The sequence below is a fragment of the Streptomyces sp. NPDC091287 genome (assembly GCF_044768525.1).
In the GTDB taxonomy this organism is placed as follows: Bacteria; Actinomycetota; Actinomycetes; order Streptomycetales; family Streptomycetaceae; genus Streptomyces.
Window position 1 is genome coordinate 286,094 of sequence record NZ_JBIVUV010000008.1, and the last position, 100,042, is coordinate 386,135.

Here is a 100,042-nt window from a genome sequence, read left to right on the forward strand (position 1 = left end):
TCCAAGGACCAGCAGATCGCCGCCGCCGAGAAGCTCCTCGACCTCCAGGGCCCGGGCGCCTGGGCCTGCGCCGGCGCCGGCGGCCTCACCAACGACGGTGTGGACCCGGGCGTGAACACCGGCTCGGGCTCCGGCGAGAGCAAGCCCGAGCAGGCGCAGCCCGAGCGTCAGGCCGAGCAGCCCACCACGCGCTCCGAGCAGCGCGAGGCCCCCAAGGCCGAGAGCAAGAAGACCGTCACCACCCCGACCGGCGAGAAGGTCCAGAAGGGCGACGGCGAGTACAAGGTCAAGGCCGGCGACACCCTGAGCACCATCGCCGAGGCGGAGGGCGTCAAGGGCGGCTGGAGCAAGCTCTTCAAGCTCAACGACGACATCGTCAAGGACGCGGACCTGATCTTCCCGGGTCAGCAGCTCCACCTGAAGTAACCGCCGTCTCTCCTCCCCGGAGGAGAAGCGTCCGGCGGCACTTCTCCTCGCACGGCTTCCCGGCCCGGCGCGCTCATCCCCCCAGCGCGCCGGGCCGGGTTCTTCGTGAGCGGCGGGCGCCGATGGCCCGCATGCGTTCACCTCTTGTTATTACCACTCAGTAGATTTCTAGAGTTTTGTCCCGTGATGCAGGTCCTTGGGTCCTTTTTCGTCCCAGGAGGCGGGCGGTCGGCCGACCGGAGCGGCCGGGCCCGATAGGCTCGTGCCGCAAGGCCACAGTGACCCTGCACAACCAATGTCAGATCCCAGAAGGAGATGCCTCGTGCCGTCCATCGACGTCGTCGTAGCCAGGGAAATCCTCGACTCCCGGGGCAACCCCACGGTCGAGGTCGAGGTTGGCCTCGACGACGGCAGCACGGGCCGTGCTGCTGTTCCGTCCGGTGCCTCCACCGGTGCGTTCGAGGCCATCGAGCTTCGCGACGGTGACCCCAACCGCTACATGGGCAAGGGCGTCGAGAAGGCCGTCCTCGCCGTCATCGAGCAGATCGGCCCGGAGCTCGTCGGGTACGACGCCACCGAGCAGCGCCTCATCGACCAGGCGATGTTCGACCTCGACGCCACCGAGAACAAGGCCTCGCTCGGCGCGAACGCCATCCTCGGCGTCTCGCTGGCCGTCGCGCACGCCGCCTCCGAGGCGTCCGACCTGCCGCTCTTCCGCTACCTCGGCGGCCCGAACGCGCACCTGCTGCCCGTTCCGATGATGAACATCCTGAACGGCGGCTCGCACGCCGACTCCAACGTGGACGTCCAGGAGTTCATGATCGCCCCGATCGGCGCGGAGTCCTTCTCCGAGGCCCTGCGCTGGGGCGCGGAGGTCTACCACACGCTGAAGAAGGTCCTCAAGACCAAGGGCCTGTCCACCGGACTCGGCGACGAGGGCGGCTTCGCCCCGAACCTGGAGTCCAACCGCGCCGCCCTGGACCTCATCGTCGAGGCCATCAAGGAGGCCGGTTACGTCCCGGGCCGCGACATCGCGCTCGCGCTCGACGTCGCCGCGTCCGAGTTCTACAAGGACGGCGTCTACGAGTTCGAGGGCAAGTCCCGCTCGGCCGCCGAGATGACCGAGTACTACGAGGAGCTCGTCTCCGCGTACCCGCTGGTCTCCATCGAGGACCCGCTGTACGAGGACGACTGGGCCGGCTGGAAGGTCATCACCGACCGCATCGGCGCCAAGGTGCAGATCGTCGGCGACGACCTCTTCGTCACCAACCCCGAGCGTCTGGCCCGCGGCATCGAGGAGGGCTCCGCCAACGCCCTGCTCGTGAAGGTCAACCAGATCGGTTCGCTGACCGAGACCCTGGACGCCGTCGAGCTGGCCCAGCGCAACGGCTTCAAGTGCATGATGTCGCACCGCTCCGGCGAGACCGAGGACGTCACCATCGCCGACCTCGCCGTCGCCGTGAACTGCGGCCAGATCAAGACCGGCGCCCCGGCCCGCTCGGACCGCGTCGCCAAGTACAACCAGCTGCTGCGCATCGAGGAGATCCTCGACGACGCCGCGGTGTACGCGGGCCGTTCCGCCTTCCCGCGCTTCAAGGGCTGACCCGTAGCGTCAAGACGGTAGCCTCCGCCCGTCCCCGCACCCGGTCCCGTACCGTGTGCGGGGACGGACGTGTGTGATGGGGAGGCGGGAGACATGGCCGGGAAGGATCGCGACCGGTTCTCCACCGCGACCAGACTGCGGCTGCTCGGCGAGCAGACCGCGGCCCGCGTGTACCGATCCCAGAACCGCCGGCAGGCCCGCCGCTCCCGGCTCACCGGCCGGGCCGCGTTCCTGGCGCTGGTGGTCTGCTCCCTGGTGGTGGCGCTCGCCTACCCGATGCGGCAGTACGTCTCCCAGCGCGACGAGATCGCCGAGCAGGAGCGGCTCTCGCAGCAGGCGGAGCGGCGCACCGAGGAGCTGCGGGACGAGAAGGCGCGGCTCCAGGACGACGCCTACATCATGCGGCTGGCCCGCCAGCACCTCCACTACGTCCTCCCCGGGGAGACCGGCTACACCGTGGCCGACCCCGACGCGGCCCGGGACCGCCGCGGCGAGTCGGGCGCGAGCGACCGGCCGTGGCACTCGAACCTCTGGGACGGCGTGGACAGCGCCGACCGTAACGACGACCGCGACTGACACCGACCCCGTACGTCCCTCCGTACGTCCACCTCTACGAGCTTCCGAGCAGAACCAAGGCAGGCATGGAAACGCCCCCTCCGCAGACCGAGTCCACCAAGCCCACCGACGCGGACATCGCCGCGTTCGAGCAGCAGCTCGGCCGCCCGCCGCGCGGTCTGCGCGCCATCGCGCACCGCTGCCCGTGCGGCAACCCGGACGTGGTGGAGACCCAGCCCCGTCTGGAGGACGGCACGCCGTTCCCCACGACGTACTACCTGACCTGCCCCCGGGCGGCCTCGGCGATCGGCACGCTGGAGGCCAACGGGGTCATGAAGGAGATGACGGCCCGTCTGGAGACCGATCCTGAGCTGGCCGACGCCTACCGGGCCGCGCACGAGGACTACATCACCCGTCGCGACGCCATCGAGGTCCTGGAGGGCTTCCCGAGCGCGGGCGGCATGCCGGACCGGGTGAAGTGCCTGCACGTCCTGGTCGGCCACTCGCTGGCCGCCGGCCCCGGGGTGAACCCGCTGGGCGACGAGGCCATCGCGATGCTGCCCGAGTGGTGGGCCAAGGGCCCCTGCGTCACGCCCTGCGACGGGGCCGCCGAGGGGCGGGACGCATGACCCGGGTTGCCGCCGTCGACTGCGGTACGAACTCCATCCGGCTCCTCGTCGCCGACGTGGACCCCGCCACCGGCTCCTTCACCGAGCTGGACCGGCGCATGACGATCGTCCGCCTCGGCCAGGGCGTGGACAGGACCGGCCGGCTCGCCCCCGAGGCGCTGGAGCGGACGTTCGCCGCCTGCCGCGAGTACGCGGCGGCCATCGAGGAGCTGGGTGCGACACGGATCCGCTTCGTCGCCACCTCCGCCTCCCGCGACGCCGAGAACAGCGCCGACTTCGTGGCCGGGGTCCGGGACATCCTCGGCGTCGAGCCCGAGGTGATCACCGGCGACCAGGAGGCGCAGCTCTCCTTCGACGGGGCCACCAAGGAGCTGGCGGGCAGCGACCACCTGGAGAAGCCGTATCTGGTCGTCGACATCGGCGGCGGCTCCACGGAGTTCGTCCTCGGTTCGGACCGGGTGGAGGCGGCCCGGTCCGTGGACATCGGCTGCGTACGGATGACGGAGCGTCATCTGGTCGTGGACGGGACCGTCATGGACCCGCCCAGCCACGAGCGGGCCGCGGCGATCCGCGCGGACGTCGACGCCGCGCTCGACCTCGCCGAGCAGACCGTGGAGCTCAAGGGGGCCGGCACCCTCGTCGGTCTGGCGGGCACCGTCACGACGGTCGCCGGAATCGCGCTGGAACTGCCGGAGTACGACTCCGGGGCCATCCACCACTCACGGGTCACCCGCGGCCAGGTCCGCGCGATCACCGAGCACCTGCTCCGCTCCACCCACGAGGAGCGCGCCGCGATCCCCGTGATGCACCCGGGCCGGGTCGACGTGATCGGCGCGGGGGCGCTCGTCCTGCTCGCCGTGATGGAGCGGACGGGAGCCCACGAGGTCGTCGTCAGCGAGCACGACATCCTCGACGGCATCGCCTGGAGCGCCGCGTAGCCGGGCGGGCAGCCTTCCGGCTGCCCGCTCAATCGCACCGTCACCTGCACCGTTGAGCCCCGTCCCGGGCCCCTCCGGGCCGTCCGGGGACCCCTCCGAAGACACGCCGCGGGAAACTTCGTGAACTTCTTCACAAGGAATTGGGCCCTGTTGGTCGCAGTTGGGGCCCGTCAGGCCGGAACCGGTCGCCCCGGAGGGCGTGCGGAGGTGTCGCGCACGCGTTCCGGGAGCATTGCGTCCGCATGAAGGGGAGGGGTGGTCCACCCGCCCCGAAGGGTCAAGGGCCAGCTCACAAGCGGTGAACAACGTTTCCCGCGGTGCCGTGGTTCCCTTTCGTGCCCATGACCTGGGTCACGTGGGCGGCGAAGTGTAGCAGAGGGTCGTCCAATCCTTGTGAAGGGGCTCACGAGCACCCCCCCAGGTCGGGGTGGATACTCGATGGCATGAGCACCACGGAGCGTCCCAGGATCCTCGTTGTAGGCGGTGGGTACGTAGGCCTGTACGCAGCTCGTCGCATTCTGAAGAAGATGCGATACGGAGAGGCGACCGTCACGGTCGTCGACCCGCGGTCGTACATGACGTACCAGCCCTTCCTCCCCGAAGCTGCTGCAGGCAGCATCTCGCCTCGGCATGTCGTCGTCCCGCTGCGACGCGTGCTGCCCAAGGCTGAGGTTCTCACCGGTCGTGTCACGACCATCGATCAGGACCGCAAGGTCGCCACGGTCGCGCCGCTCGTCGGCGAGGCCTACGAGCTGCCCTTCGACTACCTGGTCATCGCGATGGGCGCGGTCTCCCGTACCTTCCCGATCCCCGGCCTCGCCGAGCAGGGCATCGGCATGAAGGGCGTCGAGGAGGCCATCGGCCTGCGCAACCACGTCCTGGAGCAGCTGGACAAGGCTGACTCCACGACCGACGAGGACGTCCGCCGCAAGGCGCTGACGTTCGTCTTCGTGGGCGGCGGCTTCGCCGGCGCGGAGACCATCGGCGAGGTCGAGGACATGGCCCGCGACGCGGCGAAGTACTACACCAACGTGAAGCGCGAGGACATGCGCTTCATCCTCGTCGACGCCGCCGACAAGATCCTTCCCGAGGTCGGCCCGAAGCTGGGCACCTACGGCAAGGAGCACCTGGAGAGCCGCGGCGTGGAGATCTACCTCTCCACCTCGATGGACTCCTGCGTCGACGGCCACGTGGTGCTGAAGAACGGCCTGGAGGTCGACTCCAGCACCATCGTGTGGACCGCCGGCGTGAAGCCGAACCCGGCGCTGGCGCGCTTCGGTCTGCCGCTCGGCCCCCGCGGCCACGTGGACACCTCGGAGAAGCTCCAGGTGCAGGGCACCGACTACATCTGGGCCGCGGGCGACAACGCCCAGGTGCCGGACATGGTCGGCCGCCGCGCCGGCAACCCGAACGCCTGGTGCCCGCCCAACGCCCAGCACGCGCTGCGTCAGGCGAAGGTCCTCGGCGACAACGTGATCTCCGGTATGCGGGGCTTCCCGCAGAAGGAGTACAGCCACGCCAACAAGGGTGCGGTCGCCGGTCTCGGCCTGCACAAGGGCGTCGCGATGATCGTCATGGGCAAGGTGAAGATCAAGCTCAAGGGCCGTCTCGCCTGGTACATGCACCGCGGCTACCACGGCATGGCCATGCCGACCTGGAACCGCAAGATCCGGGTCTTCGCCGACTGGACGCTGGCGATGTTCCTCAAGCGCGAGGTCGTCTCGCTCGGCGCCATGGAGACGCCGCGCGAGGAGTTCTACGAGGCCGCCAAGCCGGCCCCGGCTCCGGCCGCAGCCAAGCCCGAGGGCGAGAAGGCCAACGCCTCCTGACCCCCCGGTGAAGCGCTCCGCGGGGAGCGCACCGTACGACGCCCGAAGGGGCCGTCCGCCATCCGTGGTGCGGACGGCCCCTTCGGCGTATCCGGGCGGGGATCCGCACCGGGGCCGGACGGCGGGCCGTGACCTGCCCCCGCCCGTATGGATGGTGCGTACACGCATTTTGCCGTTTCGTTGCCCGGTAGCGGGATGACGGAGGGTGCGAGGACAGTTGTCGCAGGTGTACCTCGCCACGCCACCGGGGTGTCGCGGCGGGACTACGAGCATGTCCGTTCGCCTGTGCTTGTCGTGCTTGTCGGGGAAACACCACGGAGGTGTGCGCCATGGCAGACGCCGCGTCGCGGCTGACCGCTCTTGCCGAAGAGTTGCTCTCGGAACCCCTGTCGGTCCGTATCCGGGCCTGGGACGGCAGCGAATCGGGGCCGCCCGGCGCCCCGGTCCTCGTGATCCGCCACCGCCGCGCCCTGCGCCGACTCCTGTGGAAGCCGGGCGAGCTGGGCCTGGCCCGCGCCTGGGTGGCGGGGGAGATCGACATCGAGGGCGACCTGTACGCAGCGCTCGGCCATCTGGCCGGGCTGCTCTGGGACCGGGGCGCCGACGCCAAGGATTCCGTCCACCCGGTCCGCGACCCCAAGGTCCGCGCCTTCGCCCGCGGCCTCCTCGACCTCGCCGGTCCCTGGCCACCCCCGGCCCCGCCCGCCGAGGAGGTGCGCCGCCGCACCGGCCCGCTGCACACCAGACGCCGCGACAAGGAGGCCATCAGCCACCACTACGACGTCGGCAACGACTTCTACGCCCTGGTGCTCGGCCCCTCCATGGTCTATTCCTGCGCCTACTGGCAGGACGGGGGGACCCTGGAGGACGCCCAGCGCGACAAGCTCGACCTGGTCTGCCGCAAGCTCGGCCTGCGGGAGGGCGACCGGCTCCTGGACGTCGGCTGCGGCTGGGGCTCCATGGCCATCCACGCCGCCCGTACGTACGGGGCGCAGGTCACCGGCGTCACCCTCTCCCAGGAGCAGGCCGCCCACGCCCGCAAGCGCATCGCCGAGGAGGGCCTGACCGACCGGATCGAGATCCGGGTCCAGGACTACCGGGACGTCCTTCCCCAAGTTCTCGGCTCCGCTCCAACAGGGGATACCCCACCCGGCCCGTACGACGCGATCTCCTCGATCGGCATGGCCGAGCACGTCGGATCGGTCCGCTACCGGGAGTACGCGGACGACCTCTACGCCCTCCTGAAGCCCGGCGGACGCCTCCTGAACCACCAGATCGCCCGCCGCCCCGAGAAGGACGAGGACGCCTACCGCATCGACGCGTTCATCGACGCCTACGTCTTCCCCGACGGCGAACTGGCCCCGCTCGGCCGCACCCTGGCCACCCTGGAGGACGCCGGCTTCGAGGCCCGGGACGTCGAGACGCTGCGCGAGCACTACGCGCTGACGCTGCGCCGGTGGGTGGCCAACCTGGAGCAGCACTGGGAGCGGGCGGTCCGCGCCACCTCCCCGGGCCGGGCCAGGGTCTGGCGGCTGTACATGGCCGCCTCGGCGCTCTCCTTCGAGCACAACAGGATCGGCGTCAACCAGATCCTCGCGGTGCGCCCGCTGGACGGCGGCGGCTCCCGGATGCCGCTGCGCGCCCGCACCTGGACGGAGTCCGCCGAGGGCGGGAACGCCTGACCCGTACGCGTACGGCGACGGGCGAGGGGCCGGCGCCCCGCTTTCCAGCGGTGCACCGGCCCCTCGTCGTCCCCACGTCCCGGCCCCCGGGGCCCGCGACGCTACTCGGTCTTGATCGCCGTCAGCATGTTGAGCTTTGCGGCGCTGCGGGCGGGCCACAGCGAGGCGAGGACGCCCACCAGGGCGGCGAGGAGCAGGAAGAGGCCGAGCCGGTCCCACGGGATGACCAGGGCGTAGCCGGGGATGTCGGCGGACAGCGTCCGGCCGATCGCCCAGCCGAGGAAGACCCCGAGCCCGACCCCGATCAACGCGCCGAAGAGCGAGATGACGATGGCCTCCAGACGGATCATCCGCTTGACGCGGCCCCGGTCGAGGCCAATCGCGCGGAGCATGCCGATCTCCTGCTGCCGCTCGAACACCGACATCGCGAGGGTGTTGACGACCCCGAGGACCGCGATCAGCAGAGCCATGGCGAGCAGCCCGTACATGATGTTCAGGGCGGTGTTGATGAAGCCGCCGAACATGTCACGGATGTCCTGCCGGTCCATGACGCTCATCGCCGGGTTGTCGCCGAGCGCGTCCACGATCGACTGCTCGGCGGCCTTGCTCGCGCCGCCCTCAGCCTTGATCCAGATCTCGCGGATGTCGGAGCGCGAGCCGGGGTTGTGCTGGTCGGCGAGCTCCTTGGGAATCAGGAAGGGGGAGAGGAACTCGTTCTCCTCGTAGAGCGCGCCGACCGTCAGCTCGCCCTTCTTGTCGTCGTCGAACGTCACCGGGAGGGTGTCGCCGGTCTTCCAGCCGTTCGACTTGGCGGTCTTGGAACCGACCGCTACCTGGCCGTCCTTCAGCGAGCCGAGCGAACCGGAGACGGTCGTCAGCGAGAAGACCTTCTCCACGTCGCCAGGGGTGACGCCGGAGGCCGAGTGGGGCTCCCCGTCGACCTGGAAGTACGCGGCCTGCTGCGGGGAGAGCGCGGCGACGCCGTCGGCCTTCGCCAGGGCCTTGAGCGCGGACTCGTCGAGCGAGTCGCCGCTGGCCATCGAGACCATGTAGTCGGCCTTGATGTTGTCCGTGGTCATCTTGTCGATGGCCTGGCCGAGCGTGACGCCGAGCACCGAGATGCCGGTGACCAGGGTCAGCCCGATGGCCAGCGCGGAGGCGGTGGCTCCGGTACGCCGCGGGTTGCGGACCGCGTTCTGCGAGGCCAGCTTCCCGGAGACGCCGAACAGCTTCTTCAGCAGCGGCCGGACCAGCGCGATGACCGGGCGCGAGAGCAGCGGGATCAGGATGATGACGCCGATCAGGGCGAAGAACGCGCCGCCCGCGACCAGCTGCCTGCCGGACGTGCCGCCGGCCGCCGCGCCGCCGACGATCCCCGCGGCACCGACCAGGGCGATCACGCCGCCGATGGAGTTCCGTACGACCAGGGACTTGGTGGAGGCGGTGGCGTGCACGCTGCTCATCGCGGCCACCGGGGCGATCTTCGCGGCCCGGCGGGCGGGCAGCCAGGCGGCCAGCACGGTGATCAGGACGCCGACGGCGAAGGCGGAGAGGACGGCGGTCGGCGAGACGATCAGCGGCCCGGCGGGGATCTTGCCGCCCAGGAGGCCCATCGCGGAGCGCAGGCCGGTGGCGAGGCCGAGACCGAGGGCGAAGCCGATGACGGAGGCGAGCGTGCCGACGACGGCCGCTTCCAGCAGCACCGAGCGCTTGATCTGGCGGCGGGTGGCTCCGATGGCCCGCATCAGGGCCAGTTCACGGGTCCGCTGGGCGATCAGCATGGTGAAGGTGTTGGCGATGAGGAAGATGCCGACGAACAGCGCGATGCCCGCGAAGGCCAGCAGCATGCCGTTGAGGCCGGCCAGCCCGCTCTCGATGTCCTTCGCCTGCTGGTCCGCCAGCGCCTTGCCGGTCTGCGCGGTGGCGTCCTTCGGCAGCAGGGGCGTGATCGCGTCCAGCAGCTTCTGGTCGGAGGCGCCGCCCGCGGCGGAGACGGTGGCGTTCTGGAAGACGCCGGGCTTCAGGTAGAGCTTCTGGGCGGTCGGGGTGTCGAACAGCACGAGGCTGCCGCCCGCGTTGACCGCGCCGTCCTCGGTGGTGAAGATCCCCGAGAGGGTGTACTCCTTCACCGGGCCGTTGGTCGCGACCCGCACCGGGTCCCCGACGCGGTACTTGCCCTTGGTGGCGGTGTCCTTGTCGAGCGCGATCGTGCCGTTCTCGGCCGGGCCCGAGCCGTCGGTGAAGACGTAGCTCGCGTCCTTGCCGTCCTTGCCGGGGGCGAAGTTCGCGCCGGTGTTGGACCAGCCGTTGCCGATCAGCTTGCCGTCGGGGTCGGCGACCCCGGCGAAGCCGTTGACCCGGCCGGTGGCGGAGGCCACGCCGTCCAGGCCCCGGATCTTCTCCAGGGTGGCCTCGTCGATGCCGGGGGTCTTCTCGTCGTGGTCGCCGGCGTACGTCTCAACGGCGACGGCGACGTTGTCGTAGCTCTTGGCGGACTGCTTGCGGAAGGCGTTGCCGAGGGTGTCGGTGAAGACCAGGGTGCCGGAGACGAACGCTACGCCGAGCATGACGGCGAGCACGGTCATCAGCAGCCTGGCCTTGTGCGCGAGCACATTGCGCAGGGCGGTACGGAACATGTCTGTGTGTCCTGGGATGGGTTCCGGAAGGGGGACGGGGACGCGCGGGGGCGGCGGCCGGGGTTCGGCGGGCGCCCGCGTGAGCCGGTGCGGCGGCCGTGTGGGCCGGCCGCCGACGGCGTCAGCTCGTGCGGCCCTTCGCGTCGAACGCCTTCATCCGGTCGAGGACCCCGTCGGCGGTCGGGTGCATCATCTGGTCGACGACCGCACCGTCCGCGAGGAAGATGACCCGGTCCGCGTAGGAGGCGGCGACCGGGTCGTGCGTCACCATCACCACGGTCTGGCCCAGCTCGCGCACCGAGTTGCGCAGGAAGCCGAGGACCTCGGCGCCGGAGCGGGAGTCCAGGTTTCCGGTCGGCTCGTCACCGAAGATGATCTCGGGCTGCGAGGCCAGGGCGCGGGCCACGGCGACGCGCTGCTGCTGACCGCCGGAGAGCTCGGTCGGCCGGTGCTTCAGCCGCTCCGAGAGGCCGACCATGTCGATCACCTTCTGGAGCCACGCGGCGTCCGGCTTACGGCCCGCGATGTCCATCGGCAGGGTGATGTTCTCCAGCGCGGTGAGCGTCGGCAGCAGGTTGAACGCCTGGAAGATGAAGCCGATCTTGTCCCGGCGCAACTGCGTGAGCTGCTTGTCCTTCAGCGTGGAGAGCTCGGTCTCGCCGATGCGCACCGAACCGCTGCTGAAGCTGTCGAGCCCGGCGACGCAGTGCATCAGCGTCGACTTGCCGGAGCCCGAGGGGCCCATGATCGCGGTGAACTCGCCCTGCGGGAAGTCCACGGTCACCCGGTCCAGGGCGACGACCTGCGTCTCGCCCTCGCCGTAGACCTTCGACAGCTCCGTGGCGCGGGCAGCCACCGCGGTGGTGCGGTGAACGGTGGGGGTGGTGGTCACAGGGACGCTCCTGGTTCGGGTGATGCGGATGCATGGGCCGTGCTGAGGCGAGGGCTGACGCCATGCCTCGGGGACTCGGACCGACCGGTCTTACTCCATCGTCACGTCCCGATCGGCCCCGGTCGTCACTCCCGATGCCCGTTCCCGTGGCCGTCTTGAGTCGCATCGGGGGCGTGGATCCGTCCTCCTCGGGTATGACATCGACCCTGACCGGAGTGATGGCGACGGCTTCGTGGTCACCCACCGTGAGTGTGCGGGGACGCGGGCGGGGAGCCGCGCCGACGGTGGGCCGGGCCCTCCGCGGCGATGCCGGGCCCGGGGTCGGGCCGGCGCCGGACCCGAGGGTGGCGGATGCCCTGGCGAAGCATGGCGCGGACCTGGCGCGTTGGGCCGTACGAGTGCGGCGACTTTCCGTCATTCCCGTGTGGTGCGCGGACTGCCCAAGATCGGCCGCGGGCGTGTGGTCAGCTTGGCCTGATGTCCTGACGGACCCTCAAGCGGTCAATAAAATAAGACAACATCGCGCCACTGTTCCGCTGATCGAGGGATGTCCCCGGCTAGGGTCGGTAGCCAAACGCGGAGTCGCGCGGCACGCCCGGATGGTGGAACGTAGACACGGCGAGCTTAAACCTCGCTGCCCCTCGGGGGCGTGCCGGTTCGAGTCCGGCTCCGGGCACCACGCGCCGCACGCTGAGTGACCCGGACGGCCCAGGCCGTGACCGTCGCCCGGATCCGTGATCCCGGCCCCGCACGACAGTCCTCCCACGCCCTCGGCGGGCATCACCCTAGGCTGCCGCAAAGATCCTCCCTTGGCACTAGGGTGATTCTTTTGCCTACCCATTACTCTTGTGGCAAGGCCACGCAGTGTGGCCATGGAGGAGTGAGATGAGGAGCAGCAACCCGGTCTTCTCGCGACGGGGGTTCAGCCGCGACAACGGCCACGCGGGCTTCAACGCGACGCCGCAGGCCGGGGCCCCCGCGACGGGCAACCCGTACGCGCAGGGCACCGCCGCCAACCCGTACGCCACCAACCCCTACGCGCAGACGGACATCCAGGGCGCCCCGCAGGCGCCCGCCCGTCCCGACGTGATGACCATCGACGACGTGGTGACGCGTACGGCGATGACGCTCGGCACTGTGATCGTCGCCGCGACCGCCGCCTGGTGGACGCTGCCGGTCGACAAGGCGAACGTCGGCACGGCGATCGGCGTCGCCATCGGCGCCGCGATCATCGGCTTCGTGCTGTCGCTGGTGAACTCGTTCAAGCGCCGGCCCTCGCCGCCGCTGATCCTGACGTACGCGGCGTTCGAGGGTGTCTTCCTCGGCGTCATCAGCAACATCGTCAGTGTCTACTGGGCCCCCGGCGCCGCGATGCAGGCGGTGATCGGCACCATGGCGGTCTTCGCCGGTGTGCTGATCGCCTACCGCACCGGACTGATCCGGGTCACGCGCCGCTTCTACGGCTTCGTGATGGCGGCCGCCATCGGCTTCACGCTGCTGATGATGGTCAACCTCCTGTTCGCCGTGTTCGGCGGCGGTGACGGCCTCGGCTTCCGCAGCGGTGCGCTCGGCATCATCTTCGGCATCGTGGCCATCGTCATCGGCGCGTGCATCCTCGCCCTGAACTTCAAGCAGGTCGAGGACGGCATCGCGTACGGCGCTCCGCGCGAGGAGTCCTGGCTGGCGGCCTTCGGCCTCACCGTGACCCTGGTGTGGATCTACATCGAGATGCTGCGCCTGGTCGCGATTCTCAGCGGCGACGACTGACCGGCCGTGGAGCACCCGTAACACCCGCAGTACCCGCGACACCGGAACGGCCCGCAGGCATCGTGCCTGCGGGCCGTTCCGCGTCTCCTGCCCCCCGGGGCGTTGGCAGCCGGGCGGGAGGGCCGCGTAGGGTCGGCCGGGTGCTCGATACGACGCCCCTGATCCTGGCCGTGGACCGTTTCGCCGACCGCCTGCGCTCGGCCCCGCAGAGCCGCCTCCAGCGCGGTGCGGCCGCCGAGGCGCTGGCCGCGGCCCGCGAACTCGCCGCCCGGGCCCAGCGCCTGGAGGACCCGGACGCCGAGCCGCGTGAGCTGCCGGACGCCGGGATGTTCGCCGTGGGCGACCAACTCGCCGTCGCCGGGCGAGACCTGGCCGTGGCACTGGAAACGGCCCCGTCCCAGGAGCTGGACGAGGCCGTGCGGTATGTCGGGGAAGCGGCGGCGCGGGCGTTCGCGTGATGCGTGCGAGGGGCCCGCGCCCGGCGGTCAGAACGAGGCGATGACGCGGTCGGCGAGGATGTACACGTTGTCCTCGCCGCAGGAGAAGGTCAGCGCGTAGGCGCCCGAGACTCCCGAACCGCCCAGCAGCACCGGCTGCCGGCCCGCCCGCAGGGCGTCGGCGAGGCGCTCGGCGGTCTCACGGTGACCGGGGGTCATGCAGAGCGTGGTGCCGTCGGCGAAGACGTACACGTCGAGCGTGCCCAGCGGGCCGGGCCGCACGTCGGTCAGCTCGGTCGCGGTGTCGGCCAGTTCCTCGAGCCGGTTCACGGTGCGCTCGTGGTCGGTGACCACCGGTGTCTGTACGGGGATGAAGTCCGGGTGCGAGGGGTGGCGGCGGCGGGCGGCGGCCAGCTCGGGGGAGTCCTCGGGGAACTCCGCGATCTCCGGGAGGTCGGTCAGCTCGCCGATCTCGTGCTCCGCGAGGGTCCGCTCGCTCAGCTCCGCGAGCTCCTCCATCGCCTCGGCGGCTTCGAGGTCCATCGACTCCAGACCGGCGAAGTCGGCCTGCCGGGGCAGGTAGTACGGGGCGTCGTCGCCGAGGCCGGACAGGCCACCCAGCAGGGACGGGGCGTCGGCGGCGTCACGGGCCTCCTGGGCGGCCCAGAAAGCGCGCGCCTCGGCCAGCTCGCGCTCGCGCTCCTCGGCCAGCGCTTCGGCGACGGCCGCGCGTATCTCCTCGGCGGGAGTGGCCGTACTGCGGCTCTGTGGTGGCACGGAAGCATGGAGGGCGTGACCGGCGGCCAGCTCCGTGCGCAGCGCCGCGACCTGCTTGCGCAGCCCGTGAGCGGCGTGCAGTGCGGCGGCGCCGACGGCCGTGGCAGCGGCGGTGGTCAGCAACAGGGCAAATGACATGGCGCTCACTGACATACTCCCGGTTTCTATCGATACCCCCGACTTCCTACATCAGCTTGGCCTGTACCGGTACGTGCTGTCAGTGCATTACGTCACGAAATGGACAGGTCTTTCGGTCCGATGTTTAGCCCCATATCGGCGTTGACCTGCGGAAACGACTCTCCCCCGGGACGCAGATCACATCCTGGGGGAGATTCGGTCACGGTCGGAGCTCGGTGGGGTTCGAAACCCCCGTACCGAGGGAGTCCCCGAGCCTCAGCTCAGCCGCTCGTGCTGGTGGTCGCGCTGAGCTTCGCCTCCGCTGCGGCTCAGCTCAGCCGCTCGATCACCATCGCCATGCCCTGGCCGCCGCCCACGCACATCGTCTCCAGGCCCCACTGCTTGTCGTGGAACTGGAGGCTGTTGATCAGCGTGCCGGTGATGCGGGCGCCGGTCATGCCGAAGGGGTGGCCGACGGCGATCGCGCCGCCGTTGACGTTGACCTTGTCCAGCGGCAGGCCGAGGTCCCGGTAGGAGGGGATGACCTGGGCGGCGAACGCCTCGTTGATCTCGGCGAGGTCGATGTCGTCGATCGTCAGGCCGGCCCGCTTCAGCGCCTGCTTGCTGGCCTCGACCGGTCCGTACCCCATGATCTCGGGGGAGAGGCCGGAGACGCCGGTGGAGACGATCCGGGCCAGCGGGGTCAGGCCCAGCTCGCGCGCCTTGGTGTCGGACATGATGACCAGGGCCGCGGCGCCGTCGTTGAGCGGGCAGCAGTTGGCCGCGGTGACCAGGCCGTCGGGGCGGAAGACCGGCTTCAGGCCCTGCACGCCCTCCATGGTGACGCCGGCGCGCGGGCCGTCGTCCTTGGCGACCACGGTGCCGTCGGGGGTGGTGACCGGGGTGATCTCCCGCTCCCAGAAGCCGTTCTTCAGGGCTTCCTCGGCGAGGTTCTGCGACCGTACGCCGAACTCGTCCATCTCCTGGCGGGTGACGCCCTTGGTCCGGGCCAGGTTCTCCGCCGTCTGCCCCATCGAGATGTACGCGTCCGGCACGAGGCCGTCCTCGCGCGGGTCGTGCCAGCTCGCGCCGGACTCCTCGGCGCGGGCGGCGGTGCGGGCCTCGGCGTCGGCGAACAGCGGGTTGTGCGTGTCCGGAAGGCTGTCGGAGTTGCCCTTGGTGAAGCGGGACACCATCTCGACACCGGCCGAGATGAAGACGTCGCCCTCGCCCGCCTTGATCGCGTGCAGCGCCATCCGGCTGGTCTGCAGCGAGGAGGAGCAGTAGCGGGTGACCGTACAACCGGGAAGGTGGTCCATCCCCATCTGCACGGCGATGATGCGGCCGAGGTTGTTGCCCTGCTCGCCGCCGGGCAGACCGCAGCCCAGCATCAGGTCGTCGATGTCCTTCGGGTCCAGCTCCGGGACCTTGGCCAGCGCGGTCTGGATGATCGTGGCGGTCAGGTCGTCCGAGCGCAGGTCCTTGAGGGACCCCTTGAAGGCGCGGCCGATCGGCGAACGGGCGGCAGAGACGATCACGGCTTCGGGCATCACGCGGCTCCAAGGGGGCTGGAAGGCTGTGTGGACGGACGGAACTCCTCTGGAAGTTACCCGGACGTATCGTCGGGGTCACCCGGCAGGCCGTGTGATGCGGGACTCTTTTCTAAGCGCTTGCTCAGGAGGTCCTCGCCGATGTCCTCGCCGATGTCCTGCCGGTGTCCTGCCGGGGGCGACGACCCCTACGCGTGCCCGTGGGCGGCGTCCGGGTGCGGGTGCGGAGTGGGTTCCGTGGAGGCGGGCAGGCGCCGCCGCCGACGGTGCTTGAGGAGGGCCCAGGGAGCGCGCGCCCCCGTGACCTCCGTACCGGCCTCCCGGGCCGCCTGGGACGCGGCCTTCGCCACCGGGAGGATGTCCTCGCGGCGTGCGCCGTCCAGCCGATCGGTCTCCGGCCACAGGCCCAGCACCGCGCACAGCGTGGGCAGCACCGCCATGGCCGCCGTGGCATAGCCCTCGGCGGAGGGGTGGTAGTTGTCCGGGCCGAACAGCTCGCGCGGGTTCGCCGCGAACTCGGGGCCCAGCAGATCGCCCAGCGACACCGTGCGCCCGCCCTGCTCCACCGCGCCGATGGTCTGCGCGGCCGCCAGCTGCCGGCTCACCCGCCGGGCCAGCCAGCGCAACGGCTGGTAGACCGGCTCGATCGTGCCCAGGTCCGGGCAGGTCCCGACGACCACCTCCGCCCCCGCCGTCCGCAGCCTGCGCACCGCCGTCGTCAGACAGCGCACCGACTGGGTCGCGGGCATCCGGTGGGTGACGTCGTTCGCCCCGATCATGATCACGCAGACGTCCGGGACGCGTGCCGGGTCCGTCAGCAGCAGCGACACCTGCCGCTCCAGATCGTCCGACCTGGCCCCCGGCAGGGCCACGTTCCGCAGGTCCACCGGCCGCTCGGCCACCGCCGCGAGCCCCGAGGCCAGCAGCGCGCCCGGGGTCTGCCCGGCCCGCCGCACCCCCTGGCCGGCGGCCGTGGAGTCCCCGAGCATGCCGAGCCGCATCGCGTCGTTCGGCCCGGCGAACGCCACTCCGTACCGCCCGTCAGCGCTCGGCGGGACCGGAGCCGTCGCGCCCCCCACCTGCCTCTTCGCGAGCTGGACCTCCGCCAGGAACACGCCCACGGCCGCCGCACCGATCAACCCGATGCTGCCACCGCCGTAGGCCGCGCCCGCCGCGATCCGCCGTGCCACCCTTGCTCTCGACACAGTCCGGTCCACCTCCTCCTCGCCGTACAGCCGTACACGTACCTACTTGCCCCGCTGAGGGCTCGGTGTACTCCTTCCCGTACGCAGAGTGGGTCCTGTACGCATACTCTGGGCCGGACCATCTCGGAGATCCCGGAGTACACGGTGCAATTCCACGATTCGATGATCAGTCTTGTCGGCAACACCCCGCTGGTGAGGCTGCGCAACGTCACGGCAGGTATCCAGGCGACGGTCCTGGCCAAGGTCGAGTACTTCAACCCCGGCGGGTCGGTGAAGGACCGCATCGCGCTGCGCATGATCGAGGCGGCCGAGCGGAGCGGCGAGCTGAAGCCCGGCGGCACGATCGTCGAGCCGACCAGCGGCAACACGGGCGTCGGCCTCGCCATCGTCGCCCAGCAGAAGGGCTACAAGTGCATCTTCGTGTGCCCGGACAAGGTGTCCACGGACAAGATCAACGTGCTGCGCGCGTACGGCGCGGAGGTCGTCGTCTGCCCCACCGCCGTTGACCCCGAGCACCCGGACTCGTACTACAACGTCTCCGACCGCCTGGTCACCGAGACGCCGGGCGCCTGGAAGCCCGACCAGTACTCCAACCCGAACAACCCGCGCTCGCACTACGAGACCACCGGTCCCGAACTGTGGGAGCAGACGGAGGGGAAGATCACCCACTTCGTCGCGGGCGTCGGCACCGGCGGCACGATCAGCGGCACCGGGCGCTACCTCAAGGAGATCAGCGAGGGCGCGGTCCAGGTCATCGGCGCGGACCCGGAGGGCTCGGTCTACTCCGGCGGCTCCGGGCGGCCGTATCTGGTCGAGGGCGTCGGCGAGGACTTCTGGCCGAGCGCGTACGACCGCACCGTCACCGACGAGATCGTCGCGGTGTCCGACAAGGACTCCTTCCAGATGACGCGGCGGCTCGCCAAGGAGGAGGGGCTGCTCGTCGGCGGCTCCTGCGGCATGGCGGTCGTCGGGGCCCTGGAGGTCGCCAAGCGGCTCGGCCCCGAGGATGTCGTCGTGGTGCTGCTCCCCGACAGCGGGCGCGGCTACCTGAGCAAGATTTTCAACGACGAGTGGATGGCCGACTACGGCTTCCTGGAGAACACCGGCGCCTCCGCCAACGTCGGCGCGGTCCTGGACTTCAAGGAGGGCCCGCTGCCCTCCCTGGTCCACATGCACCCGGAGGAGACGGTCGGCGAGGCCATCGAGGTGCTCCGCGAGTACGGCGTCTCCCAGATGCCGATCGTGAAGCCGGGCGCCGGTCACCCGGACGTGATGGCCGCCGAGGTCATCGGATCGGTCGTGGAGCGGCAGCTGCTGGACGCGCTGTTCACCCAGCGCGCCTCGCTGACCGACCCGCTGGAGAAGCACATGTCGGCTCCGCTGCCGCAGGTCGGCTCCGGCGAACCGGTCGAGGACCTGATGGCCGTGCTCAGTGGCACGGACGGCGCCGACGCGGCGATCGTGCTCGTCGAGGGCAAGCCCAAGGGTGTCGTGAGCAGGCAGGACCTGCTGGCCTTCCTCGCCAAGGACGCGGGCACGGCGAAGGCCTGACGGGTCGGCGGCGGGCCTTCGCGAAAACGGTACGAGCCCGTCACGTCCGCGCAGCACCCGCTTAACACGGCTCCGGCACATTGGTGGGTGTCGGCAGGGAAACCCGCCGGCACCCAGAACGGCGACACCGGACTACGGAGCGGCTCCCGGACCTCCACCGTCGCCCGGACGCGGTAACCGGCCCTGACCCGGACCGCGTCCCTCGCGGGGACCGCCGTCGTCCCGCCCCCCGGGTGACCGGGGGTGCGGCGGTCCCCGCGACAGACTTCGCACACGACAGCGCGGCCGGACTCCCCCGTGGGTCCGGCCGCGCGTCGTGCCCGGGGCCTCGGCCACGCTCCGGGAGGCTCGCGCCCGTCGTGGATGGTCGTGGCGGCGCTCAGTCCCTCCAGTCGGACGGCGCGCGTTCCTCCCGGCGGCGGAACAGGCCGCCGCCCCGCGCCGCCTGGAACGCGTTGACGCCGACGATGCCGAGCCAGGCCACGACCAGCCCCTCGATCCCGGCGTTCACGACGCCGATCGCGGAGAGCGGGACGGCCAGAATCAGCGAGACGATCCCCAGACCGTGCCGCTCCCCGAAGCTCCACGGCTCCGCCGGACGCGCCCCCCGGGCGACGGACATCTGCTGCTCGGCGAGCTGACGGCGGACCCGGCGGTCGAGCGTGGTGTCGAGCCGCTGCTCGACCTTCTCCAGGAACGAGTCGATGAGCGCGGTCTCGTACTCCGCGCCCAGCTCGCCACGGGCCTGGAGGGTGGCGGCGAGCTCCTTCTTGAGCTCGTGGTCACGGGCTTCCATGCCCACGACGGTACGGAGCCGGGTCCCCGCCCGCAGTGGGGCTAGCCCCCAGGTTTCGTGGGGTTAACCCCCCTGTCGGCGCCGCGCCGGCCCGCCCCCGCCGCGCTCCTGCATATGGACATACAGCGACCTTCCTGGCTGAATAGAACGGTCGGCGCCGGTCGTGGCACGACGGATCCAGCAAGGGGACAGCATGAGTGGGAGCAGCCCCGCCGCACGGTTGCAGCGGCTCTTCGAGGGGCACCGGCTCACGCCCACCCAGCGGCGCATCGCGCACTGCATGGTCCGCAGGGCCGCCGACGCGCCGTTCCTGTCCAGCGTCGAGCTGGCCGAGCTGGCCGGGGTCAGCCAGCCCTCCGTCACCCGCTTCGCCGTCGCCCTCGGCTTCGACGGCTATCCGGCGCTGCGCAGGCACCTGCGCGAGGTCGCGCCCGCCGACGCGGAGCAGGAGGACGCGGGGGAGACGTACAACGAGTACCAACAGGCCGTCCGCGCCGAGATCGAGAACCTCCAGCACCTCTGTGACGTGCTCGCCGACCCCGCGCCCGTCGAGCGGGCCGGCCGGCTGCTCGCCGGCTCCCGGCCACTGCCGGTGCTGGGGCTGCGCGCGGCCTCCTCGCAGGCGCGCGGCTTCGGGTACTTCGCCGCCAAGGTGCACCCCGACGTCCGGATCCTCGACGAGGGCGGCAGCATGCTGCCCGACCGGATCGACTCCGCCCGCCGCGCCGGGGCCACCGCCCTGATGTGCTTCGCGCTGCCGCGCCACCCCAAGGAGAGCGTGGACGCGCTCGCGTACGCCCGGGACCAGGGGCTGACCGTGGTGACGGTCGCCGACTCCGCCTTCGCGCCCGTCGCCAAGCACAGCGATCTGCTGCTCCCGGCGGCGATCGGCTCCGGGCTCTCCTTCGACACCGTCTGCGCGCCGATGCTGCTCGGCCGGGTGCTGCTGGAGGCGATGTGCGACGGACTTCCCGACGCCCAGGCCCGGTTGGAGGAGTTCGACACCCGGGCGGCGGCGCGCGGTCTGTTCGTGGAGTGAGGGCCCGCGCCCGGCCCCTGCGCGGATTGCGGATTTCTCAGGCATCGCTCATCTGCGGCCGTTAATCTCCGCGCCCAGAAGCACCGCGGGCAACGCGGCGTCATGGAGAGAGGGGTACGGACGTGGGGCGCGGAGGGCAGTCGCTGGCGAGAGTGGCCGTGACCGTACGGGCAGGGGCGGCGCCACTGTGGTGGGCGGGCCTGGTGGCCGCGGCGGCGGGGGCGTTCGTCCCGGGGCTGACCGGGCGTCGGATCGGGCTGCTGGCCGGGGCGGCGCTCTTCATCGTCACCGCGGCCGTCGTGACCCTGGCGCGCGGGAAGCGGTACGCGAAACTGGCCCGGAGCGCCTCCCGCGCCGGGCGGGGCGACTTCCTCCAGGACCGGGCCGTGACCGTACGGATGTGGCGGCGCGGGCGCAGGTGGTGGCTGCTGGGGGCGTTCGTCGTCGCGGTGGCGTCCTCGTTCGCGCTGCCGGGGGCCGGTGGGCTGCTGCTCGCCGGCGCGGGCGCGGGGCTGTGGCTGAAGGCCGTACGCATCGGACAGCGGGAGCGCCGTGAGGACGTCCTGTACTGGGTGCGCACCGACTGGACCGGGCACGGGGGCCCGGCGGGCAAGCGGGTGAGGGCGTACCGGACGACGGGGCCGGAGGCGGGGGACGCCGCGCCGGGCGGGGCGCGGCGTCGCCGCCGGTGAGATCGGGCCTTCTGGGGCCGAACCGAAGACCTCGCAGAGGTCGGATTGTGCCGGGGTCAGAAGACCTCGCAGTGGTCGGACCGTGCCGGGGGTCAGAAGACCTCGCAGAGGTCGGGCCGTGCCGGGGTCAGACCTCCAGGCCCGCCTCGATCTTCTTCAGCTGGTGGCGGGCCATCGCCAGGTTCGCCCGGCTCGCGTCCAGCACCAGATACAGGAACAGGCCGTTGTTGCCACGGGTCTTGAGCAGCCGGATCAGGTGGTACTGGGTGCCGAGCGTGATCAGGATGTCCTCGATCTCGTCCTTGATGCCCAGGTGCTCCATGGTGCGGAGCTTGGCGCGGACCACGTCGGTGTTGCCCGCGGCGGCGACCTCCAGGTTGAAGTCCTTGCCGCCGCCGAGCGTGCCCAGGGCCATCCCGCTCGTGTAGTCGACGAGGGCGACACCCGTGGTGCCCTCGATCGAGCTCATCGCTTCCTTCAGTGTCGCTTCGGTGTTCGCCATGGAGGCTCGTTTCCTTTCCCTGGCCGGTCGCGGTGACCGGGTCCGTTTCTGTGGTGGCTGCTGTGCGGGCCGGTGCGCGGGCTTCTGCGTGATGGGTTAAGTCCCGGTGGTGGTGACGCTGCGGGTGGGGGGATCGGGCCGTCTACGTGGGGCGTTGCGGCAGGGTGCGGCCGGGCGCGGTGGCGGGGCGCGGGGGTGCGGCGGTGGCGGGACGCTCCGTGCGTCGCAGCGCGGCGTCGACGAGTTCGCCGATACGGGCGCCCGCGCGGCGTCCCTCCAGATGGAGTCGCCCGACGTTGATGCGGTCCTCGGCCAGCAGGGTCAGGACGGCGGAGGAGCCCGCGGCGTAGGTGGCGATGTAGCCGCTGTCGCCGCGGACCAGGAGTTCGCGGAAGCCGCCCCGGCCGGTGGCGTCGGTCATCCGGATGGAGACGCCGAGGGCGGCCGCGGTGAGGGCGGCGACGCCCTCCGCCTCGACGCCCGGGGTGTCGTGGGCCAGGACCAGACCGTCGGTGGAGGCGGCCAGCGCCCCGGAGAGCAGCGGGACCCGGGCGCGTAATCGCTGGAGCTCGACGAGGACATCACGCACTTCGGCCTCGGGCACCATCAGCTGTCTCCTCCCGGCACGCTGTCTGAGCGCGCGTATCACAGGGCCTCCAATGCGTCTCGGAGCCGGCGCAACAGGGCGATGTCGGGGTCGGCCGTCACCTCGGGGAGCGCGATCCGGCCGGGCGGGGACGAGGCCGGCAGAGGCTGGGCACGGACCGCCTCCACCAGGCCGGCCGCCGCCAGCCGTCGCAGGTCGACCAGGATGTGGAACGCCGAACGGCCCAGCGTCTGCGCGATGTCCGAGGCGGTACGGACCCCGTCGGCCAGCTCCAGGAGCCTGCGCTGCCGGGCCGGGACCGGGGCGTCGGACGGATGCGCCGCCGTCCGCAGCAGTGGCGCGCCGTCGCAGGCGGAGTCGGGCCAGATCCGGTCCAGGAACTCCCGTCTGCGCAGCGTCTCGCGCTCCACGGCGGCCACCGGGACCGGCCGCACCGGACCGATCCAGTGCGCGACCCCGTAGCGGAAACGGGCGGGAGTACCGGTCGGGGCGAGCGCGAAGAACGCGGCGTCGTACAGCGCGCCGAGATGGCACAACTCCAGGGCGCCGCCCGGCACATGACCGCTGTCGACGAGATAGCGGCCGACCCGGCGGTGCGCCCCGGCCTGCGCCACGGCGTCCCACCATCCCTCGTGCCGCAGGGCCCCGCCGGTGGTCAGCAGGACGTCGATGCCGGGGGTGGCGGGGCTCTCGGCGTGGACCACCTCGCCGTCGGCGAGGTAGAGCGTGCCCCGGTCGCGCATCAGGGCGCCGGTGGCGCGCTCGGCGGCGAGGCGCTGGAGCATCGGGGAGAGCACCGGGAGCCGGTCCGTGCCGGGGGCGTCGGGGTCGGCGGCTATCGCGCTCATGCCAGCACCAGGCGCTCGGCCAGCTCGCCCAGGCGCATCCGGGCGAGCGCGAGATTGCCCTCGGAGCGGTCCAGCCACAGATGCAGGAAGACGCTGCTGTCGAAAGCCGTCTCGACGAACCGGAGCATGTGGTACCCGTCGTGGGTGGTGACGATGACGTCCTCGACGGGGGTGCTCGGCGCCTGCCCGGGATGCTCTGCGCCGCCGTCCGGGGCGAGGTGGGCGAAGGCCGGCTGCTCGGCGGTCATCCGGGCGACCTCCGCCGTCTCGGCGGCGGTCGCCTCGTGGTCGCCGTTGGGGGATTCCCCGATGGTGCCGAGGGCGAGACCGCTCGTCCAGTCGACCACCGAGGCGCCCCGGGCGCCGGGCAGCCTCATGACTTCGAGCAGGCACTCGTCGATTCCGGGCACGCGGATTTCCCCTCCCGACGTGGCGTACGGCTGTAACGCAGAGGCTACGCAACGTGCTTACGGCAGGTGGAGGTTCTGGCATTTTCCTTTGGTACATGCGACCCGCGGTGTAAAGGAGCGGCCGGAACGCGGTGGCGGGGGCCTCGGGCGTCGTCCCGTCAGGCGCCCGGGGCGCCCGACTTCTCGCGGGCCGTCATCACCGCTTTGTTGAGCACCCACAGTCCGATCCCGATCAGCAGCAGGATCCCGGCCCGGACGTACACGTCGGAGCCACGGTCGGCGAGGGGGCTCGCCAGGATCAGCGAGGTGAGCGCGCCGAGCACCGGAAGCGCCGTGGGCGTACGGAAGTGGTGGTGGTCCACCCGGTCCTTGCGGAGCACCAGCACGGCGATGTTGACGACGGCGAAGACGCAGAGCAGCAGGAACGAGGTGGTGTCGCCGAGCCCCTCGATCTCGCCGGTGGAGACCAGGCCGATGGCCAGGAGGGAGACGAAGACGATCCCGACCCAGGGGGTGCGGCGGCCGGCCAGCACCTTGCCCATCGCGGGCGGCAGGATGCGCTCGTTGGCCATGCCGTAGCAGAGCCGCGAGGCCATCATGATGTTGATCAGCGCCGAGTTGGTGACGGCGAACAGGGCGATCAGCGCGAAGAGTTTCGGCGGGAAATCGACGCCCCCGGCCTTCACCACTTCCAGCAGCGGGCCGCTGGAGCCCGCCAGGGTGCGGGAGTCGACCAGGAGCGAGGAGACCAGGGCGACCAGGACGTAGACGGTGCCGGTGATGCCCACTCCGATGAAGATCGCGCGGGGGAAGGCGTGGGCGGGGTTCTTGGTCTCCTCGGCCATGTTCACCGAGTCCTCGAAGCCCACGAAGGCGAAGAAGCCCAGCGCGGTGGCGCCGAGCACCCCGGTGAGCAGGGCGTATCCGGTGCCGCCGGTCTCGATCTGGGTCAGCCGGGAGGGCTCGCCGTCGCCGCTGAACACGGCGTACGCGCCGATCGCGAGGATCACCGCGAGTCCGCTGACCTCGACGAGGGTCAGGACGACGTTCGCCTTCACCGACTCGGCGACCCCGCGGAGGTTGATCGCGGCGAGGGCGAGGACGAACAGGATCGCGATCAGGGTCGGCGGCACCGCGTCGGTGAACTCTCCCAGGTAGTCGCCGCTGAACGCCCGCGCCGCCGCGCTGGCCGAGGAGAGGCCAGAGCACATCACCATGAAGGCGACGACGAAGGTCAGGAACGGGACCTTGAACGCCTTCTGGGTGTAGAGCGCTGCCCCGGCCGCCTTCGGGTACTTGCCGACGAGTTCCACGTACGAGGCCGCCGTCAGCAGGGCGACGGCGAAACCGATCGCGAACGGCAGCCACAGCGCGCCGCCGACCTTGCCCGCCACGTTCCCGGTGGTCGCGTAGATGCCGGTGCCCAGGATGTCGCCGATGACGAAGAGGATCAGCAGTTTCGTGCCGAGGGCGCGCTTGAGCGGCGGTGATCCTCCGGGGTTCGCGGGATCGCCGGTCGTGGGGGATTCGGCAGTGCTCATCGACGCCTCCGGTCCATGCTGCGCATCACTGGCAGAACCTGTTCCCGGTCGCGGCGCGAACCGCACCTGTTGACTACGACTATTCAGAGCATCAGGATGTGAATAGATTTTCACCGTCGCGAGGAGGCACCGTTATGTCAGGACCCCGCCCCGTACGAGCACCGCGCGGCAGCGCACTGACCGCCCTGGGATGGCAGCAGGAAGCCGCCCTGCGGATGCTGCAGAACAACCTCGACCCCGAGGTCGCCGAGCACCCCGACAAGCTCGTCGTCTACGGCGGCACCGGGAAGGCCGCCCGCGACTGGCGCTCGTTCGACGCGATGGTCCGCACCCTTCAGACGCTCAAGCAGGACGAGACGATGCTCGTCCAGTCCGGGCGGCCGGTCGGCGTCATGCAGACCCACGAGTGGGCGCCGCGCGTGCTCATCGCCAACTCCAACCTGGTCGGCGACTGGGCCAACTGGGAGGAGTTCCGCCGCCTGGAGGCGCTCGGACTCACCATGTACGGCCAGATGACCGCCGGGTCCTGGATCTACATCGGCACCCAGGGCATCCTCCAGGGCACCTACGAGACCTTCGCCGCCGTCGCCGCGAAGAAGTTCGGCGGGACGCTGGCCGGGACGATCACCCTGACCGCCGGGCTCGGCGGCATGGGCGGCGCCCAGCCGCTCGCCGTCACCATGAACGACGGCGTCGCCATCTGCATCGACTGCGACCCGCGCGCCATCGAGCGCCGGATCGAGCACCGCTTCCTGGACGTGAAGGCGGACAACCTGGAGCACGCGCTCCAGCTCGCCGTCGAGGCCCGCGACGCCCGCCGCCCGCTCTCCATCGGCCTCCTCGGCAACGCCGCCGAACTGCTGCCCCGGATGCTCGCCGAGAGCGCGCCCATCGACATCGTCACCGACCAGACCAGCGCCCACGACCCGCTGGCCTACCTGCCGCTCGGCGTCGACTTCGACGACATGGCCGACCTCGCCGCCGACAAGCCCGCCGACTTCACCCAGCGCGCCCGCGAGTCGATGGCCCGCCACGTCGAGGCCATGGTCGGCTTCATGGACGCCGGAGCCGAGGTCTTCGACTACGGCAACTCCATCCGCGGCGAGGCCCTGCTCGCCGGGTACGACCGCGCCTTCGACTTCCCCGGCTTCGTCCCCGCCTACATCCGCCCCCTCTTCTGCGAGGGCAAGGGCCCCTTCCGCTGGGCCGCGCTCTCCGGCGAGGCCTCCGACATCCACAAGACCGACAAGGCGATGCTGGAGCTGTTCCCGGAGAACGAGTCGCTGCACCGCTGGATCAAGATGGCCGGCGAGCGCGTCCACTTCCAGGGCCTGCCCGCCCGCATCTGCTGGCTCGGCTACGGCGAGCGCGACAAGGCCGGCGAGCGCTTCAACGACATGGTCGCGAGCGGCGAGCTGGCCGCCCCGCTGGCCATCGGCCGCGACCACCTGGACTGCGGCTCGGTCGCCTCCCCGTACCGCGAGACCGAGGCCATGCTCGACGGCTCCGACGCCATCGCCGACTGGCCACTGCTCAACGCCATGGTCAACGTCGCCTCCGGGGCCTCCTGGGTCTCCCTCCACCACGGCGGCGGCGTCGGCATGGGCCGCTCCATCCACGCGGGCCAGGTCTCCGTCGCGGACGGCACGAAGCTCGCGGGCGAGAAGATCCGCCGCGTGCTGACGAACGACCCGGGCATGGGCGTCATCCGCCACGTGGACGCCGGGTACGACATCGCCGAGAACGTCGCCGCCGACCAGGGCGTACGCGTCCCCATGACGGAGGGCAACTGATGCCGTCCGGCAGGTCCGGGGGCGAGCCCGCCACCTCTCCCGGCACCCGGGAGCGGTGGCGCGCGGGCGACTCCTTCCTCTCGATGTGGCGGGAGCTGGCCCCCATCGGGCGCCACTCCGACAGCGGCGGCTACCGGCGCTACGCCTGGTCACCGGCGGACCTCGACTGCCGGGCCTGGTTCCGCGCGCAGGCCGAGGCACGCGGTCTCGCGTACGAGACCGACCGCAACGGCAACCAGTGGGCCTGGCTCGGCGACCCCCTGGCCGGGGACGCCGTCGTCACCGGCTCGCACCTGGACTCCGTCCCGGACGGCGGCGCCTTCGACGGGCCGCTCGGCGTGGTGTCCTCCTTCGCCGCGCTCGATGAACTCCACCGCAGGGGAGTGGAGTTCACCCGGCCGCTGGCGATCACCAACTTCGGTGACGAGGAGGGCGCCCGCTTCGGCCTGGCCTGCGTCGGGTCCCGGCTGGCCGCCGGGCAGCTCGCCGTCGCCGACGCCCACCGGCTGCGCGACGCGGACGGAACCACCCTGCCCGCCGCCATGGAGGGAGCCGGATACGACCCCGGGACCATCGGCCCCGACCCGGAACGGCTCGCCCGGATCGGCGCGTTCGTCGAACTCCACGTCGAGCAGGGCCGCGCCCTCGACCTGACCGGCGACCCCGTCGGCATCGCCTCCGCCATCTGGCCGCACGGCCGCTGGCGGTTCGACTTCCGGGGCGAGGCCAACCACGCGGGCACCACCCGCCTCGCCGACCGCCGCGACCCGATGCTCACGTACGCCGAGACCGTGCTCGCCGCCCGCCGCGAAGCCGAACTGACCGGCGCTCTCGCCACCTTCGGCAAGATCGCGGTCGAGCCCAACGGCGTCAACGCCATCCCCTCCCTCGTACGCGGCTGGCTCGACTCCCGCGCCGCCGACCAGGCCACCCTCGACGCCGTCGTCACCGGAATCGAGCGGGCCGCCCGGGAGTACGCCGAGCGGGCCGGGATCGACCTCGACGTCGTCCGTGAGTCGTTCACGCCCGTCGTCGCGTTCGAGCACGCCCTGCGCGACGAGCTCGGCAAGATCCTGGAGGCGAGCGGCGACACGGGGCGTCCCCTGCCCGTCCTCGGCACCGGCGCGGGCCACGATGCGGGTATTTTGTCCGCCTCGGCGCCCACCGCCATGCTCTTCGTACGCAACCCCACCGGCATCTCGCACTCACCCGCCGAGCACGCCACCGAGGACGACTGCACGGCCGGGGTCGAGGCACTCGCCGACGTACTGGAAGGTCTCGCGTGCAGCTGACACACCGGACGACGGGCGCACCCGTCACCGCGACGTACTGGATGGACCACGCCTGGCTCGGCACCCACGTCGAGCCGGGCGTCACCCTCGACGTCGCGGACGGCCGCATCGCCGGGATCAGGACCGGGGTCGAGACACCACCGCCCGGCGCGACCGCGCTGCGCGGCCTGACCCTCCCCGGCCTCGCCAACACCCACTCCCACGCCTTCCACCGGGCCCTGCGCGCCACCGTCCAGGTCGGCTCGGGCACCTTCTGGACCTGGCGCGAGCTGATGTACCGGACGGCCTCCCGGCTCACCCCGGACAGCTACTTCGACCTGGCCCGCGCCACGTACGCGGAGATGGCCCTGGCCGGCATCACCTCGGTCGGCGAATTCCACTATCTGCACCACGCCCCCGGCGGCACCCCCTACGCCAACCCGAACGCCATGGGCGAAGCGCTGATCGCGGCCGCCGCCGAGGCCGGGATCCGGATCACCCTGCTGGACACCGCCTATCTCGCCGCCGGATTCGGCGAGAAGCCCAACCGGCACCAGCTGCGCTTCTCCGACACCACCGCCGAGGCCTGGGCGGAGCGCGCCTCCCTCCTCAAGGGCGACGACCACACCCTCATCGGCGCGGCCGTCCACTCCGTACGCGCGGTCCCGGCCGGACAGCTGGCCACCGTCGCGCAGTGGGCCGAGGAGCGGAACGCCCCGCTCCACGTCCACCTCTCCGAGCAGACCGCGGAGAACGACGCCTGCCGGGCCGCCCATGGCCGCACCCCCACCCGGCTGCTGGCCGACCACGGGGTCCTCGGCCCGCGCACCACCGGCATCCACAACACGCACCTGACCGACGCGGACATCGAGCTGCTCGGCTCCTCGGCCACGGGCACCTGTATGTGCCCCACCACCGAACGCGACCTGGCCGACGGCATCGGCCCCGCCGCCGCCCTCCAGAAGGCGGGCTCGCCGCTCTCGCTGGGCAGCGACAGCCACGCCGTGATCGACCTCTTCGAGGAGGCGCGCGCGATGGAGCTCAACGAGCGGCTGCGCACGCACATCCGGGGTCACTGGACGGCCGCCGCCCTGCTCCGGGCCGCCTCCGCCGACGGGCACGCCGCACTCGGCCGCCCCGACGCGGGTGTGCTGGAACCGGGCGCCCCCGCCGATCTGACCACCGTCGCCCTGGACTCCGTCAGGACGGCGGGACCGGTGCCCCGACTGGCAGCGGAGACCGCCGTATTCGCCGCCTCCGCCGCTGATGTGCGGCACACGGTCGTGGCGGGCCGGCACATCGTCCGGGACGGCCGTCACACCCGGATCGAGGACGTGCCCCGGGCGATCGCCGAGGCCGTGGCCGCCCTGCACCACTGACCCCGGACCCGCCCGAGCCCCCGGACCGGAACCCGCCCGCAGAACCGGACGCCCCGGACCGGAACCCGCCCGCAGAACCGGACGCCCCGGACCGGAACCCGCCCGCAGAACCGGACGCCCCGGACCGGAACCCGTCCGCAGAACCGGACGCCCCGGACCGGAACCCGCCCGCAGAACCGGACCCCCCGGAACGCAAGGAGAACACTCTCCAGATGACGACCACCGCCGTCACCCACATCGCCAGCCTGGTCACCAATGACCCCTCCCTCGGCAACGGGACCCCCCTGGGCCTGGTCCAGGACGCGGCCGTCGTCATCGACGGCGACCGCATCGTCTGGACCGGTGAATCCAGCAAAGCACCCGCCACTGACAACGTCCTCGACGCGGCCGGCCGCGCGGTGATCCCGGGCTTCGTCGACTCCCACTCCCACCTGGTCTTCGCGGGCGACCGCACCCAGGAGTTCAACGCGCGCATGTCCGGGCAGCCCTACCGCGCCGGCGGCATCCGCACCACCGTCGCCGCCACCCGGGCCGCCTCCGACGAGGAGCTCTCCGCCAACGTCGCCCGCTACCTCGCCGAGGCCCTGCGCCAGGGCACCACCACCTTCGAGACCAAGTCCGGCTACGGCCTCACCGTCGAGGACGAGGCCCGCGCCCTGCGGATCGCGGGCCGCCACACCGACGAGGTCACCTACCTCGGCGCCCACATCGTCTCCCCCGACTACGCCGACGACCCCGCCGGATACGTCGACCTGGTCACCGGCCCGATGCTGGAGGCCTGCGCCCCGCACGCCCGCTGGATCGACGTGTTCTGCGAGCAGGGCGCCTTCGACGGCGACCAGGCCCGCGCCATCCTCACGGCGGGCCGCGCCAAGGGGCTGCACCCCCGTGTCCACGCCAACCAGCTGACGTACGGCCCCGGCGTCCAGCTCGCTGTCGAGCTCGACGCGGCGTCGGCCGACCACTGCACCCACCTCACCGACGCGGATGTCGACGCGCTCGCCCAGGGCGACACGGTGGCCACGCTGCTCCCGGGCGCGGAGTTCTCCACCCGCGCCACCTGGCCCGACGCCCGCCGCCTCCTCGACGCGGGAGCCACCGTCGCGCTCTCCACGGACTGCAACCCCGGCTCGTCGTTCACCTCGTCCATGCCGTTCTGCCTCGCGCTGGCCGTGCGCGACATGGGGATGACCCCGGACGAGGCGATCTGGTCGGCCACCGCCGGCGGGGCCGCCGCCCTGCGGCGCCCTGACATCGGCCGGATCACCCCCGGCGCCCGCGCCGACCTGGTCCTCCTCGACGCCCCGAGCCACGTCCACCTCGCCTACCGCCCGGGCGTCCCGCTGGTCAGCGCGGTCTGGCGGAGCGGACAGCGGGTGGTGTGACGGGCATGACGGGCGGTCAGCGGGTCGGCGTCGGGGCCCAGTAGGCCTCCGGCCACGCGTACTCGTCGAAACCGGTGGGGAGCTTCCCGCAGCCCGCGTAGGCGCTGACGGCGTACGTTCCCGTCTCCCGGTACCAATGCGCGTCCACGTGGTCCTCGTTGTCCGGGTTCCGGAAGCGGAGCCGGGCCTGTCTACGCCGGTGTCGACGAGGGCCAGCCTTCCGGTGGCGTACTCAGCGTGGATGAGCAGGCGATCCGGCCCCGCCGCACCGCCCCGCACGCGGAAGGACCCGCTCCCGGCGTCCGGGGCGGGTCCTTCCGCGGTGCTGCTCGAACGGCCCGTGGAGCCCCATGGGGGGACGGTGGGCCGTGTCGGGGTCACTCCTCCAGGGTCAGTCCCTTGCGGAGCTTGGTCAGCGTCCTGGAGAGCAGCCGGGACACGTGCATCTGCGAGATGTTGAGTTCCTCGCCGATCTCCGACTGCGTCATGTTGCTGACGAAGCGGAGCGAGAGGATCATCCGGTCCCTGGAGGGCAGCGCGGCGATCAGCGGCTTCAGCGACTCGACGTACTCGATGCCTTCGAGACCGTGGTCCTCATAGCCGATGCGGTCCGCGAGGGCGCCCTCGCTGTCGTCCTCCTCGGGCTTGGCGTCCAGCGAGCTCGCGGTGTACGCGTTGCTCGCGGACATGCCCTCGACGACCTCCTCCGGGCTGATGCCGAGGCGCTCGGACAGCTCCGCCACCGTGGGCGCGCGGTCCAGCTGCTGGGAGAGCTCGTCGCCGGCCTTCGCCAGGTCGAGCCGCAGCTCCTGGAGCCGACGCGGTACGCGCACGGACCAGCTGGTGTCACGGAAGAAGCGCTTGATCTCGCCGACGATCGTCGGCATCGCGAACGTGGGGAACTCCACGCCGCGGCTCAGCTCGAACCGGTCGATCGCCTTGATCAGGCCGATGGTGCCGACCTGGACGATGTCCTCCATCGGTTCGCTGCGGGAGCGGAACCGGGAGGCGGCGAACTTGACGAGCGCGAGGTTGAGCTCGACGAGGGTGTTGCGGACGTAGCTGTACTCGTGGGTGCCCTCTTCGAGGCACTCCAGCCGCTCGAAGAGCGTCTTCGACAGGGCCCTGGCGTCCAGAGCGCCCACTTCGGCGTAGGGCGGGATCTCGGGAAGTCTTTCGAGTCCCTCGTCGGCCGCGCCGGAGAAGTCTGAGGTGGTGCCGGTGGTGCCGGTGGTGCTGCTGGTGGTGCTGGTGCGCGGGCCGGGAACGGCGCTCGCGGCGGGGGAGTCGGAATTGGTCGGTCCCTGAGGACATGCCGACGGCGCGTTGTGGGTACGCGCTTCGTCGAGCCGGGGTGACATGGGTCTCCTCCATCATTCTCGGCATATGGCTGCCGATGCCCATACGTGTTCCTGCGGTGAAGCGGCGCCTCCAAAGCCGGTTGTGTTTCTGGTGTCCCTCTACCCATACCCGGTCCTGGCCAGCAGTGACAAGCGCCAATTACCGCTATATGTCCGGTTTGTTGAGGTCTCCGACTACCGCGTGGCGAACGGAACGCGTACTGTTTTAGGCACGTCGGCGGCCGTACGCATACAGCCGCACAGGCAGTGACGCGCACAGTGACGAACGGCGAAGAGGGTCAGGCATGGACCGCGGGACGGTCGGCAGTGCTAACCGGGGTCGACTTCAGGTCGAGGCCCGGGCCGAGGGGCGCAGCGAGGTCGTGACGCCGGTGGGTGAGCTCGACCACCACACGGCCGATCTGCTGCGCGAGCCCCTGGAGAGCGCGGTCGAGCAGGGGCGGTCACGCCTGGTGGTCGACTGCTCTCGCCTGGAGTTCTGCGATTCCACCGGGCTGAACGTCCTGCTCGGCGCCCGCCTCAAGGCGGAGGCGGTCGGCGGAGGGGTTCATCTGGCCGGAATGCTGCCCGTCGTGGCGAGGGTGTTCGAGATCACCGGCGCGGAGGCGGTCTTCACCGTCCACGCCACGCTCGAAGAGGCCCTGGTCACCTGACCCGGCATGAGCGTGCGACCGCGGACGTCCCCGATGTCGGCTGTGTCACGCGATCGTGTGCCTCAAGTGGGTGTTGTTGCGACACGGCAGGGCAGGAGACACCCCGGCGGCGCCCCGCAAGGGCACCGGCACACTCGGTAACTGATCACTATCTGTTGAACGGCGACATGGCGACATGGCGACATGGCGAATCGGTGAGGTGAAGCGCTGATGAGCACCACCCGGCAGCATCCGCCGGGCGACCTCGGTCGCGAGCCGGACGGAGCGGGCGCAGCCTCGACCGTCCCGGCCGAGCGGCAGTGGCGCACGCTCTCACTCGGGCAGGCCAGCGGCATTGTTCCGACGGCCCGTGACTTCGCCCGGCAGGCACTGCACGACTGGGGCTGGCTCCCGGCGTCCACCGCGGACCGCAGGGCCGCCGCCGAGGACGTCCTGCTGGTCGTCTCCGAGCTGGTGACGAACGCCTGCCTGCACGCGGAGGGCCCCGAGGAGCTCCGGATCGGCCACACGCCCAAGGTGCTGCGGGTGGAGGTCGTCGACCGGGGAGCAGGTCAGCCCGCCCCCCGTACGCCGCACCGCGCCGGCCGGCCCGGCGGGCACGGCATGTTCATCGTGCAGCGCCTCTGCCTCGACTGGGGCGTCCTGCGTACTCCGGACGCACTCGGCAAGACCGTCTGGGCGGAGCTCGCCGCCCCCGCCTAGGGCCTCTCGCCCGCACCCTCACCCGTACACCTCACCGGTACGCCTCGGGCGTACCTCTCATCTGCACCGAAAAGAGCGCGCCGGATCGGCGCGCTCTTTGTCTTCCCTCCATCAGGCCCCGGGCGTACCTTGAGCGCCAAATCTGATGTGCCGTCAGTAATGTGCGCCCGTACGGGTCGTGGCGCGCGGCGGCGTCCGGCATGAGGGGAACACGAGGTGTCGAACCAGAAGCGGACAACTCTCGCGCTGGCGGCTGCGCTGGCGGGCTCGATCGTGGTCGCGGGCGCGCCCGCCGCGCACGCTGAGGTCGTGGACGTCAACTACCAGTGCGTGACGCCCATCGGGCCCAAAGGGGCGGTCTCGCCCATCGATATCAAGGGCGTGAAGAGCGGCGACGGCTACAAGCTCACCATGTCCTTCCAGAAGGGCGTCTCCTCCAGCCCGGTCGAGCTGGGCAAAGGGGCCATGAACCCGAGCGCCGTGATCGAACTGGGCGGCGCGGAGCAGGGGAAGGTCCAGGTCACCGGCCCGGCGAACAGCGAGGCGATTCCGGCCAACACCCCGATCAAGATCAGCGACCTGTCGGGGACGTACACCCCGAAGAAGAGCGGCAAGGTCACCTTCACCGCCGGGGTCCTCACCATCAAGGCCCTCGGTACGACCACCACCTGTACGCCGAAGAACAGCCCCGGCCCCTCCCTCGAACTCGACGTCCAAGGGACGGGCGGTTCATCGGACGGCGGCTCCACCGACGGTGGTTCGACGGGCGGCGCGTCCACCGGCGGTTCGACCGGCGGCGCTTCGGGCGGCGGTGAGCTGCCCCGCACCGGCCCGCTGGACTCGGCGGCGGCGCTCGGCACGCTCGGCGGCACCGTGCTGCTGAGCGGGGCGGCCGGAGTGCTCTGGCTGACCCGGCGAGGACAGCGCTCCGCGGTCTGAGGCCGGCACGGTCCAGCGCAGCATCGCCGCCGGAAGGCAGAGGAGCCGCCCCATGTCGCCATCCACCCCGCGCCTCCGCCGGGCGCTGCTCGTCCTCACGGCGGTGCTCGCCGCGCAGCTGTGCGCGCTCACACCGCTCCCGGCGGCCGCGGACGCCTCGGCCGAGACCGCCGCTCCGGCCGAGACCGCCGTCCCGGCCGAGACCGCCGCTTCGGCCGCCGCGGACGGCCCGGCGGGCTGGACGGCCAGGCCCGCCGGCCCGGGCGCCGGCCGGGACGCCCGGCCGTACGTCTATCTGGAGGGCACCCCCGGCACGGCCCTCCAGGACCGTCTCGCGGTGACCAACTCGGGCCGCGCCCCGCTGACCGTACGGCTACGGGGCGACGGCCGGGCCGGGGCCTGGATCGGGTTCGCCGCGGACACCGTCACCGTCCCGGCCCGGACCCGCGCCGAGGTTCCGCTCGCCCTCACGGTGCCGCCCGACGCGGTGCCCGGCGACGCTTCCGGGGAGGTCGTGGCCGACGACGGGGACGAGGAGATCCGCGTACCGGTCCGGGTCCGGATCGGCGGTCCGACGCTGGCGGCACTCACCGTCGAGGACGTCGAGATATCCGGCGGGACCATCCGCTACGCCTTGGTCAACCGGGGCAACGCGATGCTGCGGCCCCGGCTCGCGGTACGCGCCGACGGGATGTTCGGCACGCTGCTGGACCGCCCGGAACGGCCCCTGCCGCTGGAGCTGGCCCCCGGCCGACGGGTGGAGCGGACCGAACCCTGGCCCGACGCCCCGGCCCTGGACGCGGTCACCGTACGGCTGCGGGTCACCGCCCCGGGGGGCGCCCGGGACGAGACCGAGGCCTCGGCGACGTACGTCCCGGTGGCCCCGGCCGCCGGCGGCGGGCTGCTGGTCCTCGGCGGCCTGGCCCTGCTCGGCTCCGGCGCGTACCGGCGGCGACGTACCCGGCGGGGCGACCCCGAACCGGCGGCCGCGGAATCGGCCGACGACAGGCAACCGACCACAGAGACGAGGCCCTCGGTGAAGGCGGGACCCCTGGTGCAGGCGGGAGCGGAGTCATGACGCGGCAGCCCCGCCCCCGGGCCCCCCGGCGCACCGCGTCGCCCGGCCCCCGAGCCTCCCGGCGCACCGCGTCGCCCGTCCTCCTGCTCCTGGCGGCCGTCTTCCTGGCCCTCCTGCCCGCCCTGTCCGTCCTGGCGGCACCGGGCGCGCGGGCGGCCGACGGCGATCCCACCGTCAGCCTGTCCAAGAAGGAGGCGGGCAAGGGCGGAGAGATCACCGTCAGCGGCAGCGGCTGGCGCGCCGAGGCGTTGCTGATGCTGCTGATCTGCGGTCAGTCCACGCCGGAGCGGGGCGTGATCGGCGGCACCAACGCCTGTGCCAACGCCGACGGCCGCGCCGTCACGACCGACAAGAAGGGCGCCTTCAGCAAGAAGCTGCCGGTCACCGAACCGCCGAAGCCATGTCCCTGCGTGGTGCACGTCGCCACGGTGACCGGCGAACAGGCCCTGGCCGACGCGGTGTTCACGGTGGCGGGCCACCCCACCGGGGATCTGCCGAAGCAGACCGGCGGCGGAAAGCTCGCGGTGCTGGCCACCACCCGCCTGGAGGGCGACAGCTCCCTGCTCACCTGGTTCGGGGCCCCGCCGGCGCGCAGTCTCGTCTTCACCGTGGGCAATCTCGGCTCCGCGCCGGTCAGGGATCCCGTCTTCGAGATCGGCACCGCGCACGGCGTCTACGCGCCGCAGTGGGAGGAGCGCCAGTGGCGCGGCACGGTCGCCCCCGGCGCCAAGGCGCAGATCAAGCTGCCGGTCGAACTGTCGGCGGGCGCGCACGGCGACTACCAGGTGTCCCTGCGGTACGGGCAGAAGGTGCTGGCCGAACAGCCGTGGGGGGTCGGCCGCCCCTGGGGCGTCACGCTCTTCTGGGTCCTGCTCTGCCTGGTCGTCCCGGCGGCCGTCTTCCGTATCGGCATGGCGGTCGTGGACAAGATCCGGCCGCGTCCCGCCGGCTCGCACCGTACGCGTACGCCGGCCACGCGACGGAGGCCGAAGCGGCGCGGGCGCACCGGCACGAGCGCCGGCCAGGACGCGACCACGGCCCCGGGCGCGACCACCGAAGCGACCATGAACGCCGCCACGACCACAGACGCGACCACGGCCGTGCTGCCGTGGTTCACCCCGGATTCCGCACCGTCAGAGAACCGACCCCGACCCACGACGAAGGGACAAGCGTGAGCACGCAACGGAGGATGAGCGCGGCCGGAGTCGCGCTGATGCTCGGCGGCGCGGGCATCCTGATGGCCGCGAGTCCGGCCCAGGCCGCCGAGGTCAGTTACGCGACGGAGTGCGTTCCGCCGCCGATCTCGGGACTGCCCGCGGTGCAGGGCACCACGAAGGTGGAGCTGACCGCCCCGGCCGAGGCGAAGGTGGGCGACGAGATCGAGGTCGTCTGGAAGACGGTCGAGGCCGCGTCCAAGAACCCGGACGTGCTGGATCTGGGAGCGGACACGGTCAAGCCGACCGGAACCGTCACCCTGGGCGGTTCGGCGAGCGGCGAACTGAAGCTGGAGGGCCCCCGCCAGAACCCGCCGATTCCCAAGAACAGCCCCATGGTGCTGCCCGACATGAAGGGCACGCTCAAGCTGGAGACCGCGGGGGAGATCACCCTGACGCCGGGCGCGTACAACATCAACGTGTCCAAGCCGATCTCCACGGACACCAAGTGCGCGCCGAAGGAAGAGGTGCGGGCGGGCGCCACGATCAAGGTCACCGAGGGCGGCGGCTCCACCACGGGCGGCACGACATCCGGCGGCACCACCTCCGGAGGTACGGGCAGCGGCGGCACGGACGCCGGAGGCGCATCCTCCGGCGGCGCCGACACCGGAGGAACCACGGCCGGCGGCACGGATTCCGGCGGTACGACGTCGGGCGGCTCGGACGGCGGCGCGGACACCGGGGGCTCCGCGTCCGGCGGCAGCACAGGCGGCGGGGGCGGGGAGACCGACTTCCCCGGCAAGGAGGTGTCCGTCGCCTACGCGTGCAAGACCCCGATCGGTGACAAGAACGCCACCTCACCGGTCAAGATCAGCGCCAAGAAGAGCGGCGGCGACTACGACCTGACGGTGGAGTTCAGCAAGTCCGTGATGGACAGCCCGATCGACATCCCGGCGGGCCAGGTGAAGCCGTCCATGGACGTCAAGCTCGGCGGGGCGGACAAGGGCACGGTCAAGGTCGAGGGGCCGGTGAACAAGGAGGTCATCAAGACCGGCGCCCCGATCGAGATCCCCGACCTCACCGGCACGTACAAGCCCGGCGCGAGCGGCAAGTCCACGCTCAGCCCCGGCGTCCTGACGGTGATGGCCGCCGGTACGACGACCACCTGCACCCCGCCCGCGGGCGTGGCCGTCTCCCTGGAGCTGGACACCTCCGCCCAGCCGGGCGGCGCGTCCGGAGCCAGCGGGAGCGGCGGCGCGGCGGACTCCGGCGGAGCCGCGGCGTCCGGCGGCGGCACGGACTCCGGCGGCGGCCTGGCCGCCACCGGGGCCGAGGACGACGGTGCGCTGAGGGCGCTCGGCCTGGTCGCCGGCACGGCGATCCTGCTGGGCGGCGCGGTGTTCACGTTCACCCCGTGGCGGAGGCTGCGCGGCATGCGCTGAGCCGGGACCACGATCGGGGGCTCCGCCCGGAGAACGCTTCTCCGGGCGGAGCCCCGTCATGCTCAGAACTTGCTCAAGTCACCCGGCGCGCCTTGCTCTGGGTGCGGCGCTGTCCGGCAGGCTTGACCACCTGCTGGTGCCGCACGGGTTGAGAAAAGGAACGACATGAACGTGACCTGGGGGAAGAAGGCTGCGACGGGCGTGCTCGCCGGCCTGCTGATGACGTCCGGACTAACGCTGGCCACCGCCGCGCCCGCTGCGGCGGCCGGTGCGAAGTACACCTGCAAGGCGACGCCCAGCCTCTCGCTGGGGCGCCCGGTGTCGACCTCCGCCTGCAAGAAGTCCGCCAAGGGCAAGAGCGTCAAGAAGCACCGTGCCGTGCTCGTCTGCGACGTGGTGCGGGGCCGCGGAGCCGAGCACACCATCCCGTGGACGGTGAAGGGCAGCTGGAAGAAGCCCAGCCAGAAGTCCTCGGTGAAGTGCGGCTTCAGCAGCTTCCTGCGGAGCGTCAAGGTCGAGACCAAGTAGTCGCCGCGACCGCCTGAACCGAACAGCCTGGACGGAACAGCCTGAACCGAACAGCCCGAGCCGAACGACAGCGGGTCCGCACGAGATGATCGTGCGGACCCGCTGTCGTGTCCCGTGCGGGACCGGGGCAGCTACTTGACGTTGCCCATGAGAGCGCGGATCTTGCGTCCCGCCACTATGAAGGCGATGCCCGCCGCGACGGCCACGGCCGCCTGCAACGTGTAGTACGCGGCGTCGCCCAGCGGGGCGTTGAGCTTCGTGGTCCAGCCGTTCAGGGCGTTGCCCGTCGACGTGGCCAGGAACCACAGGCCCATGATCTGGCCGATGAACATCTTGGGCGCCAGCTTCGTGGACAGCGACAGGCCGACGGGGGAGAGGCACATCTCACCCATGGTCTGCGCCAGGTAGACGGCGAGCAGCCAGAAGACGGTGACCTTGCCGGTCTCGCTGTTCGCGGCGGCCGCGCCGGCCAGGCCCATGATGCCGAACGAGCCGCCGATGAGGAGCATCGCCAGCGCGAACTTCATCGGCGTGCTGGGCTCACGGTTGCGCGTCGCCAGCTTGACCCAGAGCCCGGCGAAGATCGGGGCCAGGATGATGACCATGGCGGGGTTGACCGACTGCAGCCAGGAGGCCGGGAACTCCCAGCCTCCGATGAAGCGGTCCGTCTTGTTGTCCGCGAAGATCGTCAGCAGCGAACCGGACTGGTCGTAGATCATCCAGAAGAGCACGGCCGTGATGAAGAACCACACGTACGCCTTGATCTTCGGCCGGTCCTCCTTGGTCAGCGCCGGGTTCCGGAAGATCGAGACGAAGTAGAGGACCGGCACGACGACGCCCAGCACGGCCAGGACGTTGACGACGTGCTCGATGTCGTACGTGCCCAGCGCCAGGTCGATCAGCAGCGCTGCGACCGCGACGCCGGACCACAGGCCCACCTTGCGCAGCATCTGCCGGCGCTCCTCGGGCGAGGCGGGCTTCGCGGGCAGCTTGCCGATGTCGCCGAGGTGCTTGGAGCCCAGCACGTACTGGATGACCGCGAAGGTCATACCCACACCGGCGACACCGAAGCCGAGGTGCCAGTTGACGTTCTCGCCGAGGTAGCCGACCAGCAGCGGGGCGGCGAGGCCACCGATGTTGATCGCCATGTAGAAAAGGGTGAAACCGGCGTCACGGCGGGAGCTGGACTGGCCTTCGTAGAGCGCGCCCACCATCGCCGAGATGTTCGGCTTCAGCAGACCCGTACCGGCCGCGATCAGCGCCAGACCGATGAAGAACGCTATGTCACTCGGAAGGGCCAGGGTGAAGTGGCCGAGCGCGATGACGATGCCGCCGACCAGAACGGCCTTGCGGGCGCCCCAGAGGCGGTCGGCGACCCAGCCGCCGGGCATCGCGGCCATGTAGACGACGGCGTTGTAGACACCGTAGATGGAGGCGGCGAGCGCCTCCCGGCCCTCGAGGGGGCCGTCGAGCACAGCGGCCACCAAGTACAGGGTGAGGATGGCGCGCATCCCGTACCAGGAGAAGCGTTCCCACATCTCCGTCATGAACAGGGTGGCCATACCGCGGGGGTGGCCGAAGAAGGTCTTCTCGCCGGAACTGGGCGAGTCCTTCGTCAGGCTGGACGCCATGGTCGATCCTTGCTGGTCGGGACGCGACGCCTCGTGAGCTGTACGCGCCCGGTGGGGGGCAGCCGGCACCGGCGCGGCGTACCCCATCCCCACGCCTGAGGGGGACGTGCTCCGTGCGGCCGGGCTCCTGACGGAGGTACGGCGGCGGAGCGGGGAAGAACCGCGTCGGGATCCACGCCCGTCGCGCGTCCTCGCGCTCCGGGCCCGGCTCACAGGTCATTCACTCAGGAGCCGGCGGGAACCGGCCCCGCACACAAAAGAGACCCTTGGCGCTCATGGCTGCCCAAAGGTCCTTGAGTAGTGCAACAGGCGTCGGGACACCATACGACACGACACAGCGGGATATGAAAGGACTTGAGACATGGATCACAGGTCCCGGTGGAACCACACTCCCATATTCAAAGGTCCCCGTCCGCTTTGTGGCGCTGACCCGCAGGTCACGTCGTGGACCTCACCTCGGACCCCCCGTCCGGACTACCATCAGTCCATGACCCGTGTACTGCTCGCCGAGGACGACGCATCCATCTCGGAGCCTCTGGCCCGCGCACTGCGTCGCGAGGGCTACGAGGTCGAGGTCCGCCAGGACGGTCCGACCGCGCTCGACGCCGGACTCCAGGGCGGCATCGACCTGGTCGTCCTCGACCTGGGGCTGCCCGGGATGGACGGTCTCGAAGTCGCCCGCAGGCTCCGGGCCGGCGGCCACACCATCCCGATCCTGGTTCTGACGGCCCGCGCCGACGAGGTCGACACGGTCGTCGGCCTGGACGCGGGCGCCGACGACTACGTCACCAAGCCTTTCCGGCTCGCCGAGCTGCTCGCCCGGGTCCGCGCCCTGCTGCGCCGCGGGGCCTCCGAGCCCGTGCCGCAGCCCGCCACCCACGGGGTCAGGATCGACGTCGAGTCGCACCGGGCCTGGATGGGCGAGGAGGAACTCCAGCTCACCGCCAAGGAGTTCGACCTCCTGCGGGTCCTGGTCCGGGACGCCGGCCGGGTCGTCACCCGCGACCAGCTGATGCGCGAGGTCTGGGACACCACCTGGTGGTCGTCCACCAAGACCCTCGACATGCACATCTCCTGGCTGCGCAAGAAGCTCGGCGACGACGCCGCCAATCCGCGCTACATCGCCACCGTCCGGGGCGTCGGCTTCCGGTTCGAGAAGAGCTGACGTACGAAGCACCCATGCACCCTGAAGACCGCTCCGGACACCACCCCGACGCGGGTGGCCACGTGCGTCCCGACGACCTGAAGAGGCGGGTATGCGCCGCCGGCTGATCAACTCCACGCTCGCCGTGGTGCTCGTCGTCATCGCCGTCTTCGGCGTCTCGCTGGTGATCGTCGAGACGCGCACCATCAGCGCCAGCGCCCAGGAGAGCGTCGAGTCCGAGGCGCTCCGGCTGATCAGCGTGGTCGACAGCCGGCTGCTGGGCGCGGAGCGGATCAATCCCGGGGTGCTGGCCGAGCAGATCGACCCCAAGCGGTACGCCCTGGTCGAGATCCCCGGCCGCGAGCCCATCGCCGTCGGCGAGCGCCCCGCCGGCAGCGTCCTGCGCGCCGTCGAGACCGGCGAGCAGGGCGAGACCGTCACCGTCGAGGAGTCCCGCTCGGCCGTCACCCGCGAGGTCGGGCGCACGCTCCTGATCATCGGTGCGGTGGCGCTGCTGGCGATCGTGTCGGCCGTGCTGCTCGCCGTACGCCAGGCGAACCGGCTGGCCTCCCCGCTCACCGACCTCGCCGAGACCGCGGAGCGCCTCGGCTCCGGGGACCCCCGCCCGCGCCACAAGCGGTACGGGGTGCCCGAGCTGGACCGGGTCGCCGACGTCCTGGACTCCTCGGCCGAGCGGATCGCCCGGATGCTGACCGCCGAACGCCGGCTCGCCGCGGACGCCTCGCACCAACTGCGGACGCCGCTGACCGCCCTCTCGATGCGGATCGAGGAGATCTCCGTCACCGACGACCCCGAGACGGTGAAGGAGGAGGCGAACATCGCCCTCACCCAGGTCGAGCGCCTCACCGACGTCGTCGAACGGCTCCTGACGAACTCCCGCGACCCGCGCACCGGCTCCGCCGTCGTCTTCGACCTCGACGAGATCGTCAAGCAGCAGATCGAGGAGTGGCGCCCCGCCTACCGCAGCGCCGGCCGCGCACTGGTCTGCTCCGGTAAGCACGGGCTGAAGGCCGTCGGCACCCCGGGAGCGGTCGCCCAGGTCCTGGCGGCGCTGATCGAGAACTCCCTTATGCACGGCGGCGGGACCGTCGCCCTGCGCACCCGGGTCACCGGCAACCAGGCGGTCATCGAGGTCACCGACGAGGGCCCCGGCGTCCCCGCCGAACTGGGGGCGCGGATCTTCGAGCGGACCATCAGCGGCCGCAACTCCACCGGCATCGGCCTGGCCGTCGCCCGCGATCTCTCGGAGGCGGACGGCGGCCGGCTGGAGCTGCTCCAGCAGCACCCGGCGGTCTTCGCGCTCTTCCTCAGCCGGGTCCCGGTCGACCGCAAGACTCCTGAGCGCCCGGTGCGCTGAACAACGACGGACGCGGCGGACCGGTTCCCTCACGGGCGCGGCGGGTCAATTCCGTAGAGGTGCCGCTCCGTAGAGGTGCCGCGGGTCAGTTCCGTACGGGGTCGGGCGTTACTCGCTCTTCCGTCGGCCTGCGCTGTTCCAGAAACCGTTCCGCGTTCAGCACGGCCTCCTTGGCGGGCAGGGTCTTGAAGACCCAGGTCCGGTAGGACCAGAAGCGGAACAGGGTGGCGACCCCGATGCCGACGATCTTGAAGACATTGCTCTGGACCGGGGTGTTCCAGCCGAAGCCGTACGTCGCCAGGTACAGCACGCCCGTCTCGATCACCGCTCCCACCGCGCTGAACAGCAGGAAGAGGGCCAGCTCACGGGTCCGGCCGGTCTTGTCGCGGTCCCGGTAGGTCCAGTAGCGGAAGCCCACGTAGTTGAAGAGGATCGCGACGAACGTCGCCACCACGCTCGCCCGGACCACCTGGAGGTCCGTCGTGTGCCGCAGCAGGTTGAAGACCGCGATGTTGACCAGCAGGCCGAAAGCGCCGACCGCGCCGAACTTGGCGACCTCCCGGGCCAGCAGCTCAAGCCGGGTCCGCAGTGCGCCCCGTTCGCTCATGGTGATCGCTGGCCCCGTCCGTCGGAAGGCGTCTGGAAGACGTGTCGACGCAAGCACGTCAACTCCGCCATGCTAACCAGCCCACCCGTGTGACGCCCGTGAGTCCGCAGGGGTCGTGGCCGCACGGCCTCCGTACGGCCGTCCGGAAAGCATCGGCGTGGCGGATATCCTGAAGACGTGACGTTCCCGGTAGTCGGCATGGTCGGCGGCGGTCAGCTCGCCCGTATGACCCACGAGGCGGGTATCCCCCTCGGCCTGAAATTCAAGCTGCTCAGTGACACTCCCCAGGATTCGGCGGCCCAGGTGGTGAGCGAGGTCGTCATCGGCGACTATCGCGACCTGGACACGCTGCGCGCCTTCGCGCAGGGCTGCGACGTGATCACCTTCGATCACGAGCACGTGCCGACCGAGCATCTGCGGGCTCTGGAGGCGGACGGCATCCCCGTGCGCCCCGGCCCCGATGCCCTGGTGCACGCCCAGGACAAGGGGGTGATGCGCGCCAAGCTCCTGGAGATCGGCGCACCCTGCCCCCGCCACCGCATCGTGAGCGACCCGGCCGACGCCGCCGCGTTCGCCGAGGAGGTCGGGGGCTTCCCCGTCATCCTCAAGACGGTGCGCGGCGGCTACGACGGCAAGGGCGTGTGGGTGGTCCGCTCCGAGGTGGACGCGGCCGATCCGTTCCGTGCCGGGGTCCCGGTCCTCGCGGAGGAGAAGGTCGACTTCGTACGGGAGCTGGCGGCGAACATCGTCCGCTCGCCGCACGGCCAGGCCGTCGCCTACCCGGTCGTCGAGTCCATCCAGGTGGACGGCGTCTGCGACACGGTGATCGCCCCCGCCCCCGAGCTGGACGAGGCACTGGCCGGCGAGGCCCAGCAGCTCGCGCTGCGCATCGCCGCCGAGCTGGGCGTCGTCGGACACCTCGCGGTCGAGCTGTTCGAGACGCGTGGACCCGACGGGAAGCCCGGCATCCTGGTCAACGAGCTGGCGATGCGCCCGCACAACTCGGGCCACTGGACCATGGACGGCGCGATCACCTCCCAGTTCGCCAACCACGTGCGGGCGGTCCTCGACCTCCCCCTCGGCGACCCGCGCCCGCGCGCCCCCTGGACGGTCATGTGCAACGTCCTGGGCGGCGACTACCCGGACATGTACCAGGCGTATCTGCACTGCATGGCCCGCGACCCGCAGCTCAAGATCCACATGTACGGCAAGGACGTGAAGCCCGGCCGCAAGGTCGGACACGTCAACACCTACGGCGATGACCTGGCGGACGTGCGGGAGCGCGCCCGGCACGCGGCCGACTACCTGCGAGGAACGATCACCGAATGACTTCCCCCGGCACCGGATCCCCCGCCGCTCCTCTCGTCGGCATCGTCATGGGCTCGGACTCCGACTGGCCCGTCATGGAGGCCGCAGCCAAGGCGCTCGACGAGTTCGAGATCCCCTACGAGGTCGATGTCGTCTCCGCCCACCGCATGGCGCGCGAGATGATCGCCTACGGCGACGCGGCCGCGGGCCGAGGCCTCAAGGCGATCGTCGCGGGCGCGGGCGGCGCCGCCGCGCTGCCCGGCATGCTGGCCTCGGTCACCCCGCTGCCGGTCATCGGCGTGCCGGTGCCGCTGAAGTACCTGGACGGCATGGACAGCCTGCTCTCCATCGTCCAGATGCCGGCCGGGGTCCCCGTCGCCACCGTCTCCGTCGGCGGCGCGCGCAACGCGGGCCTGCTTGCCGCACGGATCCTCGCCGCGTCCGACCCCGCGCTCCAGGAGCGGATGCAGGAGTTCCTGCAGGAGCTGAACGACCAGGCCACCGAGAAGGGCAAACGTCTGCGCGCCAAGGTCCAGGGCGCGGACTCCTTCGGCTTCGGAAAGTAGGGGGCGGCACATGAACGACGCCTACCTCCAGCGGGCCCGCGAGCTCCTCGCCGTCCACCCTGTCGTCGACGGCCACAACGACCTCCCCTGGGCCCTGCGCGAACAGGTCGGCTACGACCTCGACGCCCGGGACATCGCCGCCGACCAGCGCGGCCTGCTCCACACCGACCTGAACCGGCTGCGGGCCGGCGGGGTCGGCGGCCAGTTCTGGTCGGTGTACGTCCGCACCGACCTGACCGGCGACGCTGCCGTCAGCGCCACCCTGGAACAGATCGACGTCGTCGGCGAGCTGATCGCCCGCTATCCGACGCACCTGCGGCGCGCGCTCACCGCCGACGACCTGGAGAAGGCCCGCGCCGAGGGCCGGATCGCCTCCCTGATGGGCGCCGAGGGCGGCCACTCCATCAACAACTCGCTGGGCACCCTGCGCGCCCTGTACGACCTGGGCGTCCGCTACATGACGCTCACCCACAACGACAACATCGACTGGGCCGACAGCGCGACGGACCTGCCGCGCCTCGGCGGCCTCTCCGCCTTCGGCCACGAGGTCGTCCGCGAGATGAACCGCGTCGGCATGCTGGTCGACCTCTCGCACGTCGCGGACGGCGTCATGCGCGACGCGCTCGCCACCAGCACCGCGCCGGTGATCTTCTCGCACTCCTCGGCCCGCGCCGTCTGCGACCACCCGCGCAACATCCCCGACGACGTGCTCGCGGCCCTCCCGGCCAACGGCGGCGTCGCGATGGTGACCTTCGTCCCGAAGTTCGTGCTGCCCGAGGCGGTCGCCTGGACGCTGGCCGCCGACCGCAACATGCGCGAGCACGGCCTGCACCACCTCGACACCACCCCGACCGCGATGCGCATCCACGAGGACTTCGAGGCGGCCAACCCGCGCCCCGAGGCCACCGCCTCGACCATCGCGGACCACCTCGACCACATGCGCGCGGTCGCGGGCGTCGACCACATCGGCATCGGCGGCGACTACGACGGCACGGCGTTCACCCCGCGCGGCCTGGATGACGTCTCCGGCTACCCGAACCTCATCGCCGAGCTGCTGCGGCGCGGCTGGTCCGAGGGCGACCTCGCCAAGCTGACCTGGCGGAACTCCGTACGGGTGCTGCGCGACGCGGAAGCCGTGGCCCGCGACGAGCAGAGCGGGCGGGGCCCGTCCCACGCGACGATCACGGAGCTGGACGGCCGCTCGGCTGACGCCGCGAGGTCTCGGCGCCCAGCGCCGTGAACGGCCCGCCCGGCTGACGCCGGCAGGTCTCCGCACCCCCGCCGCGAACGGTCCGCCAGGACAGGGCGAGCGCCCCTAGGCGCTCGCCCTGCGGCGCCGGGCGCCGGCCTTCAGGCCTTCGGGCGGCCCATCGCCCGGTACGTCCACCCGGCCTCGCGCCACACCGCGCTGTCCAGGGCGTTGCGGCCGTCCAAAATGATCCGGCGGGCGGCCACCTCGCCCAGCTCCGCCGGGTCCAGCTCACGGAACTCGCGCCACTCCGTCAGGTGCAGCACCACGTCCGCCCCGCGCACCGCCTCCAGCGCGGAGTCCGCGTAGCCGAGCGTCGGGAACAGCCGCCGGGCGTTGTCCATCCCCTTCGGGTCGAACACGGTCACCTGGCCGCCCTGGAGGTGGATCTGCCCGGCGACGTTGAGCGCGGGGGAGTCGCGTACGTCGTCGGAGTCGGGCTTGAACGCGGCGCCCAGCACCGCCACCCGCTTGCCGAGGAACGAGTCGCCCCCCACCGCCTCCCGGGCCAGCTCCACCATGTGGCCGCGGCGGCGCATGTTGATGGAGTCGACCTCGCGGAGGAAGGTGAGCGCCTGGTCCGCCCCCAGCTCGCCGGCGCGCGCCATGAAGGCGCGGATGTCCTTGGGCAGGCAGCCGCCGCCGAAGCCGATCCCGGCCCGCAGGAACTTCTTCCCGATGCGGTCGTCGTGCCCGATGGCCTCCGCGAGCTTCACGACGTCCCCGTCGGCGGCCTCGCACACCTCGGCCATCGCGTTGATGAAGGAGATCTTGGTGGCCAGGAAGGAGTTGGCGGAGGTCTTCACCAGCTCGGCGGTCGGGAAGTCCGTCACCACGAACGGCGAGCCCTCGGCGACCGGCCCGGCGTAGACCTCGCGCAGCAGCTTCTCGGCCCCCTCGCTCGTGACGCCGACGACGATCCGGTCGGGGTGCAGGGTGTCCTTCACGGCGAAGCCCTCGCGGAGGAACTCCGGGTTCCAGGCCAGCTCGGCGTCGGCACCCACCGGAGCGAGCTCCGCGAGGCGGGTCGCGAGGCGGGCGGCGGAGCCCACCGGGACGGTCGACTTGCCGACGACCAGGGCGGGCCGGGTCAGGTGCGGGGCCAGGGAGTCGAAGGCGCTGTCGACGTAGCTCATGTCGCAGGCGTACTCGCCGTGCTTCTGCGGGGTGTTCACACAGACGAAGTGGACGTCGCCGAACTCCCCGACCTCCTCCCAGGAGGTGGTGAAGCGCAGCCGCCCGGTGGAGCCCTCGATGCCGGCGACGTGCCGCTGGAGCATCTCCTCCAGGCCCGGTTCGTACATCGGCACGCGGCCGGTGGAGAGCAGCTCGATCTTCTCCGGCACGACATCGAGCCCCAGGACCTCGAAGCCCAGTTCGGCCATGGCCGCGGCATGGGTGGCGCCGAGATAGCCGGTGCCGATCACAGTGATCCTGAGGGCCATGGAGTGCTCCTGGGAGATGCGGACGGACGTGCGGACCGAGCATAGTCGGGCAGCGGAAGGCCGGAATTCACCGCTCCATCTGTCCACTGCATCGCATATGTCCCACCCCTGTCGGGAAGCTCACGTGTAGGGCACGTATGCCGTCGGGCGGTCGGCGGACTAAAATTGAGTTACTTAACGGTAGTTAGCATCTGGGGAGTGAGCGTCTTGGCGGGTTCGACCGATTTCGACCTGTACCGTCCGGCCGAGGAGCATGACATGCTCCGCGAGACCATCCGCGCGCTCGCCGAGACGAAGATCGCCCCCTTCGCCGCCGCGGTCGACGAGGAGAGCCGCTTCCCGCAGGAGGCGCTGGACGCCCTGGTCGCCTCGGACCTGCACGCCGTCCACGTCCCGGAGGAGTACGGCGGCGCCGGTGCCGACGCGCTCGCCACGGTCATCGTGATCGAGGAGGTGGCCCGCGCCTGCGCCTCCTCCTCCCTGATCCCGGCCGTGAACAAGCTCGGCTCGCTCCCGGTGATCCTCTCCGGCTCCGAGGAGCTGAAGCGCAAGTACCTGGGCCCGCTCGCCAAGGGCGACGCGATGTTCTCGTACGCCCTCTCCGAGCCGGACGCCGGCTCGGACGCGGCGGGCATGAAGACGAAGGCCGTGCGCGACGGCGACTTCTGGGTCCTCAACGGCGTCAAGCGCTGGATCACCAACGCGGGCGTCTCCGAGTACTACACGGTCATGGCCGTCACCGACCCGACCAAGCGCTCCAAGGGCATCTCCGCGTTCGTCGTCGAGAAGTCCGACGAGGGCGTCTCCTTCGGCGCCCCGGAGAAGAAGCTCGGCATCAAGGGCTCTCCGACCCGCGAGGTCTACTTCGACAACGTGCGCATCCCCGCCGACCGGATGATCGGCGAGGAGGGCACCGGCTTCGCCACCGCGATGAAGACCCTGGACCACACCCGCATCACCATCGCGGCCCAGGCCCTCGGCATCGCCCAGGGCGCGCTGGACTACGCCAAGGGGTACGTCCAGGAGCGCAAGCAGTTCGGCAAGCCGATCGCGGACTTCCAGGGCATCCAGTTCATGCTCGCCGACATGGCGATGAAGCTGGAGGCGGCCCGTCAGCTCACCTACTCGGCCGCCGCCAAGTCCCAGCGCGTCGACGGCGACCTCACGTTCTTCGGCGCCGCGGCCAAGTGCTTCGCCTCCGACGTCGCCATGGAGGTCACCACGGACGCCGTCCAGCTGCTCGGCGGCTACGGCTACACGCGGGACTACCCGGTCGAGCGCATGATGCGCGACGCCAAGATCACCCAGATCTACGAGGGCACCAACCAGGTCCAGCGGATCGTGATGGCGAGGAACCTGCCGTAACTGGGTTTTCACAGGTCAGCGGCCGTTCTCGATGGCTCGCGGGCCGTGATCGGCTCCCTGTCCGTCCGGGACCGTTTCGGGCCGATCATGGGCACCATGCTGGGGAAATCCTGGGCTGACGCTGGGCGGAAAACCGCCCCTCACCTGCACAAACACCACGACCCTCGGCCCTCTGCCGGGGGTCGTTCGCGTGGGTTCCCCTCCGTCAGTTCCAGCGGGGGCGTTCGTGTGTCCAGGAGATCAGCGCTTGACGCTGCGTACGATCAGGGTTCCGATGTGTCCCTCGGTGGGGGCGTCCAGGACGGTTGCGTCGATGTCCTGGAAGCCACTCTTGGCGAGAAGCGCGGACCACTTGCGGGGTGTGTAGCTGTGCCGGTAGGTGAACATGGCCTTGCCTGCGAAGCCGCCTTTGTACATGCCCTGGGGGCCGTAGGCCCCTGGGATGGCCGGAGGTTGCGAGAAGACCAACGTGCCACCAGGGTTGAGCCGCTCGGCGATCAGCGGGAAGAGCTTCACCGGGTCGGTGAACCAAACCGCGCCGAAGATCGAGTAGATGGCGTCGTACGTCTCCGTGCTCGCCGCGAGGTGCTCAAGCACTTCCGCACAAATGAACTCCGCCCCCGTAGGCCCCCAGTGTTCGGTCAGGTGCTTGACGGCGACCGGAGACAGGTCCAAGCCCGTGACCTCCACTCCCTGGTTCAGGAGGAACGCCCATGCCCGCCCGGTACCGCAGCCGATTTCCAGTGCCGTTCTTGGCGAACCCAGGAGTTCAGGCCCTGGGCCGTGTCCGGCGTACTGCGTCCAGCAGAGCACCGGTTCAGCCTCCAGGGCCTTGTTTCGTCCACGGTGAATCCGTTGTCCCGCAGGATGTCGGCCGTCCGCGTCACGGTGCCGTCGCAGCGCCGCAGGATCAGGGGAGCGTGGTGCTTGTACTGGCCGCTGTTGTATTCGTCGCACAGGGCGAAGTACAGCGGAGTGTCCAGGATCAGGGCGTGAACGGCCACGTCCACCGTGTGGCCGACGCCCATGTCCACGCCCTTCCGCTCCATGGCGGTGATCGTGTAGGCGATGGCCTGGCCCAGCAGCCGTTCGGCGGTGTTACGGGTCATGACGCTGTTGTCGCGAAGCAGAAGAGCGATTTCTCGATCCCACAGCGTCGGTTCGGTGTCGGTGATCAGGTGAGGCACTCGATGGGCCAGTGCGTTGAGGATGATTTGTGGCTCACGGGTGCGGTTCTGAACGGCTGTGCTCATGGTGCGTGCCTCCGGGGAAAAGGGTTGCGTGGAGCGTGCGGGCCGGCCAGTTGTGTTCAGACCCTGTCCCGGATGCGGCGCTCGCTCTCGGGAGCGCCTGGGTTGTCCGCGTGAACAGGGCAGCGACACAGCGGGAAGCGGTTCGACGCGGAAGGCTCTGAAGCGGGTGCCACCTCATGTTTTGGAACCCGCTCTGTGATGCCGTCCCTCGTCACTCGATAGACCGCGATGGTCATCGCCATGCTTGCCTCCGGCTGTCAACTGGCTGTGCCAAGAACAGTAGGAAGGGGGGCAGCCAGGCAGGGCGGATGTTGCATGGTGTTGTAAGTCTTCATTCCTCGGTAGCGTCGAGGGCCTTCCTGATCAAGGCTCTGGCATTCGAGCCGTACACAGCGGCTCGTGCCAGCTGAGCGAACGCGCCCAGGTACACGTCGATTTCGGCTCGATTCGTCACCCGGACCATGGCGGTCAGCGTTTCCACCTGAACTTCGCGATCATCGAATGCGTAGAAGGATTCGATGGGCCATACCGGGCGGCGTGACATGTGGGGGATGATTCCGAAAGCCAGGTTGGGGTGCCCGATGACGGACATGAGGTGTTCGAGTTGTTGCGCATGCTGCGGAGGGTCGGTCATCGGCATGTACAGGGCCGATTCTTCGATGAGGACGGACACTTGATTGCCCCGCAGAGTGGCGGCCGAGCGTTCCAGACGCGCCTGTACGGCGTCCTCGACGTCGTCGGGAAGACTCCTGAAGCGACGGACCTCACGGAGAATGCCCCGCGCGTACCCCTCTGTCTGGAGCATCCCGGGGAGGACCCCGCAGCTATATACCCGGAAGGAGCGTGTCTTCTGGTAGATGCCGCTGCGTTGGGCCTTGCTGAGGCCGCCCTTCAGGTACTGGGTCCACTGGACGTACAGGGTCTTGGCCGTGCGCGTTGTCTCTATCAGCGCTTCAGCTTCTTCGGGCCTTCCGCATGCCGTGCACCATGCGCGGATGTCGGCGGGCTTGGGGATCGTCTTCCGGTGCGTGATCCGGTGAGTCTTGGAACGGTCCCAGCCGCACAGAGCGGCCAGCCGGGCCCCCGACAGGTCGGCGTCTTCCATCATGCGAGTAAGCCGGTCGGCAACTGCCTTATGGGCCTCTTCAGCGGTCGACAGCGGTGAGGTCATGGACTGGCCGCTGCTCTGTTAGACGTCGTACTTGTTGTGCGGGACAGCTCGCTCCCAAACCGCCTCGAACATGTCAGCACACCGTGCCGCTACGCCCGCGTCTTCTGTGAAGTCCGTGTGCATCCAACGGCCGTCACCGTCAAAGACGTTGAACTGGACTAGCTTGCCGTCGAAGAGCCAGAAGTCGTTCCCGGGCAACAGCAGGTGGGATGCCTGCCGACGCGGAAGCCACCGGACGTCCTCCCCGCAAGCGACGTTGCCATACGTGACGTCGTGCTCCCACTTGATGTAATCCGAGGCTGGCTCACCCACCACCCTCGCGCGGCGCACCGTCACACCTCGGGCGGTGATGTTCTGGATGAGGCCGTGCCAGTCATCGCGCCACCACGACGAACGGTCGTCCCAGTCCTTGCGCTCCCCTGCTAGCCAGGCGTCGAAGGCAGGGTGTTCCCCGGGGACGGCATACGCGTCGCGGGTCTCAAGGTGGACCGCTGAGTGCTCACACTGCCTGAGCAGTTTGGCGAACTCAGCCAGACTCTGCGACACGGATAGCCTCCTTGAGAAGCGGGATCATCCTCGGTTCCAGAACGATCAGCGTCTCATCCTCGGCTCGCGGCGAGTCGGCCACGGTCCGAGCCTTGACGTCTTCCCCAGCTCGCCGCCCCTGTACGAGTAGCCGTCGGTCGTCATCCACCCAGACCGCCGGGCACCCGTTCACGTCGGACTCGGGATCTTTGCCGATGAAGGTGTAACCCATGGTGCGACCTCCCGCTGCGTGTGTTGCATTGCGTTGCAGTCTGTTACATGATCCTCACCCTTTGGGTTGGCGAGGTCAAGAGGGCAGTTGTCGGTCGCGAGCACGACGAGGCGCGCGCCCGTCATCGCAGCATCCTGACCAGCGGTTGGTCCCGCGTGATCATGGGGAAATGCTGGGGGAGACCCTCCGTAAGGTGGTGTTCGTGCGGGTCAGAGCGATAGAGGCTGTAAAAGCACCCAGATCTACGAGGGCACGAACCAGGCCCAGCGCATCGTGATGGCGCGCAACCTGCCGTAACGCCTTCTGTCGAACGGCCCCCGGTGCAGAACGCCGGGGGCCGTTCCCAAAGGCTCCGCCCACAGCGGAGTGGCGGACGCTACCGTGGCGCGACGGCCGCCAGCTCTCCCCGTACGGCCGTTCCGTCCGGCCAGGTCCATCCGGCGACGAGACGGCCCGACGCTCCCTGCTCGGCTTCCGACGCCCGCAGGACGCGGTTGATACGGACGTCGCCCCCCTGGTCGGCACCGGCACCGGCACCGTGCACGATGACGGTCAGGTCGGGGGTGTCGCTCACGTTCTGCTGCTGCGGCTTCGCCTCGCCGCGCAGAAGGGCGCGCAACTGCCCCAGCACCACCGGGTCGTGGGCGCCGTCGTAGAGCCACCGGGTGCCGAGCACCCCGTGCTCGGAGGTGCCGATCAGCGCCTCGTCGGGGGCACCCTCCAGCGCCGCAGCGCGGTAGCCCAGCGGCACCAGATACGCCACCGGCTCCTGCCCGGCCGCGTCCGCCACGACCATGAACTCGATCCCGACCTCCCCTTCCGGGTCGTCCAGTCGGAACCCGCCGGCCTTGACCAGGTCCGGCGTCTCCCCGGAGCCCACGTACCAGCTCTGTTTCGGCAGCCAGCCGGAGAGCAGCTCCAGCTTGGTGGGCGTCATGGTGGTGCGGTGGATGGTTGCCATACGGGCTCCCTGAGGCGTAGGTCCGGGCCCGCCCTCACGACGGGTGTGTCCGAACCTACGGGGAACGGGTGCTCCGAGCCCAGGGAGTTCGGCCGCCCCTAGGGTGGAGCGATGATCATCTGGCTGAACGGAACCTTCGGCGCGGGCAAGACCACCACCGCGAAGGAGATGACCTCGCTCCTCCCGGACTCCCGGCTGTTCGACACCGAGAAGGTCGGCGAGATGCTCTGTCATGTGCTCGGCGTGCCGGAGAAGGACTTCCAGGACTTCCCGCCCTGGCGGGGCCTGGTGGTGGAGACCGCGCGGCAGGTGCTCGACCACGTGGGCGGAACGCTGGTGGTCACGCAGACGGTTCTGGTCGAGTCGTACTGGCAGGAGATCCACGACGGTCTGACGCGGGCCGGTATCCCCGTGCACCACGTCCTGCTGCACACGGACCGGGACACGCTCGTCGAGCGTATCGAGACCGACAGCCAACCCGAGAGCGCCGGCGCCCGGCAGTGGCGGCTGGACCATCTGACCGACTACGAGCGGGCCCTGTCGTGGCTCCGCCGGGAGGCTCGGGTGGTCGACACGACGGGTGTCGTGCCCGCCGAGGTGGCGCGGACCGTCCTGCACGGGGTGCGCGCCGGCTGACCGGTCGGGCAGGGGCGGGGCGCCGGTCAGGCAGGGCCCTGGGGCGCCCCGTCCGGGCGTGTCAGCGGACGACCTCGAAGACGTTCTTCTGAATGCCGTTGGCGTACGCCTCGTGCTCGACCAGCTTCAGCTTCTGGGCGTCCTTGTCCGTGTCGCTGAACAGGCGCTTGCCCGCGCCCAGCAGGAGCGGGAAGACGAGCAGGTGGTACCGGTCGATCAGGTCGGCGTCCGCGAGGTTCCGGTTCAGCTCGGTGCTGCCGTGGACGATGATCGGTCCGCCCTCGGTCTCCTTCAGGGCGGCGACCTCGTCGAGCGACCGCAGGATCGTGGTCTCGCCCCAGTCGGACACCAGGTCGCCGTCGGTCAGCTTGGTGGAGACGACGTACTTCGGCATCGCCTTGTACCCCGTGAACTCCTCCATGCCCGGCCACACCGGGCTGAACGCCTCGTAGCTGGCCCGGCCCAGCAGCAGGGCCGTGGCCTCGTCCTGTTCCCGGCTCTTGAGCTCGTACGCCTCCGGCAGGAACTCCATGTCCTTGAACGTCCACCCCGAGTTCCGGTAGCCGGGCTCGCCGCCCGGGGCCTCCATGACGCCGTCGAGCGAAACGAAGGCGGTGCTGATCAGGGTGCGCATCAGGTCTCCTGGCTGTGTCGGGGCGGGATCCGGTCGGTGCCCGCCTCGCCTCTCAGTCTTACGGAAGTACAGACCGCGCACCCCGCGAAAACTCATCGGTCCGCACCGCTCACCACCCCCGACCGCCCCCGGACCCGGCCGGTAGCCTCCCTCCCCATGACCGAACTCGACAGGCTGACCGCCCTCTTCAGCGCCCTGGGGGCGGATGACGACGCCCGCGACTGGGCCGAGTCCGAGGCGGAGGAGGGGCTGCCGCAGCTCGCCCGCTACCGCCTCCTGCGGACGGTGTGGCAGGACGTCGACGCCTGGGGCACGGCGGCCCCGCAGTGGGTCGACGCCTACCGCAGCGACGGGGCGGCGGCCGACGCCGTCGACCGGGCCCTCGCGGCCGGGCTCACCCCCGAGGACCTCGGCGCACTGGCCCGCGAGGTCGCCAGGGAGACCGCGTTCGGCGTGCTGTACGCGCTGGCGGACCCGGCGGACGGGTCGCTCCCGGCGGAGGTCGAGGCGCAGTTGCCGGGCTGGCGGCTGGCGGAGCTGACCCCGGCCGGCGCACCGACCGGCCGCCATCTCGACGCCCTCCACGAGGACTTCGCCGAACTCGAACCGAAGGGGATCGTGTCGTGACGGATGCGACCGAGGTGGCCACCCCCTTCGACCACGCCGAACGGCGCATCTGGTCCGGCAAGGCCGAGGCGTACGCCCACACCTGCGCCCGGCTCTGCGCCCACCCGGCGGCGGCCCTCCTCGACGCCGCCGGGGCAGGGCCCGGCAGCCGCGTCCTCGACGTGGGCTGCGGCAGCGGCACCGTCAGCGCCCTCGCTGCCGGGCGCGGTGCGACGGTGCACGCTGTCGACGCCGAGCCCGGCATGGTGGGGGCGACCCGAAGGGCGGTCCCGGAAGCCGTGGTGCGCACGGCCCGGTTGCCCGAACTTCCCTATGCGGAAGACACGTTCGACGCGGTCGTCGGCAACTTCGTCCTCAACCACGTGGGCCGCCCGCGCGAGGCGCTGGCCGAGCTGCGCCGGATCGCCCGGCCCGGCGGCCGGGTCGCGGTCACCATCTGGCGGTCGCCCGGAGCCCCCGGCCAGGCACTGATCGGCCGCGCGGTGCAGGCGGCCGGGCTCACCCGCCCCGACTGGCTCCCCGCGCTCGCCCCCGAGGACGACTTCCCCCGTACGCCCGAAGGGCTCGCCGCCCTCCTCGACGGGGCCGGGCTTCTCGGCGCTGAGTGCTCCGAGGTCGCGTGGGAGCACCGCTGTGACCCCGACACCTGGTGGGCGGGGGCGGAACGAGGGATCGGCGCGATCGGCCAGGTCCTCAACAGCGGGGGCGCGGAGGGGCTGGCGGCCGCCCGGCAGGCGTACGACGAACTGTGCGCCGAATTCCGTGCGGGGGACGGCCTGTTGGCGCTGCCGCACGCCGCGTTGCTGGCACGCGGGAGAGCGTAGGAGCAGGTGCCGCGTACGGGTTCACTTGCCGACGATGCTCCACGTGCCGTCGCCAACCTCTGCGGAGTCGTCGAGGGCGGCCCACGCGGCGTCGTCGAGCTTGAGGGCGTCGCGGAGGTAGGCGGAGATCGCGTCGGCGACGAGGGCGACGCGGACGGGGTCCTCGTCGGTGGTCTCGGCGGCCATCTCGCCGGCGAGGCCGCCCAGGGTGTGCTCGCCCTCGGCGATGGTGAGCAGGCTCTTCGGGGACGGGCTGAGGTGGTAGGCGTCGGTGAACCACTCCGGCCCCCGGGTCGAGAGCTGGGACTGGTCCTTGCCGCCCGCTATGACCAGGGCCGGGGTGGTCATGGTGGAGTAGTCCGGCCTCATGAACGGAAGGTGTTCGGCCGCGAACGGGGTGAGTGTGTCGCCGGTTCCGGTCGCCGCGATCAGCGCGCCGGCCGAGACGGCGGGGTGGGAGAAGTCTTCTCCGGGAACGCCGTCGGCGTCCAGTACACGCGCGCCGAGGATCGCGCCGGCCGTCTGGGCGCCCCAGGAGTGGCCGACGACCGCGACGCGCTCATGGTCGACGCGGGTCTCCAGGCCGCCGGCCCGGACAAGGATGTCGCCGAGGCCGTCGAGGACCGCGTGGAGGTCGGCGATCCGGACGCGCCAGATGGTGGCGAAGCGCGGGTCGTCCCACCCGATGCCGTTGCGGCGGGAGTCCAGGTGGGTGGGCTGTACGACGATGAATCCGGCGGCCGCCCACCGGTCGACGAGGGGTTCGTATCCGTCCAGGGACCATCCGTTGCCGTGGGAGAACACGATGACGGGAAGGTTCTGGCCCGACAGCGGGGCGGTGACCTTCACCTGGAGATCGCCGCTGCGGCCGGGCGCGGGAACGGAGATGGGCTTGACCGCGACGATCCGCCGGTCGAGGTGGCTGGAAGGCATGGTGGACCTGCGCTTTCTCCATGGGACCGCTCTGCCATACTTTGGCGGAGCGTCGTTCCGCCAATTTAGCGGAACATTGTTCCGCGAGCAAAGGGAGGGCCTCGTGCCGGAATCGGTCGGAGTACGCCAGGCGCAGGCACAGCGCACCCGCGACGGCGTGCTGGCGGCCGCGTCGGCGGTCTTCGTGGAGCAGGGTGTCCAGGCCCCCGTCCGCGACATCGCCGAACGAGCCGGGGTCGGCGTCGGCACGATCTACCGGAACTTCCCGACCCGGGCGGACCTCGTCACCGCCGTCTACCGGCACCAGATCGACACCTGCGCCGCACTCGCGCCCCGGCTCCTGGAGGAATCGGCCTCCCCGTTCACCGCCCTGACCTGCTGGACGGACGCGTTCGTGGAGTTCCTGGTGACGAAGCACGGCCTCGGCGCCGCCCTGGGGTCCGGTGATCCAGGGCTGGAGAACCTTCACGCCCTCATGCTCGACACCTTGGTCCCGGCCTGTGCGACGCTGCTCGACGCCTGCGTCGCCGCCGGCGAGATCGGCCCGGACGTCACCGCCTACACGCTCATGCGCGCCATCGGAAACCTCTGCATCACCGGCCCCGACTACGACCAGGCCGACGCCGGGCGCATGGTCGCGACCCTCCTCGCCGGATGCCGTCGCCAGGCGTAGCGGCAGGACCCGGCCGCGCGCCGGGGGCGTGACGGCCGGCACGCGTCACGGTTGCTTCTTCGCCGGAGGGTTCACCTGGTGGAGGGGGCGCGCCGGAGTCACCTGCCGTAGATGGACGAGTACGTCGAACCACTCGCCCGGGGAGCCGCCCGTCATGTGGTGATCGGTGTCGCGTCGAGGGTCGTGGCGTGGTCCGATGAGCCGCGACTCGGCGGTCCGGGTGAGCCAGTCGGCGACCTCCCGCGGAGCCTCCGCGCGGAGGTCCAGCAGGTAGTCGCCCGTGGTCTCGTCGTCCAGTACCGACTCCATCAACGGTGGTACGGGGCCGGGCACCCGGAAGGCCGGGGCGGCGGTGTAGGTGGCCAGTTCACCCGCGCCGAAGGTGAGGCCGATCGACAGATACCGTGTGCCGAGGTGCTCGCGCAGGTGGCTTCCCGCGTTACGGGACGGAGAGGCCGGGTCCGGCGGAAAGCTGACGACCCTGGTGCGCGCGTCGGCGGTGTGGGAGCTGGAGGACCAGAACAGCATCCTGTGGCCGGTGTGCCGTTGCCACCACAGGACGTTCTCGGCGAAGAACTGCTCGTAGCAGGCCATGTTGTGCGGGTCCAGCGGATCGTCGTCGTGGTCGTGGAGCTCGTAGTACTGGACGATCAGCCGCGCGTTGTGGAGTGCCCACGCATATCCGTCATGGACCGGCGCTCCCGCCACCAGGTCGTGCGCCGCCTGTGCGCGGTCGCGCCAGGGCCGTCTGTCGGGCAGCGCCCGGAATCGGCTTGTGTGCGCGGACACGTCACCCGGGGGGCGGAGGTTCGCGTAGTACCGCTCCAGTTCGTCCACCAGCCCGGGTGCGGTCCCGCGCACGTAGTCGGCCACCGTGTCGTACGTCGACGCCCCCGTCTCATGAGGGCTGACCCCGATCAAGCGGACCGGATCATCCGGGTGCGACTCGTTGAAGGCACGCATCCACCGGAGGAGGGTGAGGATCTCCTCGGTGCGGCAGAACGGCTCGGCCGCCTCCAGCAGTGCCACGGGGTCCCCGGCCCCGGTGCGGATGTGGGTGTCGAGCCGGGCGGCGAGCGTCCAGTCCTGGTCGAGGGCGACTGTTCGGAAGCCCGCCTCGTCGACCAGCAGACGGGCCATGCGCGTCTGGAGGGCGGCAACCTGGTGTGCGCCGCACGTCCCGGCGCCGTAGCCCACCACGACCGTCCGCTCGGGGACCATGCCGAGCAGCGGCCGTAGGTCGTCCAGTGGTTCCGACGCGTCCACGGTGGTCAGGGAGTGCGCCGTCTCCCTGATCCAGCTCCGGACCGCCGCTTGCTGTTCCGTCGAGATCGTCATGGCGTCACCTTCGAGCCTCAACTCCGGTTGAGGTCAAGCCCATTCGCAGGTCGCTACGTCTCGCTACGCCTCGCTACGCCTATGCCGCCTCCCAGTACTGGGCCCGGCAGTCGCGGCAGTGGCCCGGGGCCGGGGAGCGGAAGGCGCGGTCACAGCCCTCGCAGGTCTGGAAGGGGGTGACGGGCGTCCTGCGGACCGGGGCCAGCTCCTGGGCGCCGGGGAGCGGCGGTGGCAGGAGCACGGTGAGGCGGTGTCTGACGATCTTCGCCGGGTACTTGGGCGGCTGCGGAAGCTCGGTCGTCAGAGCGTGACGGATGGCGTCGGGGTGCGCGCCCCGCTCCAGCCAGGCAGCCGCACCGGGCACCAGCTCCTCGACATCGTCCTCGGAGAGCACGAGCTCCGGCGCGTGACGCCGAAGGTCGGCGAGGAGCGCGGAGGCGGCCCGGTGCAGCTCCTGGGTGAGCTCGCGGGGCTGCGGGAGCGGCCGGCGCGGCGGCTTGGGCGCGATGCGCGATGGTACGCGGACCGGCGGGGGCGCTTCCTCCGGTACGGGGGTGGGCTCGGGCGCGGGCAGGGGCACAGGCGCAGGCGCAGGCGCGGGCAAGGGTGCGGGCACCACGGGCGTCACCACCGGCACCGGCGCCACCGCTACCGGCACCGCCACCGCTACCGGCACCACTGCCCCGCCCATCAGCAACGCCCCCGGCTGGTTGCAGAACACCGTCCGGGTGATCATCCGGCCGTTCGGCAGCCTTTCGCGGGTCCGGTGCAGATAGCCGTGGGTCTCCAGCTCGCGCAGGGCGGCGGCGATCGTCGTCTCGCCCTCGGCGAAGCGGGCCGCGAGCGCCTTGATGCTGACCTGGGACCCGGCGGGCAGTGACTGGATGTGTACGGCGATCCCGATCGCGGTGAGGGAGAGCTCGGCGTGCTGCGCGAGGTGGTTGCCGACGACCGTGAAGCGGATCGTGTGCGGGATCGTGACGTGGATGACGCCGGAGAGCGGCAGTGGTCCGGGAACCTCTGCCAGGGCGCGGGTGAGAGCGATATCGTGCTGGGTATCCATCGGGAAGATTCGCCTTCCTTGGTGGTCAGGTCCTCGCTCGGGATTGCCGTCCCGGCGGGGGCCGTCTCATGTCTGGGGTTGTGTGTCAGCGCGAGCATATGCCTGCCAACCCGTCCGAAATCCAGCCCAGTTGGCGCATCTCACCCATGTGGGTGACCGGACCGTCCCGCAGTTGACCACCGGGATCAGGTGGGGTGGGGTTGGGTATTTTCTCTTGGTTCTTTAGGTAGTTGACGTCGTGGCCCACCGGGTCGCGGTGGGCCACGACCCGGTCGGCCTCCACCGGATCGTGGCGCGCCACGACCCGGTGTGAGCAGCGATTTCGGGTGGATCTCCGGGGATCCGTCACTCGGCCCGGGTAGCCGCCGCCCCCAGCGCCGTCCACGTCCCGTGACTCCAAGGGCCTCGCCGGGCCGCAGCTCGGCTTCACCTCCGCCGCCTGGGCCGACTTCGTCCCGTACGCCTCCGGTTCGGAATCCGGCAGCTGAAGCACACCCACCACCCCGCACGCTCCGAGCGCGCTCGGCCCCCACGGGCGGTCGGGCGCGCTCGTCGGCGTCGGCGCCAACTCCGGTCGACGGGGACCCTTTGCGGCGGAAACCCTGACACCGACACCCCCCTTCGGCACACTGAGTACATGAACGCTCACCCGGAGAAATCGCCGGACCACCTCACGATCAACGTCACCCGTCACGACGACCCGGTCTCCGAGGTCACCGAGGCGGACGCGTTCGCCTCGGTCCGCAAGTACCCGAACATCGTGGTCCGGGGGCCCCTGTTCGGGCTTGCCGAGCAGCGGCGCGGCGACCGGCCGCGCTGGCGGCTGCTGGGTGAACTGGACTGCGGCTTCCCGCAGATGGCCCGGGACGAGCTCAACTCGCTGCTGTGGTTCAGGGCGAGGGACGACACCGAGGACCCGGCGGTGCGGAGGTCCCTGCTGGACGCCGTGGCGCGGCTGGAGGTCGAGGCGACCGACGAGGTGTCGGCGGACGGCATCCGCTACCGGGTCGTGCGCGCCGACGAGTTCGCCCGGATCGGTGGCGACCGTCTGGAGCCGCCCCGGGCTACCGACCCGGACGACGACAGCTGGGACCTGGACGCACCCGACCCCTGCCGCACCGAGGGCTTCGTGGTCGACCACGCGGCCGCCGTCGGGCTGACCGAGGGGATCGACCGGGCCGGGCTGCTGGGGCTCTCCTACACCGCCGCCCGCTTCCCCGATGACGTACGGGCCGACTCCCGGCGGGCGTTGACCACCCACCCCGGGGTCGTGCTCCTCCCGACGACGTTCCGGGTGGTGGAGCGGAAGGAGTTGACCTGGTCGATGGTGACCGGACAGTACTCGACCCCGCAGGGCGCCCGCCGCGCCCTCGTCCACCACCTCACCCGGCCCGTTCCCCAACTGCCGGACCTTCCGGACATGCCGGAGCTGCCCGCCTGGATGAAGGTGGACGAGAAGGAGGCGGCCGTAAACGAACGGGCCGCGAAGAAGTTCATGGCGCGTCGCAGGGCCAACGAACTCATCGTGCGGGGAAAGCGGTTCGAGGTCGTCCGGGTCGAGCGCATGATGCGGATCGGTCCGGACGGGCCGGAGAAGTCGCGCCCGTCCGACGTGGACGACTACGGCCCCTCCCAGATCCACCCCCTCATGGACGAGAAGGGGAACATCACCTACGGCACGTAGCGACCCCGGCAGACGGAAGGGCGCCGGGCAACAGCCCGGCGCCCCTCAACGGCTCTGTTCGCGGCCTCAGTTGCCCTTGACCGTGACCTTCTCGTCGTTGTTCAGCTGCTCCACCAGCTGCTTCACCTTGGCCTTGTCCCAGACCAGGTTGCCGTTGGTGCTGCCCGAGATCGGGATGTTCATCGACGTGCCCTCGCCGCCGGTGACGCCCTTCATCGCGAAGAACATGTTGCCCAGCGCCCAGAGCGACATGTCCTTGTCCACGATCAGCGTGTCCAGGCCCGCGCCCATCGTCGGGTACAGCTTGAACGGGTTGATGATCGTGGACGGGGTCGCCGTCTGGCTCGCCAGCGCCGCGAGGAACTTCTGCTGGTTCTTCGTACGGTCCAGGTCGCTGCCCGCGAACGCGTACCGCGTACGGACGAAGGCCAGGGACTGCTCGCCGTTCAGCGTCTGCTTGCCGGCCTGGAAGTCGGCGCCGGACTTCTTGTCCTTGAAGGCCTTCGGAATGTCCAGCTCGACCCCGCCGATCGCGTCCACGATCTTCGCGAAGCCGCCGAAGCCGATCTCGACGTAGTGGTCGATGTGCAGCCCGGTGTTGAACTCGACCGTACGGACGAGGAGTTCGGGGCCGTCCTCGGCGTAGGCGGCGTTCAGCTTCACCTGCCGGCCGGTGCCCTGGAACTTCTTCCCGGACTCGGACCCCACGAAGGACGGGATCTCGACGTTGGAGTCGCGCGGCAGCGAGATCAGCGTCGGGCCGTTGGAGCCGTCGTGCAGGATCATCATCGAGTCGGTCCGCTTGCCCTCCGCGGAACCGGTGCGCAGCCGCTTCTTCTCCTCGGCCGACATGCCCTCACGGCTGTCCGACCCGACGATCAGGTAGTTCGTGCCGTCGCCGGACTCCGGGCGCTCGATGACCTTGGCGAGGTCGACCTCGCGCTTCAGCTTCGAGTCGGCCCAGAAGTACGTCGAGATCGAGACCGCGAGCACCACGACCACCAGGGTCAGCGCGCCGAGCTTGATCCGGCGGCGCCAGTCCGGGGCCGGGCGGCCGTGGACGTAACCCCCGTCACCGCCGCCGCGGCGACCGCCTCCGCCGCCCCGGCCGTCGGATCCGCCGCCACCCGAGCCGTAGACCTGGCCCGTGTTGTAGCCGCTGTCGTACCCGGGGTCGGGGCTGTTGCCGTAGCCGCCGTCCTGGTAGCGGTCGTCGTATCCCTGACCCTGCTGCGGCACCTGGGGCCTCTGCGGCGGCGCCGACGGCCCCTGCGGGGCGGGGCGGCGCTGGATGTGCGGCATAGCCCGCGCACTCTCGGGCTGGGGGTTGGCACTGCCCCGCCCGTAGCGCTCGCTGCGGTCGCCGGTCCGTCGATCGGGCCAATCGTTCATCCGAACAGTGTGCCGTCCCGGCCCACAGCTATTACAGGGTGTAAGGGAAATCGCACCAGGGCTGTTGCGAACCTGATGCATTCTGCGGGACGCGGGCCCCCGCATAAGGTGGACTGTATGACAGATCAGGCCACCCGCCCGGAGGGCGAGATTCCGGGCAAGCCGACCGCGGCGTCCCGGACCACCCTCAGCCACATCATGACCGGCAGCGACACCAACCTCCTCGGCACGGTGCACGGTGGCGTGATCATGAAACTGGTCGACGACGCCGCCGGCGCGGTGGCCGGCCGGCACTCCGGCGGACCCGCGGTGACCGCATCGATGGACGAGATGGTCTTCCTGGAGCCGGTCAGGGTCGGTGACCTCGTTCACGTACGCGCACAGGTCAACTGGACCGGCCGCTCCTCGATGGAGGTCGGCGTCCGGGTGATGGCCGAACGCTGGAACGAGTCGACCCCCGCCCAGCAGGTCGGCAGCGCCTATCTGGTCTTCGCCGCCGTGGACGGGGACGGCAAGCCGCGCAGCGTACCCCCGGTGATCCCCGAGACCGAGCGCGACAACCGGCGCTACCAGGAGGCGCAGATCCGGCGCACCCACCGGCTCGCCCGCCGCCGCGCGATCAAGGAGCTCCGCGAGAAGCGCGCCGCCGACGGCATCGACGACTGAGCACCCGTACGGTCACCGGCGACGTCCGAGCCACCCGGCCCGGTACGGTCACCGGCGACGTCCGAGCCACCCGGCCCGGTACGGTCACCGGCGACGACCGAGCCACCCCGTACGGCTTCCGAGCCACGGCCACCGAGTCGCGGCCTCCGATTCGCGGCCACCGGGCTACGGGCAGACCACCTCGTCGCCCGTCACCGTGGAGAACTCGCCCGCCTCCCGGTTCTCCGCCTTCACCCGCTGCACCTTCGTGAAGTCCGAGCCCACCGTCACCTTCAGCTGCGGGCCCTGGCCCTTCACCGCCTTCAGCTCACTCCCGGGCAGCGCCGTGGCCAGGGACTTCGCCGACCGGTCCCAGCGCGGGTCGTACTCCACGACCGTCCGCTTCAGCTCCCGCACCTCCCCGTTGAGCGGAGCCTCGGTGGTGGTGAAGCCGGTCGCGCGCAGCGCCTCGTCCACCGTCCGGCCGAGACCGGCCTTCGGGGTCCCGTTGTAGACCTGCACCCGGATCTCCTTCGGCGCCACGTCCACGAGCGTGGCCGGAGGCTTCTTCGGACCGGCCGCGGGCTCCGGCTTCGACGGGGCCAGCGGCTTGTCGTCGCGCAGGGCCTGGAACAGCTTCTTCGCCTTCTTCGCGTCCCACTGCACCGTCGAGCCGATGCCCTCGACCGGGAAACTGGGATTGCCGATGGGCACGGAGGCGAACTCCGACGAGGCCGGCCCGAAGTCCTTCATCGCCTTGCCGAGCGCCAGCATCTGCTCCGTACCGAAGCCCTCGTCGGCCCGGACCGAACCGAGCGCCGAGGCGGAGACCTGCTGGAACTTCACCGGGTTCAGCAGCACCCCGCTGCTCGTCGCCTGCTTGATCAGCGCCGCCAAGAACTTCTGCTGGCGTTCCATCCGGCCGAGGTCGGAGGCCACGTCCACGTGGCGTGAGCGCACGTACTGGAGCGCCTGGCCGCCGTCCAGCTCATGGGTGCCCGCGCGGAGGTCCAGCCCGGTGTACGAGTCCTTCATCGGCCGCGCCGTACAGATCTTCACCCCGCCCACCGCGTCGACCGTCTTCATGAAGCTGGTGAAGTCGACCTCCAGATAGTGGTCGATCTTGACCTTGGTCATGTTCTCGACCGTCCGCACGGTCAGCGTGGGCCCGCCCTCCGCGTACGCGGCGTTCAGCTTCACCGGGTGGCTCTCGTGGCGCTTGCCCGTGGTGCGGTCGGTGTGGGCGGGCATCTCGGCGTAACTGTCCCGGGGGAGGCTCACGACGCTCGCCCGCTGCCGGTCGGCCGAAAGATGGACCAGCATGATCGTGTCGGTGCAGTGGCAGGGCGCACCGCCGAGCTTGTACTTCTTCTTCTCGGCCTTGGTGATCGTGTCCCGGCCGTCGGTGCCGACGAGCAGCAGATTCGTGCCGTGGCCCCCCTGGGGGCGGTTCTTCATGTCCTTGAACGGATCGACCCGGCCGATCCCGCTCTCCAGGCTGCTCACCACGGCGTGCCCGATCCCGCCGGCCCCCAGCACCAGCACCGACAGGCCCGTGGCCACCCGCATGCCCCAGCGCGGCCGCTCGTCCTGCTTGCGGCGGCGAACCGGCTGGGTGCCCTGGGGCGGGCGGCGGCGCGGGGGAGTGGTGCGGGGGTGCGGCGGTCGCTGCGGTGCGGGCACGGGGGAGACACCTCCGGGGCGCAAGGGAGACACCTCTGCGGTGCAAGGGGACCATCGCACGGTAGGCCCATACGATCTCCGCCCCGGCCCGTGACCCGGCGGCGCGCACCGGTATCCCCCATTCGCGGTAACGTGGCGGCCGAATAACGCCACCTCCCGGGGCGCCCGCCTCCCGCGGCGCGGCACCCCCGGCGCCCCCGAGGACCACCCGAGGACCACATGTCTGCCGCGCAGTACCCCGCCGTCTCCGTGATCATGCCGGTGCTCAACGAGGAACGTCATCTCAGGAACTCGGTCCGGCACATCCTGGAGCAGGAGTACCCCGGTGAGATGGAGATCGTGATCGCGCTCGGCCCCTCCGCCGACCGTACGGACGAGATCGCCGCCGAGCTGGTCGCCGAGGACCCCCGGGTCCACACCGTGCCCAACCCCACCGGCCGCACCCCCGCCGCCCTCAACGCGGCGATCAAGGCCTCCCGCCACCCCGTCGTCGTACGGGTCGACGGCCACGGCATGCTCTCGCCGAACTACATCGCGACCGCCGTCCGCCTCCTGGAGGAGACGGGCGCGCAGAACGTCGGCGGCATCATGCACGCCGAGGGCGAGAACGCCTGGGAGGACGCCGTCGCCGCCGCGATGACCTCCAAGATCGGCGTCGGCAACGCCGCCTTCCACACCGGTGGCCAGGCGGGCCCGGCCGAGACCGTCTACCTGGGCGTCTTCCGCCGCGAGGCCCTGGAGCGGGCCGACGGCTACAACGTCGAGTTCATCCGCGCCCAGGACTGGGAGCTGAACTTCCGCATCCGCGAGGCCGGCGGGCTCATCTGGTTCTCGCCCGAGCTGAAGGTCCAGTACCGCCCGCGCCCCACGGTGAAGGCGCTCGCCAAGCAGTACAAGGACTACGGCCGCTGGCGTCACGTCGTCGCCCGCTATCACTCCGGCTCGATCAACCTCCGCTACCTGGCTCCGCCGACCGCCGTCGTCGCCATCGCGGCGGGTCTGGTCCTGGGCGCGGCCGTCACCCCATGGGCCCTGATCGTCCCCGGCGGTTACGTGGCCGCGATCGTCGCCGGGTCGCTGCCCGCGGGCAAGGGACTCCCGCTGAAGGCCCGCGCACAGATCCCGGTGGCGCTGGCGACGATGCACATGTGCTGGGGCTTCGGCTTCCTCACCAGCCCCCGGTCCCTGGCCAAGCGGGTCATCGCGAGCCGCCGCCCGGCGATGAACGGCAGCAGCGAGACCGTCTGACACCGGTAGCCCGACGCGTACGAAGGGCCCCACCGCTCGGCGGTTTCTAGGGGCCCTTCGCGTACACGTGTCGTTACGGCGTCACCAGGTGTAGTTCGGGTTCACCTTCATGCAGGCCTTGTCGTCGTCGCCGTTGAGGGCGCCCGCCGACTCCGGGGTCTTCTCCTTGCCCTTCGACACCGGGTAGGCCCCGTCCTCGCGCCAGTCCGCGCCCACGGCGAGCGAGATCCCCGAGACGTCCGTGGACTTCTTCACCTGCGACAGCGGAACCCCGAGCGCCTTGGCGACCGCCTGCGCGTCGCCCTCCAGATCCGCGCTCGGATACAGGATCGCCGTCCGTGCCGCCCCGGTCACGTTGCCCGGGTCGACGGTGGCCTTCACGAAGCCCGCGTCCTTCAGCTGCTCCATCACGTCACCGGCGCGCCCCGAGGCGGGCCCGAGCGCGTCCGTGGCGGTCCCGTTCCGCACGGCGACCGCGATCTCGCCGACCGGCGCCGACGGGTCCTTCGCGGCCTCAGGCTTCTTCCGCTTGGAGGCCTTGCCGTCCAGCGGGACGTCGTCGCGGACCATCCGGAACAGCTGCTCCGCGTCGCCCGCCTTCGGGTAGACCCGGCCGTTGTTCGTGCCGGTGCCGTACACGTTGGGCATGGTCGACATCGTGATGCGCTTCGTGGGGACCTTCTTGAACTCCTCGGCCAGGTCGTAGAGCTTCTTGACCGTGTCGAGGCCCTTGTCGACCGTCAGCGCCTCGGTGGCCGCCTCGGCGAGGTTCATCAGCTTCGCCGGGTCGGTGAGTTTGGTGCCCTTGCGCAGTTGGCGGACCATCGCGTTCATGTACTGGTGCTGGGCCTTCGCCCGCCCCAGGTCGGTGTTGTCCTCGAAGCCGTACCGGGTGCGCAGCCACTGGAGGGCCTGCTCGCCCTTGACGTAGGTGGTGCCCTTCTCCAGCTTCAGCCCGGAGCCCTTGCCGTCTTGGCCACGGGAGTTGATGTTGGCGTCGACGCAGACCGGGACGCCGCCGATCGCGTCGGCCATCGAGACCACACCGGCGAAGTCGATCATCATGAAGTGGTCGATCCTGATGCCGGTCAGCTCGTACCAGGTGGCCACCGTGCACCCCGGACCACCGCGGCCCAGGCTCTGGTTGGTCTGTACGTCCGTGGTGCTGGCGGGGAAGACCTCGCCGTCCGGGGCCGTGCACTTGGGCATCTTCAGCATGGTGTCGCGCGGCATGCTGATCACGGAGAGGTTGCTGCGGTCCGCGGAGATGTGGAGCAGCATCTGCACATCGGCCAGCGGCGGTGCGCCGAAGGTCTCCTTCGCCCCGCCCAGCTTCTGGTTGGCCTTGGAGTCCCGGGCGTCGGAACCGATGAGCAGGATGTTGAGCGGGGTCTGCCCGGCGGCGTTGGCCTTGTGATCGGCCATCTGCTTGTCGCCGAGGGTCAGATCCTCTTTCTTGATGTTGCCGTTGAGGTGCTCGTAGTAGAGATAACCGGCGCCGCCGGTGCCGAGTATCAGCACGGCGAGCACGGAGGCGCTCCAGCGCAGCACACGCCGCTTGGCGCTCTTGGGCGCACGTCGGCTGCTGCGCGCCCGGGCGCCGCCGCCGTTTCCGTCCCGGGCTCTGGCCGCCCGACGGCCGCCCTCCGGCGCCCCACGGCCACCTGGCTCTTCCCGGCCCCCCGGCCCGTCGCCGTCGCCCTGCCCTTCGCCCCCGTGCGGGCTCCCGTCCCAGCCGAGTTGATCGGCGCGGCGGACGCGTGACCGCGTCCTCTCCCCGGGCGTGCTGCTCCGTCCCACCGGACCCCCCATGCTGTTCAGATTTCCGCTCTGGCGCGGTGACCCGGTGTCACTGGGCGCATACCGCCTTGTCGGCGCTTGCCTTCTCGATGTCCTTCGGCGGCTTCGTCGGTCCGGTGATGAGCTGGCCCGCGCCCTTGAAGTCCGCCCCCAGCGTGAGCACCATCGCCTCAAGTCCCTCGGCGTCGGTGGTGCCCTGCTTCATGGCCGTTGCGGGAAGCCCCATCATCTCGGCGAGCGCCCGGGCCTGATCGGCCTGGTTGGGCGCGTACTCCAGTGTCGTCTTCTTGATCTTCTCGGGTGCGTTGGCCTTGTTGGTGGACTTCAGCACCCCCTGCTCGTTCTGGAGCCAGGTGACGGTCGAGCCCGCCGCGCCGGGGATCTCACCGCCGTTGAGGACGTCCACGCGTACGTCGGCGGCCTCGGCCTTCGGACCCTTGAGCAGGGCCGCCTGCTTGCCCTTGGCGGCCTTCTCCTTCTGCTTCACCTCGGTCAGCGAGGTGTCGGAGCGCATCATCGCGAAGAGCTGCTCGCCCTTGACCGGGTCCACGACCACGGTGACGGGCTTCGGCTCGGCCGGGTTGTCTATGACCGGCATCGTGAGGAAGCTGATGTTCTTCGTGTCGACCTTGCCGATCTCCTCGGCCAGCGTCATCAGCTTCTGCGCGTTGCCGATGCCCGTGTCGACCGTCAGCGCCTTGGTGGCGGCGTCGGCCAGCGAGTACAGCTTCTTCGGGTTGGTCAGGGTGTCGCTCGACTTCATCTCGCGGATCATGGAGCCGAGGAACTGCTGCTGCACCTTGATCCGGTCGAGGTCGCTCCGGTTGCCGAAGCTGTCCCGGGTGCGCAGCAGGGCCAGCGCCTGCTCGCCCTGCACCTTCGACTCGCCCTCGGGCAGCTTCAGATGCGACTTCGGGTCGTCGATCGGCTTCGCCATGCAGACCTTGACGCCGCCGACCGCCGCCGTCAGGTCCTTGACCGCGTTGAAGTCGACCATCATGAAGTGGTGGGGCTTGACCCCGGTGATGTTCTCGACCGTCTTCATGGTGCAGCCGGGGTTACGGCCGTTCTGGCCGAGGCTGGTGTTGAAGCGTTCGTTCGGGGTGCCGGGGATGACCGTCGAGTTGCCGTCCGCGTCCTTCGACTCGCACTCGGGGATCTCGGTCACCAGGTCGCGCGGGATGCTCATCGCCGTCGCGTTGGTCCGGTCCTCGGAGACGTGGAACAGGATGGTGGTGTCGGCGTGGCCCTCGCTGCCCTTGTCGCCGTACCCCTCGTTGCCCTTGCCGGTGCGCTTGTCGGTGCCGATGATCAGGATGTTCATCGGGCCGTCGGTGACGACGTTCTTGCTGCCGGCGTCGCCCACGTCGATGGCGTCGATGTTCCCGTTGAGCTTCTGGTACAGGGCGTACGCTCCGGCCGAGCCGGCGACCACGACGAACGCCATGACCCCGCCCGTCCACAGCAGCGCCTTCTTCTTGCGCGACTTCTGGGGCTTGCGCTTCCGGCGGCCGGGTGCGGGCGGTTCGGCGGCCCCGCGTCCCCCCTGGGAGCTGCGGCGGCTGCGCTGGCCGGGCACCTCGCGGCGCGGCCCGTCCGGGGCGCCCTCGCGCTCACGCGAACCGGCACCGCGGCGTCCCGAACCCTCGCGCCCCTCGCGGGACGAACCGGTCCGGGAGTCGCCCCGGCGACCGGTTCCCTCGGCCGTAGCCGTACGCGAAGGGCTGCTCGACTCCCCAGTGGAGTGATCCAGTCGCAATTCGTAATTGCCGGTGTGCGGGTTGAGTACCCACTGGTCGGCGGGGTCGATATCGTCCGCCCGTCCACGACTGTGCGCGTCCACGGTTGCCTGCGTCCTCCGTCGGTGCCACGCGAGGCGCCCTCCCCCGGCAAGGCGCTCGTTCCTTCGCTCCAGCAGTGCACGACCTGACGGCCGGAAGCACCGGATCGCGTCACACTATCCGGCCGATTCCGCGTCGAGCGACGTGCGTGACACATTCCACGCCCCTTACAACCGGGCATTCTTCCCATTAGGCGTCGATTGCGTTCTATGTCTTGGCAATTGCTTTACTGCTTGCACAGGTCGTCCGCCGCACTCGAACCCGAATAGGTGGGTGTGGGCGTCGGGCTCCCGGATCCCGTGTCGTCCGGTTTCCCGTCCTGCTTCCCCTCCTGGTCCTGCCGTGCTTCCTTGAGTTCGTCGGCCGGGACCACGGCGACGGGCCGGTCCTCGCGGAGTTGCTTGAACAGGTCACCCGCGTCCGGTTCGACGAGTTCGTCCCGGTTCGCGTTGTTGCGGTACGGCTGCCGGGGCACGGTCAGGAACTGCACTTGGTCGGTCGGCACGTTGCGCATCCCGCGCACCAGGTCGTACAGGTCGCGCAGCGAGTCAAGACCCGGGTCCGTGGTCAGCGACTTGGTCGCCGCGTCCAGCACCGGGTAGAGCCGCGTCGGGTTGAGCAGGACGCCGTTGCTCTGCATCTTGTTCACCAAGGCGCCCAGGAACTGCTGCTGGCGCTCCATGCGTTCGGTGTCGCTGCCGTCGCCGAGGGTCTTGCGCGCCCGTACGTAGCCCAGGGCCTCCTCGCCGTTCAGCGTCTGCCGGCCGGCCGGGAGCTCCAGGAGCGCGTCCTTGTCGTTGATCGGCTCCTTGAGGCAGATCTCGACCCCGTCCACGGCGTCGACCATGTCCTTGAAGCCGTTGAAGTCGACGACCATGTGGTGATCGATGCGGATGCCGGTCATCCGTTCCACGGTGCGGATCGTGCAGGCGGTGCCGCCGAGCTCGAACGCCGTGTTGAACTGGGTGAACTGCTCCCGCGTCTCCTTGTCGTCCGAGGTGCGGCAGCCGGGGATCTTCACCATCAGGTCACGGGGGAGGGACACGGCGGTCGCGCTCTTCCGGTCCGCCGCCAGGTGCAGCAGGATCGTGGTGTCGGAGCGCTGGCTGCCGCCGTCGTCCCGGCCGTACTCACGGTTGTCCCCGGCCCGGCTGTCGGACCCGATGAGCAGGATGTTCTGGGCGTCCATGACGACCGGGGTCGGCCGCTCCTTCTCGTACGCCTTGAGCTCGGCGGCGGCGCTCGTGTCGGTGGTGATGTTCCCGTCGAGCTTCTGGTACATCCACCAGCCCACGCCCGCGGCGACCAGCACGAGGAACGAGGCGGCGAGCGCGGTCCAGCGCAGCCAGTGGCCCTTGCGGGCGGCGACGCCGCCGTCCTTGGACCGGCCGGCCCAGGTCTGCACGCCGGCGCCGCCTCCGGCCTCGGGCACGCCGTCACCTTCCCCGGCACTCCCGCCGCTCCCGGCCTTGGCGGGCTCAGGATCGGGATCGGGCTCTGGCTTGGGCTCGGGTTTGGCACCCGCCCCGGGCTCGGGCTCGGGTTTAGCACCCGTCTCGGGCTCGGGCTCCGCGGCGGCCGGGGTCTCCTCCCCGGCCGCCGGGTCCTCCGAGGCCTGAGGGGTTTCCGCGGGCTCCTGGGCGCCCCCGGCCGCCGGTGTCCCGCCCTCGGGTGTGCCGCCCTCGGGGTTCACGCCCTCGGGTCCGGGCTCCTCCTGCGACCTGCCCTGCGGCTTGTCCCCGGCCGAGTGGTCCGGGTCGGACGGCGGGCCAGCACTGTCGGTCACGTCTGCGTCCATCCTTCACGTTCGGCGGCGCGAGGGGCCGCCGGTCGCAGGAGTAGACGGCTGAAACTCACGCTTGGTTGTGCACGGCCAGGAGAGTGGTCTGTACCGCCCGATCATCTACCCGCTCCGGAGCCGATTACCGAGGACTCGGCCCGCTGTGGGCCGGACGAGTGCACCTCAGAGCGCTTGTCATACCGCGGTGTTGGTGACCCGCTCGCTCTCGGTCCGCTTGGCCAGCCCCTCCGCGTCGAGCTGCCCGAGATGGCGGCAGAGCACCACGGACCCGCCGGCCGCCAGTGGCGCGAAGAGTCCGGCGCTCAGCCCTTCCCAGGTGTCGTACGTACGCCCGGTGAGCAGCCGGGGCCCCGGTACGAGTCCGAGGGCGCCGGCGTCCTCGCGGGCCCGGGCGACGAGCTGCGCACCCGTCAGCTCGACCCCGCCGACGGCCAGCGCGGGCGCGTCCGGGTCCACCGGGGCGAAGGGTGCGAAGCGGTCGCCCTGGCTCGGCACCTCCACCGCGTAGTCCGCGAACCCCTCGGGCGCCTGCGGGAACCGGCCACCCAGCGGACGGAGGGCGAGGGCGACGCGCTCGCCCCGGCAGGCCCGCGCCCGCTCCAGGCTGTCCGGGCCGGTCACGACGAGATCGGCGGCGGCCGGGTCGCCCTGGACGTCGGCGACGACTCCGACGGAGGAGCAGGCGAGCAGCCAGACCGCGGACTGCCAGTGCGCGGGGAGCAGCAGGGCGAGCCGGTCGCCCGGCTCCGCCGCGAGGTCGCCCTGGAGCAGATTGGCCGTCTTGGCCACCCAATTGGCGAAGGTGGCCACTGACAGTTCGACGCGTTCTCCGGTGGCGTCGTCGTAGAAGGTGACCAGGGGGCGGGCCGGGTCCGCGGCGAGGGCGGATCGCAGCAGGTCGGCAGGGGTGCGGTCGCTGGAGTTCATCCGCGCAAGCGTACGCGGGGCCGCTGTGCGGGGCGGGCTGAACGGGTGTCACGTACACCGGTTCGGCCGACGGGGTGTCACGCCGGGACCGATGCCCGGGTCGACGGACTCATGGCTGTATGGCCAGGATTGTACGTATGCGTGCACTATTGGTCACCTCAGTCGGCGTCACCTGCGCGGCAGCCCTCACCCTGCCGCTCGCCGCCCCCGCCCTGTCCGCTCCGGCCGCGCACTTCGCCACGGCCCGGCCTCCTTCCCTGTCTCCCGAATCGCCCGGGTCCGGCCCGCCGTCGGCCCGGACCGAAGCCGCCCCCCACAAAGCAGACGAAGCGAACGAAGCGAACCAGGGGAACGAAGCGAACGAAGGGGACGCCCTCGAAGCCCCCGAAGCCCCCGAAGCCGCCCCGCCGCGCGCCGGCGAGACCCGTGCGGCCGCGCTCGCGGGCTCGACGCAGTCCCTGCCCCTGGAACCCCTCGCCGCACCGTCCGACCGGTCCATGGGCCCGGCGACGGCCGGCCAGGGGCTGGACCGGCGGACGGCCCGCCCGTTCTCTCTGGTCGGCGTGGTCTGGGACGACGCCGAAGCCGAACTCCACGGCACGGTCCAGGTCCGCACCCGGGCTACCGGCTCCACGAGCTGGTCGGACTGGCAGGACGTCGAGACCCACAACGCCGAGCACGCCGCCGACCTCGGCAGCGCCGAACGGGAGTCCGGCGCCGTGCGCGGAGCGACCGCCCCGCTCTGGGTAGGCGACTCGGACGGCGTGGAGGTACGCGTACGCCCGGAAGCGGCCGATCCGCAGCACCGGTCCGCCGCCGTGCCGCTCCCCGCGGGGCTGCGCCTCGAACTCGTCGACCCCGGTGAGGACCCCGCGCCCGAGCCCGCCCCCGACGCCCCCGCCGGCCGGACCGTCACCAGGGCGATGTTCGCCGGCAATCCGGTGCCGCCGACGACGACGGGGGCCGTGCCCGAGGCGCTCACCGCCGAATCCGCCGCGACCTCGGCCGTCAACGCGGACCTCGCGCCGCTCGGCGCGGCCGTCATCCCCGCGCTGACCAAGGCGGCGACCGTGGAGGAGGCGGCGATCGTCGCGGCCGGGGCGAAGCCGTACATCGGACCCCGCCCGAAGATCGTCACCCGCAAGGGCTGGGGCGCGGACGAGAAGCTCCGCGAGCGCAACTTCGCGTACACCAAGTCCGTCAAGGCGGCCTTCGTGCACCACAGCGCGACCGGGAACAACTACACCTGCAAGCAGGCTCCTTCGGTGCTCCGCAGCATCTACCGCTACCACGTCAAGAGCAGCGGCTGGCGCGACTTCGGCTACAACTTCGCCGTCGACAAGTGCGGAAACATCTACGAGGGCCGGGCCGGAGGCGTCTCCAAGGCCGTCCTGGGCGCCCACACCCTGGGCTTCAACACCAACACCATGGGGATCGCCGTGCTCGGCACGTACTCCTCCACCAACCCGCCCGCCGCCGCGGTGACCGCCGTCTCCAAGCTCACCGCCTGGAAGCTCGGACTGTTCGGGGCCAACCCCAAGGGCAAGGTCACCCTCGTCTCCGGCGGAAGCGGCAAGTACGCGAAGGGCAAGAAGGTCAAGATGAACGTCATCTCGGGCCATCGGAACGCCTTCGCAACCGAATGCCCCGGAGCGCGTCTCTACAAGAAGCTCGGCAAGGCCCGGACCAGCTCCGCCAAACTGCAGGGCCGCTGACCGGGGCGTTTCCGACCGGTCTGCTTAGACTGGCCAGCCACAACCAGGCCAGGCCCCAGCAGGAAGCAGAGACGGTGCTGTGACAGAGGCAAAAGAAGCGATCCTCCTGGTCGGTGGCAAAGGCACCCGGCTGCGCCCGCTCACGGTGCACACCCCGAAGCCGATGATTCCGGCGGCGGGGGTCCCCTTCCTCACCCACCAACTGGCGCGGGCCAGGGCGGCCGGGGTGGAGCACATCGTGCTCGCCACGTCCTACCTGGCGGAGGTCTTCGAACCGTACTTCGGCGACGGTTCCTCGCTCGGCCTGCACATCGAGTACGTCACCGAGCAGGAACCGCTCGGCACCGGCGGAGCCATCCGCAACGTCGCGCCGAAGCTGTCCTCGGGGCCGGACGAACCGGTCCTGATCTTCAACGGCGACATCCTCACCGGGCTCGACATCCGGGCCCTGGTCACCTCGCACACCGTCTCCGGGGCGGATGTCTCCCTCCACCTGACCCGGGTCGAGGACCCGCGCGCCTTCGGCCTCGTGCCGACCGACGCGACGGGCCGGGTCACGGCGTTCCTGGAGAAGCCGCAGACGCCGGAAGAGATCGTCACCGACCAGATCAACGCCGGGGCGTACATCTTCCGGCGCTCGGTCATCGACTCCATCCCGGCCGGTCGTCCCGTCTCCGTAGAACGCGAGACCTTCCCCGGACTGCTCGCCTCCGGCGCCCACCTCCAGGGCATGGTCGACTCGACGTACTGGTTGGACCTCGGCACCCCGGGCGCCTTCGTCCGCGGCTCCGCCGACCTCGTCCTCGGCCGCGCCCCGTCCCCGGCGGTCCCCGGCCGCTGCGGCGACCGCCTGGTCCTGCCGACCGCCTCCGTGGCCGCGGACGCCAAGCTCACCGGCGGCACGGTGGTCGGCGCCGGCGCGGTGATCGGCGCGGGCGCGAGAATAGACGGCTCGACGATCCTGGCCGACGCGGTCGTGGAAGCGGGCGCGGTCATCACGGACTCCCTGGTCGGGGCCGGCGCCAGGATCGGCGACCGTACGGTGCTCGCGGGCGCGGTGATCGGCGACGGGGCGCGGGTGGGCGCGGACAACGAACTGCGTGACGGGATCAGGATCTGGTGCGGCGCGGTCCTGCCGGACGCCTCGGTCCGCTTCTCCTCGGACCAGTAGCCCCGTACCCATACCCGTACCCTCAAAAGGACGCCCCCTCCGCACCGAGAACACCGAGGCCACCCGTGGCAGGACGATTCGCCCCCCGCACCGCGCGAGCGGCGCTGCCGCACCAGGCTGCCGCCCCGGCGCGTCGGACGACTCCGCCATCGCACGACGGCCCGCCGCTGACCCGGGAGTGGACCCCACCCGGACGGCTGGACCTCCGCCTCGTCCTCGGCCCCCTGCGCCGGGGCCCGGCGGACCCCACGTTCCGGATGGTCGCGGACGGCACGTTCTGGCGGGCCACCCGCACGCCCGAGGGCCCCGGCACCCTGCGCCTCGCGGCGCGCGGCGACCGCATCGAGGCGGCGGCCTGGGGCCCCGGCGCGGACTGGCTGCTGGCGGGGCTCCCCGCACTCCTGGGCGCGGACGACGACCCGGACGTCTTCGTCCCCCGCCACCGCCTGCTGGCCCTGACCCGCCACCGCCGCCCGGGCCTGCGACTCCTCCGCACGGGCCTGGTCATGGAATCGCTGATCCCGTCGATCCTGGAGCAGAAGGTCACCACGGACGAGGCGTACCGCGCCTGGCGCCACCTGGTCCGCCGCTTCGGCACCCCCGCCCCCGGCCCCACCGCGGAGCTGGGCCTGCACGTCATGCCGGACCCGCGAGGCTGGGCGATGATCCCGTCCTGGGAATGGCACAGGGCGAACGTCGACGCCAAGCGGTCGTCGACGATCCTGCGCGCGGTCCGCGTGGCCCGCCGACTGGAGGAGGCGGCGACGATGAACCTCCCCGAGGCACTGACCCGCCTGGAACTGATCCCCGGCATCGGCCCCTGGACCTCGGCCGAGACCCTCCAGCGCTCGAACGGCGCACCGGACGCGGTCACGGTCGGCGACCTGCACCTCCCGGGCATCGTGGGCCACGTCCTGGCGGACAACCGCGACGCGGACGACGAGGAGATGCTGTCCCTGCTGACCCCGTACGAGGGCCAGCGCCACCGAGCGACCCGCCTGATCCTGCTCTCGGGCCACACCCCGAAACGCCGGTCCCCGAGGATGACCCCGGGCAACATCACCCACCTGTAGCCGTTTCCGGAGCGGGCGTTCCCAGCCCCGCCGGAACCTTCCGGCTCTCCGAGGCGCGGCGTTTCCAGCCTCCGCCGGGACCTTTCGGCTTTCCGGAGCGTGGCATTTCCACAGGCTCCGCCGGGACCTCTCGGCTCTTCGGGGTTGGCGTTTCCAGCTTCCTCCGGGACATGGCATTTCCAGCCCCTCCGGCGTTTGAGGAGCGGGGCCCGGGGCGGAGCCCCGAATCCAGCCCGTCCGGCGCTTGAGGACAACCAGCACCGGCACCCACCACCACCCCCGCCCCCACCTCACCGCACGGTGAGAAACGCCTCCGCGTCCCGAACGCCCCGCTCCCGAGGCACCCCCGCCGCATGCCCCACAGCCACCGCCCCCAACGGATCCCATGACGACGGCAGCGACAACACCTCCCGCACCACGGACCGGCAGAACATCGTCGAGGACACCCACGCCGACCCCAGCCGCTCACCCGCCAGCGCCACCAGGAAGTTCTGCACGCCCGCGCCCGCCGCGACGACGAACATCTCGCGTTCCGCGGCGTCGCGCCGCTCGTCCCCGTACGTGTGCGAGCCGTCCATCACCAGGCACGGCACCGCCAGGTACGGCGCGTTGCGCAGCACATCCCCGCGCCGCACCCGCTTGGCGATCGACTCCTCGCTCTTGCCGTCGCGCCGCAGGTCCTCGATCCACGCGTCCCGCATCGCGTCGAGCAACCGGGTCCGCGACTCGGCGGACTCCAGCAGCACGAACCGCCACGGCGTCGTGTGATGAGGGGCCGGTGCGGTCACCGCCGCGGCCACCGCCCGCCGCACGGCCCCCGGATCCACCGGCTCGTCGGTGAACTCACGCACGGTACGCCGCAGCGTCACCGCTTCCCGCACGGCCTCGGACGTCCCGAGCCGGAACATGTCGTCGGCGGCGGTCCGCACCAACGCACGGGCACCGGGCTCGTCGCCGGACGCCACCACATGCGGCAGCCCCCGCACCACGGCGACCGGCAGCCCCTCCGCCTTGCCCTTGACCAGGTCCCCGGCCGCGGCCAGCTCGTCCGCCGTGGCCACGACCGTGGCGCTGAGCGGATTGCCGTACGCGTCCGTCCCGCCGCGCAGATCGTCCAGCACCCGCACTCCGGCGGCCCCGATCGCGACATCGGTCAGCCCGTTGCGCCAGGGCCGCCCGAAGGTGTCCGTGACGACGACGCCGACCTCCACGCCGAGGGCGTCCCGCAGCCCGTCCCGGATGGCCCGGGCGGAGACGTCGGGGTCCTCGGGCAGCAGCAGTACGGTCCCGGCCGGCGTGTTCGAGGCGTCGACCCCGGCGGCGGCCATGACCAGACCCTGCCGGTTCTCCACGATCCGCAGCGCCCCGCGCCGGGCCACGACCCGTACGGTCTCGGCGTCTATGGCGGCCTCGCGGTCGGCGGCCCGGACGATCCGGCCCTCGGCCTTGGAAACGATCTTCGAGGTGACGAGCAGGATGTCCCCGTCGACCAGTCCGGGCCCGGCCGCGGCGATCAGCTTCGCGAGATCGTCGCCGGCCCGGACCTCGGGAATCCCGCCCAACGCCCAGACCCGAAAAGAGGGCGCACCCGAAGCCGCGTCACCACCACCGCCACCACCGCCACCGGCGCCACCAGGAACCCCGCTCACGCCCGAACCTCCTCGGCCAGCTTCAGCGCCTGCCGGGCCATCGCCGCGGTCGCGTCCACGTCCGTCATCATCAGCGGCACCGCCCGGCAGCGGATCCCCGCCGCCTCGACCTCCCCGACCGCACCCGCGTCCACCGTGTCCACCAGCCAGCCGTCCAGCAGCCCCGACCCGTAGTGCTGGGCCACCGCGGCGGCGGTCGACTCGACGCCCACCGCGGCGAGCACCTTGTCCGCCATCCCGCGCACGGGCGCGTCCCCGACGATGGGGGAGAGGCCGACGACCGGCACACCGGCCTCGGCGATGGCCTCCCGGATCCCGGGCACGGCGAGGATCGTGCCGATGGACACCACCGGATTCGACGGCGGGAAGACGATGACATCGGCCGAACCGATGGCCTCCAGCACCCCCGGGGCCGGCTTGGCCTGCTCCGCGCCGACCGGCACGATCGCCTGCGCCTCGACGGAGGCGCGCAGCTTCACCCAGTACTCCTGGAAGTGGATCGCCTTGCTCTCGCCGTCCGTCTCGACGGCGACATGCGTCTCGACCCGGTCGTCGGACATGGGGAGCAGCCGCACGCCCGGCTGCCACCGGGCGCAGAGCGCCTCGGTGACCGCGCTCAGCGGATAGCCCGCGCCCAGCATCTGCGTACGGACGATATGGGTCGCGAAGTCGCGGTCGCCGAGCCCGAACCACCCGGGGCCCACGCCGTACGCCGCGAGCTCCTCCTTGACCTGGAAGGTCTCGTCGGTCCGCCCCCAGCCCTGTTCCTCGTTGATGCCACCGCCGAGGGTGTACATCACGGTGTCGAGGTCGGGACAGACCTTCAGCCCGAACAGATGGATGTCATCACCCGTGTTGCCGATCACCGTGATGTCCGCGTCGGGCGCGGCCTGCTTGAGGCCGCGAAGGAAGCGGGCACCGCCGATGCCACCGGCCAGAACAACAATGCGCATGCGGAGCAGTTTGTCAGGCGGGTACGGCGCGCACGGCCGTCGGGGCGCTTTGCGTGGCGTGCATCGGCATCTCGGTCAGGCCCGGGTAGTAGATGTGCAGACTCACGGCCGGTTCGAGCGAGTCGTTGACCACTTCGTGGACGTACCCCGGGGCGAAGGCACGCTGCGCGCCCGCGCCGAGAGCCCGCCTCCCGCGCTCGGTGTGCTCGGTCAACTCGCCTTCCAGAACCGTCAGTACGCCGGCGGAGAGGCCGTGGTCGTGACGCCCGCTGCCCTGCCCGGGCACCCAGCTGAGCAGCCACACCTCGTAGCCGGGGCCCTGGCGCAGGCGGTGGTACCAGCGGGAGGCGGAGTCGTACTGGACGATTCCGGCCCACTGCGCGCGGTCGGCCGCGATGGAGCGTGCGAGGCCGACGAACTCGGAGACGGTGGAGGGGTGCTCGCGGGCGGGGCGCAGGAGGTGCTGGACCTCAAGGATGTCGCCGGCGATCTGAAGGTCGCTGTCACTGTTCATGGCTGCGGTGGTTCCTCGGCATGGGGGGTGCACGTGCGGGGGAGTCGCGGTGAGCGTCGGCAGCTCGGAAGGAGCCGAGTGAAGTGCGAAATGCGGGGGAGGAGCGGGAGGAGACGAAAAAAGACGCTCGACCGGAGAGGCTGGATCAGAGCTGGAGCGCTAGGGCATCAACAGCTGTGACAGCTGGAACAGCAACAGCGGGCCTGGACAGCACTACGGAACCCACGGATGTGGGTGACGTGCATGGCTGTGGTCGCTGGCATGGCACCAAGGAGACCGGCTCGGCCGTCCGCTGTCAACCCAATGCCCGAAATCGGGGCAATGTTTCACCCCTTCCGGTTGTCGGGTTTGGAGAAAGGTTTATGCACGCCTGGGTGGGGACATGTGGCGCATCATCCGCGCCCTCAAACGCGACTGACGCTCCGTGACCTGACTGTGATCTTGATCGCTTCGGTGATCGAATCGCAACACAAGGGCACCTTCGCTCGTCTCTCACGGGAGAGGGAGTGGAGCCATGGAGCCAGTGGCATATGTCAGGTTTTTGCTGATTTCAACACTTTCTGCATACGCTTGGTTCCGCAGAGTGAATCCCTGGGCCAATAGCAGATCCTCGCTTGACTGGCCCGGAGCTACACACTTGTAATTTCACTCGTGTCGTTCAGCCGCAAACGGCTGCATCACGGGACGCAAGAGACAGACGAGGGGCGCACATGACCGAGCTGTTCCAGCAACTGCTGGTCGAGGACGCGGACGAGGAACTCGGCTGGCAGGAGCGCGCACTGTGCGCCCAGACCGATCCCGAGTCCTTCTTTCCCGAAAAGGGCGGATCCACCCGCGAGGCCAAGAAGGTCTGCCTCGCCTGTGAGGTGCGTTCGGAATGCCTTGAGTACGCCCTTTCCAACGACGAACGCTTCGGAATCTGGGGTGGGCTCTCCGAGCGGGAGCGACGGCGCCTCAAGAAGGCCGCCATCTGACGTCCGCCCCCGGTCGGCCCCGCCACAGGACGCATCGGCCACCGACCACCGCACCCGGACCAGCCCCCGGGCGCACCCCGAACCACCGCACCCGGACCAGCCCCCGGGCGCACCCCGAACCGCCGCACCCGGACCAGCCCCGGGCGCACCCCGAACCACCCGGACCGGCCCCGGCCCCCGGGCGCACCCGCACCAGGCCGGGCGCACCTCGAACACCCCACCAGGCCCCCGGCGTACCCCGGCGTACCCCCGGCGTACCCCGGACCACTACCCGGCCGCCGCCGCCCTCTCGCGAGCCGCAGAGCGACCCGCACCCCACCGCACGCCCCCGTACACCCACTCCCCATCCCCCACTCCCCACCCCCACGCCTCCTCCCCATCCCCCGATCCCCCGATCCCCGCGCTTCCGGCCGAGGCCGCCTCTTCTTATCCGGCAGGCTCTCCGGACCCGCTTTCCCACCCCCGACGGCCCGTCCGCCGACCCCTTCCCCGGGGCTCGGCAGGCGGGCCGTCGGCACGTCCACGCCCGGCCCCTTCACCCGCTCCGACCCCCGCCACCTGTCCGTACCGTTAGTGTGGGGCCCCGTCCGAGACGCGCCAACGCCCCGACGGCGCGCGCGTGTACACCGATGCAGCCCCCGGGGACGCCCCCGGGACCCGGCCGGAGGGCCCGTACCTCGATGTCCGTGCACAGCCACTCGGCGGCGCCGAACGCGGCCGCCGCCGCCCCAGAGTTCCCCCGGCACGTCGTCACCGCCGTGCTCGTCTCCCACGACGGCGCCCGCTGGCTGCCCGACGTGCTGGCCGGGCTGCTCGGGCAGGAACGCCCCGTACAGAACGTCGTCGCCGCCGACACCGGCAGCGCCGACGACTCGGCCCGGCTGGTCACCGAGGCGCTCGGCGACGAACGCGTCCTGCACCTCGCACGCCGTACGAGCTTCGGCACCGCCGTCGACGAGGCGGCCCGCACGGCAGGAATCCTGACCCCGGACGACCTGCCGTACCTCAAGCGCCCCAGCGGCTGGGACCCGGCCGGCCGGACCTGGGTCGACGAGAACTACGACCTTCCCGAACTGCCGCACGGCGAACCGGTCCAGTGGCTCTGGCTGCTGCACGACGACTGCGCGCCCGAGCCGGACGCGCTCGCCGAGATGTTGCGCGTCGTCGACACCGACAAGCACGCCACGATCGTCGGACCCAAACTGCGCGGCTGGTACGACCGCAAGCAGCTCCTGGAAGTCGGCGTCTCCATCGCCAACAGCGGACGCCGCTGGACGGGCCTGGACCGCCGTGAGCAGGACCAGGGCCAGCACGACCAGGTCCGTACCGTCCTGTCCGTCTCCTCCGCCGGCATGCTCATCCGCCGCGACGTCTACGAGGAGCTCGGCGGCTTCGACCGCAGGCTCCCCCTGATGCGCGACGACGTCGACCTGTGCTGGCGCGCCCACCTGGCAGGCCACCGGGTCCTCGTCGCCCCGGACGCCGTCCTGCGGCACGCCGAGGCCTCCGCCCGCGAACGCCGCCCCATCGACTGCGCCGGCCGCTCGGTCGCCAGCCCGCACCGCGTCGACAAGGCGGGCGCGGTCTACACGATGCTCGTCAACGCCCGCGGCAAGGCCCTGCCCTGGGTCCTGCTCCGGCTCGTCGTCGGCACCCTGCTCCGTACCCTCGCCTACCTCGTCGGCAAGGTGCCCGGCCAGGCCCTCGACGAGGTCACAGGACTGCTCGGCACCCTGCTGCGCCCCGGCCGCATCCTCGCCGCCCGCCGCGACCGCGGCAAGGGCGTCGTCGACGCCGCCGAGCTGCGCGCACTGTTCCCGCCGCCGGGCGCGACCGTCCGGGCCACCGTCGACCAGGTCGCGGGCAACTTCGGCGGCCGTACGGACGCCGACTCGGGCGGTTCACGGCACGGAGCCGTCGAATCCGGTCCCGGCGGCGACGACGCCGACTTCCTGGAGATCGACCAGTTCGCCCGCCTCAAGCGCATCGGCCGCAAACCGGGACCCATCCTCTTCGCGCTGCTCCTGATCGTCTCCCTCATCGCCGGCCGCAACCTCCTCAGCGGCGGCGCACTGGCGGGCGGCGTCCTGCTGCCCGCCCCGGCCGAGGTCGGCACGCTCTGGGGGCAGTACGCGGACGCCTGGCACACCGTCGGCACCGGCGGCACCCAGACCGCCCCGCCCTACCTCGCGCTGCTCGCCGCCCTGTCGGCCCTCTTCCTCGGCTCGACCGGCCTCGCCATCAGCGTGCTGCTGGTCTGCTCGATCCCGCTGGCCGGGCTCACCGCCTACTTCGCCTCCCGCCCGCTGCTCCCCTCGCGGCTGCTGCGGGCCTGGGCGAGCGTCGCGTACGCCTTCCTGCCCGCCGCGACCGGTGCCCTGGCCACCGGCCGCCTCGGCACCGCCGTCCTCCTCGCCCTGCTCCCGCTGACCGCCCGCGCGGGCGTCGCCGCCCACGGGCTGCGCGTGGACAGCGCGGCGGGGGAGCGCGGCAGCTGGCGCGCCACCTGGGCGTACACGCTGCTGCTGACCGTCATGATGGCGTTCACCCCGATCGTCTGGCCGCTCGCGGTGGTCCTCGGCATCGGCGTCCTCGTACTGCGGCGCGGCGACATCACGGCGTACGGACTCCGCTTCGTCGCCGCCGTCGGCACCCCGGTACTGGTCCTCGCCCCCTGGTCGCTCACCCTCCTGACGAACCCGTCCGCGCTCCTGACCGAAGCGGGCCTGGACATCGGTACGGGAACGGCTTCGGGCCTCGACCTGCTCGGCATCAGCCCCGGCGGCCCCGGGGCGACGGGCGGCATCCTGCTCCTCGGCATCGTGCTGGCGGCGCTCGCCGCCCTGCTGCGCGGGGAGCGCCAGTTCGCCGTCCGCACCGCCTGGGCGGTCGCGCTCATCGGCTTCCTCTTCGCCGCCGTCGCCAACGGATCCACCTGGGCCGGACCCGCCACCCTCGTCTACGGCGCCGCCCTGATCGCCGCCGCCCTGGTGGGCGCGGACGGGGCCCGCATCCGGGTCGCCGAACAGAGCTTCGGCTGGCGCCAGCCCGTCGCCGCACTGATCGCGCTGGCCGCCGGACTGGCCCCGGTCCTGGCCGCGTTCGGCTGGATGATCGGCGGCGCGGACGGGCCGCTGGAGCGGCGAGACCCCGTCCAGGTGCCCGCCTTCGTGGCGGAGGAGAGCACCACCCGCGACCAGCCCCGCACCCTCGTCCTCGGCGGCAGCTCGCCCGGCTCCGTGGAGTACAGCCTGGTCCGCGGCTTGGGCGCCCGCCTCGGCGACGGCGAACTCACCGAGGCGGGGGGCAGCAACAGCCACCTCGACAAGGTCGTCGCCAACCTCGTCGCCGGCTCCGGCGCGGACCAGGGCGGCCAGCTCAGCGGCTTCGCGATCCGCTACGTCCTCGTCCGGGACGGAGCGCCGCGCGAGATGAGCCGGGTCCTCGACTCGACGCCCGGGCTCAGCCGCCTCAGCCAGCTCGACGGCAGCGCCCTGTGGCGGGTGGACCGCCAGGTCGCCCGCGTCATGATCACCCCGGCGTCCGGCGAGGGCGAGCACCTTCCGGTCGGCTCGGCCGCCGTCGAGGCCCACTCAGAGATCCCGTCCGGCGAAGCGGGCCGCGTGCTGCGGATCGCGGATGCCGCCGACCCGGGCTGGACGGCGACCCTGGACGGCAAGCCGCTGCCCCGCAAGACCGTCGACGGCTGGGCCCAGGGCTTCGAACTGCCCGCGGAGGGCGGCCGTCTGGACCTCACCCACGACGCGCCGATCACGCACACCGCGTGGATCTGGGCGCAGGCCGGACTGCTCCTGGTCCTGGTGGTCATGGCCCTGCCGGGCCGCCGCCGGGAGATCGACGACGACCTGCCCGAAGAGGCGGCGCCCGCCGTCGCCGCCGAGCCGGTCGACGGAGAGGGCCGCCGCGCCCGCAGGCTGCGCGCCGCGGCCCAGGCCGAGGCGACGGCCGCGGCAGAGGAGACCGGGATCCCCGGGGACCCCGGGGACGACGTCCACCCCGACGACCGCGATCCGTCGCGAGCCCCGGGCCCGGCCGCGGACCCGGGGGAGTACATCCCCGCGCAGCAGTCCGCCGACCCGTACGCCGGCCATCCCCCGGCACACGACCCGCAGGAAGCCACCGGCGGCTACGCGGCGGTCCCGCAGCAGCAGCAGTACGGCGAGTACGCGCAGTGGGACGGGCAGCAGCAGCCGGGCGGCGCCGACTACTACACGACGTACCAGCCGGACCCGTACGCCCAGCAACAGCAACAGCAACAGCAACAGGGCGCCGGCTACCAGGGCTACGACGCCCAGGACCCCTACACACAGCAGTACAACGAGCAGGGCACGTACAACGAGCAGGGCACGTACGGCGGGCAGGCCGCGTACAACGACCAAGGCGCGTACAACGACCAGGCCGCGTACAACGACCAGGCCGCGTACGACGACCAGGCCGCGTACGACGAGTACGGCCAGTACGTCGGCGGGCAGTACCAGCAGCAGCCCTACACCGACCCCGCCCAGCAGCCCCAGCCCGACCGGCACCCCGCCGAGAACGGCGAACAGACCGACCCCCCGGCCCCGGGCCAGGCCCCGTGGCAGACCGGTAACGCATCGCGAGGCGATTCCGAGTGAAGTCCACCCACCTGTCCCTGATCGCGGGCGCCGCTGTCCTGGCCGCCATCACCGGATTCGCCACGATCACCGCGCCCGGAGCCCCGGCGGGCACCGGGACGAAGTCCGCCGCGCTGCTGCCGGTCGAGCGCTCCAGCCTGGTCTGCCCGGCGCCCAGCGACTCCGACCTCGCGGAGACGCAGTACACCGCGTTCACCCCGGCGGGCGAGGGCGGCGACGTCAAGGGCACCGCCGAGCTGAAGCCGGCCCTGCCGGTCGTGGACGACGAGGACGAGACCGACCCGAAGAAGGTCAAAAAGGCCGAGGAGGCGGCGAAGAAGGCGAAGGAGCAGGCCGACAAGCCGGTCCTCGCCGTGAAGGAGCCCGGAAAGCCGGTCGTCGCCGAGGCGGACGGCTCCGACGCCCCGGCCCTCGTCGGCACGGCCACCGGCAAGCTGGCCCCCGGCTGGGCCGCCCAGCAGACCACCGAGGTCACCGTGGGCGGCGCCCGCGGGCTTCTCGGGGTCACCTGCAGCGCTCCCGACACGGACTTCTGGTTCCCGGGCGCCAGCACCGGGAAGTCCCGCCAGGACTACCTCCACCTCACCAACCCCGAGGACTCCGCCGCCGTCGCCGACATCGAGCTGTACGGCCCCGAGGGCGCGCTCAAGTCCGAGGTCGGCGACGGCATCACCGTGCCGGCCCGCTCCAGCGTCGCTGTTCTGCTGTCCACCCTCACCGCCGAGGCCGTCGACCACCTGACCGCCCACGTCACCACCCGCTCGGGCCGGGTCGGCGCGGTAGTCCTGAGCGCCGACGACAAGGCGGGCAGCGACTGGATCACCGCGTCCGACGACCCCACCGGCACGCTCGTGCTGCCGGGCATCCCGGCCGACGCCACCTCCGTACAGCTGGTGGCGTTCGCACCCGGCGAAGACGATGCCGACGTGAAGGTCCAGCTTTTGGGGAAGAACGCGGCGTTCTCCCCGGCCGGGAACGCCACCCTGCACATCAAGTCCTCGATGACGGCGGCCGTCGACCTCAAGGACGTCACCCGGGGCGAGCCGGGCTCCCTGCGGCTGAGCCCCGTCCAGAAGGACCGGGCGACCCCGATCGTGGCCGCACTGCGCGTGGTCCGCGGCAAGGGCGACAAACAGGAGGTCGCCTACATCCCGGCCACCGGACCGGTCGGCGCACGGGCGAGCGTCCCGGACAACCGGGCCAAGGGCTCGACGCTGTCCCTGACCGCGCCGGGCGCCACGGCCGAGGTGAAGGTCACCGCGTCGGCGGGCAGCGACGGAGGCGAACCGGCCGTGGAGACGTACACGGTCAAGGCCGGCACGACCCTCGCCGTCACCCCGAAGGCCCCGGAAGGCCTCAAGGGCGCCTACGCGCTGACCGTCGAGACGACGTCGGGCGGCCCGGTCCACGCGTCGCGCACCCTGGCGCGCACCGAGGGCGGCGTCCAGATGTTCACCGTGCAGACGCTCCCCGACGACGGGGGCACGGTCGAGGTCCCGTCGGCCCGCCAGGACCTCTCGGTCCTGGACGACTGAGGGCGAGCGAACCTCCGACAGCCGAGCCGGCCCCCTGACTTAAGCCCCCCGGGGGATTACCCCAGGGGACCGGGGACCGGGGGCCGGGGGCCGGGGGGCTAGTCCTGCCCGTACCGGGGGTCGACCGACTCGGGCGCCAGCCCCAGCAGCTCGGCGACCTGCTCGACGACGACCTCGTGGACGAGCAGGGCGCGCTCGTCGCGGCTCTTGGTGCGGATCTCGACGGGTCGCCGGTAGACGACGATCTGCGCGGGCCGCCCCTTGCCCGCGGAGACCGCGCTGCCGAGCGGAACGATCTCCTCCGGGGTGCCGGGCACATCGAGGACGACGACGTCGACCTCGGCCAGCTGGGGCCAGCGCCGCTCCAACCGCTCCACCGAGTCCTGGACCAGATCACGGAAGGTCTCGCCCCGGCTGGCCGACAGCGGCACCTGCGGTGGCGCGACCGGCCCGCGCATACCGCGGCCATGCCGGTCACGGCGCCGGGGCCGCGGCTCGAACGGGTGGGGAGGTACGGAGCTGTCCATCACCGACGCAGCGTAACGCCCCGGGGGCCGGGGTGATCGGCGAGCCGATGCGGCCGACCGGGCCTTTCGGAGAGGGGCTCGTCCCGTTTCCGGATGTCCGCAGTTGAACATTTCGGCCAAGGCTGAGCTCTTTTCAGGCCCATGTCCGATCATCGGCCCTACGTCCGACGCCGCGATCCACCCCCGCCCGCGACCGGCACGACCACCGTGCCTGCTCCGGTCCCCCGCCCCGGCGCAGGTCAGGGTAGCCGCCCGGAACGCCGCCATGCCGCAGGTCACAGGGCGACACGGTGGGGTGACCCGAGGGGGAGTCGTCGCAGCCCGCTCAAGAGTGCGGTACCGTCCAACATCGTGAGCCCTGTACGTCGCTGTTCGCGCACCGCGTGCGGCCGCCCTGCCGTCGCGACACTGACGTACGTCTATGCCGATTCGACTGCGGTCCTCGGCCCGCTCGCCACCTACGCCGAGCCCCACTGTTACGACCTCTGCGCCGAACACAGTGAGCGGCTTACCGCGCCACGGGGCTGGGAAGTGGTGCGGCTCTCCGACGGCTCCGCACCGGCGCACCCCAGCGGCGACGACCTCGAAGCACTGGCCAACGCGGTCCGCGAAGCGGCACGCCCGCACGACCGGGGTCCGGACGCCGGAGGCCGGGGACCACGCGCCGCCGACCCGGTGGAGGTGGCCCGCCGAGGCCACCTGAGAGTGCTGCGCTCACCGGACTCCTGAGGCCGATTCCTGAGGCTCTGTCCGGCCGGGTAGTTTGGGCGGTCCGCAAAGATCCCAGGAGGACCGGCCGTGGTTGCTGATCTGTCGCAGCTCGTCAAGGCGTACGACGTGCGCGGAGTGGTGCCCGACCAGTGGGACGAATCGCTGGCCGAACTCTTCGGATCCGCGTTCGTCCAGGTCACGGCCGCCGACGCGATCGTGATCGGCCACGACATGCGCCCCACGTCACCGGGGCTCGCCGGCGCGTTCGCCCGGGGCGCGGCGGCCCGGGGCGCGGACGTCACACTCATCGGCCTCTGCTCGACGGACCAGCTGTACTACGCCTCGGGGGTCCTCGGCCTCCCCGGGGCGATGTTCACGGCCTCGCACAACCCGGCGCGGTACAACGGCATCAAGATGTGCCGGGCGGGCGCCGCCCCGGTCGGCCAGGACACCGGCCTCGCCGAGATCCGCACCCTGGTCGAGCAGTGGTCGGAAGGTGCCCCCCAGCCGGCGGCCGCCACCGCCCCCGGCACGATCACCGAGCGGGACACCCTCACCGACTACGCCGCCCACCTCCTCGGCCTGGTCGACCTCAAGGCGATCCGCCCCCTCAAGGTCGTGGTCGACGCGGGCAACGGCATGGGCGGCCACACGGTCCCCACGGTCTTCGGAGGCCTCCCGCTCGACCTCGTACCCCTGTACTTCGAGCTGGACGGGACCTTCCCCAACCACGAGGCCAACCCCCTCGACCCCAAGAACATCGTCGACCTCCAGGCCCGCGTCCTCGCCGAGGGTGCCGACCTCGGCCTCGCCTTCGACGGCGACGCGGACCGCTGCTTCGTGGTCGACGAGCGGGGCGCGGGCGTCTCCCCCTCCGCGATCACGGCCCTGGTCGCCGCCCGTGAGCTGGCCCGCAACGGCGGCGAGGGCATCGTCATCCACAACCTGATCACCTCCTGGTCCGTCCCCGAGGTGGTCCGCGAGAGCGGCGGCACCCCGGTCCGCACCCGCGTCGGCCACTCCTTCATCAAGACGGAGATGGCGCGGCACGGCGCGATCTTCGGCGGTGAGCACTCGGCGCACTACTACTTCCGCGACTTCTGGAACGCCGATACGGGCATGCTCGCCGCCCTCCACGTACTCGCCGCACTCGGCGGCCAGCAGAAGCCGCTCTCCGAACTGGTCGCGGAGTACGACCGGTACAGCGGCTCCGGCGAGATCAACTCCACCGTCGCCGACCAGGCCGCCAGCCTGGCCGCGGTCAGGAAGGTCTACGGCGCCCGCGACGGCATCACCTTCGACGACCTGGACGGCCTCACGGTCACGGCCGCCGGCTGGTGGTTCAACCTCCGCGCCTCGAACACGGAACCGCTGCTGCGCCTGAACGTCGAGGCGAGGGACGAGAAGGCGATGGCGGCGGTACGCGACGAGGTCCTCGGCCTGATCCGCAAAGCCTGAACCAGCCGGCGGCCTCTACGGCCCCGCTCGGCACCTTCGAAGTTCGCACCCCCCACCCCACCCCATTCCCTCTTGGGCCCTGCTCCTTTCAGCCCCTCCGGCGTTTGAGGAGCGGGGTCCGGGGCGGAGCCCCGGTTACGGGAAGGGGCGGGGCGGGGAGAAGCACGCCGCAGGCGCCCACCCGCCACACGCACCCGCGCCCCCCACCCGCCACACGCACCCGCGCCCCCCATCCGCCCCACGCACCCGCGCCCCCCATCCGCACTGCAACCCCCACCCCCATCCCCCGTTTCATCCCCCCGGCCAGGCCGCGCCCCCTCCACCCCGGCGGTAGGCTGACGACGCCTGATCCACGCGGATCGGAACTCGCATGTTCGAAGGGACTCACCCCATGGCGCTCGAAGCCGGCCTCCTGGAGATCCTGGCCTGCCCGGCCTGCCACTCCCCGCTCGACGACCGTTCGGCGGCCGACAGCCCCGAGCTGGTCTGCACGGGCGACGACTGCGGCCTGGCCTACCCGGTCCGGGACGGCATCCCGGTTCTTCTCGTCGACGAGGCGCGCCGCCCCGCCTGACCGCGAGCGACACGCGTACCGGCAGGGCGACGCAGGACGGCCCCGGCAGCGCACGGCAGCCGGGCCCGACCACAGGCCGGGGCCACCGTTCGGCACCGCGCCCGCCCCGGAGGCCACGTCACCGCGCCCGTACCCGTACCCGCAGCCCGCACCCCGCCCGGTGATCGGAGGCCCACCGCCATGCTCGACGAGTCCTTGCTCGACGCCCCGGAAGCCCTGGCCCGAGCCGACCGCCGCGATCTGCTGCGCGGCGCCGCCGAGGCAGGCGCCCGGGTCCGTACCGCCGCCCGGCACGCCGCCGAGGCCGGTATCGGTGGCCTGAACCCGGAGGGCCGGCCGCGGGCCGTCCTCGTGGCGGGCCCCGGCACCGCCGCCTCCGGGGTCGCCGACCTGATCGGTGCACTGGCGGGCGCGGCCGCCCCCGTCGTACGCATCCACCCCACGGGTGTGGCCCCCGCCCCCGGCGCCCTCCGCTGGGCGCTGCCCGGCTGGGCCGGATCCGTGGACCTGCTCCTCATCGCGACCGCCGACGGTTCCGAACCGGGCCTCGCCCTGCTCGCCGAGCAGGCCTACCGCCGCGGCTGTACCGTCGTCGCCGTCGCCCCCACCCGCTCACCGCTGCGCGAGGCGGTCGACGGGGTGCACGGCCTGGTCGTCCCGATGGCCGCCGCCCCGCACGGCGAGTACGACGCGGAGACCTCCGCCGCCGGCCCCGGCACACTGTGGGCCCTGCTCACGCCCCTGCTTGCGCTCCTGGACCGGGTCGGCCTGGTGACCGCGCCTCCCGAGGACCTGCAGAAGGTGGCGGACCGCCTGGACCGCACCGCGGAACGCTGCGGCCCGGCCATCGCCACGTACAGCAACCCGGCCAAGACACTCGCCGCCGAGCTCGCCGACAGCCTGCCGCTGCTGTGGACGGAGGGCGACGCCGCGGGCCCGGTGGGACGCCGCTTCGCCGCCGTACTGTCGGAGCTGGCCGGCCGCCCCGCCTTGGCCGCGGAACTGCCCGAGGCACTGCCCTCGCACGGCACGCTCCTCACCGGGGACTTCGCGGCGGGCGCGGACCCCGACGACTTCTTCCGCGACCGGGTCGACGAGGGCGAGACGCTGAGGGCCCGGGTCGTCCTGCTCCGCGACCGCCCGACGGGAGGCCTCAGCGCCTACCCGGCGGCCCGGGAGCTGGCAATCGGCCACGACACTCCCGTGAGCGAGCTGGAGCCGGAGGAGGGCAGCGCGCTGGAGGCCGTGGCCGAACTGCTCGCGATCACCGACTTCGCAGCGGTCTACCTGTCCCTGGCCTCGGCCCCCCAGCCCTGACAGGAACACCCGGACAGGAACACCCGGACACCGGAACACCACGAACAAGGACCGCGGCCCCCAGAGCCCCAGGGAACCCTCCTGGGGAGCCCGGGGAGCCCACGGGAATTTAGGGAGGGCAGGGAGGCCAGGGAACCCAGTGAGGCCAGGGAACCCCCTCAGCCCTCCGGGACCGTGTCACCCCCCGGCCACCCCCACGACTCCAGGACCTCACGTAACACTGATACCCCTGGTGCCACACCTGCCCACTCCGCCCCACCCGAGGACGACTCCATGGACCGGCTGTCCAACACCGTGCGCCCCTACGCCTGGGGGTCCACCACGGCCATTCCCGCCCTGCTCGGCATCGCGCCCACCGGCGAACCGCAGGCCGAGATGTGGATGGGAGCCCACCCCGGAGCACCCTCGCGCATCACCCGTACCACCGCGTCCGGTGAGACGGAGCTGGCCCTCACCGAGGCCATCGACGCCGACCCGGAGGGTGAGCTCGGCGCGCCGACGGTCGTCCGGTTCGGCCCCCGCCTCCCCTTCCTCCTGAAGCTCCTCGCCGCCGGCGCCCCCCTCTCCGTCCAGGTCCACCCGAACCTGGAACAGGCCCGCGAGGGCTACGCCGAGGAGGAGGCCCGGGGCGTCCCGATCGACGCCCCGCACCGCACGTACAAGGACGCGAACCACAAGCCCGAACTCATCTGCGCCCTCACCCCCTTCGACGGGCTGTGCGGTTTCCGCAGCCCCACCGAGGCGGCGGAAGCGATGGAGGCGCTGGGAGTCGACTCCCTCAAGCCGTACGTGGACCTCCTCCGGGCCCACCCCGAGGAAGCGGCCCTCCGCGAGGTGCTCACGGCGATCCTTGGCGCGGAACCTGCGGAGATGGCCGAGACCGTCGCGGAGGCGGCGGCCGCCGCCGAGCGCCTCGGCGGCGCCCACGCCCCCTACGCCCGCATCGCCCACCACTTCCCCGGCGACCCCGGGGTCCTGGCCGCGATGCTGCTGAACTACGTGCAACTCCAGCCCGGAGAAGCCCTGTTCCTCGGCGCGGGCGTACCGCACGCCTATCTCGACGGCCTCGGCGTCGAGATCATGGCCAACTCGGACAACGTGCTGCGCTGCGGCCTGACCCCCAAGCACATCGACGTCCCCGAACTCCTGCGGATCGTCCGGTTCGAGGCCACCGAGCCCGGCGTGCTGCGCCCGGAGGCGGCCCCGTCGGGCGAGGAGCTCTACGAGACCCCCGCCGACGAGTTCGCCCTGTCCCGCTACACCCTCGCCCCAGGGGCGGCCCCCACCGAACTGACCGCACCCACACCCCAGATCCTGCTCTGCACGGCGGGTTCGGTCACCGTCGGTGAACTCGCTCTGGGACCGGGGGAGTCCGCGTACGTTCCGGCCGGCGAGGCCGTCGAGGCAGCGGGACCGGGAACACTCTTCCGGGCCACCGTGGCGGCCTGACCCACGGACCGTCCCGACGGCTGCAACAATGTGCCGCCTCACCGCGACGGCAACTGCCGCGCACCGACGAAGGGACACCACGCACTCATGAGCGCGTCAGGCGGAACCAAGGCGATCGTGGCGGCACTCGTCGCCAACCTCTCGATCGCCGTGGCCAAATTCGTAGCGTTCCTCTTCAGTGGTTCGTCGTCGATGCTCGCGGAGAGCGTTCACTCGCTCGCCGACTCGGGCAACCAGGGACTCCTGCTGCTCGGTGGCAAGAAGGCGAAGCGCGAAGCCACCCCTCAGCACCCCTTCGGCTACGGGCGCGAGCGCTACATCTACGCGTTCCTCGTCTCCATCGTCCTCTTCTCGGTCGGTGGCATGTTCGCGGTCTACGAGGGCTACGAGAAGATCAAGCACCCGCACGAGATCGAGGCCTGGTACTGGCCGGTCGGGGTCCTGATCTTCGCGATCATCGCGGAGATCTTCTCCTTCCGTACGGCGATCCGTGAGTCCAACCAGACGCGCGGCGACCGCTCCTGGACCGAATTCGTCCGCCACTCCAAGGCGCCCGAGCTCCCGGTCGTTCTCCTGGAGGACCTCGGCGCGCTCGTCGGCCTGATCCTGGCGCTCGCGGGCGTCGGCCTCGCCCTCGGCACCGGCAACGGCGTCTGGGACGGCATCGGCACCCTCTGCATCGGCATCCTGCTGATCCTCATCGCGATCGTCCTGGCCGTCGAGACGAAGTCCCTCCTGCTCGGCGAGTCCGCCGGCATCGAGGACGTCGAGAAGATCAAGGCGGCCGTGGTGGACGGCGAGACCGTCACCGGCATCATCCACATGCGCACCCTCCACCTCGGCCCCGAGGAACTGCTGGTCGCCGCCAAGATCGCGGTCCGGCACGACGAGACCGCGACCGAGGTCGCCGACGCCATCAACGCCGCCGAGAACCGCATCCGGGCGGCGTGCCCGATCGCCCGGGTCATCTACCTGGAGCCGGACATCTACAACGCGCAGGCCGCGGCGACCGGAACCAACCCGGGCAAGGTCGCCGAGGCCCCGGAAACGGGACCCGAGACAGGCGAGGGCCCAGCCTCGAAGGATTCCGGCCACTGACCCACCGCGCATCAGCCCCGATCGGCCCGGTGACCCCTCACACACGCCCCTCTCCACGAACGGGCTGGGGCTCACTGGGCCGTTCGGTGTAGATTCGGATACGGATAACAGACGTCGCTGCTGATGGCGGTCGACCGGCTGGCGGGAGCGAGCCGGGCGAGGGACAGAGGGCCTCCGACGGACTGCACTGCGAACCCCCGGGCATTCGTGTGCCCGCCGCACCGCAGAGTCAGCCCAGAAAGCCCACCCTCGACCCATCACGAGGAGCAGCCCGTTATGACGACGGCCACCAACCGCCAGGACTTCAAGGTCGCCGACCTCTCCCTCGCCCCCTTCGGGCGCAAGGAGATCACGCTCGCCGAGCACGAGATGCCCGGCCTGATGTCGATCCGCAAGGAGTTCGCCGCCGCGCAGCCGCTGGCCGGCGCCCGGATCACCGGTTCGCTGCACATGACCGTGCAGACCGCCGTGCTCATCGAGACCCTCGTCGCCCTGGGCGCCGAGGTCCGCTGGGCCTCCTGCAACATCTTCTCCACCCAGGACCACGCCGCAGCGGCCATCGCCGTCGGTCCGAACGGCACTCCGGAAGCCCCCGCGGGCGTCCCGGTCTTCGCCTGGAAGGGCGAGACGCTGGCGGAGTACTGGTGGTGCACGGAGCAGGCGCTGACCTGGCCGAACACCCCCACCGGCGGCCCGAACATGATCCTGGACGACGGTGGCGACGCCACCCTCCTCGTCCACAAGGGCGTCGAGTTCGAGAAGGCCGGCGCCGCCCCGGACCCGTCGACCGCGGACAGCGAGGAGTACGCCCAAATCCTCACCCTGCTGAACCGCACCCTCGGTGAGGCCCCGCAGAAGTGGACCCAGCTCGCGTCCGAGATCCGCGGTGTCACCGAGGAGACGACGACGGGTGTGCACCGCCTGTACGAGATGCACCGTGACGGCTCCCTCCTTTTCCCCGCGATCAACGTGAACGACGCGGTGACCAAGTCGAAGTTCGACAACAAGTACGGCTGCCGCCACTCCCTCATCGACGGCATCAACCGCGCCACCGACGTCCTGATCGGCGGCAAGACCGCCGTCGTCTTCGGCTACGGCGACGTGGGCAAGGGCTGCGCGGAGTCCCTGCGCGGCCAGGGCGCCCGGGTGATCATCACGGAGATCGACCCGATCTGCGCGCTGCAGGCGGCCATGGACGGCTACCAGGTCGCCACGCTGGACGACGTCGTGGAGCAGGCGGACATCTTCGTCACCACGACGGGCAACAAGGACATCATCATGGCCAAGGACATGGCCCGGATGAAGCACCAGGCGATCGTCGGGAACATCGGCCACTTCGACAACGAGATCGACATGGCCGGCCTCGCGAAGATCGACGGCATCGTCAAGGACGAGGTCAAGCCCCAGGTCCACACCTGGACGTTCCCCGACGGCAAGGTCCTCATCGTCCTGTCCGAGGGCCGCCTCCTCAACCTGGGCAACGCGACCGGGCACCCGTCCTTCGTGATGTCCAACAGCTTCGCGGACCAGACCCTCGCGCAGATCGAGCTGTTCACGAAGCCCGAGGAGTACCCGACCGACGTGTACGTGCTGCCCAAGCACCTGGACGAGAAGGTCGCCCGACTCCACCTCGACGCCCTGGGCGTCAGGCTCACGACGCTGCGCCCCGAGCAGGCGGCGTACATCGGTGTTCAGGTAGAGGGCCCGTACAAGTCCGACCACTACCGCTACTGATCCCTCCGCGGTCGCTGATCCACCCTCGGCGTTCGGAAGGCCGGCCTCCCGAACGCCGAGCGGCGTCACAGCCCGCAGCAGCAGATCCGAGCGCAGGCCCCCGCACCCCCGTGCCGGGGGCCTGCTCCCGTTACCGCCCCCGCACGACCCGAGGAACCCGAAGGACCCCATGCCCCGCGGCAGGTATTCGCTCCACGACCTTCACGATCACACCCCCCTCGGCGAAGAACACTTCCACTGCGCCCCCGGCCCCTCCGGCTGGCGCTACGTCTCCCAGACCACATCCCCCACCGGAGACCACCTCGGCTCCGTCGACCTCGCCCTGGACGAGCTGGGCCGGCCCATCCGCCTCGAACTCCATGCCGCGAGCTGGCAGGTGCGAGGAGCAGCCCTGGAAGGGGTCACCTGGGTCCGGACCGACCCGACCGGCAGCCACGCCACCGAAGGCAATGTCCGCGCCCACACCTTCGCCGGCACGTCCCCCGCGTTCCTCATCGCCATGACCCGTCTCCTGCGCCTCACCCCCGCTTCCCCCACGACCCGCGTCCGCGTGGTCACCTTCACGGACCCGGTGCTCGCACCCAGGACCGTCGACCAGTCCTGGGCCCTGGTGAACAGTGAAGCGCACACCACTGACAACGGCCCCCTGATCGTGGACGAATACCAGGTCAGCGCCCTGGACACCGGGGAGCAGCACACCATCCACATCGCCGGTGACGTGGTCGTCGCGGCACCCGGCATCGAGCTCGAACACCTGGAGACGCCCCCGTCCCCCCGCGCCTCCGGCACCCCGGCCGACCAGGACCCGCTTGCCGGATCCGGGCCGGACACCGCCTAGCCGGGCGGGGCGAACCCGCCCGAGGGAGCACTCCCGCGTCGCTGCTCGTGACCACCGGTGGCACCGCCCCCCGCCCCGGAACCGGCCCCGCCAGACACGGGCCCCCCGAAACTCCCGCCAGCCCCGCCAGGCGCACCCGACCCAACAGACCTGGCGGGCCCGGACGGTACGGGCCCGGACGGGACGGGCCCGGACGGGACGGGCCCCTCGGCGCGAGGCCCGGCGAACACGCGCCGCGCATCCCGTGACTGCCGCTCATGGACCACCGCGGCCAGGAACGCGGCCGCGGGAACACCTTGGGGCGCGGCGGCTCCCGTCAGGGCGACCAGTTCACCGGCCAGCCGTTCCGCGATCGAACGCCCCACACCGGGATCCAGCTGCCGCATCCGCGTCAGGTACTGCCGTATCCCGAGCCAGAGTTCGTCGGGTACGGCCGACAGATCCAGCTGCGCGAACCGGCCGACCAGCCAGGGCGGGGGAGGCGGCACGGAGACGGACCGGCCCGTGGCCGCGACCCGTTCCCGGATCACCAGCGTCCCGGCGAACACGTCACCGATCCGGCGACCCCGCGCCGACACGAGGGACGCGATCGAGGCCAGGGCGCCGAAGGTCATGAGGATCTCGACGAGCCCCATGGCCCCCCGTACGAGCGCGTGCCGGAACCGGATCGGCCCGCCGTCGTCCCGCACCACCCGCAGCCCGCAGGCGAGCTTCCCCAGGGACCGACCATGACTCAGCGTCTCCACCGCGACCGGCCCGCCGATCAGGACCAGCAGGAAAGAGGCGACCCCGATCGCCGCGACCGCTGCCTCGTCCAACGAGGCGGAAGCGATGCCCAGTACGACCGATATCAGGATGAAGGCGACGAACGTCACCGCCAGATCGATCGCCGAGGCGAGCGCCCGGCTCGGCAGTCGTGCGGGCCTCAACCCCAGAACGACCGCGTCCCCGGTAACCAGCTCACTCATCGGGCCCCACCCTTCGCCGACCTTCTCTGCCCCAGCCGGGCACAGTCTGCCAAGCTGACCGCCAGCGCGCCGCAGTAGTACGAACCCGTACGCCCCCATGCCTGGAGCAACAGACGCCCATGGACCTCGACGTCTTCGTCACCGCCCACCGCACGGAGTGGGACCGCCTCGAACACCTCCTGCGCCGGGGGCGCCGCCTCACCGGCGCGGAAGCGGACGAACTCGTCGTCCTCTACCAGCGCACGGCGACCCACCTCTCGCTGGTCCAGTCGAGCAGCGCCGACCCCCTCCTCACCGGACGTCTCACGCAGCTCGTGGCCCGCGCCCGGTCGACGGTGACCGGCACCCGCAAGGCGTCCTGGCGGGACGCGGCCCGGTTCCTCACCGCGGGATTCCCCGCCGCGGTCTACCGCTCGCGCCACTGGTGGATTCCCACAGCGGTGCTCTCGACAGTGGTGGCGGCATTGCTGGGCTGGTGGATAGGCACCCACCCCGAGGTTCAGGCCGCGATCGCCGCACCGGATGACCTCCGTGCGATGACCCGACCGGGCGGGGAGTACGAGACCTACTACTCCAGCCATCCGGCGGCGTCGTTCGCGGCCCAGGTATGGACGAACAACGCGCAGGCCGCGGCCCTGTGCCTGATCCTGGGGGCGTTCCTCGGCATACCGGTGATCTGGATCCTCTTCCTCAACATGCTCAACCTCGGCGTCGGCATAGGCCTCATGTCCTCCGCGGGCCGTCTCGACGTCTTCCTCGGCCTGGTGCTTCCCCACGGTCTGCTCGAACTGACCGCGGTGTTCGTCGCCGCCGGCACAGGGCTGCGCCTCGGCTGGGCCGTGATCGACCCAGGTCCCCTGTCACGCCGGACCGCCCTGGCTCAGCAGGGCCGCGCCGCCCTGGGCATGGCAATCGGTCTGGCCCTGGTCCTGTTCGTCTCCGGACTCATCGAGGGCTTCGTGACCCCGTCCGGCCTCCCGACCTGGGCTCGGATCACCATCGGCATCGCGGCTGAGCTGGCCTTTCTCGCGTACGTCTACATCCTTGGTGGCCGCGCGGCCCGCGCCGGCGACACAGGCGACCTCACAGCGGTCGAACGCAGCGCCGAACTTCCCACCGCAGCCTGACAGCCGATGTGCTTTCACCCCTGCTGACCTGCTAGTGTCCTCCTCGCCCACAAAAACCGTTGACACGGCAGATGTGGGGAGGTAGATTTGAACGGTTGCCTCGAACTAGACAAGTTCGAGTTGAGCGCGTAGTATCTATCTCGCTCGTGCAGGAGCGCTTGTTAGCTCCGCCGGGCCAAATGATTCTCCCTTATCAAACTCATCGGGTCGTTCGTTTAGCCCCGTGAGTTTCTGATAAAGTCGGGTCAGCCGAAAGGCAAGGCCGCTCCGCAGGCCATCAGAAATCGAATTCGGACCGGAAACGGAACGAAAGAGAGTCTGGTAAAGTCGGACTCGCCGGAAAGGGAAAACGCGAAAGCGAAGGACCTGGAAAGCGAGATGCGAGACCCGCTTCGACCGGGAATCGGACACGAAAGAGTCTGATACAGTCGGAAACGCAAGACAGCAGGACAAAGCAGTAACGAAGGGAAGCGCCCGGAGGGCCCCGGTGAAACGGGACCGAAGGAAGCGTCCGTTCCTTGAGAACTCAACAGCGTGCCAAAAGTCAACGCCAGATATGTTGATACCCCGGCCTGCTTCGGCAGGTTGGTGGTTCCTTTGAAAGTCCTGCCGGTTCAATTCGGTGACCGGTAGGCAATTACACAGCGAGGACGCTGTGAACAACGGGTCTTATTCCGACCGGTTGTTCCGCTCTCGTGATGTGTGCACCCGATTACGGGTAA

The 100,042-nt window shown here is 71.1% G+C and carries 88 protein-coding genes, 1 tRNA gene and 1 pseudogene (1 of these 90 only partly in view); 53 read left to right on the plus strand and 37 right to left on the minus strand.

Annotated features, from left to right (window positions below; genetic code table 11):
* From ACIQRW_RS16255 to ACIQRW_RS16285, 7 genes are all read left to right on the plus strand, one after another.
* On the plus strand, positions 1 to 426 hold the 3' portion of the coding sequence (locus ACIQRW_RS16255) for a transglycosylase family protein (RefSeq protein ID WP_403760068.1). It extends 279 nt beyond the left edge of the window; only the last 426 of its 705 coding nucleotides appear in the window; its start codon lies off the left edge, out of view; the stop codon is at positions 424 to 426.
* A gap of 295 nt (positions 427 to 721) precedes the next feature.
* A complete protein-coding gene (eno, locus tag ACIQRW_RS16260; protein ID WP_403760071.1) occupies positions 722 to 2,029 on the plus strand; it encodes a phosphopyruvate hydratase in 1,308 nt (435 codons plus the stop codon).
* Between the two features lie 93 nt (positions 2,030 to 2,122).
* Complete coding sequence (locus tag ACIQRW_RS16265) at positions 2,123 to 2,605, plus strand: septum formation initiator family protein (protein ID WP_403760074.1); 483 nt, start codon at positions 2,123 to 2,125, stop codon at positions 2,603 to 2,605.
* 65 nt (positions 2,606 to 2,670) lie between these two features.
* Positions 2,671 to 3,213, plus strand: coding sequence for a DUF501 domain-containing protein (locus ACIQRW_RS16270; protein WP_403760077.1), 543 nt, complete (start codon positions 2,671 to 2,673; stop codon positions 3,211 to 3,213).
* Positions 3,210 to 4,151 carry an exopolyphosphatase gene (locus ACIQRW_RS16275; RefSeq protein WP_403760080.1) on the plus strand — a complete coding sequence of 314 codons (942 nt, stop codon included), beginning with the start codon at positions 3,210 to 3,212 and terminating at the stop codon, positions 4,149 to 4,151. Before ACIQRW_RS16270 ends, ACIQRW_RS16275 begins: the two co-directional genes overlap by 4 nt.
* A 443-nt stretch (positions 4,152 to 4,594) precedes the next feature.
* Positions 4,595 to 5,980, plus strand: a complete 1,386-nt coding sequence (locus tag ACIQRW_RS16280) for an NAD(P)/FAD-dependent oxidoreductase (protein WP_403760082.1) — start codon at positions 4,595 to 4,597, stop codon at positions 5,978 to 5,980.
* A gap of 329 nt (positions 5,981 to 6,309) precedes the next feature.
* Positions 6,310 to 7,662 (plus strand): class I SAM-dependent methyltransferase, encoded by a 1,353-nt coding sequence (locus ACIQRW_RS16285; protein WP_403760085.1) that lies wholly within the window; start codon positions 6,310 to 6,312, stop codon positions 7,660 to 7,662.
* Positions 7,663 to 7,763: 101 nt separating this feature from the next.
* Here the strand turns inward: ACIQRW_RS16285 and ACIQRW_RS16290 are convergent, their stop codons facing one another.
* Together ACIQRW_RS16290 and ACIQRW_RS16295 are read right to left on the minus strand one after the other, a co-directional pair.
* A complete protein-coding gene (locus tag ACIQRW_RS16290; RefSeq protein ID WP_403760088.1) occupies positions 7,764 to 10,298 on the minus strand; it encodes an ABC transporter permease in 2,535 nt (844 codons plus the stop codon).
* 121 nt (positions 10,299 to 10,419) lie between these two features.
* Positions 10,420 to 11,190 carry an ABC transporter ATP-binding protein gene (locus tag ACIQRW_RS16295; protein ID WP_093691901.1) on the minus strand — a complete coding sequence of 257 codons (771 nt, stop codon included), beginning with the start codon at positions 11,188 to 11,190 and terminating at the stop codon, positions 10,420 to 10,422.
* A 593-nt stretch (positions 11,191 to 11,783) separates the two neighbouring features.
* Here ACIQRW_RS16295 and ACIQRW_RS16300 point away from each other — a divergent pair.
* The 3 genes from ACIQRW_RS16300 to ACIQRW_RS16310 all read left to right on the plus strand — a co-directional run bounded on the left by ACIQRW_RS16300 (position 11,784) and on the right by ACIQRW_RS16310 (position 13,415).
* Positions 11,784 to 11,869: transfer RNA gene (locus ACIQRW_RS16300), tRNA-Leu, on the plus strand.
* A 206-nt stretch (positions 11,870 to 12,075) separates the two neighbouring features.
* Positions 12,076 to 12,957: a Bax inhibitor-1/YccA family protein gene (locus ACIQRW_RS16305; protein WP_018961323.1), complete on the plus strand. Its 882-nt coding sequence runs from the start codon at positions 12,076 to 12,078 to the stop codon at positions 12,955 to 12,957.
* Positions 12,958 to 13,097: 140 nt separating this feature from the next.
* Positions 13,098 to 13,415: a hypothetical protein gene (locus tag ACIQRW_RS16310; RefSeq protein WP_403760093.1), complete on the plus strand. Its 318-nt coding sequence runs from the start codon at positions 13,098 to 13,100 to the stop codon at positions 13,413 to 13,415.
* Between the two features lie 27 nt (positions 13,416 to 13,442).
* On the opposite strand, the gene ACIQRW_RS16315 is transcribed toward ACIQRW_RS16310, so the two are convergent.
* From ACIQRW_RS16315 to ACIQRW_RS16325, 3 genes are all read right to left on the minus strand, one after another.
* On the minus strand, positions 13,443 to 14,294 hold the full coding sequence (locus tag ACIQRW_RS16315; protein WP_403760315.1) for a hypothetical protein: 852 nt from the start codon (positions 14,292 to 14,294) through the stop codon (positions 13,443 to 13,445).
* A gap of 323 nt (positions 14,295 to 14,617) precedes the next feature.
* Positions 14,618 to 15,838 carry an acetyl-CoA C-acetyltransferase gene (locus ACIQRW_RS16320; protein ID WP_403760096.1) on the minus strand — a complete coding sequence of 407 codons (1,221 nt, stop codon included), beginning with the start codon at positions 15,836 to 15,838 and terminating at the stop codon, positions 14,618 to 14,620.
* Between the two features lie 188 nt (positions 15,839 to 16,026).
* Complete coding sequence (locus ACIQRW_RS16325; RefSeq protein ID WP_403760318.1) at positions 16,027 to 17,028, minus strand: SGNH/GDSL hydrolase family protein; 1,002 nt, start codon at positions 17,026 to 17,028, stop codon at positions 16,027 to 16,029.
* A 159-nt stretch (positions 17,029 to 17,187) separates the two neighbouring features.
* Between ACIQRW_RS16325 and ACIQRW_RS16330 the strand changes: the two genes are divergently transcribed.
* Positions 17,188 to 18,594, plus strand: a complete 1,407-nt coding sequence (locus tag ACIQRW_RS16330) for a cystathionine beta-synthase (RefSeq protein WP_403760099.1) — start codon at positions 17,188 to 17,190, stop codon at positions 18,592 to 18,594.
* Positions 18,595 to 18,973: 379 nt separating this feature from the next.
* Here ACIQRW_RS16330 and ACIQRW_RS16335 read toward each other — a convergent pair whose 3' ends face one another.
* Entirely contained in the window at positions 18,974 to 19,390 is a 417-nt protein-coding gene (locus ACIQRW_RS16335) for a hypothetical protein (protein ID WP_403760102.1), read from the minus strand.
* Positions 19,391 to 19,583: 193 nt separating this feature from the next.
* Between ACIQRW_RS16335 and ACIQRW_RS16340 the strand changes: the two genes are divergently transcribed.
* Positions 19,584 to 20,429 carry a MurR/RpiR family transcriptional regulator gene (locus ACIQRW_RS16340; protein WP_403760105.1) on the plus strand — a complete coding sequence of 282 codons (846 nt, stop codon included), beginning with the start codon at positions 19,584 to 19,586 and terminating at the stop codon, positions 20,427 to 20,429.
* Positions 20,430 to 20,581: 152 nt separating this feature from the next.
* On the plus strand, positions 20,582 to 21,121 hold the full coding sequence (locus tag ACIQRW_RS16345) for a hypothetical protein (RefSeq protein ID WP_403760321.1): 540 nt from the start codon (positions 20,582 to 20,584) through the stop codon (positions 21,119 to 21,121).
* A 127-nt stretch (positions 21,122 to 21,248) separates the two neighbouring features.
* Here the strand turns inward: ACIQRW_RS16345 and ACIQRW_RS16350 are convergent, their stop codons facing one another.
* The 5 genes from ACIQRW_RS16350 to ACIQRW_RS16370 all read right to left on the minus strand — a co-directional run bounded on the left by ACIQRW_RS16350 (position 21,249) and on the right by ACIQRW_RS16370 (position 25,029).
* A complete protein-coding gene (locus tag ACIQRW_RS16350; protein ID WP_403760108.1) occupies positions 21,249 to 21,623 on the minus strand; it encodes a hypothetical protein in 375 nt (124 codons plus the stop codon).
* A 142-nt stretch (positions 21,624 to 21,765) separates the two neighbouring features.
* Entirely contained in the window at positions 21,766 to 22,230 is a 465-nt protein-coding gene (locus tag ACIQRW_RS16355) for a roadblock/LC7 domain-containing protein (protein WP_403760111.1), read from the minus strand.
* A gap of 38 nt (positions 22,231 to 22,268) precedes the next feature.
* Positions 22,269 to 23,078 carry a winged helix-turn-helix domain-containing protein gene (locus tag ACIQRW_RS16360; protein ID WP_403760114.1) on the minus strand — a complete coding sequence of 270 codons (810 nt, stop codon included), beginning with the start codon at positions 23,076 to 23,078 and terminating at the stop codon, positions 22,269 to 22,271.
* Positions 23,075 to 23,488 carry a hypothetical protein gene (locus ACIQRW_RS16365; protein ID WP_403760117.1) on the minus strand — a complete coding sequence of 138 codons (414 nt, stop codon included), beginning with the start codon at positions 23,486 to 23,488 and terminating at the stop codon, positions 23,075 to 23,077. Before ACIQRW_RS16365 ends, ACIQRW_RS16360 begins: the two co-directional genes overlap by 4 nt.
* Positions 23,489 to 23,646: 158 nt before the next feature.
* Positions 23,647 to 25,029 (minus strand): APC family permease, encoded by a 1,383-nt coding sequence (locus tag ACIQRW_RS16370; RefSeq protein ID WP_403760120.1) that lies wholly within the window; start codon positions 25,027 to 25,029, stop codon positions 23,647 to 23,649.
* A 134-nt stretch (positions 25,030 to 25,163) separates the two neighbouring features.
* Between ACIQRW_RS16370 and hutU the strand changes: the two genes are divergently transcribed.
* The 4 genes from hutU (at position 25,164) to hutI (ending at position 30,857) form a co-directional block, all read left to right on the plus strand.
* Positions 25,164 to 26,822, plus strand: a complete 1,659-nt coding sequence (gene hutU, locus ACIQRW_RS16375; protein WP_403760123.1) for a urocanate hydratase — start codon at positions 25,164 to 25,166, stop codon at positions 26,820 to 26,822.
* Positions 26,822 to 28,114, plus strand: a complete 1,293-nt coding sequence (locus ACIQRW_RS16380) for an allantoate amidohydrolase (RefSeq protein WP_403760125.1) — start codon at positions 26,822 to 26,824, stop codon at positions 28,112 to 28,114. Before hutU ends, ACIQRW_RS16380 begins: the two co-directional genes overlap by 1 nt.
* Positions 28,105 to 29,472 carry a formimidoylglutamate deiminase gene (locus tag ACIQRW_RS16385; RefSeq protein WP_403760128.1) on the plus strand — a complete coding sequence of 456 codons (1,368 nt, stop codon included), beginning with the start codon at positions 28,105 to 28,107 and terminating at the stop codon, positions 29,470 to 29,472. The genes ACIQRW_RS16380 and ACIQRW_RS16385 overlap by 10 nt, the downstream gene beginning before the upstream one ends.
* Positions 29,473 to 29,684: 212 nt before the next feature.
* On the plus strand, positions 29,685 to 30,857 hold the full coding sequence (gene hutI / locus ACIQRW_RS16390) for an imidazolonepropionase (RefSeq protein ID WP_403760131.1): 1,173 nt from the start codon (positions 29,685 to 29,687) through the stop codon (positions 30,855 to 30,857).
* Between the two features lie 16 nt (positions 30,858 to 30,873).
* Here the strand turns inward: hutI and ACIQRW_RS16395 are convergent, their stop codons facing one another.
* Both ACIQRW_RS16395 and ACIQRW_RS16400 read right to left on the minus strand, forming a co-directional pair.
* A complete protein-coding gene (locus tag ACIQRW_RS16395; RefSeq protein WP_403760134.1) occupies positions 30,874 to 31,005 on the minus strand; it encodes a hypothetical protein in 132 nt (43 codons plus the stop codon).
* A 229-nt stretch (positions 31,006 to 31,234) separates the two neighbouring features.
* Positions 31,235 to 32,218, minus strand: coding sequence for an RNA polymerase sigma factor SigF (locus ACIQRW_RS16400; protein ID WP_403760137.1), 984 nt, complete (start codon positions 32,216 to 32,218; stop codon positions 31,235 to 31,237).
* Positions 32,219 to 32,502: 284 nt separating this feature from the next.
* Between ACIQRW_RS16400 and ACIQRW_RS16405 the strand changes: the two genes are divergently transcribed.
* From ACIQRW_RS16405 to ACIQRW_RS16435, 7 genes are all read left to right on the plus strand, one after another.
* Positions 32,503 to 32,871: an STAS domain-containing protein gene (locus ACIQRW_RS16405; protein WP_403760141.1), complete on the plus strand. Its 369-nt coding sequence runs from the start codon at positions 32,503 to 32,505 to the stop codon at positions 32,869 to 32,871.
* A 210-nt stretch (positions 32,872 to 33,081) separates the two neighbouring features.
* Positions 33,082 to 33,573 carry an ATP-binding protein gene (locus ACIQRW_RS16410; protein ID WP_403760143.1) on the plus strand — a complete coding sequence of 164 codons (492 nt, stop codon included), beginning with the start codon at positions 33,082 to 33,084 and terminating at the stop codon, positions 33,571 to 33,573.
* A 216-nt stretch (positions 33,574 to 33,789) separates the two neighbouring features.
* Positions 33,790 to 34,512: a peptidase gene (locus ACIQRW_RS16415; protein ID WP_403760146.1), complete on the plus strand. Its 723-nt coding sequence runs from the start codon at positions 33,790 to 33,792 to the stop codon at positions 34,510 to 34,512.
* Positions 34,513 to 34,564: 52 nt separating this feature from the next.
* Positions 34,565 to 35,590 carry a hypothetical protein gene (locus ACIQRW_RS16420; RefSeq protein WP_403760149.1) on the plus strand — a complete coding sequence of 342 codons (1,026 nt, stop codon included), beginning with the start codon at positions 34,565 to 34,567 and terminating at the stop codon, positions 35,588 to 35,590.
* Complete coding sequence (locus ACIQRW_RS16425) at positions 35,587 to 36,765, plus strand: hypothetical protein (protein ID WP_403760152.1); 1,179 nt, start codon at positions 35,587 to 35,589, stop codon at positions 36,763 to 36,765. Before ACIQRW_RS16420 ends, ACIQRW_RS16425 begins: the two co-directional genes overlap by 4 nt.
* Before the next feature lie 14 nt (positions 36,766 to 36,779).
* Entirely contained in the window at positions 36,780 to 38,186 is a 1,407-nt protein-coding gene (locus ACIQRW_RS16430; protein ID WP_403760324.1) for a hypothetical protein, read from the plus strand.
* Positions 38,187 to 38,351: 165 nt separating this feature from the next.
* Positions 38,352 to 38,714, plus strand: coding sequence for a hypothetical protein (locus tag ACIQRW_RS16435; RefSeq protein WP_073804949.1), 363 nt, complete (start codon positions 38,352 to 38,354; stop codon positions 38,712 to 38,714).
* Between the two features lie 131 nt (positions 38,715 to 38,845).
* Here the strand turns inward: ACIQRW_RS16435 and ACIQRW_RS16440 are convergent, their stop codons facing one another.
* Positions 38,846 to 40,345: a peptide MFS transporter gene (locus tag ACIQRW_RS16440; RefSeq protein WP_403760155.1), complete on the minus strand. Its 1,500-nt coding sequence runs from the start codon at positions 40,343 to 40,345 to the stop codon at positions 38,846 to 38,848.
* Between the two features lie 487 nt (positions 40,346 to 40,832).
* On the opposite strand from ACIQRW_RS16440, the gene ACIQRW_RS16445 reads away from it, so the two are divergent.
* Both ACIQRW_RS16445 and ACIQRW_RS16450 read left to right on the plus strand, forming a co-directional pair.
* The gene (locus ACIQRW_RS16445; RefSeq protein WP_007450117.1) at positions 40,833 to 41,510 is read left to right on the plus strand and encodes a response regulator transcription factor; all 678 of its coding nucleotides are present in this window, start codon (positions 40,833 to 40,835) and stop codon (positions 41,508 to 41,510) included.
* 91 nt (positions 41,511 to 41,601) lie between these two features.
* Complete coding sequence (locus tag ACIQRW_RS16450; protein WP_403760158.1) at positions 41,602 to 42,867, plus strand: ATP-binding protein; 1,266 nt, start codon at positions 41,602 to 41,604, stop codon at positions 42,865 to 42,867.
* An 85-nt stretch (positions 42,868 to 42,952) separates the two neighbouring features.
* Here the strand turns inward: ACIQRW_RS16450 and ACIQRW_RS16455 are convergent, their stop codons facing one another.
* The gene (locus ACIQRW_RS16455) at positions 42,953 to 43,474 is read right to left on the minus strand and encodes a GtrA family protein (RefSeq protein WP_265601231.1); all 522 of its coding nucleotides are present in this window, start codon (positions 43,472 to 43,474) and stop codon (positions 42,953 to 42,955) included.
* A 177-nt stretch (positions 43,475 to 43,651) separates the two neighbouring features.
* Between ACIQRW_RS16455 and ACIQRW_RS16460 the strand changes: the two genes are divergently transcribed.
* From ACIQRW_RS16460 to ACIQRW_RS16470, 3 genes are read left to right on the plus strand one after another with little or no spacing between them, the layout of a single operon-like run.
* Positions 43,652 to 44,803, plus strand: coding sequence for a 5-(carboxyamino)imidazole ribonucleotide synthase (locus ACIQRW_RS16460; RefSeq protein WP_403760162.1), 1,152 nt, complete (start codon positions 43,652 to 43,654; stop codon positions 44,801 to 44,803).
* Positions 44,800 to 45,348: a 5-(carboxyamino)imidazole ribonucleotide mutase gene (gene purE / locus ACIQRW_RS16465; protein ID WP_007450124.1), complete on the plus strand. Its 549-nt coding sequence runs from the start codon at positions 44,800 to 44,802 to the stop codon at positions 45,346 to 45,348. The genes ACIQRW_RS16460 and purE overlap by 4 nt, the downstream gene beginning before the upstream one ends.
* Before the next feature lie 10 nt (positions 45,349 to 45,358).
* Positions 45,359 to 46,588: a dipeptidase gene (locus ACIQRW_RS16470; protein WP_403760165.1), complete on the plus strand. Its 1,230-nt coding sequence runs from the start codon at positions 45,359 to 45,361 to the stop codon at positions 46,586 to 46,588.
* 110 nt (positions 46,589 to 46,698) lie between these two features.
* Here the strand turns inward: ACIQRW_RS16470 and ACIQRW_RS16475 are convergent, their stop codons facing one another.
* Positions 46,699 to 48,042 carry a UDP-glucose dehydrogenase family protein gene (locus ACIQRW_RS16475; protein ID WP_403760168.1) on the minus strand — a complete coding sequence of 448 codons (1,344 nt, stop codon included), beginning with the start codon at positions 48,040 to 48,042 and terminating at the stop codon, positions 46,699 to 46,701.
* A 207-nt stretch (positions 48,043 to 48,249) separates the two neighbouring features.
* On the opposite strand from ACIQRW_RS16475, the gene ACIQRW_RS16480 reads away from it, so the two are divergent.
* Complete coding sequence (locus ACIQRW_RS16480) at positions 48,250 to 49,407, plus strand: acyl-CoA dehydrogenase (RefSeq protein WP_215106737.1); 1,158 nt, start codon at positions 48,250 to 48,252, stop codon at positions 49,405 to 49,407.
* A 240-nt stretch (positions 49,408 to 49,647) separates the two neighbouring features.
* Here the strand turns inward: ACIQRW_RS16480 and ACIQRW_RS16485 are convergent, their stop codons facing one another.
* The 6 genes from ACIQRW_RS16485 to ACIQRW_RS16510 all read right to left on the minus strand — a co-directional run bounded on the left by ACIQRW_RS16485 (position 49,648) and on the right by ACIQRW_RS16510 (position 53,549).
* Positions 49,648 to 50,220, minus strand: coding sequence for a class I SAM-dependent methyltransferase (locus ACIQRW_RS16485; RefSeq protein ID WP_403760171.1), 573 nt, complete (start codon positions 50,218 to 50,220; stop codon positions 49,648 to 49,650).
* Entirely contained in the window at positions 50,106 to 50,660 is a 555-nt protein-coding gene (locus tag ACIQRW_RS16490; RefSeq protein ID WP_403760174.1) for a hypothetical protein, read from the minus strand. Before ACIQRW_RS16490 ends, ACIQRW_RS16485 begins: the two co-directional genes overlap by 115 nt.
* A gap of 331 nt (positions 50,661 to 50,991) precedes the next feature.
* Positions 50,992 to 51,831: a DUF5753 domain-containing protein gene (locus tag ACIQRW_RS16495; protein ID WP_403760177.1), complete on the minus strand. Its 840-nt coding sequence runs from the start codon at positions 51,829 to 51,831 to the stop codon at positions 50,992 to 50,994.
* Positions 51,832 to 51,849: 18 nt separating this feature from the next.
* On the minus strand, positions 51,850 to 52,377 hold the full coding sequence (locus ACIQRW_RS16500; protein WP_403760180.1) for a DUF6879 family protein: 528 nt from the start codon (positions 52,375 to 52,377) through the stop codon (positions 51,850 to 51,852).
* Positions 52,358 to 52,588 carry a hypothetical protein gene (locus ACIQRW_RS16505; RefSeq protein WP_403760183.1) on the minus strand — a complete coding sequence of 77 codons (231 nt, stop codon included), beginning with the start codon at positions 52,586 to 52,588 and terminating at the stop codon, positions 52,358 to 52,360. The genes ACIQRW_RS16500 and ACIQRW_RS16505 overlap by 20 nt, the downstream gene beginning before the upstream one ends.
* A gap of 376 nt (positions 52,589 to 52,964) precedes the next feature.
* Positions 52,965 to 53,549: a 1,4-alpha-glucan branching protein gene (locus ACIQRW_RS16510; RefSeq protein ID WP_403760187.1), complete on the minus strand. Its 585-nt coding sequence runs from the start codon at positions 53,547 to 53,549 to the stop codon at positions 52,965 to 52,967.
* 111 nt (positions 53,550 to 53,660) lie between these two features.
* On the opposite strand from ACIQRW_RS16510, the gene ACIQRW_RS16515 reads away from it, so the two are divergent.
* Positions 53,661 to 54,185, plus strand: coding sequence for an AAA family ATPase (locus tag ACIQRW_RS16515; protein WP_403760190.1), 525 nt, complete (start codon positions 53,661 to 53,663; stop codon positions 54,183 to 54,185).
* A gap of 61 nt (positions 54,186 to 54,246) precedes the next feature.
* Here ACIQRW_RS16515 and ACIQRW_RS16520 read toward each other — a convergent pair whose 3' ends face one another.
* Positions 54,247 to 54,819, minus strand: coding sequence for a dihydrofolate reductase family protein (locus ACIQRW_RS16520; protein WP_403760193.1), 573 nt, complete (start codon positions 54,817 to 54,819; stop codon positions 54,247 to 54,249).
* Between the two features lie 156 nt (positions 54,820 to 54,975).
* Here ACIQRW_RS16520 and ACIQRW_RS16525 point away from each other — a divergent pair, with 156 nt between their 5' ends.
* Both ACIQRW_RS16525 and ACIQRW_RS16530 read left to right on the plus strand, forming a co-directional pair.
* The gene (locus tag ACIQRW_RS16525; RefSeq protein WP_403760196.1) at positions 54,976 to 55,446 is read left to right on the plus strand and encodes a hypothetical protein; all 471 of its coding nucleotides are present in this window, start codon (positions 54,976 to 54,978) and stop codon (positions 55,444 to 55,446) included.
* A complete protein-coding gene (locus ACIQRW_RS16530) occupies positions 55,443 to 56,270 on the plus strand; it encodes a class I SAM-dependent methyltransferase (RefSeq protein ID WP_403760198.1) in 828 nt (275 codons plus the stop codon). Before ACIQRW_RS16525 ends, ACIQRW_RS16530 begins: the two co-directional genes overlap by 4 nt.
* Positions 56,271 to 56,291: 21 nt before the next feature.
* On the opposite strand, the gene ACIQRW_RS16535 is transcribed toward ACIQRW_RS16530, so the two are convergent.
* Positions 56,292 to 57,203 carry an alpha/beta hydrolase family protein gene (locus tag ACIQRW_RS16535; protein WP_403760201.1) on the minus strand — a complete coding sequence of 304 codons (912 nt, stop codon included), beginning with the start codon at positions 57,201 to 57,203 and terminating at the stop codon, positions 56,292 to 56,294.
* Positions 57,204 to 57,306: 103 nt separating this feature from the next.
* Here ACIQRW_RS16535 and ACIQRW_RS16540 point away from each other — a divergent pair, with 103 nt between their 5' ends.
* On the plus strand, positions 57,307 to 57,876 hold the full coding sequence (locus ACIQRW_RS16540) for a TetR/AcrR family transcriptional regulator (protein ID WP_403760204.1): 570 nt from the start codon (positions 57,307 to 57,309) through the stop codon (positions 57,874 to 57,876).
* Positions 57,877 to 57,921: 45 nt separating this feature from the next.
* Here the strand turns inward: ACIQRW_RS16540 and ACIQRW_RS16545 are convergent, their stop codons facing one another.
* Positions 57,922 to 59,214, minus strand: a complete 1,293-nt coding sequence (locus tag ACIQRW_RS16545) for an erythromycin esterase family protein (RefSeq protein ID WP_403760207.1) — start codon at positions 59,212 to 59,214, stop codon at positions 57,922 to 57,924.
* A 79-nt stretch (positions 59,215 to 59,293) separates the two neighbouring features.
* Positions 59,294 to 60,277 (minus strand): helix-turn-helix domain-containing protein, encoded by a 984-nt coding sequence (locus ACIQRW_RS16550; protein ID WP_403760210.1) that lies wholly within the window; start codon positions 60,275 to 60,277, stop codon positions 59,294 to 59,296.
* 319 nt (positions 60,278 to 60,596) lie between these two features.
* Here ACIQRW_RS16550 and ACIQRW_RS16555 point away from each other — a divergent pair.
* Together ACIQRW_RS16555 and ACIQRW_RS16560 are read left to right on the plus strand one after the other, a co-directional pair.
* Positions 60,597 to 60,765 (plus strand): annotated as a pseudogene (locus tag ACIQRW_RS16555) (DUF397 domain-containing protein).
* Positions 60,766 to 60,914: 149 nt separating this feature from the next.
* Positions 60,915 to 61,961 (plus strand): DUF5954 family protein, encoded by a 1,047-nt coding sequence (locus ACIQRW_RS16560; protein WP_403760212.1) that lies wholly within the window; start codon positions 60,915 to 60,917, stop codon positions 61,959 to 61,961.
* A 66-nt stretch (positions 61,962 to 62,027) separates the two neighbouring features.
* On the opposite strand, the gene ACIQRW_RS16565 is transcribed toward ACIQRW_RS16560, so the two are convergent.
* The gene (locus ACIQRW_RS16565; protein ID WP_403760215.1) at positions 62,028 to 63,353 is read right to left on the minus strand and encodes an LCP family protein; all 1,326 of its coding nucleotides are present in this window, start codon (positions 63,351 to 63,353) and stop codon (positions 62,028 to 62,030) included.
* A 117-nt stretch (positions 63,354 to 63,470) separates the two neighbouring features.
* Here ACIQRW_RS16565 and ACIQRW_RS16570 point away from each other — a divergent pair, with 117 nt between their 5' ends.
* Entirely contained in the window at positions 63,471 to 64,019 is a 549-nt protein-coding gene (locus ACIQRW_RS16570; protein WP_364874419.1) for an acyl-CoA thioesterase, read from the plus strand.
* Between the two features lie 165 nt (positions 64,020 to 64,184).
* On the opposite strand, the gene ACIQRW_RS16575 is transcribed toward ACIQRW_RS16570, so the two are convergent.
* Positions 64,185 to 65,567, minus strand: a complete 1,383-nt coding sequence (locus ACIQRW_RS16575; protein ID WP_403760326.1) for an LCP family protein — start codon at positions 65,565 to 65,567, stop codon at positions 64,185 to 64,187.
* A gap of 333 nt (positions 65,568 to 65,900) precedes the next feature.
* On the opposite strand from ACIQRW_RS16575, the gene ACIQRW_RS16580 reads away from it, so the two are divergent.
* Positions 65,901 to 66,929, plus strand: a complete 1,029-nt coding sequence (locus ACIQRW_RS16580; RefSeq protein ID WP_403760218.1) for a glycosyltransferase family 2 protein — start codon at positions 65,901 to 65,903, stop codon at positions 66,927 to 66,929.
* A gap of 81 nt (positions 66,930 to 67,010) precedes the next feature.
* On the opposite strand, the gene ACIQRW_RS16585 is transcribed toward ACIQRW_RS16580, so the two are convergent.
* The 4 genes from ACIQRW_RS16585 to ACIQRW_RS16600 form a co-directional block, all read right to left on the minus strand.
* On the minus strand, positions 67,011 to 68,741 hold the full coding sequence (locus tag ACIQRW_RS16585; RefSeq protein WP_403760221.1) for an LCP family protein: 1,731 nt from the start codon (positions 68,739 to 68,741) through the stop codon (positions 67,011 to 67,013).
* Between the two features lie 37 nt (positions 68,742 to 68,778).
* Positions 68,779 to 70,572, minus strand: a complete 1,794-nt coding sequence (locus ACIQRW_RS16590) for an LCP family protein (protein WP_403760224.1) — start codon at positions 70,570 to 70,572, stop codon at positions 68,779 to 68,781.
* A 224-nt stretch (positions 70,573 to 70,796) separates the two neighbouring features.
* Entirely contained in the window at positions 70,797 to 72,368 is a 1,572-nt protein-coding gene (locus ACIQRW_RS16595; protein WP_403760227.1) for an LCP family protein, read from the minus strand.
* A 177-nt stretch (positions 72,369 to 72,545) separates the two neighbouring features.
* Complete coding sequence (locus tag ACIQRW_RS16600) at positions 72,546 to 73,298, minus strand: TIGR03089 family protein (RefSeq protein WP_403760230.1); 753 nt, start codon at positions 73,296 to 73,298, stop codon at positions 72,546 to 72,548.
* A 137-nt stretch (positions 73,299 to 73,435) separates the two neighbouring features.
* On the opposite strand from ACIQRW_RS16600, the gene ACIQRW_RS16605 reads away from it, so the two are divergent.
* The 3 genes from ACIQRW_RS16605 (at position 73,436) to ACIQRW_RS16615 (ending at position 77,257) form a co-directional block, all read left to right on the plus strand.
* Positions 73,436 to 75,013 (plus strand): peptidoglycan recognition protein, encoded by a 1,578-nt coding sequence (locus ACIQRW_RS16605; protein ID WP_403760233.1) that lies wholly within the window; start codon positions 73,436 to 73,438, stop codon positions 75,011 to 75,013.
* A 79-nt stretch (positions 75,014 to 75,092) separates the two neighbouring features.
* Entirely contained in the window at positions 75,093 to 76,184 is a 1,092-nt protein-coding gene (locus tag ACIQRW_RS16610; protein WP_403760236.1) for a sugar phosphate nucleotidyltransferase, read from the plus strand.
* A 65-nt stretch (positions 76,185 to 76,249) separates the two neighbouring features.
* Positions 76,250 to 77,257 (plus strand): DNA-3-methyladenine glycosylase family protein, encoded by a 1,008-nt coding sequence (locus ACIQRW_RS16615; protein ID WP_403760239.1) that lies wholly within the window; start codon positions 76,250 to 76,252, stop codon positions 77,255 to 77,257.
* Between the two features lie 290 nt (positions 77,258 to 77,547).
* Here the strand turns inward: ACIQRW_RS16615 and ACIQRW_RS16620 are convergent, their stop codons facing one another.
* From ACIQRW_RS16620 to ACIQRW_RS16630, 3 genes are read right to left on the minus strand one after another with little or no spacing between them, the layout of a single operon-like run.
* Positions 77,548 to 78,906, minus strand: coding sequence for a coenzyme F420-0:L-glutamate ligase (locus tag ACIQRW_RS16620; protein WP_403760242.1), 1,359 nt, complete (start codon positions 78,904 to 78,906; stop codon positions 77,548 to 77,550).
* Complete coding sequence (gene cofD / locus ACIQRW_RS16625) at positions 78,903 to 79,859, minus strand: 2-phospho-L-lactate transferase (protein ID WP_403760245.1); 957 nt, start codon at positions 79,857 to 79,859, stop codon at positions 78,903 to 78,905. Before cofD ends, ACIQRW_RS16620 begins: the two co-directional genes overlap by 4 nt.
* 13 nt (positions 79,860 to 79,872) lie before the next feature.
* Complete coding sequence (locus ACIQRW_RS16630; RefSeq protein ID WP_403760247.1) at positions 79,873 to 80,373, minus strand: cysteine dioxygenase; 501 nt, start codon at positions 80,371 to 80,373, stop codon at positions 79,873 to 79,875.
* 710 nt (positions 80,374 to 81,083) lie between these two features.
* Here ACIQRW_RS16630 and ACIQRW_RS16635 point away from each other — a divergent pair.
* The 3 genes from ACIQRW_RS16635 to ACIQRW_RS16645 all read left to right on the plus strand — a co-directional run bounded on the left by ACIQRW_RS16635 (position 81,084) and on the right by ACIQRW_RS16645 (position 87,519).
* A complete protein-coding gene (locus ACIQRW_RS16635) occupies positions 81,084 to 81,347 on the plus strand; it encodes a WhiB family transcriptional regulator (RefSeq protein ID WP_003968728.1) in 264 nt (87 codons plus the stop codon).
* A gap of 680 nt (positions 81,348 to 82,027) precedes the next feature.
* Positions 82,028 to 85,984 (plus strand): glycosyltransferase, encoded by a 3,957-nt coding sequence (locus ACIQRW_RS16640; protein WP_403760250.1) that lies wholly within the window; start codon positions 82,028 to 82,030, stop codon positions 85,982 to 85,984.
* Positions 85,981 to 87,519, plus strand: a complete 1,539-nt coding sequence (locus ACIQRW_RS16645; RefSeq protein ID WP_403760253.1) for a DUF5719 family protein — start codon at positions 85,981 to 85,983, stop codon at positions 87,517 to 87,519. The genes ACIQRW_RS16640 and ACIQRW_RS16645 overlap by 4 nt, the downstream gene beginning before the upstream one ends.
* A gap of 98 nt (positions 87,520 to 87,617) precedes the next feature.
* Here ACIQRW_RS16645 and ACIQRW_RS16650 read toward each other — a convergent pair whose 3' ends face one another.
* Positions 87,618 to 88,046 carry a metallopeptidase family protein gene (locus tag ACIQRW_RS16650; RefSeq protein ID WP_403760256.1) on the minus strand — a complete coding sequence of 143 codons (429 nt, stop codon included), beginning with the start codon at positions 88,044 to 88,046 and terminating at the stop codon, positions 87,618 to 87,620.
* Between the two features lie 351 nt (positions 88,047 to 88,397).
* Here ACIQRW_RS16650 and ACIQRW_RS16655 point away from each other — a divergent pair, with 351 nt between their 5' ends.
* The 8 genes from ACIQRW_RS16655 (at position 88,398) to ACIQRW_RS16690 (ending at position 97,225) form a co-directional block, all read left to right on the plus strand.
* Positions 88,398 to 88,775 (plus strand): DUF3499 domain-containing protein, encoded by a 378-nt coding sequence (locus tag ACIQRW_RS16655; RefSeq protein ID WP_274030484.1) that lies wholly within the window; start codon positions 88,398 to 88,400, stop codon positions 88,773 to 88,775.
* Between the two features lie 69 nt (positions 88,776 to 88,844).
* Positions 88,845 to 90,215 (plus strand): phosphomannomutase/phosphoglucomutase, encoded by a 1,371-nt coding sequence (locus tag ACIQRW_RS16660; protein WP_403760259.1) that lies wholly within the window; start codon positions 88,845 to 88,847, stop codon positions 90,213 to 90,215.
* 391 nt (positions 90,216 to 90,606) lie between these two features.
* Positions 90,607 to 90,789 carry a Trm112 family protein gene (locus ACIQRW_RS16665; RefSeq protein ID WP_003968734.1) on the plus strand — a complete coding sequence of 61 codons (183 nt, stop codon included), beginning with the start codon at positions 90,607 to 90,609 and terminating at the stop codon, positions 90,787 to 90,789.
* A gap of 180 nt (positions 90,790 to 90,969) precedes the next feature.
* Complete coding sequence (locus tag ACIQRW_RS16670) at positions 90,970 to 92,106, plus strand: SIS domain-containing protein (RefSeq protein WP_403760262.1); 1,137 nt, start codon at positions 90,970 to 90,972, stop codon at positions 92,104 to 92,106.
* Between the two features lie 273 nt (positions 92,107 to 92,379).
* The gene (gene manA, locus ACIQRW_RS16675) at positions 92,380 to 93,555 is read left to right on the plus strand and encodes a mannose-6-phosphate isomerase, class I (protein WP_403760265.1); all 1,176 of its coding nucleotides are present in this window, start codon (positions 92,380 to 92,382) and stop codon (positions 93,553 to 93,555) included.
* A gap of 87 nt (positions 93,556 to 93,642) precedes the next feature.
* Positions 93,643 to 94,653, plus strand: coding sequence for a cation diffusion facilitator family transporter (locus ACIQRW_RS16680; protein WP_403760268.1), 1,011 nt, complete (start codon positions 93,643 to 93,645; stop codon positions 94,651 to 94,653).
* A 276-nt stretch (positions 94,654 to 94,929) separates the two neighbouring features.
* Positions 94,930 to 96,387, plus strand: coding sequence for an adenosylhomocysteinase (ahcY, locus tag ACIQRW_RS16685; RefSeq protein ID WP_403760271.1), 1,458 nt, complete (start codon positions 94,930 to 94,932; stop codon positions 96,385 to 96,387).
* A 169-nt stretch (positions 96,388 to 96,556) separates the two neighbouring features.
* Positions 96,557 to 97,225 (plus strand): hypothetical protein, encoded by a 669-nt coding sequence (locus ACIQRW_RS16690; RefSeq protein WP_403760274.1) that lies wholly within the window; start codon positions 96,557 to 96,559, stop codon positions 97,223 to 97,225.
* Here ACIQRW_RS16690 and ACIQRW_RS16695 read toward each other — a convergent pair.
* Positions 97,222 to 98,193, minus strand: a complete 972-nt coding sequence (locus tag ACIQRW_RS16695; RefSeq protein ID WP_403760276.1) for an RDD family protein — start codon at positions 98,191 to 98,193, stop codon at positions 97,222 to 97,224. The two genes, ACIQRW_RS16690 and ACIQRW_RS16695, sit on opposite strands and share 4 nt — an antisense overlap.
* A 119-nt stretch (positions 98,194 to 98,312) precedes the next feature.
* Between ACIQRW_RS16695 and ACIQRW_RS16700 the strand changes: the two genes are divergently transcribed.
* Positions 98,313 to 99,320, plus strand: a complete 1,008-nt coding sequence (locus ACIQRW_RS16700) for a stage II sporulation protein M (protein WP_403760278.1) — start codon at positions 98,313 to 98,315, stop codon at positions 99,318 to 99,320.
* Positions 99,321 to 100,042: the final 722 nt, after the last annotated feature.

Excerpts from the sequence above, each read along its gene's own strand:
- eno (WP_403760071.1), top strand. The coding sequence starts at position 722 with ATGTCAGATCCCAGAAGGAGATGCCTCGTGCCGTCCATCGACGTCGTC.
- ACIQRW_RS16265 (WP_403760074.1), top strand. The coding sequence starts at position 2,123 with ATGGCCGGGAAGGATCGCGACCGGTTCTCCACCGCGACCAGACTGCGG.
- ACIQRW_RS16270 (WP_403760077.1), top strand. The coding sequence starts at position 2,671 with ATGGAAACGCCCCCTCCGCAGACCGAGTCCACCAAGCCCACCGACGCG.
- ACIQRW_RS16275 (WP_403760080.1), top strand. The coding sequence starts at position 3,210 with ATGACCCGGGTTGCCGCCGTCGACTGCGGTACGAACTCCATCCGGCTC.
- ACIQRW_RS16280 (WP_403760082.1), top strand. The coding sequence starts at position 4,595 with ATGAGCACCACGGAGCGTCCCAGGATCCTCGTTGTAGGCGGTGGGTAC.
- ACIQRW_RS16285 (WP_403760085.1), top strand. The coding sequence starts at position 6,310 with ATGGCAGACGCCGCGTCGCGGCTGACCGCTCTTGCCGAAGAGTTGCTC.
- ACIQRW_RS16290 (WP_403760088.1), bottom strand. The coding sequence starts at position 10,298 with ATGTTCCGTACCGCCCTGCGCAATGTGCTCGCGCACAAGGCCAGGCTG.
- ACIQRW_RS16305 (WP_018961323.1), top strand. The coding sequence starts at position 12,076 with ATGAGGAGCAGCAACCCGGTCTTCTCGCGACGGGGGTTCAGCCGCGAC.
- ACIQRW_RS16320 (WP_403760096.1), bottom strand. The coding sequence starts at position 15,838 with ATGCCCGAAGCCGTGATCGTCTCTGCCGCCCGTTCGCCGATCGGCCGC.
- ACIQRW_RS16335 (WP_403760102.1), bottom strand. The coding sequence starts at position 19,390 with ATGGAAGCCCGTGACCACGAGCTCAAGAAGGAGCTCGCCGCCACCCTC.
- ACIQRW_RS16340 (WP_403760105.1), top strand. The coding sequence starts at position 19,584 with ATGAGTGGGAGCAGCCCCGCCGCACGGTTGCAGCGGCTCTTCGAGGGG.
- ACIQRW_RS16350 (WP_403760108.1), bottom strand. The coding sequence starts at position 21,623 with ATGGCGAACACCGAAGCGACACTGAAGGAAGCGATGAGCTCGATCGAG.
- ACIQRW_RS16355 (WP_403760111.1), bottom strand. The coding sequence starts at position 22,230 with ATGGTGCCCGAGGCCGAAGTGCGTGATGTCCTCGTCGAGCTCCAGCGA.
- ACIQRW_RS16360 (WP_403760114.1), bottom strand. The coding sequence starts at position 23,078 with ATGAGCGCGATAGCCGCCGACCCCGACGCCCCCGGCACGGACCGGCTC.
- ACIQRW_RS16370 (WP_403760120.1), bottom strand. The coding sequence starts at position 25,029 with ATGAGCACTGCCGAATCCCCCACGACCGGCGATCCCGCGAACCCCGGA.
- hutU (WP_403760123.1), top strand. The coding sequence starts at position 25,164 with ATGTCAGGACCCCGCCCCGTACGAGCACCGCGCGGCAGCGCACTGACC.
- ACIQRW_RS16380 (WP_403760125.1), top strand. The coding sequence starts at position 26,822 with ATGCCGTCCGGCAGGTCCGGGGGCGAGCCCGCCACCTCTCCCGGCACC.
- hutI (WP_403760131.1), top strand. The coding sequence starts at position 29,685 with ATGACGACCACCGCCGTCACCCACATCGCCAGCCTGGTCACCAATGAC.
- ACIQRW_RS16400 (WP_403760137.1), bottom strand. The coding sequence starts at position 32,218 with ATGTCACCCCGGCTCGACGAAGCGCGTACCCACAACGCGCCGTCGGCA.
- ACIQRW_RS16405 (WP_403760141.1), top strand. The coding sequence starts at position 32,503 with ATGGACCGCGGGACGGTCGGCAGTGCTAACCGGGGTCGACTTCAGGTC.
- ACIQRW_RS16410 (WP_403760143.1), top strand. The coding sequence starts at position 33,082 with ATGAGCACCACCCGGCAGCATCCGCCGGGCGACCTCGGTCGCGAGCCG.
- ACIQRW_RS16420 (WP_403760149.1), top strand. The coding sequence starts at position 34,565 with ATGTCGCCATCCACCCCGCGCCTCCGCCGGGCGCTGCTCGTCCTCACG.
- ACIQRW_RS16425 (WP_403760152.1), top strand. The coding sequence starts at position 35,587 with ATGACGCGGCAGCCCCGCCCCCGGGCCCCCCGGCGCACCGCGTCGCCC.
- ACIQRW_RS16430 (WP_403760324.1), top strand. The coding sequence starts at position 36,780 with ATGAGCGCGGCCGGAGTCGCGCTGATGCTCGGCGGCGCGGGCATCCTG.
- ACIQRW_RS16435 (WP_073804949.1), top strand. The coding sequence starts at position 38,352 with ATGAACGTGACCTGGGGGAAGAAGGCTGCGACGGGCGTGCTCGCCGGC.
- ACIQRW_RS16440 (WP_403760155.1), bottom strand. The coding sequence starts at position 40,345 with ATGGCGTCCAGCCTGACGAAGGACTCGCCCAGTTCCGGCGAGAAGACC.
- ACIQRW_RS16445 (WP_007450117.1), top strand. The coding sequence starts at position 40,833 with ATGACCCGTGTACTGCTCGCCGAGGACGACGCATCCATCTCGGAGCCT.
- ACIQRW_RS16450 (WP_403760158.1), top strand. The coding sequence starts at position 41,602 with ATGCGCCGCCGGCTGATCAACTCCACGCTCGCCGTGGTGCTCGTCGTC.
- ACIQRW_RS16455 (WP_265601231.1), bottom strand. The coding sequence starts at position 43,474 with ATGAGCGAACGGGGCGCACTGCGGACCCGGCTTGAGCTGCTGGCCCGG.
- purE (WP_007450124.1), top strand. The coding sequence starts at position 44,800 with ATGACTTCCCCCGGCACCGGATCCCCCGCCGCTCCTCTCGTCGGCATC.
- ACIQRW_RS16470 (WP_403760165.1), top strand. The coding sequence starts at position 45,359 with ATGAACGACGCCTACCTCCAGCGGGCCCGCGAGCTCCTCGCCGTCCAC.
- ACIQRW_RS16475 (WP_403760168.1), bottom strand. The coding sequence starts at position 48,042 with ATGGCCCTCAGGATCACTGTGATCGGCACCGGCTATCTCGGCGCCACC.
- ACIQRW_RS16490 (WP_403760174.1), bottom strand. The coding sequence starts at position 50,660 with ATGAGCACAGCCGTTCAGAACCGCACCCGTGAGCCACAAATCATCCTC.
- ACIQRW_RS16495 (WP_403760177.1), bottom strand. The coding sequence starts at position 51,831 with ATGACCTCACCGCTGTCGACCGCTGAAGAGGCCCATAAGGCAGTTGCC.
- ACIQRW_RS16505 (WP_403760183.1), bottom strand. The coding sequence starts at position 52,588 with ATGGGTTACACCTTCATCGGCAAAGATCCCGAGTCCGACGTGAACGGG.
- ACIQRW_RS16510 (WP_403760187.1), bottom strand. The coding sequence starts at position 53,549 with ATGGCAACCATCCACCGCACCACCATGACGCCCACCAAGCTGGAGCTG.
- ACIQRW_RS16515 (WP_403760190.1), top strand. The coding sequence starts at position 53,661 with ATGATCATCTGGCTGAACGGAACCTTCGGCGCGGGCAAGACCACCACC.
- ACIQRW_RS16520 (WP_403760193.1), bottom strand. The coding sequence starts at position 54,819 with ATGCGCACCCTGATCAGCACCGCCTTCGTTTCGCTCGACGGCGTCATG.
- ACIQRW_RS16525 (WP_403760196.1), top strand. The coding sequence starts at position 54,976 with ATGACCGAACTCGACAGGCTGACCGCCCTCTTCAGCGCCCTGGGGGCG.
- ACIQRW_RS16535 (WP_403760201.1), bottom strand. The coding sequence starts at position 57,203 with ATGCCTTCCAGCCACCTCGACCGGCGGATCGTCGCGGTCAAGCCCATC.
- ACIQRW_RS16545 (WP_403760207.1), bottom strand. The coding sequence starts at position 59,214 with ATGACGATCTCGACGGAACAGCAAGCGGCGGTCCGGAGCTGGATCAGG.
- ACIQRW_RS16550 (WP_403760210.1), bottom strand. The coding sequence starts at position 60,277 with ATGGATACCCAGCACGATATCGCTCTCACCCGCGCCCTGGCAGAGGTT.
- ACIQRW_RS16560 (WP_403760212.1), top strand. The coding sequence starts at position 60,915 with ATGAACGCTCACCCGGAGAAATCGCCGGACCACCTCACGATCAACGTC.
- ACIQRW_RS16565 (WP_403760215.1), bottom strand. The coding sequence starts at position 63,353 with ATGAACGATTGGCCCGATCGACGGACCGGCGACCGCAGCGAGCGCTAC.
- ACIQRW_RS16570 (WP_364874419.1), top strand. The coding sequence starts at position 63,471 with ATGACAGATCAGGCCACCCGCCCGGAGGGCGAGATTCCGGGCAAGCCG.
- ACIQRW_RS16575 (WP_403760326.1), bottom strand. The coding sequence starts at position 65,567 with ATGCGGGTGGCCACGGGCCTGTCGGTGCTGGTGCTGGGGGCCGGCGGG.
- ACIQRW_RS16580 (WP_403760218.1), top strand. The coding sequence starts at position 65,901 with ATGTCTGCCGCGCAGTACCCCGCCGTCTCCGTGATCATGCCGGTGCTC.
- ACIQRW_RS16585 (WP_403760221.1), bottom strand. The coding sequence starts at position 68,741 with ATGGGGGGTCCGGTGGGACGGAGCAGCACGCCCGGGGAGAGGACGCGG.
- ACIQRW_RS16595 (WP_403760227.1), bottom strand. The coding sequence starts at position 72,368 with ATGGACGCAGACGTGACCGACAGTGCTGGCCCGCCGTCCGACCCGGAC.
- ACIQRW_RS16600 (WP_403760230.1), bottom strand. The coding sequence starts at position 73,298 with ATGAACTCCAGCGACCGCACCCCTGCCGACCTGCTGCGATCCGCCCTC.
- ACIQRW_RS16605 (WP_403760233.1), top strand. The coding sequence starts at position 73,436 with ATGCGTGCACTATTGGTCACCTCAGTCGGCGTCACCTGCGCGGCAGCC.
- cofD (WP_403760245.1), bottom strand. The coding sequence starts at position 79,859 with ATGCGCATTGTTGTTCTGGCCGGTGGCATCGGCGGTGCCCGCTTCCTT.
- ACIQRW_RS16630 (WP_403760247.1), bottom strand. The coding sequence starts at position 80,373 with ATGAACAGTGACAGCGACCTTCAGATCGCCGGCGACATCCTTGAGGTC.
- ACIQRW_RS16635 (WP_003968728.1), top strand. The coding sequence starts at position 81,084 with ATGACCGAGCTGTTCCAGCAACTGCTGGTCGAGGACGCGGACGAGGAA.
- ACIQRW_RS16640 (WP_403760250.1), top strand. The coding sequence starts at position 82,028 with ATGTCCGTGCACAGCCACTCGGCGGCGCCGAACGCGGCCGCCGCCGCC.
- ACIQRW_RS16650 (WP_403760256.1), bottom strand. The coding sequence starts at position 88,046 with ATGGACAGCTCCGTACCTCCCCACCCGTTCGAGCCGCGGCCCCGGCGC.
- ACIQRW_RS16665 (WP_003968734.1), top strand. The coding sequence starts at position 90,607 with ATGGCGCTCGAAGCCGGCCTCCTGGAGATCCTGGCCTGCCCGGCCTGC.
- ACIQRW_RS16670 (WP_403760262.1), top strand. The coding sequence starts at position 90,970 with ATGCTCGACGAGTCCTTGCTCGACGCCCCGGAAGCCCTGGCCCGAGCC.
- manA (WP_403760265.1), top strand. The coding sequence starts at position 92,380 with ATGGACCGGCTGTCCAACACCGTGCGCCCCTACGCCTGGGGGTCCACC.
- ACIQRW_RS16680 (WP_403760268.1), top strand. The coding sequence starts at position 93,643 with ATGAGCGCGTCAGGCGGAACCAAGGCGATCGTGGCGGCACTCGTCGCC.
- ahcY (WP_403760271.1), top strand. The coding sequence starts at position 94,930 with ATGACGACGGCCACCAACCGCCAGGACTTCAAGGTCGCCGACCTCTCC.
- ACIQRW_RS16690 (WP_403760274.1), top strand. The coding sequence starts at position 96,557 with ATGCCCCGCGGCAGGTATTCGCTCCACGACCTTCACGATCACACCCCC.
- ACIQRW_RS16695 (WP_403760276.1), bottom strand. The coding sequence starts at position 98,193 with ATGAGTGAGCTGGTTACCGGGGACGCGGTCGTTCTGGGGTTGAGGCCC.
- ACIQRW_RS16700 (WP_403760278.1), top strand. The coding sequence starts at position 98,313 with ATGGACCTCGACGTCTTCGTCACCGCCCACCGCACGGAGTGGGACCGC.